This is a genomic window from Paenibacillus sp. FSL H3-0286, from assembly GCF_045040705.1.
Taxonomy (GTDB): domain Bacteria; phylum Bacillota; class Bacilli; order Paenibacillales; family Paenibacillaceae; genus Paenibacillus_AQ; species Paenibacillus_AQ odorifer.
Genome location: NZ_CP150285.1, coordinates 3,047,622 through 3,162,964, shown reverse-complemented (window position 1 = coordinate 3,162,964; position 115,343 = coordinate 3,047,622). Strand labels below are relative to the sequence as shown.

At 43.0% G+C, this 115,343-nt stretch carries 112 protein-coding genes, 1 riboswitch and 1 other annotated feature (1 of these 114 only partly in view); of the genes, 34 read left to right on the top strand and 78 right to left on the bottom strand.

The window, feature by feature from the left end; all coding sequences use genetic code 11:
- Positions 1–317 precede the first annotated feature (317 nt).
- A complete protein-coding gene (locus MHB37_RS14190) occupies positions 318–2,381 on the top strand; it encodes a methyl-accepting chemotaxis protein (RefSeq protein ID WP_405169519.1) in 2,064 nt (687 codons plus the stop codon).
- A gap of 165 nt (positions 2,382–2,546) precedes the next feature.
- Here MHB37_RS14190 and MHB37_RS14185 read toward each other — a convergent pair whose 3' ends face one another.
- Both MHB37_RS14185 and MHB37_RS14180 read right to left on the bottom strand, forming a co-directional pair.
- A complete protein-coding gene (locus MHB37_RS14185; protein WP_280752808.1) occupies positions 2,547–4,787 on the bottom strand; it encodes a M56 family metallopeptidase in 2,241 nt (746 codons plus the stop codon).
- A gap of 5 nt (positions 4,788–4,792) precedes the next feature.
- Complete coding sequence (locus MHB37_RS14180; protein ID WP_076189933.1) at positions 4,793–5,170, bottom strand: BlaI/MecI/CopY family transcriptional regulator; 378 nt, start codon at positions 5,168–5,170, stop codon at positions 4,793–4,795.
- Between the two features lie 203 nt (positions 5,171–5,373).
- On the opposite strand from MHB37_RS14180, the gene MHB37_RS14175 reads away from it, so the two are divergent.
- The 5 genes from MHB37_RS14175 to MHB37_RS14155 all read left to right on the top strand — a co-directional run bounded on the left by MHB37_RS14175 (position 5,374) and on the right by MHB37_RS14155 (position 10,444).
- Positions 5,374–6,864, top strand: coding sequence for a 4-hydroxyphenylacetate 3-hydroxylase family protein (locus MHB37_RS14175; RefSeq protein WP_405169518.1), 1,491 nt, complete (start codon positions 5,374–5,376; stop codon positions 6,862–6,864).
- 214 nt (positions 6,865–7,078) lie between these two features.
- Complete coding sequence (locus MHB37_RS14170) at positions 7,079–7,738, top strand: response regulator transcription factor (protein ID WP_076135640.1); 660 nt, start codon at positions 7,079–7,081, stop codon at positions 7,736–7,738.
- A gap of 1 nt (position 7,739) precedes the next feature.
- The gene (locus tag MHB37_RS14165; protein ID WP_405169517.1) at positions 7,740–9,113 is read left to right on the top strand and encodes an ATP-binding protein; all 1,374 of its coding nucleotides are present in this window, start codon (positions 7,740–7,742) and stop codon (positions 9,111–9,113) included.
- 60 nt (positions 9,114–9,173) lie between these two features.
- Positions 9,174–9,986 (top strand): hypothetical protein, encoded by an 813-nt coding sequence (locus MHB37_RS14160; protein WP_405169516.1) that lies wholly within the window; start codon positions 9,174–9,176, stop codon positions 9,984–9,986.
- An 80-nt stretch (positions 9,987–10,066) separates the two neighbouring features.
- Positions 10,067–10,444, top strand: a complete 378-nt coding sequence (locus tag MHB37_RS14155; RefSeq protein WP_076126051.1) for a PilZ domain-containing protein — start codon at positions 10,067–10,069, stop codon at positions 10,442–10,444.
- A gap of 133 nt (positions 10,445–10,577) precedes the next feature.
- On the opposite strand, the gene mnhG is transcribed toward MHB37_RS14155, so the two are convergent.
- The 7 genes from mnhG to MHB37_RS14120 form a co-directional block, all read right to left on the bottom strand.
- Positions 10,578–10,976 (bottom strand): monovalent cation/H(+) antiporter subunit G, encoded by a 399-nt coding sequence (gene mnhG / locus MHB37_RS14150; protein ID WP_076126049.1) that lies wholly within the window; start codon positions 10,974–10,976, stop codon positions 10,578–10,580.
- Positions 10,951–11,244, bottom strand: coding sequence for a Na(+)/H(+) antiporter subunit F1 (locus MHB37_RS14145; protein ID WP_036686407.1), 294 nt, complete (start codon positions 11,242–11,244; stop codon positions 10,951–10,953). The genes mnhG and MHB37_RS14145 overlap by 26 nt, the downstream gene beginning before the upstream one ends.
- Entirely contained in the window at positions 11,244–11,717 is a 474-nt protein-coding gene (locus tag MHB37_RS14140) for a Na+/H+ antiporter subunit E (RefSeq protein ID WP_076126047.1), read from the bottom strand. The genes MHB37_RS14145 and MHB37_RS14140 overlap by 1 nt, the downstream gene beginning before the upstream one ends.
- A 4-nt stretch (positions 11,718–11,721) precedes the next feature.
- Positions 11,722–13,200: a Na+/H+ antiporter subunit D gene (locus tag MHB37_RS14135; RefSeq protein WP_339173775.1), complete on the bottom strand. Its 1,479-nt coding sequence runs from the start codon at positions 13,198–13,200 to the stop codon at positions 11,722–11,724.
- Positions 13,197–13,532: a Na(+)/H(+) antiporter subunit C gene (locus MHB37_RS14130; RefSeq protein WP_036686402.1), complete on the bottom strand. Its 336-nt coding sequence runs from the start codon at positions 13,530–13,532 to the stop codon at positions 13,197–13,199. Before MHB37_RS14130 ends, MHB37_RS14135 begins: the two co-directional genes overlap by 4 nt.
- On the bottom strand, positions 13,532–16,396 hold the full coding sequence (locus MHB37_RS14125) for a Na+/H+ antiporter subunit A (protein WP_405169604.1): 2,865 nt from the start codon (positions 16,394–16,396) through the stop codon (positions 13,532–13,534). The genes MHB37_RS14130 and MHB37_RS14125 overlap by 1 nt, the downstream gene beginning before the upstream one ends.
- Positions 16,397–16,523: 127 nt before the next feature.
- Positions 16,524–17,162 (bottom strand): universal stress protein, encoded by a 639-nt coding sequence (locus MHB37_RS14120; RefSeq protein ID WP_232061321.1) that lies wholly within the window; start codon positions 17,160–17,162, stop codon positions 16,524–16,526.
- A 345-nt stretch (positions 17,163–17,507) separates the two neighbouring features.
- Between MHB37_RS14120 and MHB37_RS14115 the strand changes: the two genes are divergently transcribed.
- Positions 17,508–17,840 carry a helix-turn-helix transcriptional regulator gene (locus MHB37_RS14115; RefSeq protein ID WP_076183577.1) on the top strand — a complete coding sequence of 111 codons (333 nt, stop codon included), beginning with the start codon at positions 17,508–17,510 and terminating at the stop codon, positions 17,838–17,840.
- Positions 17,841–17,892: 52 nt separating this feature from the next.
- Entirely contained in the window at positions 17,893–18,429 is a 537-nt protein-coding gene (locus tag MHB37_RS14110) for an SRPBCC domain-containing protein (RefSeq protein ID WP_405169515.1), read from the top strand.
- A 63-nt stretch (positions 18,430–18,492) separates the two neighbouring features.
- On the opposite strand, the gene MHB37_RS14105 is transcribed toward MHB37_RS14110, so the two are convergent.
- The 7 genes from MHB37_RS14105 to MHB37_RS14075 all read right to left on the bottom strand — a co-directional run bounded on the left by MHB37_RS14105 (position 18,493) and on the right by MHB37_RS14075 (position 24,192).
- Positions 18,493–19,245, bottom strand: a complete 753-nt coding sequence (locus MHB37_RS14105; RefSeq protein ID WP_405169514.1) for an alpha/beta hydrolase — start codon at positions 19,243–19,245, stop codon at positions 18,493–18,495.
- Positions 19,246–19,256: 11 nt separating this feature from the next.
- On the bottom strand, positions 19,257–20,057 hold the full coding sequence (locus MHB37_RS14100) for an alpha/beta hydrolase (protein ID WP_076183570.1): 801 nt from the start codon (positions 20,055–20,057) through the stop codon (positions 19,257–19,259).
- Positions 20,058–20,076: 19 nt separating this feature from the next.
- Positions 20,077–21,081 (bottom strand): iron ABC transporter permease, encoded by a 1,005-nt coding sequence (locus tag MHB37_RS14095; protein WP_076144064.1) that lies wholly within the window; start codon positions 21,079–21,081, stop codon positions 20,077–20,079.
- Between the two features lie 25 nt (positions 21,082–21,106).
- The gene (locus MHB37_RS14090; RefSeq protein WP_370510681.1) at positions 21,107–22,114 is read right to left on the bottom strand and encodes a FecCD family ABC transporter permease; all 1,008 of its coding nucleotides are present in this window, start codon (positions 22,112–22,114) and stop codon (positions 21,107–21,109) included.
- Positions 22,115–22,136: 22 nt separating this feature from the next.
- Positions 22,137–23,153, bottom strand: a complete 1,017-nt coding sequence (locus MHB37_RS14085) for an ABC transporter substrate-binding protein (protein ID WP_076126035.1) — start codon at positions 23,151–23,153, stop codon at positions 22,137–22,139.
- A 220-nt stretch (positions 23,154–23,373) separates the two neighbouring features.
- Positions 23,374–23,778 carry a hypothetical protein gene (locus tag MHB37_RS14080; RefSeq protein WP_139329839.1) on the bottom strand — a complete coding sequence of 135 codons (405 nt, stop codon included), beginning with the start codon at positions 23,776–23,778 and terminating at the stop codon, positions 23,374–23,376.
- 75 nt (positions 23,779–23,853) lie between these two features.
- Positions 23,854–24,192: a winged helix-turn-helix transcriptional regulator gene (locus MHB37_RS14075; protein WP_312147821.1), complete on the bottom strand. Its 339-nt coding sequence runs from the start codon at positions 24,190–24,192 to the stop codon at positions 23,854–23,856.
- A 165-nt stretch (positions 24,193–24,357) separates the two neighbouring features.
- On the opposite strand from MHB37_RS14075, the gene MHB37_RS14070 reads away from it, so the two are divergent.
- Entirely contained in the window at positions 24,358–25,086 is a 729-nt protein-coding gene (locus tag MHB37_RS14070) for an SDR family oxidoreductase (protein ID WP_076279085.1), read from the top strand.
- Positions 25,087–25,258: 172 nt separating this feature from the next.
- On the opposite strand, the gene MHB37_RS14065 is transcribed toward MHB37_RS14070, so the two are convergent.
- From MHB37_RS14065 to MHB37_RS14030, 8 genes are all read right to left on the bottom strand, one after another.
- Complete coding sequence (locus tag MHB37_RS14065; RefSeq protein WP_405169513.1) at positions 25,259–26,650, bottom strand: alpha/beta hydrolase; 1,392 nt, start codon at positions 26,648–26,650, stop codon at positions 25,259–25,261.
- Between the two features lie 512 nt (positions 26,651–27,162).
- Positions 27,163–27,885: a sensor domain-containing protein gene (locus tag MHB37_RS14060; RefSeq protein WP_076217792.1), complete on the bottom strand. Its 723-nt coding sequence runs from the start codon at positions 27,883–27,885 to the stop codon at positions 27,163–27,165.
- A gap of 154 nt (positions 27,886–28,039) precedes the next feature.
- Positions 28,040–29,179 carry a toxic anion resistance protein gene (locus MHB37_RS14055; protein WP_248548134.1) on the bottom strand — a complete coding sequence of 380 codons (1,140 nt, stop codon included), beginning with the start codon at positions 29,177–29,179 and terminating at the stop codon, positions 28,040–28,042.
- 24 nt (positions 29,180–29,203) lie between these two features.
- Positions 29,204–30,892 (bottom strand): VWA domain-containing protein, encoded by a 1,689-nt coding sequence (locus MHB37_RS14050; RefSeq protein ID WP_076279088.1) that lies wholly within the window; start codon positions 30,890–30,892, stop codon positions 29,204–29,206.
- Between the two features lie 16 nt (positions 30,893–30,908).
- Positions 30,909–31,094, bottom strand: a complete 186-nt coding sequence (locus MHB37_RS14045; protein ID WP_405169512.1) for a hypothetical protein — start codon at positions 31,092–31,094, stop codon at positions 30,909–30,911.
- The gene (locus tag MHB37_RS14040) at positions 31,076–31,648 is read right to left on the bottom strand and encodes a hypothetical protein (protein ID WP_405169511.1); all 573 of its coding nucleotides are present in this window, start codon (positions 31,646–31,648) and stop codon (positions 31,076–31,078) included. The genes MHB37_RS14045 and MHB37_RS14040 overlap by 19 nt, the downstream gene beginning before the upstream one ends.
- Positions 31,649–31,800: 152 nt before the next feature.
- Positions 31,801–33,042, bottom strand: a complete 1,242-nt coding sequence (locus MHB37_RS14035) for a molybdopterin-dependent oxidoreductase (RefSeq protein ID WP_405169510.1) — start codon at positions 33,040–33,042, stop codon at positions 31,801–31,803.
- Between the two features lie 49 nt (positions 33,043–33,091).
- On the bottom strand, positions 33,092–33,970 hold the full coding sequence (locus MHB37_RS14030; protein WP_036686616.1) for a LysR family transcriptional regulator: 879 nt from the start codon (positions 33,968–33,970) through the stop codon (positions 33,092–33,094).
- A gap of 115 nt (positions 33,971–34,085) precedes the next feature.
- On the opposite strand from MHB37_RS14030, the gene MHB37_RS14025 reads away from it, so the two are divergent.
- A complete protein-coding gene (locus MHB37_RS14025) occupies positions 34,086–35,375 on the top strand; it encodes an adenylosuccinate synthase (RefSeq protein WP_076275816.1) in 1,290 nt (429 codons plus the stop codon).
- A 142-nt stretch (positions 35,376–35,517) separates the two neighbouring features.
- On the opposite strand, the gene MHB37_RS14020 is transcribed toward MHB37_RS14025, so the two are convergent.
- Both MHB37_RS14020 and MHB37_RS14015 read right to left on the bottom strand, forming a co-directional pair.
- A complete protein-coding gene (locus MHB37_RS14020) occupies positions 35,518–35,706 on the bottom strand; it encodes a hypothetical protein (protein ID WP_036686376.1) in 189 nt (62 codons plus the stop codon).
- Positions 35,707–35,825: 119 nt separating this feature from the next.
- A complete protein-coding gene (locus MHB37_RS14015) occupies positions 35,826–37,067 on the bottom strand; it encodes a stalk domain-containing protein (RefSeq protein WP_248548131.1) in 1,242 nt (413 codons plus the stop codon).
- Positions 37,068–37,254: 187 nt separating this feature from the next.
- Here MHB37_RS14015 and MHB37_RS14010 point away from each other — a divergent pair, with 187 nt between their 5' ends.
- Positions 37,255–37,551, top strand: a complete 297-nt coding sequence (locus MHB37_RS14010; protein WP_370511253.1) for a GNAT family N-acetyltransferase — start codon at positions 37,255–37,257, stop codon at positions 37,549–37,551.
- The gene (thyX, locus tag MHB37_RS14005; protein WP_076126014.1) at positions 37,548–38,264 is read left to right on the top strand and encodes an FAD-dependent thymidylate synthase; all 717 of its coding nucleotides are present in this window, start codon (positions 37,548–37,550) and stop codon (positions 38,262–38,264) included. Before MHB37_RS14010 ends, thyX begins: the two co-directional genes overlap by 4 nt.
- A 53-nt stretch (positions 38,265–38,317) precedes the next feature.
- Here the strand turns inward: thyX and MHB37_RS14000 are convergent, their stop codons facing one another.
- The 8 genes from MHB37_RS14000 to MHB37_RS13965 all read right to left on the bottom strand — a co-directional run bounded on the left by MHB37_RS14000 (position 38,318) and on the right by MHB37_RS13965 (position 47,659).
- Positions 38,318–39,724 (bottom strand): GNAT family N-acetyltransferase, encoded by a 1,407-nt coding sequence (locus MHB37_RS14000; protein WP_405169509.1) that lies wholly within the window; start codon positions 39,722–39,724, stop codon positions 38,318–38,320.
- A gap of 171 nt (positions 39,725–39,895) precedes the next feature.
- Entirely contained in the window at positions 39,896–40,594 is a 699-nt protein-coding gene (locus MHB37_RS13995) for a hypothetical protein (RefSeq protein WP_405169508.1), read from the bottom strand.
- Positions 40,595–41,718: 1,124 nt separating this feature from the next.
- Entirely contained in the window at positions 41,719–42,702 is a 984-nt protein-coding gene (locus tag MHB37_RS13990; protein ID WP_405169507.1) for an ROK family protein, read from the bottom strand.
- 16 nt (positions 42,703–42,718) lie between these two features.
- Positions 42,719–43,405 carry an N-acetylmannosamine-6-phosphate 2-epimerase gene (locus tag MHB37_RS13985; protein ID WP_339282016.1) on the bottom strand — a complete coding sequence of 229 codons (687 nt, stop codon included), beginning with the start codon at positions 43,403–43,405 and terminating at the stop codon, positions 42,719–42,721.
- Between the two features lie 2 nt (positions 43,406–43,407).
- Positions 43,408–44,331, bottom strand: a complete 924-nt coding sequence (locus tag MHB37_RS13980; protein WP_405169506.1) for a dihydrodipicolinate synthase family protein — start codon at positions 44,329–44,331, stop codon at positions 43,408–43,410.
- A gap of 58 nt (positions 44,332–44,389) precedes the next feature.
- Positions 44,390–45,277 (bottom strand): carbohydrate ABC transporter permease, encoded by an 888-nt coding sequence (locus MHB37_RS13975; RefSeq protein WP_051491452.1) that lies wholly within the window; start codon positions 45,275–45,277, stop codon positions 44,390–44,392.
- Positions 45,278–45,289: 12 nt separating this feature from the next.
- On the bottom strand, positions 45,290–46,138 hold the full coding sequence (locus tag MHB37_RS13970) for a carbohydrate ABC transporter permease (RefSeq protein WP_052097471.1): 849 nt from the start codon (positions 46,136–46,138) through the stop codon (positions 45,290–45,292).
- Between the two features lie 129 nt (positions 46,139–46,267).
- On the bottom strand, positions 46,268–47,659 hold the full coding sequence (locus MHB37_RS13965) for an ABC transporter substrate-binding protein (protein WP_076183515.1): 1,392 nt from the start codon (positions 47,657–47,659) through the stop codon (positions 46,268–46,270).
- A gap of 262 nt (positions 47,660–47,921) precedes the next feature.
- Between MHB37_RS13965 and MHB37_RS13960 the strand changes: the two genes are divergently transcribed.
- Both MHB37_RS13960 and MHB37_RS13955 read left to right on the top strand, forming a co-directional pair.
- A complete protein-coding gene (locus MHB37_RS13960; protein WP_405169505.1) occupies positions 47,922–49,550 on the top strand; it encodes a response regulator in 1,629 nt (542 codons plus the stop codon).
- 5 nt (positions 49,551–49,555) lie between these two features.
- Positions 49,556–51,361, top strand: a complete 1,806-nt coding sequence (locus MHB37_RS13955) for a sensor histidine kinase (protein WP_076275825.1) — start codon at positions 49,556–49,558, stop codon at positions 51,359–51,361.
- A gap of 2 nt (positions 51,362–51,363) precedes the next feature.
- Here the strand turns inward: MHB37_RS13955 and MHB37_RS13950 are convergent, their stop codons facing one another.
- Positions 51,364–52,935 (bottom strand): ABC-F family ATP-binding cassette domain-containing protein, encoded by a 1,572-nt coding sequence (locus MHB37_RS13950; protein WP_405169504.1) that lies wholly within the window; start codon positions 52,933–52,935, stop codon positions 51,364–51,366.
- A 167-nt stretch (positions 52,936–53,102) separates the two neighbouring features.
- On the opposite strand from MHB37_RS13950, the gene MHB37_RS13945 reads away from it, so the two are divergent.
- Positions 53,103–55,394, top strand: coding sequence for a hypothetical protein (locus MHB37_RS13945; protein WP_405169503.1), 2,292 nt, complete (start codon positions 53,103–53,105; stop codon positions 55,392–55,394).
- 1,230 nt (positions 55,395–56,624) lie between these two features.
- Here the strand turns inward: MHB37_RS13945 and MHB37_RS13940 are convergent.
- Together MHB37_RS13940 and MHB37_RS13935 are read right to left on the bottom strand one after the other, a co-directional pair.
- Positions 56,625–57,746 carry a DUF4179 domain-containing protein gene (locus MHB37_RS13940; protein WP_405169502.1) on the bottom strand — a complete coding sequence of 374 codons (1,122 nt, stop codon included), beginning with the start codon at positions 57,744–57,746 and terminating at the stop codon, positions 56,625–56,627.
- The gene (locus tag MHB37_RS13935; protein WP_036686352.1) at positions 57,739–58,275 is read right to left on the bottom strand and encodes a sigma-70 family RNA polymerase sigma factor; all 537 of its coding nucleotides are present in this window, start codon (positions 58,273–58,275) and stop codon (positions 57,739–57,741) included. The genes MHB37_RS13940 and MHB37_RS13935 overlap by 8 nt, the downstream gene beginning before the upstream one ends.
- 224 nt (positions 58,276–58,499) lie before the next feature.
- Here MHB37_RS13935 and MHB37_RS13930 point away from each other — a divergent pair, with 224 nt between their 5' ends.
- A complete protein-coding gene (locus MHB37_RS13930) occupies positions 58,500–58,883 on the top strand; it encodes a helix-turn-helix domain-containing protein (RefSeq protein ID WP_076125996.1) in 384 nt (127 codons plus the stop codon).
- 150 nt (positions 58,884–59,033) lie between these two features.
- Here MHB37_RS13930 and MHB37_RS13925 read toward each other — a convergent pair whose 3' ends face one another.
- Positions 59,034–59,459, bottom strand: a complete 426-nt coding sequence (locus MHB37_RS13925) for a hypothetical protein (protein ID WP_036686349.1) — start codon at positions 59,457–59,459, stop codon at positions 59,034–59,036.
- A 197-nt stretch (positions 59,460–59,656) separates the two neighbouring features.
- Positions 59,657–59,939: a binding site (T-box leader), on the top strand.
- 102 nt (positions 59,940–60,041) lie between these two features.
- Between MHB37_RS13925 and trpS the strand changes: the two genes are divergently transcribed.
- Positions 60,042–61,037 (top strand): tryptophan--tRNA ligase, encoded by a 996-nt coding sequence (gene trpS, locus MHB37_RS13920; RefSeq protein WP_341144208.1) that lies wholly within the window; start codon positions 60,042–60,044, stop codon positions 61,035–61,037.
- A 69-nt stretch (positions 61,038–61,106) separates the two neighbouring features.
- On the opposite strand, the gene MHB37_RS13915 is transcribed toward trpS, so the two are convergent.
- From MHB37_RS13915 to MHB37_RS13905, 3 genes are all read right to left on the bottom strand, one after another.
- Positions 61,107–62,339 (bottom strand): aminopeptidase, encoded by a 1,233-nt coding sequence (locus tag MHB37_RS13915; protein WP_076125993.1) that lies wholly within the window; start codon positions 62,337–62,339, stop codon positions 61,107–61,109.
- A gap of 104 nt (positions 62,340–62,443) precedes the next feature.
- Positions 62,444–62,902: a hypothetical protein gene (locus tag MHB37_RS13910; protein WP_340395521.1), complete on the bottom strand. Its 459-nt coding sequence runs from the start codon at positions 62,900–62,902 to the stop codon at positions 62,444–62,446.
- Positions 62,903–63,005: 103 nt separating this feature from the next.
- Positions 63,006–63,353, bottom strand: coding sequence for a hypothetical protein (locus MHB37_RS13905; RefSeq protein WP_076125990.1), 348 nt, complete (start codon positions 63,351–63,353; stop codon positions 63,006–63,008).
- Positions 63,354–63,505: 152 nt separating this feature from the next.
- Here MHB37_RS13905 and MHB37_RS13900 point away from each other — a divergent pair, with 152 nt between their 5' ends.
- Positions 63,506–64,642: a VanZ family protein gene (locus MHB37_RS13900; RefSeq protein ID WP_076125988.1), complete on the top strand. Its 1,137-nt coding sequence runs from the start codon at positions 63,506–63,508 to the stop codon at positions 64,640–64,642.
- An 87-nt stretch (positions 64,643–64,729) separates the two neighbouring features.
- Positions 64,730–66,169, top strand: a complete 1,440-nt coding sequence (locus tag MHB37_RS13895; RefSeq protein WP_405169501.1) for a serine hydrolase domain-containing protein — start codon at positions 64,730–64,732, stop codon at positions 66,167–66,169.
- Between the two features lie 67 nt (positions 66,170–66,236).
- On the opposite strand, the gene MHB37_RS13890 is transcribed toward MHB37_RS13895, so the two are convergent.
- The gene (locus MHB37_RS13890; protein ID WP_076279814.1) at positions 66,237–67,001 is read right to left on the bottom strand and encodes an exodeoxyribonuclease III; all 765 of its coding nucleotides are present in this window, start codon (positions 66,999–67,001) and stop codon (positions 66,237–66,239) included.
- Between the two features lie 191 nt (positions 67,002–67,192).
- Here MHB37_RS13890 and MHB37_RS13885 point away from each other — a divergent pair, with 191 nt between their 5' ends.
- Together MHB37_RS13885 and MHB37_RS13880 are read left to right on the top strand one after the other, a co-directional pair.
- The gene (locus MHB37_RS13885) at positions 67,193–68,338 is read left to right on the top strand and encodes an MFS transporter (RefSeq protein WP_076183499.1); all 1,146 of its coding nucleotides are present in this window, start codon (positions 67,193–67,195) and stop codon (positions 68,336–68,338) included.
- A 162-nt stretch (positions 68,339–68,500) separates the two neighbouring features.
- Entirely contained in the window at positions 68,501–68,788 is a 288-nt protein-coding gene (locus tag MHB37_RS13880; protein WP_076125983.1) for a hypothetical protein, read from the top strand.
- Between the two features lie 60 nt (positions 68,789–68,848).
- Here the strand turns inward: MHB37_RS13880 and MHB37_RS13875 are convergent, their stop codons facing one another.
- Positions 68,849–69,709, bottom strand: coding sequence for a helix-turn-helix transcriptional regulator (locus MHB37_RS13875; RefSeq protein ID WP_341164966.1), 861 nt, complete (start codon positions 69,707–69,709; stop codon positions 68,849–68,851).
- A 127-nt stretch (positions 69,710–69,836) separates the two neighbouring features.
- Between MHB37_RS13875 and fabF the strand changes: the two genes are divergently transcribed.
- Positions 69,837–71,075: a beta-ketoacyl-ACP synthase II gene (gene fabF, locus MHB37_RS13870; protein WP_340975812.1), complete on the top strand. Its 1,239-nt coding sequence runs from the start codon at positions 69,837–69,839 to the stop codon at positions 71,073–71,075.
- Positions 71,076–71,159: 84 nt separating this feature from the next.
- Here the strand turns inward: fabF and MHB37_RS13865 are convergent, their stop codons facing one another.
- From MHB37_RS13865 to MHB37_RS13850, 4 genes are all read right to left on the bottom strand, one after another.
- Entirely contained in the window at positions 71,160–72,632 is a 1,473-nt protein-coding gene (locus MHB37_RS13865; RefSeq protein ID WP_370511613.1) for a family 43 glycosylhydrolase, read from the bottom strand.
- Positions 72,633–72,815: 183 nt separating this feature from the next.
- Positions 72,816–73,883, bottom strand: coding sequence for an ABC transporter ATP-binding protein (locus tag MHB37_RS13860; RefSeq protein WP_076135552.1), 1,068 nt, complete (start codon positions 73,881–73,883; stop codon positions 72,816–72,818).
- 139 nt (positions 73,884–74,022) lie between these two features.
- Positions 74,023–74,562 carry an HXXEE domain-containing protein gene (locus MHB37_RS13855; protein ID WP_405169500.1) on the bottom strand — a complete coding sequence of 180 codons (540 nt, stop codon included), beginning with the start codon at positions 74,560–74,562 and terminating at the stop codon, positions 74,023–74,025.
- A gap of 67 nt (positions 74,563–74,629) precedes the next feature.
- On the bottom strand, positions 74,630–75,592 hold the full coding sequence (locus MHB37_RS13850) for a phosphotransferase family protein (RefSeq protein ID WP_076183894.1): 963 nt from the start codon (positions 75,590–75,592) through the stop codon (positions 74,630–74,632).
- Between the two features lie 180 nt (positions 75,593–75,772).
- On the opposite strand from MHB37_RS13850, the gene fabV reads away from it, so the two are divergent.
- Positions 75,773–76,963, top strand: coding sequence for an enoyl-ACP reductase FabV (gene fabV, locus MHB37_RS13845; protein WP_076310414.1), 1,191 nt, complete (start codon positions 75,773–75,775; stop codon positions 76,961–76,963).
- An 18-nt stretch (positions 76,964–76,981) separates the two neighbouring features.
- Here fabV and MHB37_RS13840 read toward each other — a convergent pair whose 3' ends face one another.
- The 6 genes from MHB37_RS13840 to MHB37_RS13815 form a co-directional block, all read right to left on the bottom strand.
- Positions 76,982–77,239 carry a DUF2164 domain-containing protein gene (locus tag MHB37_RS13840; RefSeq protein WP_076310413.1) on the bottom strand — a complete coding sequence of 86 codons (258 nt, stop codon included), beginning with the start codon at positions 77,237–77,239 and terminating at the stop codon, positions 76,982–76,984.
- A 72-nt stretch (positions 77,240–77,311) separates the two neighbouring features.
- Entirely contained in the window at positions 77,312–78,283 is a 972-nt protein-coding gene (locus tag MHB37_RS13835) for a phosphotransferase family protein (protein WP_076190156.1), read from the bottom strand.
- A 5-nt stretch (positions 78,284–78,288) separates the two neighbouring features.
- Positions 78,289–79,257: a sugar phosphate isomerase/epimerase gene (locus MHB37_RS13830; RefSeq protein ID WP_076101695.1), complete on the bottom strand. Its 969-nt coding sequence runs from the start codon at positions 79,255–79,257 to the stop codon at positions 78,289–78,291.
- A gap of 34 nt (positions 79,258–79,291) precedes the next feature.
- A complete protein-coding gene (locus MHB37_RS13825) occupies positions 79,292–80,362 on the bottom strand; it encodes a Gfo/Idh/MocA family protein (RefSeq protein ID WP_076125969.1) in 1,071 nt (356 codons plus the stop codon).
- A 22-nt stretch (positions 80,363–80,384) separates the two neighbouring features.
- Entirely contained in the window at positions 80,385–81,482 is a 1,098-nt protein-coding gene (locus MHB37_RS13820; protein ID WP_036686323.1) for a Gfo/Idh/MocA family protein, read from the bottom strand.
- A complete protein-coding gene (locus MHB37_RS13815) occupies positions 81,475–82,242 on the bottom strand; it encodes a sugar phosphate isomerase/epimerase (RefSeq protein ID WP_076189906.1) in 768 nt (255 codons plus the stop codon). Before MHB37_RS13815 ends, MHB37_RS13820 begins: the two co-directional genes overlap by 8 nt.
- A gap of 277 nt (positions 82,243–82,519) precedes the next feature.
- On the opposite strand from MHB37_RS13815, the gene MHB37_RS13810 reads away from it, so the two are divergent.
- Positions 82,520–83,338, top strand: a complete 819-nt coding sequence (locus MHB37_RS13810; RefSeq protein ID WP_076125965.1) for an AraC family transcriptional regulator — start codon at positions 82,520–82,522, stop codon at positions 83,336–83,338.
- Positions 83,339–83,443: 105 nt separating this feature from the next.
- Here the strand turns inward: MHB37_RS13810 and MHB37_RS13805 are convergent, their stop codons facing one another.
- Both MHB37_RS13805 and MHB37_RS13800 read right to left on the bottom strand, forming a co-directional pair.
- Complete coding sequence (locus MHB37_RS13805) at positions 83,444–84,175, bottom strand: bifunctional 2-polyprenyl-6-hydroxyphenol methylase/3-demethylubiquinol 3-O-methyltransferase UbiG (RefSeq protein ID WP_076189905.1); 732 nt, start codon at positions 84,173–84,175, stop codon at positions 83,444–83,446.
- A gap of 61 nt (positions 84,176–84,236) precedes the next feature.
- Complete coding sequence (locus MHB37_RS13800) at positions 84,237–84,443, bottom strand: hypothetical protein (protein WP_143762700.1); 207 nt, start codon at positions 84,441–84,443, stop codon at positions 84,237–84,239.
- A 162-nt stretch (positions 84,444–84,605) separates the two neighbouring features.
- On the opposite strand from MHB37_RS13800, the gene MHB37_RS13795 reads away from it, so the two are divergent.
- Positions 84,606–85,286, top strand: coding sequence for a TIGR00266 family protein (locus tag MHB37_RS13795; protein WP_036686316.1), 681 nt, complete (start codon positions 84,606–84,608; stop codon positions 85,284–85,286).
- Positions 85,287–85,359: 73 nt separating this feature from the next.
- On the opposite strand, the gene MHB37_RS13790 is transcribed toward MHB37_RS13795, so the two are convergent.
- Positions 85,360–85,839 (bottom strand): Fur family transcriptional regulator, encoded by a 480-nt coding sequence (locus MHB37_RS13790; RefSeq protein ID WP_036686314.1) that lies wholly within the window; start codon positions 85,837–85,839, stop codon positions 85,360–85,362.
- A gap of 318 nt (positions 85,840–86,157) precedes the next feature.
- On the opposite strand from MHB37_RS13790, the gene MHB37_RS13785 reads away from it, so the two are divergent.
- The gene (locus tag MHB37_RS13785) at positions 86,158–86,814 is read left to right on the top strand and encodes an S-layer homology domain-containing protein (protein WP_076125959.1); all 657 of its coding nucleotides are present in this window, start codon (positions 86,158–86,160) and stop codon (positions 86,812–86,814) included.
- Between the two features lie 95 nt (positions 86,815–86,909).
- On the opposite strand, the gene MHB37_RS13780 is transcribed toward MHB37_RS13785, so the two are convergent.
- The 3 genes from MHB37_RS13780 to MHB37_RS13770 are packed head-to-tail and all read right to left on the bottom strand — an operon-like array spanning position 86,910 to position 89,234.
- Positions 86,910–87,662, bottom strand: a complete 753-nt coding sequence (locus tag MHB37_RS13780; protein WP_076189904.1) for an amino acid ABC transporter ATP-binding protein — start codon at positions 87,660–87,662, stop codon at positions 86,910–86,912.
- Between the two features lie 13 nt (positions 87,663–87,675).
- Positions 87,676–88,344: an amino acid ABC transporter permease gene (locus tag MHB37_RS13775; protein ID WP_036686309.1), complete on the bottom strand. Its 669-nt coding sequence runs from the start codon at positions 88,342–88,344 to the stop codon at positions 87,676–87,678.
- Positions 88,345–88,397: 53 nt separating this feature from the next.
- Positions 88,398–89,234, bottom strand: coding sequence for an amino acid ABC transporter substrate-binding protein (locus MHB37_RS13770; protein ID WP_076183478.1), 837 nt, complete (start codon positions 89,232–89,234; stop codon positions 88,398–88,400).
- Between the two features lie 222 nt (positions 89,235–89,456).
- Positions 89,457–89,560, top strand: a riboswitch (TPP riboswitch).
- A gap of 198 nt (positions 89,561–89,758) precedes the next feature.
- Between MHB37_RS13770 and MHB37_RS13765 the strand changes: the two genes are divergently transcribed.
- The 6 genes from MHB37_RS13765 to thiE are packed head-to-tail and all read left to right on the top strand — an operon-like array spanning position 89,759 to position 94,581.
- Positions 89,759–90,454 (top strand): ABC transporter ATP-binding protein, encoded by a 696-nt coding sequence (locus MHB37_RS13765; protein WP_248548111.1) that lies wholly within the window; start codon positions 89,759–89,761, stop codon positions 90,452–90,454.
- Positions 90,435–91,211: an ABC transporter permease gene (locus MHB37_RS13760; RefSeq protein ID WP_081383239.1), complete on the top strand. Its 777-nt coding sequence runs from the start codon at positions 90,435–90,437 to the stop codon at positions 91,209–91,211. The genes MHB37_RS13765 and MHB37_RS13760 overlap by 20 nt, the downstream gene beginning before the upstream one ends.
- Positions 91,208–92,245 carry an ABC transporter substrate-binding protein gene (locus MHB37_RS13755; protein WP_248548110.1) on the top strand — a complete coding sequence of 346 codons (1,038 nt, stop codon included), beginning with the start codon at positions 91,208–91,210 and terminating at the stop codon, positions 92,243–92,245. Before MHB37_RS13760 ends, MHB37_RS13755 begins: the two co-directional genes overlap by 4 nt.
- Positions 92,246–92,286: 41 nt before the next feature.
- Positions 92,287–93,081, top strand: coding sequence for a hydroxyethylthiazole kinase (gene thiM, locus MHB37_RS13750; protein ID WP_076125949.1), 795 nt, complete (start codon positions 92,287–92,289; stop codon positions 93,079–93,081).
- A gap of 23 nt (positions 93,082–93,104) precedes the next feature.
- Complete coding sequence (gene thiD, locus MHB37_RS13745; protein WP_248548109.1) at positions 93,105–93,935, top strand: bifunctional hydroxymethylpyrimidine kinase/phosphomethylpyrimidine kinase; 831 nt, start codon at positions 93,105–93,107, stop codon at positions 93,933–93,935.
- Positions 93,925–94,581: a thiamine phosphate synthase gene (gene thiE, locus MHB37_RS13740; protein WP_081390612.1), complete on the top strand. Its 657-nt coding sequence runs from the start codon at positions 93,925–93,927 to the stop codon at positions 94,579–94,581. The genes thiD and thiE overlap by 11 nt, the downstream gene beginning before the upstream one ends.
- Here thiE and MHB37_RS13735 read toward each other — a convergent pair.
- The 14 genes from MHB37_RS13735 to MHB37_RS13670 form a co-directional block, all read right to left on the bottom strand.
- Positions 94,562–95,254 carry a pseudouridine synthase gene (locus MHB37_RS13735; protein ID WP_076125945.1) on the bottom strand — a complete coding sequence of 231 codons (693 nt, stop codon included), beginning with the start codon at positions 95,252–95,254 and terminating at the stop codon, positions 94,562–94,564. The two genes, thiE and MHB37_RS13735, sit on opposite strands and share 20 nt — an antisense overlap.
- A 109-nt stretch (positions 95,255–95,363) precedes the next feature.
- Positions 95,364–95,546: a DUF3934 family protein gene (locus MHB37_RS13730; RefSeq protein ID WP_076125944.1), complete on the bottom strand. Its 183-nt coding sequence runs from the start codon at positions 95,544–95,546 to the stop codon at positions 95,364–95,366.
- 116 nt (positions 95,547–95,662) lie between these two features.
- On the bottom strand, positions 95,663–96,061 hold the full coding sequence (locus tag MHB37_RS13725; protein WP_076125942.1) for a hypothetical protein: 399 nt from the start codon (positions 96,059–96,061) through the stop codon (positions 95,663–95,665).
- 121 nt (positions 96,062–96,182) lie between these two features.
- Entirely contained in the window at positions 96,183–97,268 is a 1,086-nt protein-coding gene (gene asd, locus MHB37_RS13720) for an aspartate-semialdehyde dehydrogenase (RefSeq protein WP_038570412.1), read from the bottom strand.
- A gap of 466 nt (positions 97,269–97,734) precedes the next feature.
- Entirely contained in the window at positions 97,735–98,337 is a 603-nt protein-coding gene (locus MHB37_RS13715) for a response regulator transcription factor (RefSeq protein WP_036686291.1), read from the bottom strand.
- Entirely contained in the window at positions 98,337–99,473 is a 1,137-nt protein-coding gene (locus tag MHB37_RS13710; RefSeq protein WP_076125940.1) for a sensor histidine kinase, read from the bottom strand. Before MHB37_RS13710 ends, MHB37_RS13715 begins: the two co-directional genes overlap by 1 nt.
- Positions 99,474–99,631: 158 nt before the next feature.
- Positions 99,632–100,696: a fatty acid desaturase gene (locus tag MHB37_RS13705; protein ID WP_076189903.1), complete on the bottom strand. Its 1,065-nt coding sequence runs from the start codon at positions 100,694–100,696 to the stop codon at positions 99,632–99,634.
- A gap of 143 nt (positions 100,697–100,839) precedes the next feature.
- Positions 100,840–102,036, bottom strand: a complete 1,197-nt coding sequence (locus MHB37_RS13700; RefSeq protein WP_405169499.1) for a hypothetical protein — start codon at positions 102,034–102,036, stop codon at positions 100,840–100,842.
- A gap of 14 nt (positions 102,037–102,050) precedes the next feature.
- A complete protein-coding gene (locus MHB37_RS13695) occupies positions 102,051–103,649 on the bottom strand; it encodes a response regulator (RefSeq protein ID WP_341171755.1) in 1,599 nt (532 codons plus the stop codon).
- A gap of 17 nt (positions 103,650–103,666) precedes the next feature.
- Positions 103,667–104,986, bottom strand: coding sequence for an ABC transporter substrate-binding protein (locus MHB37_RS13690; protein WP_076308159.1), 1,320 nt, complete (start codon positions 104,984–104,986; stop codon positions 103,667–103,669).
- A gap of 62 nt (positions 104,987–105,048) precedes the next feature.
- A complete protein-coding gene (locus tag MHB37_RS13685; RefSeq protein ID WP_076304181.1) occupies positions 105,049–106,773 on the bottom strand; it encodes a sensor histidine kinase in 1,725 nt (574 codons plus the stop codon).
- An 83-nt stretch (positions 106,774–106,856) separates the two neighbouring features.
- Positions 106,857–107,720, bottom strand: a complete 864-nt coding sequence (locus MHB37_RS13680) for a carbohydrate ABC transporter permease (protein ID WP_038570403.1) — start codon at positions 107,718–107,720, stop codon at positions 106,857–106,859.
- The gene (locus tag MHB37_RS13675) at positions 107,717–108,670 is read right to left on the bottom strand and encodes a carbohydrate ABC transporter permease (protein WP_405169498.1); all 954 of its coding nucleotides are present in this window, start codon (positions 108,668–108,670) and stop codon (positions 107,717–107,719) included. The genes MHB37_RS13680 and MHB37_RS13675 overlap by 4 nt, the downstream gene beginning before the upstream one ends.
- A gap of 103 nt (positions 108,671–108,773) precedes the next feature.
- Entirely contained in the window at positions 108,774–110,132 is a 1,359-nt protein-coding gene (locus MHB37_RS13670; protein WP_076218205.1) for an ABC transporter substrate-binding protein, read from the bottom strand.
- 270 nt (positions 110,133–110,402) lie between these two features.
- Between MHB37_RS13670 and MHB37_RS13665 the strand changes: the two genes are divergently transcribed.
- The gene (locus tag MHB37_RS13665; RefSeq protein ID WP_076125931.1) at positions 110,403–110,615 is read left to right on the top strand and encodes a hypothetical protein; all 213 of its coding nucleotides are present in this window, start codon (positions 110,403–110,405) and stop codon (positions 110,613–110,615) included.
- A gap of 78 nt (positions 110,616–110,693) precedes the next feature.
- On the opposite strand, the gene MHB37_RS13660 is transcribed toward MHB37_RS13665, so the two are convergent.
- The 4 genes from MHB37_RS13660 to MHB37_RS13645 all read right to left on the bottom strand — a co-directional run bounded on the left by MHB37_RS13660 (position 110,694) and on the right by MHB37_RS13645 (position 114,274).
- Positions 110,694–110,855: a hypothetical protein gene (locus MHB37_RS13660; RefSeq protein ID WP_172628809.1), complete on the bottom strand. Its 162-nt coding sequence runs from the start codon at positions 110,853–110,855 to the stop codon at positions 110,694–110,696.
- Between the two features lie 144 nt (positions 110,856–110,999).
- On the bottom strand, positions 111,000–111,893 hold the full coding sequence (locus MHB37_RS13655; protein WP_341171756.1) for a polysaccharide deacetylase family protein: 894 nt from the start codon (positions 111,891–111,893) through the stop codon (positions 111,000–111,002).
- Positions 111,894–112,031: 138 nt separating this feature from the next.
- Positions 112,032–112,625 carry a TIGR00730 family Rossman fold protein gene (locus MHB37_RS13650; RefSeq protein ID WP_076125930.1) on the bottom strand — a complete coding sequence of 198 codons (594 nt, stop codon included), beginning with the start codon at positions 112,623–112,625 and terminating at the stop codon, positions 112,032–112,034.
- Positions 112,626–112,714: 89 nt separating this feature from the next.
- The gene (locus tag MHB37_RS13645; RefSeq protein WP_405169497.1) at positions 112,715–114,274 is read right to left on the bottom strand and encodes a hypothetical protein; all 1,560 of its coding nucleotides are present in this window, start codon (positions 114,272–114,274) and stop codon (positions 112,715–112,717) included.
- 194 nt (positions 114,275–114,468) lie between these two features.
- On the opposite strand from MHB37_RS13645, the gene MHB37_RS13640 reads away from it, so the two are divergent.
- Positions 114,469–115,140, top strand: coding sequence for a lipopolysaccharide assembly protein LapB (locus tag MHB37_RS13640; protein WP_076183453.1), 672 nt, complete (start codon positions 114,469–114,471; stop codon positions 115,138–115,140).
- An 85-nt stretch (positions 115,141–115,225) separates the two neighbouring features.
- On the opposite strand, the gene MHB37_RS13635 is transcribed toward MHB37_RS13640, so the two are convergent.
- Positions 115,226–115,343, bottom strand: partial view of an MMPL family transporter gene (locus tag MHB37_RS13635; protein WP_405169496.1) — the end only. The gene runs 3,044 nt beyond the window's last position; the window shows 118 of its 3,162 coding nt (coding positions 3,045–3,162); the start codon falls outside the window, past its right edge; its stop codon occupies positions 115,226–115,228.

Here is a 115,343-nt window from a genome sequence, read left to right as displayed (position 1 = left end):
TGATAATCATTATCAACCGCAAGAGCTGGAAGCAATCTACAAACAAGAAGTCTGATAAAGGCAGTTAAGCATCACCTAAAAAAACAACAGTTCGCCTTTAATCAGTAGATGCAATGTGCCAAGCTACAGGCTAATTGTTAAGATCTCCCTCTCCCCCCACCATCTTGAAATCCCGCACCAGTCAAGGATTTATTCTGTGCATCATCCATTTTAATTTAATTTTTTCATTCTCAAAATTACTATTTCGAAAATCTCACTATCTTCCGATATGTTCTTATGAGCTATTTGCTCAGAGACAACTTGGGGGAGATGGTAGCATGTTACAACAACTAAAAAAAAGGCGGTTTGGTTCATCAAGCATAGCAAATACTTTGTCCATTGTACTTTTAGTTATTATTGTTGTCGTCTTCTCAATCTTGGGAACCTTTATGTTTTCCAGCACTCGCAGCATACTTGTGAAACAACAAGAATCTATGCTTCAGACCAAAACACAGGCACTTGTCAGTCAATTTGATGCACTATTTAAGGAAAAGGGTTCACTGGTCAAGCAAATGTCAACGAATAACTTATTCAAACAATACATCGAAACCACCGAAGCTCCTGAAATGGCCAAGACTTCTCCGCATGCCGCTGAAGTAGCAAAGACACTAGCTGACATAGTAAAGGTGGAACCCACTTTTGCAGATGCATGGATTGCGAGTACTGCCGGCAAAGGTTTTTATATCCTCAACAATGGTACGACATCAGATGCTGCTTTTAACATTAAAGAACGGCCGTATTATAAGCCAGCAGTCGAAGCAGACGGCCTGTACTACTCCGATCCTTATATTGACATCACTACAGGTGATATGCTGATGGGTATTTTCTATCCGATAAAAAATGACAACAATACATTAATCGGTTTTGTCGCGGTTGATATAGCGTCTAAAAATATCCCTGAGATAATGGAAAGCTATAAGCTAGGCAGCACAGGTTATTCCATTCTCGCCTCCAAAACAGGTGATATTCTGTATCACCCAGACCAGTCTAAGGTCACAAAGGAAAAGATTAATGAGCTGCCAGGTGATCTTGGGGGAATCGGCAAGAAAATGATCGCTGGTGAATCCGGCGTACATCTGATTAATGACAACGGAGAACGCCGTTACATCGGCTATGCTACAAGTAAAGATACCGGCTGGTCCGTAGGTTTAACTATTTCAGAGCGGGAAGTGCTTTCCGAATTAAAAAAGTTCACCTGGATTACGATTGGCGGGTTTGTTGCAGCGGCGATTCTGCTCGTTCTATTTTCGTATATCACACTCCGTTATCTGCTCAGATCCATACCGAAGCTGCTTACCAAAATCAAACGGGTGGAAAATGGGGATTTGACGGTTCAATTTGATGCCTATTCCAACAACGAAATTGGACAAATCTCCAACGGAATATTCAACATGGTCCAGAAAATTCAAGGGATGCTCCAAATAGTGGGTACCTCCGCTCAGGTATTAAACCAGTCCTCAAAGGATCTGCAATCTATTTCTTCCCGCACAGCTATAACGATGAACGATACAGCCACAGCCATTAATGAGATTGCGAATGCAACCAACTATCAGTCGATCGAAACGGATACGATTTTGCAAAAAACCGGATCATTATCTGGTCAAATTGACGAAATCGCTAATGATGCCATAGCCATAGAGACGATGGTGCAGGCTTCTGCCGACCAGAGCGAACTGGGGTTGGGTGTATTAGATCAGTTATCAAAATGGGCAGAAGAAAATCATAACTCCACTCATTCGATATCGTCTGCCATCCATGATATTGATCAAAGCCGTCATGAAATTTCGAGCATCGTGGACACGGTACATCAAATCGCTACGCAAACCAATCTGCTGGCACTAAATGCTTCCATAGAAGCAGCACGTGCGGGAGAACAGGGACGCGGATTTGCCGTTGTTGCCGGAGAGGTTCGCAAGTTGGCGGAGCAGACTGCACAGGCTACACAGGAGATTGGCAGAAAGGTTCATGAAATCGAAGAGAAAACTAGAGCATCTGTGGAATACACAGCCCAAGGACTTGAAATTGCCGAAGAAAATGCAAAATCCGTGCAGGCTACGAAACAGGTATTCTTTAGCATCAACAGCGATTTGGAGGCTTTAAGATTACGTATGATTCAAATCAGCAGCAACACCTCCAAAGTCCATAAACACAAAGATGAAATCCTACAGGCACTCGAAATCATTTCTTCAACTACAGAAGAGAATTCCGCTTCAACGGAAGAAGTTAGCGCAAGTACGCAAGAACAATTGGACAGCATTGAACAGGTTGCCGAACTGTCCATGCAGCTCAATCAGTTGTCCAAAAAGCTTCAGGACGAATTAAACCAGTTCCAGGTCGAATAGTCCTTTAGTCATCCGTAATTTACACAGTCGTAAGACTGTCCTCCCTTCTAGAAAAATTAAGCAGCCAGTGCATGCCGATAATCTATCGGCACGTACTGGCTGCTTTTAGTTTCAATTCGCTAGTAATGGTCTCTTCAATAATACGGTACAGACCTTGAAACTTAACTATTGATACGGGTCAGGAATTTCCTCCCACTGACCAGTAAAGACGTCTACTTTAATCGTGAATTCCCTGCTTCCTTGCCTAACATCACTGAACAAATAACCATCCCCGATAAAGCCTGAAATCCAGTCCGTATCTGTTGGCTTGAAACCCTCTGTATCAAAGATAGGTTGGAGTAACTTATACAGTTCCTTCTGGTATTCTGTACCGTTAGAGATGTTCCACAGATCTATCGCTTCTCGGTTTACAAGACTTCTCAGTGGACTGCCAGAAGTTACGTCATGAACCGTTCCGGTAAGCGGATTTATTTTATAGCTATTGCCTTCCCCTACGCCATTCAGTGGATCTATATCCACCCTATACTGATCTCCGTCTTTGCTAAAGGTCCAACCACTTGCCGGAAGCTGTTTTTCCATCATGGACTTGATATCCTGTTCACTGAGTGGTGGAGATATAAACGATCCATAGTACATCTGTGCGCTCTCAATGGTCAGATTCTTCCCGTAAACGGCAATAACTTCGAGCGGAAACTCAGACATAGACGCCGCACCGGACATATGGGCTACAATTTGGTCATCTATCAGTTCGTATGAAACTATAGAGCCAAATCCGACCTTCTCTCCCCAAGCTCCCTCCGTGTAATCATACACTTTGGTCAAATGCTTTCCGTCCAGTTCAGCAGATACATAAGTGTGGTTATTTCGATGTGTAATGGATGATTTCAGCTTCTGATTCAACGTTTCGATCGGATCTTCGACCACAAGCTCTTCCAAGCTAGCAGGCTGGAGCACATGAATCTCACTCATAGAAAGTCCAGTACCCGTGCCGGTCGTAATGCGTATGAAAATTTCTTTAGTTCCATCTCCGTTCACATCTGCTTCTTCAATCAATGGAGGCCGAGTTTTATCTTCTCCTGCATTCCACAAGAACGTACGGCTTACTTCACCACGCACATCTACCGTGACTTTATGCAAAAGTGTATTCTCCCCAGTGGGATTAGCAGATACCGTGATTCCGTTTTTTTCCGCCAATAAAGTGCCTTTAACACTGGAAGCCGTTGTATTTTTATCCTGCACTTCTGCCTGAAAAGTAGCAGGAGCGCTCATTGCCGGAGCTGATGCAGAATTTAGCTTTGCTCCTGTAAGGGTACAGCCACTTAAGATCATAATTACAGCTAGGCCCAGCAGTGAGCTTTTTGCCGTAAATTTTTTGTGCCTGGTGATCATAATAATCCTTCTTTCCATTTCCTTTTTGCTGCTCGAAATGCCAGCTGTACCTGCCAACCGGATCGGATCGGGTAAGGTTTCTAACAATTCGAGAAGTGTCAAGGCATAACTTCTGTGGCAAGCTGGTTCAAGATGCTTCAAGGCCAGAGCATCACAGGCAACCTCTTGATCCTCTTTCATTTGGCGTACGGCATACCACAACAGAGGATTAAACCAATGCATGGCCAGCAGCAGACCTGTCAGCAGATTTAGCAAAATGTCATGGCGCTTCACATGTGCCAGCTCATGAAGGAATATATGACGGAGTCCGTTCGTCTCCAGAGTGTGTAAAGTAGAGGTGGGCAGCAGCAACTTGGGCCGCATAACGCCAAGTAGTGTCGGTACGGCAATCTGCTTCGTCCCGATCAGCTTGACTGGGCGACGCACCTGCATCTCCTGCTTACAGGATTCGAACAACCGTTGGATTTGTGAGGAATGGATCTCCGTTTCCTGTCGAACCCGTGCGGTAAATCGCAGTTGCGCTCGAACCGACAAGCCCAGCACCACCGCCGCTCCACCAAACCACACCAAAACCAGTACATGTATCAGCTCCCATCCTGAATCGGTCGCCCCGGAAGAACTGTCTATTTGCGGATTGACTTGTGCCACATCATCCGATGTCGATTCTCCCGGCAAAGGTCCAGTTTCTTCAATTCCAGTAACTGACGCCGGTTCCTCTTCCCCTCCGGTCAACTCTGGTACATAAGTAAAGCCAACTTCCGATTGCGCTGACGGAATAAAGGAACTCTGCGCCGCTTCTTTCTCCAGCGGCAACAGATTAAAAATACTAAATGTGCTTTCAGGTGCCCAAGGTATAGCCAGCCTCACGATCAATGGTATCCACAGAAGATACGTCCAAGTAGGTTTCAGACGATCCTTGAACAGGAAGCGGGTCAATAAGATCAGCAGAGCCAGCACGCTCGCCATGGCAGACAGCGACAATACCTTGACGAACAGATTGTATGCAGCTTCCAGCAAGAGGCTCAGTCCTTTCGTTCATCCAAAATTCTCTTCAGTTCTTCAATATCTTCCCGGGACAACTTTTCATCCTGCAAAAAATTGACCAACATCGGGCGCAGAGTTCCACCGTAGATCCGCTTCAGAAAGGATCTTGTCTCCGATTGGACACATTCCTCTTCCCGCACCAGCGGATAATAGGAATACACCCTACCTGTCTGGTTATAACCAATAGCCCGTTTCTCTGTCAGACGCTTAATCAACGTCCGTACCGTCTTTGGGTTCCAGTCCCTGTTGCCTTCTAGTGCTTCAACAATCTCACCTGCAGTGCGTGGGGCACTTGCCCACAGCACCTTCATCACTTCCCACTCGGCATCCGAGATCTTTGGAGTTTCCGTAGACATCATTCTATCCGCCTTTCTTTTCTCCGTATGACTACACTTGTAATCCAATATCCAAAATATACAAGTCAGCATCGTTTATGTCAACCCTAAACTCCCAGCTCACCACGGTTTATGGACAATGTACACGGAGATTCATGATTACGTACATTAATAGCAATAATACGGCTTTATTAGTCAAAGATGACTTCAAAGAGGTGGAACCTATGCCTATAAAAACAGGTAATCAATACATCGAACGAATCGACCGGCAAAAGATCAATATCTGGTACAAAGGAACACGTGTTGAAGGTCCTTTATCCAAACACCCTGCCTTTCAAGGTCTCATACAAACACAAGCCGAAATGTATAACATGCAGTGTGATGAACGTTATTTGGCGCAGATGACCTATCCTTCACCTGATACTGGAGATCCGGTTGGTTTATCTTTTCTTCCACCCAAAAATGCTGAAGATTTAGAACGCCGGAGAAAAATGATTGAACTCTGGTCCAACAGACACCACGGATTTTTAGGACGTTCCCCCGATTATATGAATACGGCCATCATGTCTCTGTTCACAGCTGCTGATATCCTTGAGGATCATAATCCGAAATATGCTGAGAACCTCAGAAAATACTATGCCTACTGTCGAGATCATGATATTACCTTATCCCATGCTTTCATCCAGCCTCAAGCCAGCAAAATATCCGGCCAGATTGATGCTACAGAGGATTCTATCGCTGCTAAAGTCGTAGAAATCAATGATGAGGGGATGATTGTTACCGGTGCTTTTATGATGGCAACACAGGGAGCTACCTGCGATGAAATGCTTGTATTCCCGACTCCCTCACCCTCACTTGTGGATGATGATAATCCCTTTGCGTTTGCCTTTGCGGTGCCTAATGATCTGCCGGGAATGACTTTTTTTTGCCGTGAAAGCTACGCTGCCTCATCTACTTACGACCATCCGTTAAGTTCAAGATATGAAGAAATGGATACCCTTGTTATCTTTGACCGTGTACTTATCCCTCATGTTCGTATATTTTATTATGGCGATGAGAGGTACTGTTCCCGATTATTCGGCGAGAGTAACTTTCATACGCATATGGCCCACCAAATTGTCACCCGCTATATTGCAAAAACCGAGTTTTTTCTTGGTATGCTAGAGTCTTTGGCTGAAGAACAAAACGCTGTCCTTGAGTCCTACACGATTTTGCCTATTTCCAGAATATTAGCATATTTAGAAACTTTCAAAGCCTTAAGACTTGCAGCGGAAATAGGGGCTTCGCTCGACAAATTTGGATATCTCGTTCCAGATAAAGGGCCACTGTTGGCTTCAACCATTCACTTTTCAGAGTTTTATCCAGAGATGGTTGAAATGGTTCAAAACCTCAGTTCAAGCGGTCTCATCATGATCCCCTCTGAAGCCGACTTTACATCAAGCGCTGGTTCGTATCTTTATGAGTATTTGAAGGGAAATGTCTCGGATGCGTGGTATCGAAATGCCTTATTCCGGCTGGCTTGGGAACTAGGAGCGGGTGCATTCGGAGGTCGTCAAACCCAGTTCGAGCGGTTATTTTTCGGCAACTCCCAAACAGTGGCCTGGCGTATGTACAACAGCTATGATAATCACGAGTATTTTCGTCAAATCGTTCACGAATTTATTGCCCCTGATGCCCACTTGTCTAAGTCAACAACAGATGGAATTTCCAATTAATCAAGAGTTGCGAAGGTTTATAATGATGTTTTTCAGGATTGATTAAGAGACTGCTTCAGCTCTCTTTTTCAGTCCTTTTTGAGCTGTATCAACAAACCAAATTAGGAAGAACTAGATGCTTTTTCATACCTGCACTGGACAATTCTGTAATAAGTTGTTTATAGTTTATTAGCATTAGGAAGTGATTTGCTAGCTTAGGAGGGAACAATGAACTATGGGCCATATCATAGTCGTAGAAGATGAACGTGCAATCAGTGACTTAATTACTATGAATCTAAAATTAGTCGGACATACCTATAGCAAGGCTTATCGCGGGCTGGAGGTTATTGAACTGCTGGAACGTGAAAAGGCCGATTTAATTCTGCTCGATATAATGCTGCCCGAACTGGATGGTTTTGAGATCATGCAGCGGATTGCTCACTTACAAATTCCGGTGATTCTGATCACCGCAAAAGATTCACTGGCTGATCGCATCAAAGGCTTTGAGCTGGGCGCCGATGATTATATCATTAAACCTTTTGAAATCCTTGAATTGTTGGCAAGAATCAATGTGGTGTTACGCAGGAGCGAAAAAGGCATTTCCAATTTTCTCTGTGAAAACGTTGAGGTACGTTATCTTGAGAGGCTTGTGATGGTGGATCAGATACCCGTAGATTTAACCGCTAGGGAATTTGAGCTGCTTGAGGTCCTTATCCGTAACAGAAATATTGCTTTATCCAGGGAAAAGTTGCTGGAATTAGCCTGGGGCTATGATTTTGAAGGAGATACCCGTACTGTAGATGTTCACATCAGGCAGCTGCGCAAAAAACTAGGCTGGGAAGAACGAATTAAAACCGTATTTAAGCTTGGTTACCGCTTGGAAGTTCAGGTCTAGTATGAGATTCTGGCATAAAATTCTGCTGTCAGTCCTCGCCTTCTTCATCGTCGCCCTAGATGTAAGTGTAATCATGATTATGAAAAAAAGCTGGCAGCTGAACATGGACAGCGAAATGCAGCGTGCTTCAAGCGAACAGCTATTAATTGCAAACAACATTTATGAAAATCTTGAATCGATTCAGACCCGTGGGGCCACACTTACCTCTACTTTAATCTCAAGTGTGGCTCAATCCTATGGTGAATTTTATCATAAGCAGGGAATCGGACTACAGCTCTGGGAGAATGACCAGCTGGTTTATCCGAATGCCGGAGTCCCATCAGTCACAACACCGGAGTCACATTCTATTCAACTCTCTACTGAGCTCCCTGCTCCCTATCAAGCTTTGACGATCGTTTACCAACGTGATATCAGTGACCTGTATGCTAAGCAGCATGAGCTGAACCGTTTTTTTGTAATGATTAACTGGATTATCGGTCCAATTCTGCTCCTATTACTCTACTTGCTGATCCGGCAGTTGACCAAACCACTTAAACAGCTTTCAAAGACTACAAAAACGATCGCTGAAGGCAAATATACCGAGCGCGTGCAGTTGCGCAGTAAAGATGAATTTGGTGAGTTAGCCCTGAACTTTAACCGAATGGCAAACGCAGTGGAACAGCACGTGATCGAACTGTCTAATATGGCCGATGAAAAGCAGAGAATGGTCGATAACCTCGCCCACGAACTACGCACACCTTTAACCAGTATGCAGGGATTTGCTGAATTTCTGACTTCCGCGAATATAGGCCAGGAAGAACAGCAGATGGCTGGTCAATATATCCTTAGTGAAACCTTACGCCTGAAGAATTTAGCCTTCAAACTGCTGGATTTGTCCGTCCTACGGCATCATCCTCTGACTCTGAAACAAGTAGACATATCAGATTTGTTCAAATCGGTTAAACAGATTGAGCAGCTTAAATTGGACGAAGCAGGCATCAAACTAGAAATGGATTATTCCATCCCTGCGGTTTGGGGTGATCATGATCTGCTAACTTCCTTCTTGGTTAACCTTGTCGAAAACTCCATTCATGCATCTCCGCAAGGGAGCACCATCCGCTTGCTTGCCTATGCATTGCAAAATGAAGCCATATTGGAAGTATGCGATTCGGGATTTGGGATGACACCGGAACAGAGCGCGCGTGTTTTTGAACCCTTTTATCGAGGTGAAAAATCGCGCACACGCGAATACGGGGGTGCGGGTCTTGGTTTATCTTTATGCAAGCAAATCGCAGATGCGCATCAAACTAGAATTTCACTCAATTCTACTTTAGGTCAAGGAACAAGTATCCGCATCTTTTTACAACTCCATAACATCTGTTCACCTACTCTATAACATCTATAGTTTAAGGTTAGGAAGATTCAGCATCATCCGAAGCAAATGGAGGTTATTCAAGTGAATAACAAAAAATTCCCCACTACTTTAGCTGTACTCCTGTTCTCGGGGAGTCTGCTAATCGTCAGTGCAGTCATTCAAAACACCACCCATTTAGCTTTAACCAGCACCAAAACCCCAGGGATGAAGTTGGAAGCACCAACGCCGGTGTCCTCCACAGTGAATGACGATCTACAACCGCAGATAAGTCCTAAAGAAATACAACCCATTAACAATTTCATAGACATGGCGGGTCATGAGACTTCTGAATCCAAACGGACCACTGTCACACCGCCTGCTGCAGGGGATCTGAGTCAAACTGATGCCGTTATTCTGGCTGCTTCAAGCGTTCGCAAATTATTCGATGTGGACATTGCCAAGCTGCAGATGCGGGTTATTCTGAGTGATACCCGAACCTCGCTGCCGTGGACATGGGCTGTACATTTCAGTCCATATAACGCCAAGACGCTAGAAGGGCAAGGTAAGGAATTCTGGGAATATGATGTACTAATTGATCCCATAAACGGTATGGTAGTGAATACGACCGCGATTAATATTGCTCTGAAAAGAACACCAATTAGCGCTTCTGCTGGCAGCACTATCTATAAAGATGCCCGTTGGATCAATGCGGCCATAACTATCCTAACAGATAAACAAAAAGAAAGCCGGAAAATTGCTACAGCAACACTGATCAACACTGACACCAATGATAAACGCGGCATGGTCGCTGTTCAGATGATGCTGGAAGATGGCAGCAGCTACACGGCAGAAATGCGTTATCCTGATCAAAGTCTGCGCTGCCTTACCTACGAGACTGCTCAAGTAGTGAAATAAATCAAAAATTGAATCAGCTCTTCACTAATCCTACTTTTATGTCGATAATTTATATTACATGGAAAAGTATGGAGGAGCATATGAACACTAATCGCAGAACCGAACCTTTTCGATATACCCTTAAAGAACCTGTAACATTTGATCTTCATATTCTTACTATTAACGGAATCCAGGTTCCTTCCAAGCCTGTAAGGGCTGTATTGTTCGACATCAGTCGATCGGGTTGCCACTTATCGTTACCCCTCAATATCAACCCAGAAAATAACCTAGTACGCATTGGCATGGAAATGAATCTTACGGATGAATCTATGTACATAGAAGGAATATTGAAATGGAACAAAGAACAACAAGGCAGTTTCCACTACGGCATTCAATTGGACATCCCTGAGAATGATGGTGATCGACTCCCAAGAGTACTTCGCATCCTTGCTGGAGAAGGCAAAATATTAGTTCGTTAAGATAACAAAAAAGAGTAGTTTTAATCTAAAAAAGCAACAACCCCGCGTTTTCATGCAGGGTTGTTGCTTTTTAGCTATTGCGATCCAAACTTATTGTTGTAATCCGAAATCGCAGATCACCATTTCATGGATTTTATTCTTGAGGCACATCCCGTTCAGGGGATGCTGCTACAGCTTTTTCTTTCTCCAGTACCTCTCTTAAATCATCTTGAATTCTGCGATTCCATAAGGGAACCCCTGAGCGATAAGCAGCTCTGCCCGTCAAATGCGCAGATAAAGGTGAGGTCATAAATACAAAGACAATCCCCAGTAGCAGCTTAGCACTTATATGATCTAGAAAAAATGCAAAATATAGAAAGGCCCCGCTCAGAACACATAAAACACCAAGGGTGGCACTTTTGGCAGCAGCATGTGATCTCAGATAAACATCAGGCAGCCGAATCAGACCATAAGCACTTACAGCACTAAGCAATGCCCCCATCAGTATTAATAAGGCAAACAGCAATTCACCGACTGTCTTGATCATTTCCATGTTCAAGCACCACTCCCCTTTCGATGTATCTGGCAAATGCCGTCGTGCCGATAAAGGAAAGAATGCCTATTAACAAAATAATTTCGATAAAAGCCTGCGTTCGGAGTAAAACAGAAAGAACGGCTACCATGGCTAACAGATTAATTCCAATCGTATCCAGTGCCGCTACCCGGTCGGGCAAAGAAGGTCCCTTCAACAACCGCCAGGCACATACACCAATCGCCAGCGCCATAATCGTAAGCGAGAGCATAAGAATAAAATGGATCATTAACGGGTCACCTCCAATATCGCACGCTCAAAGGTGTCACGGATATTCGCTCTGAACTGTGCGGGATCCTCAACATCCATGGCATGAATATACAAAGTCCGGTTATCATCCGATACTTCAAGTACGACAGATCCGGGAGTAAGGCAGAGCAATGTGATCAACGTAGCCACTTCCCAATCCGATTTCAGCTCTGTAGTATATTTCAAGATTGCTGGACGTATATTAAGCTCCGGTCTCAGAACAGCTTTTACCACTACATAACTTGAAACGACCAGCTCCCGCAGCAGCAACAGGATTAGCTTAATAATTGCCCACACTTTTCCTAGATATAATCTGGGCCAAAAACGTCGCATTCCGAGCAGAATGAGGATACCGATCAAGAAACCAATGACGAAACGTGGCCCAGTCCAGTCATTGTGCAGGAACATCCACAGGAATGCTATCATGAAATTCAATAATAGTTGAAAAGCCATAGTATCACTCCTTCATGACAGCGTTAATGTATAGTGCTGGATCAGCCAGTACAGCTCCGGCTTGGCTGACAAGTCCGTTTACCGTCTCCGCACCCACACCCATCAGAATTACAATCGCGAACAGAACAGCTGCCGGTGCCATCATAGCTTTATAATGAAGCGGTTTGACTTGTTCTTCCCTTTTCTCGCCACCCCAGAACACTTGCTGGAATACCTTGATCAAGGAATATAACACTACGAAGCTGGATGCAAGTGCAATCAGCGCCAGAGCCACGTGATTCTCGCCAAATCCACTCCGCACCATCATCACTTTTCCAGCGAAACCACTAAGGGGTGGAACACCAACCAATGCCAAAGTCAGTACAAAAAACATCCAGCCGGTCCACGGATAACGTCGGATTAAACCACCCATTTCTTTTAAGCGGTCAGTGCCTGAAGCTGAGATAATCATCCCACCCAGAAAGAATAATAATGCTTTGGCAACCATGTCATGCATTAAATAAAACACTACACCATTTAACGAATCCTGAGTCGCGACAGAGATCCCAAAAGCAATAAATCCTACACTGATGATGATATTATAATTAAATATTCGGCCCAAATCGTTGTATGCCAATGCCCCGATTGCCCCAAGTATCATCGTCGCCCCCGCCATCCAGGCAATCAATGTATGGGTGAGTCCCGGTTCTTGAATAAAAATCAAAGTAAAGGTACGAGTAATTGCATACAATCCGACCTTGGTTAGCAAAGCCCCAAACAGGGCTCTAACAGCCAATGGTGGTGCACTATAAGAATCGGGAAGCCAGAAAAAGAGCAGTAAACCTGCCTTAATCGAAAATACAATTAGCAGCAGGACCGCAATGACGTTCATTACACCGCCTTGTCCCGCCTCTGCTACACGCAAAGATAGATGCGCCATATTCAGTGTTCCTGTCGCGGCATATAAATAAGCAATCGTCGCCACAAACAAGGATGAGGAAATCACATTAATTAATACATACTTTAATGTCTCTCGCAGTTGACCCTTGGACCCACCAAGTACGATCAAAGCGTAAGAGGCAACTAACAGCACCTCAAAGCAGACAAACAAGTTAAACAAGTCCCCGGTGAGGAAAGAGCCAAATACCCCGGTTAATAAAAAATGGAGAAACGGATAGTAATAAAACCTTTCCCTGTCTTCCCCAATGCTAGCGAAGGAAAAAAACAGACAAGCCGCGCCAACAATGGCCGCAGTCAACACGAGCAATGCCGAAAACATATCGGCAACAAACACAATGCCATAAGGTGGACGCCATCCCCCCATATATAAGGTCTGGATACCGTTTGTATTTACCTGATACACAATGAATCCTGCAACAAAGATATTTACAAACACACTGACGGCACTTATGATTCGTTGCAGACGTACTCGTTCTTTCAAAAAAATGAGTATAACTGCCGTAATGGCCGGAATCAGCAGAGGCAGCACTAACAAGTTGTTCATCGTCTCTCCTCCTTGGTTCCTTCCACATCATCGGTACCCGTCGAGCGGTAAGTCCGGTATGCCAAAACAATAAAAAATGCTGTTACTCCAAAGCTAATTACAATAGAGGTCAAAATGAGCGCCTGCGGCAAAGGATCGACATAAGCTTCCGCTTCCTCACCCAGCAATGGTGCAGCACCTGTCTTGAGGCCAGACATTGTCAGTAACAACAAATGAACGCCGTGCGTTATTAAAGTGGTTCCCAGAAGGATGCGCAGCAAGCTTTTGGAAAGAACTAGATAAACACCTACGGAAAACAGTACACCGATCGCCAGGGCAATAATAAGCTCCATTAGCTATCCCTCCCGATCGTAAATATGATATTCATAGTGACACCAATAACAGCTAAGAAAACACCGAGATCAAAGAACATTGCTGTGGTCAGTTCTGTTTTGCCCATAAGTGGCAGTTGGAAATAGCCAAACGCTTGGCTCAGAAAAGGTACATCGAATAAAAACGAACCTATTCCTGTAAGAAAAGCTACAGATACCCCAACCGCGATTAACTTACGATAGTCGATAGGCAATACCTTCTCAACCATATCAATCCCAAAAGTAATGGCGAGCAGTACCAATGCGGCTGATGCCATCAATGCTCCAATAAATCCGCCTCCCGGATTATTATGTCCGGCGAAAAACAGATAAAGCGAAAATATTAGTATCATAACGAAGGCTACTTTAGCTACCGCTTGTAGTAACACATCATCACTTACAGAAGAACGTGGTTTATTATCCTTCACAGCCCGCTTCAGTGGGGCAATAGTTCCATCCGTATTCAGCTGCAGTTTGATCATGGAATAAATAGCAAGTGAGGCAAGGCCAAGCACTGTAATTTCAAACATGGTATCAAAGCCGCGGAAATCAACGAGCAGAACATTAACAATATTTTTACCGCCACCCAAGGTATAGCTATTCTCCACATAATATTTCGAGATGGATTCGAACGGACTACTGCCTAAAGCAGCAAGTGCAACCAATGTCATAGTTATTCCCATCCCGATGGAAATAATTAGCTTAGGCAAGCGGGACCGAAGTTTGAGCGGCTCTTTCTCCAGCTTAGGCAAATGCCGAAAACATAGCAGGAACAATGTAACGGATACTACTTCGACAATCATCTGGGTAAGCGCCAGATCAGGTGCCCGGAACAGAACAAAGAGTAAAGTAACCATATAACCAACCATTCCTGTTAACAAAATGGCTGTGATTCTGGAACGAACAAAGGGGATAGCCAAAGCGCCCACAAGCATAACCATAACAACAATAACTTCAAACAAAGAAAACGGAGCATATTCAGTTGTCCCAAGCGTTATTCCATCGGTATACCACACGGCTCCACCAATGGCTACGATCAGGAAAGCGAAGATATACATCAAGTAATGGCGCATGGAACCTGTCATATAGGTGCCAGTCAACGCCCTAGACGATTTCTCGACCAGCCGGATTACTCCGTCATAGACTTGATTTAAAGTGTAGCCACTGCCCCATTCTTTATCGACCAGACTCCAGCGGCCATAGATTCGGTATACAATAATACCAAGAATCACAACACCAAGTGTCATCCATATTTCTGGTGTAAAGCCGTGCCAGAAATGAATATTGACAACAAAGGGTTCTCCGGTCTGCAAGATTGGGTGAATAGCATTCATTGCAGGGATAATAAGTGTTTTGGATAATATATTCGGGAAAAAACCGATAAATATAGACAGCACTGCTAGCAGGCACGGGGCAAGCAGAAGTCCAAATGGGGCTTCATGCGGTTTTTTGTCCAGCTTCTCAGGCTGATATTTTCCGAAAAAGGTGTGGAAAACCAAAATCATACTGTATGCAAAAGTAAACACGCTGGCAATCCAGGCCAAAACCGGGAAGAGCGTAAACAACGAGGGAATAGACAATATATCCAGGTTTCGGATATTCAGAACAGCCGTAAAAAACATCTCTTTACTTAAAAACCCGGAAAATGGCGGCAAACCAGCCATCGAGAAACTGCCGATCATCGCTACCGTAAAGGTAACCGGCATAATGGAAATCAATCCGCCCAGCTTTCGAAGGTCGCGGGTACCCGTCTCATGGTCAACTATACCGACCATCATAAACAAAGAGCCTTTAAAGATGGCATGGTTAATAAGGTGAAAGATAGCCGCTGTTGTTGCAGCAGTGTAAAAGACTGAATCTTCCCCTACATAAAATGCCGCTGCCGATCCCATTCCCAGCAATCCCATAATCAGTCCAAGTTGACTAATCGTTGAATAGGCTAATAGAGCCTTCAGGTCCGTCTGCTTCATCGCCTGGATGGAGCCATAAATCAAGGTGATCAAACCGACGCCTGACACAACCCAGAACCACTCATATTGCCCCGCAAAAACAGGGCTGAAACGGGCGACAAGATACAATCCAGCTTTAACCATCGTTGCCGAGTGCAGATAGGCGCTGACGGGTGTCGGTGCCTCCATGGCATCCGGCAGCCAGATATGAAACGGGAACTGAGCTGATTTGGTGAAGGCGCCTAAGAGAATTAGTAGCATCGCCGGAATAAATAAAGCATGCCCGCTAATATCGCCAACCTCACTCCAAATTTCCCGGATACTAAAGGTGCCTGTCATTACATAAAGCATTAAAAAGCCGGCAAACATCGCTAAACCACCAAATACGGTAATCAACATAGATTTGAGAGCACCATACCGCGATTTTTGCCGCCGATGCCAAAAGGCAATTAACAGAAATGACGAAACACTTGTTAATTCCCAAAAGCCGTATAACACCATCAAGTTATCCGAGAGCACAACGCCAAGCATTGCCCCCATAAACAACATTAGATAAATATAAAAAGGGGTTAACGCTTCTTTTCGCCGGTCCAGATAATAAATTGAATAGATAATTACAAGACTACCCATCCCAGTGATTAACAAAGCAAACAACAAACTTAATCCATCCAGATGGAAAACCAAATCAATTCCTAGTGAAGGAATCCATGAAATGGTTTCATATCCCAAATCCCCACCTTTAATAACGGGAATCCGGGTTAAGAAATAAACAAACAAAACGAGTGAACCAGGGAAAACAAGCCATCCTCTATGAAGGTTGGGTGCTCTCTTGGACAAAAGTGCGATTACTAAGGCCATTAGAAACGGAACAAGTATGATTACATGCAGCAAAGGCAGTCCTCCTTTTCCACTTGAGCTTATCAAGTTGTGAACTTTAGTACTTACTTTTTTACCAAAAGCCAAAGATCATATGATTGGTAGGGCCTTTTATACAAGGCCCCAATGTTGATAAGGGCAAGCCCGATTATAAAGAATCGGTCAATGTGCCATCACAAATATGCAGATATCTAGCCTTTCCATCTTCTTGCTCAATTCTGAATAAACCGTTCTCAAATTCTGTGTGTAGTTCGTGAAAGAACTTTCCCTTAAGCGAATACTCTCCCTGAGGTTCATCACTGAGCTGGTACTCAGCCCCGTTTTTGACCAGGTAAGCGATAACACCTTCCTCATGGGTTTCTTCCAGCCCTGCACGCATCCGCTGCACAGCCACGACATGCAGATCCATCATTTTCATTTTACCAATGAGTTCATTGATGAAATTACGTTTGGTAAGCTCCTGCCACCGAGTTTGAGCAGATTGTCCAATGACGATCTGTGTGACCTCATTCTCTTCAGCAACTTCTACAATAATATCTGTTGTTTTTCGGCCTTCACGTTTCCGAATGATAAACTCTGCGCCAGCTTCATCGGCAAGACGTTTCCAGACCGTCATATACATTTCTTTGCTCTGATTATATTCATCAATATCCGAACTATCGACATTTAATACAAACAATGGCGCCCCTATAATTTCAGATAGTTGAACACCACGCCGGATTAAACGCTCCCCATGCGGACCATAATGAACACAAACCATAATCTTTTCATTGTGTATGACCTTCACCCTCCTGTAACATGGCCAAGAAATACAAAAGGAGCCCACTGGCGTTAGGCCCCTTGCGTAATTCTAAAACCCGATAAGTTATACTTAATTATATCTATTCCTATGTTTTTTGTAAAGTTTGTTGGTTATCATGGAACATATTTCTTTTTAATGCTTGTATCATGCCCTTCTCTTGCAGTTGTCATACAATGGTTATTATATATTCCTTTACAGGAATATTCCCTCCATGGTATATTATCATCACAAACAGGAAATACCAAAAAGGAGGCGCTATAGAGCCGCTCAACCACAGTATGTCATAATAGAGATACGAATGAATTTAATGAATCGAAGTGATCCTTGTTTATGAATACTAACGTTATGAGTGCCTTAGCTGAGCCCCACCGCATGCAGATCGTTGAACTATTACGCGAGAATCCTCTAACCGTTGGGGAGATTGCAGAAAGTCTTCAGCTACGGCAGCCTCAAGCGTCCAAGCATTTGCGCGTCCTTAGTGAAGCGGGCTTAATTGAAGTTCAAGCTGTAGCTAACAAGCGCATTTGCAAGCTCCGTCCTGATCCATTTAAGGAAATAGACGATTGGTTAGACTCCTACCGCCATATATGGGAAGAACGATACGATCGACTGGATGATTATTTACAAAAGCTACAGAGCAATGAAAACAATAAAAAATCATAGCCTCAGGCCGAAATTGGCAGGAAGCAAACAAATTTTGAGGAGGATCTATCCCATGACAAATTCTAACCCGTCCAACCAGATGGTATCCAAAGTTGTTGATGGCAACACATTAGTATTAGAGCGCGAATTCCAAGCTCCACGTGAGCTAGTATTCAAGGCTTTTTCTGAGGCAGAGCATTTGAAGCACTGGTGGGGTCCAAAAGGTTGGACGCTTCCCGTATGTAATGTCGATTTCCGTCCAGGGGGTACTTGGCATTATTGCATGAAGTGCGTGGATAAGAATCAAGGGGATTTCTACGGAATGGAGTCTTGGGGCAAGGCGTTGTATAAGGAAATTACAGTCCCAGAACAAGTCATTTATACAGATGGATTCTCAGATGCAGAGGGTAATATTTCAAAAGATTTGCCTGAAACGCTTGTCCAGCTAGATTTTATCGACCTGGAGGGTCAAACGAAGCTGGTGAATACCGGTAAATACACTTCTCCGGAAGCCTTGCAACAAGTGATTGATATGGGGATGTTAGAGGGGATTTCCCAAACCTTCGATAATTTGGACGCCCATCTTGAGAATTTACAGAAGAATAACTAGAGCAGCTATCACACGATAAATAGGACGACGCAAGGATACTCTCTCCTGCTCGTCCTATTATGTTTATTTTGCTGGAAATAAGAACCTGATACTATTCGGAAAATATTGCAGGAAAAACGTGTCATTATGCGTGCCCAGCGGATCCGTCTCAAACTTCACTCGCTGATCCGCTCCATCAATCTTCTCTTTTAAAATATCATAAGCACGTTTGCTGTTAGGCACCATGTCCTTCTGGGCATTTGTCTTGTGGATCCCTTCCTGCTCACCAACATACATATAAATTCTGCATTCCCTATCTAGTCTTGATGTCTCCATGAAATGAATGAAATCTTTAAACCATACAGACGCAGATATCAATATAAAATTCCCAACAGTAGCTTCAGTCTTGTACATCGCGTACAGACTTATTAATCCACCTAGTGAAACACCACCCAAAGCCAATTTCTCCGGCTCGTTGGAGATGCGATAGGAGCTTTTGATATAGGGTACAAGATCCTGATAGACATAATTCAAATAATCATCGCCCTTGCCCCCAAAGGACCAATCCTTAAAAAGAGCAGGCATTTCCCAAGGTGTATATTCATCATTCCGCAACTGAGAATCAATCCCTATAAAAATAACCGGTTCTGTTACTCCCTCTTCCATATCTTTCTCTATAGCTGTAATCGCCTCTTTGAACAAAAAATCTCCATCCTGTAAGAAAACCGCTGGGAATAACCGCTCCGGGAATAAATGGTATTCTTTCGGTAAATACACGGTAATCTGACGATCCATATGTTCAAAAAGCACAAGCTCGCCTGCCCTCATTTGCGTCATATCCCCACTCCTTAACAGTTCAGCACTCGAAACGCTCTACTCATAATCGTTGGTACTACAGAAGCGTGATTTTCATTGGGTGCAACATAGTGCTCAACCTCTAAATTAGACAAAGAATACTCGTTCAATTTTGAAAATAAATCTGCTGCGTCATCGACCATAAAGGATTCTTCACTTCCTACGGTAATCAATAATTTTTGTTTATCGGCCGTCAGCTCTTGACCCTTGTGATAGAACTGCTCCGCATACGTCAGGATTTCATGATCATTCCACCAAATGGATGGACTAGAGGCCAAATAATACTGGAATAGCTTCGCACGAGTGAATAACGTCCAGAGGACAAATAAACCGCTGAGAGAGTGACCAAACAAGGCTTGTTTATGCTGATCCACATTATATTTCTTATTGATTGCTGGCATTAACTCTAATTCTAAAAAAGCCAAAAACTTCTCAGCCCCACCATGTGGACCTATGTCAGCATTTTTCAATCGATCCGGATATACATACTGCTTCGCCGGAGGTGTGAAATCATAAAATCTTCTTTTGGAGACCTCTTCATCTGAACCATAATGTCCAATGCCAATCACAATTGCTGGTGCAATAAAAGTTTTCGGGGCATTTCTTGACTGCAATTTCACAACATCCCGACCCAATTGAAAATATGAATTACCATCGAGCATGTAATACACGGGGAAGCCCTTTTCTGGTGCTGCTTCTCTGGGAAGAGAAACCTTTATATCGTACGTGTAACCCATATACTGAGATTCAAGTTTCCATGATTCTGTGTGTTCGAGCTCTACTTGTGTTGTCATTTTTTCTGTACACTCTCCCCTACACTCTTGACTTTGCTAATAAATATAAGAAATAAGGAATTCCAATAATCGAAACGACTATACCTACGGGTAACTCTGCCGGCTGAAATATTGTTTTGGCAAAATAATCAGAGATCACCAGCAAAAACATCCCGACCACTGCACTGGACAACATAATATAGCGGTGATTAATCCCTACTAATCTTCTGGCGATATGAGGAGCCATCAAGCCTATAAAACTTATAGAACCGGATACAGATACACAAACACTTACGATCCCCACACTGCATAACAGAAAGATCAGCTTTTCTTTTTCTACAGAGATCCCTAAGCTCTTTGTACTGGAATCCTCCAATTGAAAATAATTGAGTAAATAGCTTTTTCGATACATTATAAATCCTAAAATAAGCACCCAAGGTGCGATCATAATGATATAAGTCCAGTTCGCGCTGTAAATACTTCCGACACTCCAAACCGCAGCCATCTCATAATCACTTGCATTCATTTTCAGAGAGATATACAACGACAACGCACCAAAACCACTGCTAATCGCGATCCCTGTCAAAATCAAGCGTTGCATATCGAGTGCACCATTCCGCCATGAAAAAATAAAGATAATGACAACTGCGGCAAGCCCACCTACAAAACCAAACAGCGGCATGGCTAGTATCGAGAACCAGCTTTCTTTGAAAAAAGTAACTCCCGACATCTGAAAGAAAAACATAAACGCAACGATGGCAGCTCCTGCGCCTGCATTAATCCCAAGGATACCTGGATCAGCCAGCCCGTTACGGGTAATCCCTTGAATGACAGTTCCCGCCATCCCCAGACCTATTCCTACTAATGAGGCAATAATGATCCGTGGTAACCGAAACTGAAAAATAACCAGGTCAAATTTAGCATTAGGATCTATTCGCAGCAGTGTTTTTATCACATCCATTACAGACATATCAAACACGCCATTCGTAAGATGAAAATATCCGGCCACAAGGGTTAACAGGATAAAAACTAATAGTGTAAGCATATAGCGGCTAAACTGTACTTTACTTCTATCCACGCTGCTCTCCCCCTTTAACCCGAATTAAATAAAGGAAGAAAGGGATGCCAATAAAGGCTGTTACAACACCAATTGGCGTCTCAAACGGAAAGTTAATATAACGGCTTAAGACATCGCAAAACGCTAAAAAAACAGCTCCAATCACCGCTGAGCAAGGAATGATAAAGCGATAGTCTATACCTACGATAAAACGTGTAATATGAGGAATGATTAGACCCACAAAGGCTATCTTGCCGACTAAAGCTACTGCTGTCCCGGTCAGACATATAACAGATATAATACTGACAATTTTCACCCATTTTGTTCGTTGACCCAAGCTAATCGCGGTTTCATCCCCCAGGGAAGCAACCATTACTGACTTAGAAATACTAACCGCCAAGAGCAGTCCAACGATTATAAAAGGAACTGATAATATTAGCATATCTGGATTAACGGTATGTATTTTCGAGCTATACCAGACGCTAACATTTTGTGAAACTTGAAAAAACATCGCTACTGCTGAGGCGATACTACTTAAAAAAGTACCAATTACAGTTCCAATAATGGCTAACCTGACTGGAGATAAGCCGTTTTTGACCAATGAACCAAATCCGAAAACCAAACCCGCTCCGATGGCTGAACCCACCATGGATAAAATAATCATCTGAACATTCGATAATCCCGGATAAAACACCATAGCCAACGTAATAACAAATGCCGATCCGTCATTTACTCCCATAATCGATGGTGATGCAAGATAGTTACGTGTAACCCCCTGCATTAACGCCCCTGAAACAGCCAGAGCCGCTCCAACTAATAAAGCGGCGATTACACGCGGAAATCTAGATGTCATAATAATGTTGTGGTCCACATTATTAGCATCGAAGTGTGTAATCGCCTGCCATATTGTCAATATTCCAATATCTTTAACACCATATAAGACGGATACAACCATTGCTAATACGATGAATAATGGAGAAGTTGATAGGATCAATATAACTTTCCAATTTTTTGTATTCATCTTATTCATCGCACCTTCGGTTTTACTTCAACAGGTTTTCAATTGCCGCATCCAGGAATCTTACTTTAGACCAAGCCGTTCCACCTTGTGCCAACGGATCAATTGCATTTACAAACACATGATTATTTTTGACAGCAGTTACGCTTTTGAAGATCGGATTCTTGAGCAAATCATCAAGTGCTGTTGCATTATCAGTATTCTCACTAGTCTCAAACTGCAAGAAAATATAGTCCGGATTAATATCCGCCAAAGCTTCTAATGAAAGCTCTGCTTGTGCTTCTGTAGAGGAGATCACCTCAGGAATGGCAGCACCCAGATCTTCATAAATAACCGGATTCAAATAAACGCCAGCAGGATACACACACATACTGCCCTGACGAATACGAATGACTAGAATGGATTGATCTTTCAGCTTTTCTCCAATTTCAGCCTTTGCACCCGCAGCTTTAGATTCATAATCACTAATAATTTTTTCTGCATCTGTGGTCTTACCGGATAATTGGCCTAATAAGAGCAAGTTATCTTTCCAGTTTGTTGAAATATGTGAATAAGGAATCATCGTTTGAATTTTATTAAGTGCGCCGGCCACATCTTCCCCAAACTTGGAAGACCCTAAGATAACATCTGGATCCAGTTGCAGAATCGCTTCATTACTTGGAGCAAATTTATCCCCCACTAAGGATGCGCCTGCTAGGTCAGTTGACAGATAACCTGGAATAGCATCAGCTATTGCAAGTACACCTACAGGTTTCACTCCCAGTATGGCAGCATCTTCCATAGATTCGAGACTTGCCGCTACAATATTATTAATCTTTGCAGGCACGACATAATCCTTGCCCAAGTATGTAACGGTTTGTTCAGTGGCAACAGCCTCCTGAGCCGCATTTCCTTTGTTATTTGCAGTTCCTTCTGCTGCTACTGCAGCATTATTTGTGCTTTTTTCTGAAGCTGTCTTATCCTTTTCATTGTTACCGCAAGCTGCCAAACTCAAAGCTAAAACTGCTGATACCCCAGCTAATAAATATTTTTTCTGATTCATAATCAATCTCCCCATCTATATTTTATTTATCATTCTTCAAACTAAAGTAATGATAATGAGAATCGTTATCATATTAAATCATATGAGAATAATTATCAATACTTTTCTTTGATTATATGAAATCTTGTAATTTAACAGTTGCGTTGAATGATTAGTGAACATGCAGAAGAACCCGCACCAACTGCGGGTTCTTCTGCACTATAAATATGAGTCCATTTTTTTAATCAGCGTTATAAAACTCAGATAAGTCACGGAACAACAATCCGCACGCCTCTAGTCTATTAAGTTCCTCATCCACATCAGTGATCAAATTGCTTTCTCTCTCATGGGCTGTATTGATTAGCCACGGTTGTCCCTGTTTTAGAAAACAAAGATCATCAGGCAGCCTGGTCTGTACCCACGAGTACAAGCTGGTGGAATAGGATAAAAGAATATTGACCGCTTCAGGTGAACAATCAAAAAAATAAACATCTGCATAATGCCCCATAAGCCGAGTCCCCGGCCAATAGTCATCTTTTATGACCTTTTTGAGAAAAGGTTGCAGCTGTTCAAGCAGTTCATATCCTTCTGGCTCCAACTCCATCTGATCACGCTTTACTAGAATAAATTCATCACATACTTCCATAGCTACCTGTACCAACGTCTTGTAGGTCTGACCCGTTGGTTCCTGCAAAATAGTATGAATAATAATGTACCCCCTCTACTTACTTGTATTATTCAAATATTCTTTATGCATCCTACCCCAGCCACACATGCTATCCAAAACTGTAATTAGCGATTTGCCATGTTCTGAAATACTATATTCCACCCTGAGTGGAAGCTCATGATAACTCACCCGGTCGATAAGCTGATCCTCTTCAAGCTCCCGTAATTGTTTAGCTAACGTACCTTGGGAGACATCTGGGATAATCCGTCTAAGTTCACCAAATCGTTTTGTGCCATCTATCAATAAAATAAATAAAATGAGCGGCTTCCACTTTCCACCGATCTTTTCAAGTGTTGTAAGAACCCCGGTTATTCTCGGCTCCAGCAAATCCATGCGATCCCCTCTTTCGATAGTTATATAACTGTATGTTCGAACCAGCTAGTACGAAAAATCGTACCTAGTACGAAAAAAGTGCGTACTGTGCAGGTTATATTTTATAGCTAATAATAAAAAACAGAACTTAATAAGTCCAATTAACTATGAACGGAGAAGATAAATATGTCCACTATTTCATTAAAAAACCAGCGCATCGTCATTATTGGAGGAAGCTCCGGAATAGGGCTTGCAACTGCCAAACAAGCGGTAGAACAAGGTGCAGCTGTCATAATCGCTGGGCGATCACAAGATAAATTAGAGAAAGCTCAACAGCTTCTGGGATTCGATTCTGTTGAAATTCATTCACTAGATAATCAAAATGAACAGGACTTGAAGGATTTCTTTGAAAAAATCGGCGTTTTTGACCATTTGTTCACTCCGGGAGCCTCCTATGTTAGAGGACCGATTACTTCTAGCTTGGAGATTGCACACAGTTGCTTTAATGCAAAGTTCTGGCCGCAATATAATGCTGTAAAGCATGCCATCCCTTTTATCAACCCAACAGGCTCCATTGTTCTTATGTCCGGCGCATTCAGCCAGCGTCCACTTGCAGACGGTGCCTCCTATGCAGCTTGTAACGGCGCGATTGAAAGTCTGGGAAAAGCATTAGCAGTAGAATTGGCTCCGATTCGGGTAAATGTCATCTCCCCTGGAACCATTCATACCAACTTTAATTGGGAAGGCGCAGAACAGGAAACTAGAGACAAGGCTTACGACGAATATACGAATATCAATATCCTTGGCAGGGTGGGTCATGCCGACGAAGCAGCACATACAACGATTTATTTGATGACCAATAGCTATACAACAGGAAGTACTTTATTTCCGGATGGGGGATATATTTTGCGATAAAAAACAGCTGAGTCAATAAGTTGGAAACGCTACTTATTGACTCAGCTGCTTTTAGTTGAAAGAATCAGGGAGGAATTCCCTGATTATCAGCCAGGGAATCATTTCCCCTTAGTTACGATCATAGTAAATTCAAAAAAGGAGCATAATCTCAGTTGAATTTTAATTTCTATGACTACTTCGTATTAAAGATTATACTTATGGAATCCTCCTGAATCTCCTTAATTGTATATATACCGATTTTTTCAGCAGCGCTCACTAACGCTGAGATATACTCAGGAGTTGAATTTAATTTCCGAGCAGAAAGCTTCAGGTTAATGGAGAACTCATCCCCATGCTCGTCAACATCAAGAGATTTCACATAAACTTTAAATACCTTTACATAATGCTCATAGTTAACCAAATGCTCTTCAGTAACACCTTGAAATGAAACATTTACTTTCAAGGATTCCGGCTTCAGGAAGCTCACCTTACCTGCCTTGTCTACCTGCCCTACTTCAGGATTCAACACTTGATATTCAACTCCGTCAAGGATTGTAAAATCCATCCCATTATCCATAGTGACTAGTAAATTAAGACGTATATCGATAGCTTCTGGTCCGATTAATGTCAGATAGTCACTTACTTCATGCTTGATCGTTTGTCCAGCCTCTTTCCCGGCGAACATAATCAATGGACTATGTACACGTCTATTCCATGACTTCTCTTCATGTGTACCCAAAGGGTCCATCTGAAAGAATAGATCCTTCCCTAATACAAATCCCTTTGACTTTAGTACAGTTACAAGCGGATCAATTGGCATTCCTTCGGTTACGCCCATGTCGATCCAAATCTTCAATGCAGGCTTCCCGGACTCTTTCGCCAACTCATCCAATAGACGCCCATAGCTTACCCAAGTGGCAGGGGATAAAGCCCCTATCGCTGAGAAGGTCTCCGGGTGCTGATACCCCATCCATAAAGCCTGAATAGCACCGAATGACGATCCCATTATCATCCGGTGATCCCGATCGGGAATGGTCCGGTAAGCACCATCAACATAGGGAATAACTGTATTGATAAAATATTGGGTAAATTCGGCTGCACTCGCTCCATCCGAAGGAATAGACTCATCCGGAAATGGAACATACTCCATTCCCCGTTCTGATCCATCACTTGAAGCGACTCCTATCACGATAACCTTCTCCATGGTTCCATCAGCAACGAGCTGATCAATAATCTCCTCAACTCTCCATTCTTTGCCTAAAGAGCTGGTATTTGTATTGTAAATATTCTGCCCATCGTGCATATACACAACAGGATAACGCTCACTGTCAGCTTCATACCCTGCAGGTAAATAAACAAATATTCTCCGCTCACCTATATTTTCTATGTGCACAGTACCTTTTGCCGCCCCCACATTGGTTGGGTTCTCCGATGCATTAGTAGTATTGCTTATCGTTGGATTGGGGGTTGGTGATGTAGCAACTTTTTCATTTACATTTTCGTAACTGGAACATCCCGAAAGCGCTAACAAAACTAATACTGCAAACCCCAAAAAGCTCCATCTAAATAATCCATTTGAATGCATAGAACCCCTCCTGATTTTTGTTCAAACGTTTTCACAACTCTTATTATACAGGATTTATATGGGATTATGAACATTTTTTCACAAGTTGGGGCAATGTGTAAAAGCACTCAAGTTTAATTGTATTTCATACAACTATAATCAAACAGAACGCTCGATCACTGATATAAGTGTATTTCATGCAGCTATTTTCTGAAATTACTCCCTTATAAGTAGATTCTCTAGTTTTTAGTTGTATAAAGTGCAGTTAAAGTCAGGATTATTCTTTTGGCACTCGAAATAACTGCACAAAGTACAGCTATTTCGCAGATTCCTTCAACATCCCACACCAACATCCGACACCAAAAAAATCAAAGAAGCAATCAGTCAGCTTCCACTAGCTCATCATTTGCAAAAGCAAACCTCCCCGCAGACCAAAAACACCAGACAATGATTCTTCACGAACTGAAGGATCATTGTCTGGTGTTTTATTCAGATTCAGTAAGGGTTGTTTGGAGACAACCTCTTCTTTCCAATTAGTACTGTTGTCTTTCCTCGTAGGATACGAACAGCATTCTACGTTGCACATCCATAAGCATACGAATCACCCAACTTGCTAACAAGGCAACAACAAATCCAGCTACTACATAGGAGATATATTGTTGGGATAATGTCCAGTCGATCTGGAACAAAGCAAACACACTATTCTCTAAAATGTTCAAATCCATGGTTTGCAAGAAAATCTGGTGCAGCACAGGTAGTGTAATCAGGCCCAGTGCAGCCGCTACTACAGTTACTGTTATTGAAAAGAAAATAATGCTGGATACGAATCGACCCATAATCAGCATGACGTTACGGGCAAACTTCGCTCCATGAAAACCTAACTTCATTCGTTGCAGGAAGCCCGCTCCCTCTAGCTGCATATCCGATCTGGCCTCTTCACTAGGTCTAGGAATATCTAACAATGATCTGACCAGCTCTTGCTCAAATTGTACGATGTAATCCAATCCCTTAGCTACTGCAAAAAACAAAGGAATTCCGATGAATATTGGGGTTAACGCAATGGATAACGTCAGCCCTGTCACCATAAACACGAAATATACAATCGTAAGCGGCAAAGAGATTAAGAAGTATAAAATACTCCGATATGTCTTTGGACTTGCTCCACGTTTGCGCGTTTTGGATTGGGGTTGTGATTCTGCTGGAATATGCATGGAATCAAGAGCTCCCATCGGCATAGTGTATAACTTATCATTCATTTCTATTGTCCTTCCTCTCACGTTTTTCAATTAATCTCATTATACGTGGGAAAAAGAAGGCTCAAAACAGTCTTGGGGCTGGAGTCATACCAGACTAAAGGCTAGGATTTGTTGCTCAAGGCGCATAATTAACCGGATTTATGATTTTGCTAGGCTACAGCCCCAACTTATTTCCCTTTTCCAGCCGCACAATCTGCTGTTCGCCATTATCTGCCAGCTCTCTGAACTGATTAATGGTTTCACGCATTTTGGGGAGAGCTTCCTGCTTATAAGTACTGATGGAATCGAGAGCGGATAGCACATCTGTAAATGCTTGCTTTAATGTATCTACTGAAATACTTGATTCTAACGACTGTTTATGGATTTCCGCCCCTTGGTTTTTCAACATTTTTGAGGTACCGCTGATCAGGCTATCGGTGGTTTGATTTAAAAGTTCGATCTTTTTCAAAACAATTCGTTGATTATACAGCGCACTAGCTACCGTAACCGATATTTTCAAGGCAGACACGGTAACATTTCTAGCTCTGTCCACCCCTCTGATCAGCTCTTTATTATTTCGAATAACCACTTCTATGGCCATAATTCCTTGTTGATTCACTACAAGCATCTGTTGCAAATCCATGACACGCTGCCGCAACGGAAAAAGCACTTCTTCTGTAATGAACCGAACTTTCTCCTCATCCTCATCACGCAGCTTAGCCGCTTCCAGTTGCGTCTCTATTTCCTGATCCATCAGCATGCCGAGCTGAATTTCTTTTTGTAGCTTTTTTGTAAGTTCCCGAAGTGACTGTTGCTCGAATTCCAGCGTAGTATTGTCGTTCTTCAGAACGGTCTTACCCTTGTCTAAAGAAATTATAATATCTGAAATGACAGCATCCGCCTTTTGATATTTAGCAAAATAACTACGTAATGGATTAAAGAACTTACCTAAAAAACCTGTCTTAGCAAAATCTACTGCACTGGGATCCAAATCCTTCAGTTGGAGATTAAGCTCCGTCAAACCTTTCGCTACTTGGCCGCCTTCATCCCCTGTCTTTGATAAATTTCCCACTGAAACCTGCAACAGGGAGTTTTTGTCCGAAGAGGATCTCATCGTTTCCATACCGAAGCTATCAATGGATTGCAACACCGCTTTCCGCTTATCCAGTGACTCTAAATTCAGATCCAGAATGGCGGAGACATTGTTTACTGCCAGTGCTTTCAGTTGTGATACTTCCTCAGGCTCAGGTTTGACCTGCTCTTCAATTACTGATTTCAGCTTTTCCTGACTTACGACTTCCATAGTAAACGACATAGAACCCCTCCTATAAAAAATAGCTTACATTTGAACATTGAGCAGGTTGCCAATTTTATAGACTACATCATCTGTATCTGCATTGATGTTGGCCGCTTCATTTATACTCGAAATACTCTCAAGCGCCTTGATATTCGCATTGTAGCCAATCGTGTAAATCGGGATTTTGTAGGTCTCAATAAGACCTCTGATATCATTCAAGGAATGCCCTTCATTGGTCTCTCCATCACTTAATACAAAGATCAACGGCTTCAAATCCGGATTTAGCTGTAATTCCGTTTGAAGCATATGGATGGCTACCGCGATCCCGTCAAAAGTAGCCGTCCCCCCATTTGCTTGAAGACTATCAATCGCACCAACAAACATGGACTGCTGGTTCGTGTCATATTTTCCAATCGGAAGATTGATTGTAACGTTATCAGAGTAAGAGACAAAACCAATGCTGTTATCCTTGCCCAAGTACTTCTGGCCTGTTAATAAAGATTGCTTTAAGCGGTTCAAAGGTTCCCCGTTCATACTTCCTGAGACATCTGCCACAAATACTGCGGCGATAGGTTTATTGCCATTTTTCTTCTCTTTCCACAGCTTCTGAGCTGAGGATATGAGACTGCCATCCACTGTACTAAGCTCTGATTGGTAATCATTAAGACCATTGAAACCTTTTTTCTCACCCAGCTCCTGGTATTTATCCTGTTCAACAAACTCAGCAAACTTCTTAATAATATCGAGTTTTTCCTGAGGAAGATCACCTAAAGCATAAAGCGGGCTGTCATGTCTTACACCAAAAGGAGTGAATACATACCCCCCTTTCAAATCTGTTGCATTCAAAAAGATCTGGTATTCTAAGACAAAAGCATCAAGCTTACCGGTTTTTGCAGCCTCTCGCATCTGTAAAGTGGTTGAGGCAATAAAGGGAACATTTGCTTGGAATTTCTCAAAGCCCTGCACCGCTTGCTCACCAAGTAAGTCTGAACCGCCAAACGTCCCAAGCGCTGTTACCAGAAAGTTTAAACCCGTAGAACTGGCAAAAGGGTCGGTATAGCCCATTGATAATTCATTATTTGCTATGGCATCTGTAACCGTCTTGACGTTTAAAGAACCGTATTTCTCTATTAGTTCATCATATTTCGCCTTACTGGTAACAATACCAGCTACATTACCTACAAGACGTTTAGTGATTAGCTGAGTGTTCATCCCGTTTGCTTTTACCATTTCGCCCCACAGCTCATTTGAAGGGGTAAAGGCATCTGGCACATACTTCCCAGATCTTATGTAATCTGTCGCTGTACCTGAAGCAATATTACGGATTTTCACAGAAACATGACTCCCGTTCACCTCAATATTAGAGTTGTTAAAATCTGTAGCAACTTCATTTAGCCAACCATCATTACCCGTTCCTGATTTCTCTGTAGAAGAAAATATCTCTACAAAGCTATCTGTTGTATTGTCTACGGATACAGGAAACTTTGAGATATCTGGTAGTGAATCCCCAATCGCGACAGGATCCAGATCAATCTGGCCTTTGATTTGCTCAGCAGTGGTCACGTTTATGTTCTTATATAGCTTCTCAAGCTGCTTCCCCGCATCTTCGGAAGAAATCTGGGTTTTGGTTTTTCCTATATTAGAAGTCAAGGTGATTCCAAAATACACGAGAGCAAAAACTACCACCGTAATGGTCCCTAAAACTGCTACTGTTTTTCCTTTATTAGCCATACACATCTCCCCTTCATTACTTATAGAATTTCGTCTGCTTGATCAGCTCATCGATTTCCTTCATACAAGGCATCTCTTCAACATCTGTATAATCTGTACTGTCAAGTAGCGATATTTCCAGCAGCAGCTTATCCAGCTTCAGCAGAATCTCTTCATTTGCCCCAAGATACCCTGTTACGTAGGCTAAATATTCATTGTACAAAGCTGTCTTTTTTTGCACCAGTTTATCTGAGAACTGCGAGGGTCTATGCTGGCTGAGAAAAGGGTGAACTCTGAGGCATCAAATACAGTGAGTTTATTCAGAATCCCTCGAATGTTCAGGTAAAAAAGCTTTGCTACTTCATAACTGACTGCATTAAATTTTTTGAAGCTAAGTTCAGTGGATTCGAATCTCTGACCTAAAACATCTAACAAGGTACTTCTCTTCTTTTCCATCCGGGATATCTGATCTAGAGCAAGCGCAATGTCTTTTTTCAGCACTTTGACATTTTTGTATTGAGTAAGCGCGGCTATATAATCCTCATAAGATTTCAGTGTTTTCACAGCAGGGATAGATGAAGGTTTAAACAATAAAATATAACTTCCGTAAAGAACAACAAGTAGACTAACAAACAACAATGTCACACCTAAAGCTATTTCAAATACACTGGTTCCTCCGATTTCCACCCCTAATAAACCTGGTGACAACACGATAATGTTCAGTAGTACCACACCGAGAATAAGTCCCAACAGCTTTATGGCTCTAACCCCGTTCATCACAACCACCTCCTGCATCCCAGTCACTTCTATTGTATGGAGCAATTTCTGTTATTACGTCTCTTCATTTGCTATATACTAAAAAAATAAGGAATTAATCAACAAAAAAACCTTAACAGGCAATAAGCCCATTAAGGTTAACGATCCCTATTTTATACCCACGCATCATTTGAATACCCGCGTTGCTCCCAATATCCCGTATGATCGCCTTCGATCAGCTCAATCCGGTTCAGCCACTTCACAGACTTGTATGCGAACATCTTCGGAACGATTAACCGTACAGGACCGCCGAGATCGCTAGGAATCGGCTTTCCATCATGCATTACCGCGACCAGCACATCATCCATGTCGGCTTGTTCCAATGTGAGCGTATCCGTGTATACACCATCACCCGAATAGAATTTCACAGTCTTAGCTGTGGGCTTCACACCGGCCTGACTCAAAAGATCTTTTAGCTTGATTCCTTCCCAGGTATTCTTATAGACTGACCAGCCCGTCACACAGTGAAAATCACTCACCTGAACGGTCCGGTTCAGCTTTACGAACTGTTCCCAGTTCCACTTGAAATTCTGCTCCACAAGCCCATCTATCGTAAAAGACCAATTGTTGTTCGTAAACTCTGGAATCGGAGTGACTGTGTAAACACGGAATTGTCCTTGCGCCCCTCCTCCGAGAGGGGGTGAGGATGCCGCCAGTGGCTGGGGTGCAGGCAACAACTGATTACGATCACTTTCGATCAGCTTATCAATTGTTTCGCTGCCTCCGATATTTCCAATTGAACTGCCGAGCCATTTTATAAACGATGGACCTATAGTGACCGCAAGCCCAACACCAATCGATCCGCGTATGAAAGCTCTACGTGTATAAACCGGCTGCGGGGTTTCCCGATGATTCGAAGGGCTGCCTGTCTCAATGCCACTTTTCACTATCCGCCGGCTCGGTTCTTTAAGCCATTTTACCCGAGTCAAAGAATGATAAATAATATAAGGAAGGCCTATCCAGGTCAATAAGTCATGGACGATCAGAGCAACGTTCGATACATGTGGACCCACCACGCGGAATTGCCAGAGTAGTACTCCTGAAACGAACCAGCCGAGCAGCAATGAAAGTACAACGATTACATTAAAACGTTGCCAAGGCCGCTCCTTCAGTTGTTTCCAATGTTTCCCTGCCAGCAGCAAATAATAAATAACCGGAATGATCGAAGCGACACCGACCACGATATGAAGCCCTTTGATCCATACTCTGCCTTCCCCTAAGAAGCCACGCCAGAAGCCACCTACAAGTACAAGGCCTGTGAGTGTGAGCAACACAACCAGCCAGCCATTCCAGGTATGAAGCGCCCGAAGCTTTTTCCCGTATCCCTTGCGCAGCCGAGCCAGTAAAAGATTCATTACCTTTCCTCCTCTTCACTAGGTATGCTCTAATAGCTCTTTCCTGATTCTACTCTAATAATGTTAGAAAAGACTTTGAAGCAGCTGTAAGAGGAACTCCACGCAGGGTAGCAATTCCTATGTTACGTTCTGGCAAAGGTGGGTCCAGAGGAATCTCGACAAGCTCACCTTTTTTTAATTCTTCGGTTACGTAATCACGAATAACAAAAGCAAGGCCAAAACCACGTTTCGCAAACTGAACAAGCAAATCCACACTTCCCAGTTCAAATTCAGGTGTAATTGTCAGATGATTAGAAGCTAAAAACTGATCCATATACTTTCTGGTGCTGCCACCCGCTTCTAAGCATAACAACGGATACTGCTGAATGTCAGCAAGCGGCATGGTCTTGTCCGCTAAATGACGAAAACCTTTGCCCCCTACCAGGCAATCTTGAAGCTGAGTACTTTTGCGAAAATCAATCTGTTTATCAGATGTCGGCAAGCTGACGATACCAAAATCAATTTTCCCTTCTTTTAAAAGCGTAAGTGTTTCTGGTGTCGTTCGATTCGTAATATGAATGCGGATATTGGGAAATTGTTCATGAAATTGCTCCAAAAAAGGTAACAGATAATATTTGCATAAGGTGTCACTTGCTCCGATATGAATCTCGCCGCTGTTCAGATTGTTCATATCTGCGATCGCTCTTTCGCCCATGTCTACATGATGAAAGGCTTGCTCAATAAAGCTTAGCAGTACTTTTCCTTCTGTTGTTAGATCGACCCCGCGAGAAGTGCGAAAAAATAACGGGCCGCCCATTTTTTCTTCCAATTGTTTAATCGTGTGACTTACTGCCGGTTGTGTAATATTGAGTCGTTCTGCCGCAGCAGTTAAACTCCCAGTATTCGCTACCCAATAAAAAGAGCGATACCACTCCAAATTAATGTCCATCCCCACGTCATTACTCCACCTTATAATAGATATAACTTATATCAATTTTTCTAATGATTTAACTAGCATTATACTTAGTCCTGTAGCCAAAAACAAGCTTGGGAGGCGAAAACGCGTGACCGTAATTGCAATTGTAGGAGCAAACTGGGGCGACGAAGGAAAAGGAAAAATGACGGATGTGCTAGCTGCACAATCTTCCTTTGTCGTTCGTTTTCAAGGTGGTAGTAATGCTGGGCATACCATCATAAACCAATATGGAAAATTTTCATTGCATATGCTGCCATCTGGGGTATTTTATCCTTCCGTTACAAACATTATTGGACCCGGAACAGCACTTGATACAGAAGTATTAATAAAAGAATTGAAAGCTTTAACGGATAGAGGTGTGCCAAAGCCTAGATTATTCGTATCCGAACGGGCGCAAATCGTGCTTCCAATCCATCGTTTGTTTGATGAACTAGAAGAGGAACGTCTGGGATCTCAAGGATTCGGTTCAACTAAACGGGGAATCGCACCATTTTACGCAGATAAATATGCAAAGCTAGGCATACAGGTAGCGGATTTATTTGATACCGCCCGACTTGAGAAACGTCTTGAACAATTACTCGCTTCCAAAAATATCTTACTTGAGCATTTATATAAGAAAGCGCCGATCCAAATCTCGGAATTAATGATTCAGCTGCAAGAAGAAGCTGCACAGCTAGCGCCTTATGTAGCCAATACAACAGACTTGCTGCAAGAGGCTTATGCCAAGGGAGAGACTATCTTACTTGAAGGTCAGCTTGGGGCTCTGCGTGATCCTGATCACGGTATTTATCCTTACTCCACCTCCTCTTCAACACTTGCCGGGTTTGCACCTGTCGGTGCCGGTCTTCCTGCAGCAGCTATCACGAATGTCATCGCTGTAACCAAGGCCTATTCCAGTTGTGTCGGCGCTGGACCTTTTGTTACGGAATTAGAAGGGCCCGTTGCGGATGAACTTCGTACAAGAGGTGGCGATGCCGGGGAATTCGGGGCTACGACTGGCCGTCCTAGACGTATGGGCTGGTTTGATGCTGTAGCTACTCGTTACGGTTGCCAAATGCAGGGTGCCACTGAAGTCGTGTTGACTAATCTTGACGTGCTTGGTTATTTGGATGAGATTCCAGTTTGTGTGGCTTATGAGCTTGAAAATGGAGAGATCACCGACAAGTTCCCGGCTACGAATAAACTGAACTCTGCAAAACCGATATTCACGCATTTATCTGGCTGGAACTGCGATATCTCTCAGATCACCGACTTCGAAGATCTGCCAGAACAAGCTAAGCTTTACATTGATTTTATTGAAACCTCTATTGGCACGCGTATTACTACGATTTCCGTGGGTCCTAGACGCGAACAGGTCATTAATCGGATAACGAAATAATCATATACGTACTAAATCTCTGTAGAATTTAAAAGAAGCGCCTCTCTTATTAGAGAAGCGCTTCTTTGTTTTATTCATGAGAAGGGCTGCCTCATACGTAGAAAAATCCACTTTTGAGACAGCCTCTTTTTGTGTACTCTTTTTAAATCAACACGGCATCCACTTTCGTCTGCGGAGCCTTGTCACAGCGTTTACAGACCTTAACGACTGCTCCATCCGTTTTTTTCTTGGGATAAAGCAGCTTAATACGGGTGTTCTGACAGATTGGGCAAGTGCCCCTGCCCCTTGATGGTAAATTCCAAAGTGCATGTCCACGTTTTGACTTTGCCATGAATAAACCCCTCATTTCGGCCAACAATAGTCAACACTTTAATTCTGAAAGTGCTTCTCCAAAATGATATGTCGCAAAGACAGGCTCTATGACTAAAGTAACGCAGAAGTTAGGAAGAATTAATTCGTATAAATCATGGAGACAACACCGTTCGTAAAGGTAACATAGTTATAATTACCATACTGCCAGGTCTCCACTTGAATGCCACTACCTGATAGTGTGGATTTACTTATTGGCTTACCCCAACTAAACTCCACTTGCTGCTTGGTCATCCCAGTAGCAACTATGCTCTTTTTAATCTTACTCCAAATCGCATCCGACCACTTATAGGTCTTAAATGGATCCGTTGTTAAGAAATATTCTTTATTTCCTAATGTACGGATCAACTCATCCCCCGACATTGTATAAGAGTTAAGAATTTGCCCCGTCGATAAAACCTTAAATGAAATGGCGAATTCACCTTCATAATCAGGTAGAATATCTACAATAGTGACTTTTTGGAACTTATAATCGGAGTCGAATTGATTGAGCCAATATGTTTTTCCAATGAACTTAACGAGGTTTCCTTGTTCTTCCTTCTTAAAAATCTGCGCAGTTTGTTTCGTATAGGCGAACAACTCTGCTTTGCCGAAGTAGATCTCCATCGTCTGATAATTTCCATCCCAAATTAACTCTGCTGACAGTGCAGTCTTTAAAAGCGTGGCAGGAAAAACTGTAGATCCGTCGATCTTTTGCACCTTACCACTCATTTTGACCTTCGCACCATTCACCATTGCAATATCGCTTCCGAGTTGAAGCTGTATTGGCAAATCACCTAGACGAATGCTAAAGGTTTTAGTTGCTGTATTAACTTGGACTGTTGCTCCCAACGTTTGAAAAACCGATTGAACCGGCAAATACATTGTTCCATTAACAAATGCACCTTGATCAATATCATGGTCCGCACTGATCGAAACTTTTATTGTTTTGGAATCTGATCCTGAAATGACCGTTACGTTCGTTTCTCCTACCGCTAAGGCTTTCATTGTGCCATCGGCTTGCTTTTGCAGCAAATAAGGCTTTTCAATTACGACATTTGCTTGAGCTAACGGAACGCGTTCGGAAATGCCATCGGCATCTTTAGCATAGATTTGTACCGGAACATTGTCCCCAACAGTGATTTCGGTAGCATCCATCTGAAAAATCAAATCTTCAACCTGCGGATTGCCTTCATTGTATGATGACGAAACTGAACTGGCACTCCGTAAAATACTACCTTGATCGTAATCGACGTTACGCGTATCTGCCGCCTTCACTGTATGTATTGGACCCAACATAGATACTGCTAACGCTGCAGTGATGCTCCATTTAATAGCTTTCATTTTCCTTACATCCCCCTCTAAATATATAAACCTTAATTACTGTATCACAATTCCACAATTTTACTAGAGAAAAATTTACAGAAATATTTTTTTGTATTTCTAGTGAATTTACTCCGTGATAATTACAGAGTCTTCCATTATAATCATGGATTAGGAGGTATTAACTCATGGAAATAATAGCCGACAGATTGATATTAAGAGATTATACAAGCAATGGGAGATTGGCTGGGTCTTACTGCCGGAATACTGGAAAATGGGCTATGCGACAGAAGCCGTCAAAACACTGATAGGCTACGCCTTTAGCTCTCTTAATGCCCATAGAGTCGTTGCCTATGCCAATGCAGAGAATCTTCAATCTGAAAAAGTTATGATTAGAGCAGGAATGATTAGGGATGGAATCCTCAGAGAGACTAGATTTTGCAATCAACAATGGTGTGACGAACTCATTTACTCTGCTTTGGAAAAGGAGGCTACATTAAATTGACAACAATCAAAGTTTTAAATGAAGGTTATGTAAGATTAGTAGATCATATGGGCTCAGATTTAACGGTTGCTAACGCTGCGCGTGTTTCTTATGCTAAACAATCTTTTGAGCTTAGTGATCGGGATGTCAAACTAATAAAATTCCTTGCCCGTGAAGGACATACCTCTCCTTTCCGCCATGCCATCACTCAATTTGAGGTTTATGCCCCATTAATGGTTGCGAGACAGTGGTGGAAATACGTAGTCGGTTCTGCTCATTACGAAGGTACTGGAGATAGCTTGGAAGCCTGGAACGAATCCAGCCGCAGATACATAACCGAAGAACCCGTTTTTTATCAACCTGCTGCGGGAGAATGGAGATCCAAACCAGAGAATTCCAAACAAGGCAGTGGTGACATCATTGCATGGGAGCTTGGTGAAAAATACACCCGCGAGCTTCAAGAATACACCGAGTTAGGATTATCTAAGTATGAAGCAGCTTTAGCAGATGGCATATGTGCTGAACAAGCAAGACTGTTTCTACCTGCTTATGGATTATTCGTTCGTTGGTACTGGACAGCTTCAGTTCAATCTGTAGCCCATTTTTTAAATCAAAGACTGGAGCATGACGCTCAGAAAGAAATTCAGGAGTATGCAAAAGCAATTTTATCGCTAATTGAGCCACTATTCCCTGTCTCTTTTGATCAGCTGCTGACAACCGGCTCTGTAGATTAATTTATTTCCTTATATAAAAAAGAGCCGCCAAACCCTTGGCGGCTTTTCCCTTTTTACACTACCAACCCTCGTATAACTTCAAACTCGTCCCTACTGACTTCAACGAACCCGAGTGATGTATATAAATTCGTAGCACGTTCGTTCTCGATCCGATGGCCAATAACGATTTTGTCGCAATGGTGTTCTGCTTTAATATAACGAATTAAGGTATCCATACCCGTTCTGCCTAAACCCCTGTTCTGGTATTTCTGGTCAATCATAAAAGCCATAATCCAATAACTTCCGTCCTCAGGATCTACGCTATACACAGAGAAACCTACCAATTCTTCATCTGCGTATAAAGCGAGCGGGGTCATACCACAATAAGCTGCTTCTGCTAACCAATAGACCACTGGTACAGGAAAAATAGCCTTTTGCTCATCCGATACTTCTAATTGAGTACAAGCGTACCAGTTTTTTTCAGTGATATCCTTCAGCACTATATGTGCTTGAAAGCCGGTTCGTAATCGGTCACAAACTCTTTCTAATTTCAGTTTAAGCTGTTTCGCCCAATCCGGGAAAATAGAATCATCCGTATTCTCCATACACCGAAGTAATCTAGCAAAACTGTATAAGTCTGCAAATCTTTGAAATTCAGGTATCAACTTCATATACTCATCATCCAGCTGCTTAACCGATCTATATCCATTAATAAAATGGTCAATGTTTCTTCTACTCTCATTATCATCCGATTCCGTCAGGTCTCTTAACGCCGATGTAATATCCATCGCAAACCAGTGATACATAGAGTCATCAAAATCGATGGCACTGTAGCGGGATTCTTCTTGCATATAAAAGATATTATCCATCTCAAAATCATAATGTACGAGCCCAGTATGCCCTACTCCAAAAGGAAGCTCTGATAGCCAAGCTTCAATCCGCTCATATTCCTTAAGCGCCTTATGCTCCTCAGGATGCCTGCTCAATACGGAATAAATAAAATTCAATGAATCGACCCAGCTTTTGCGATAAGGTGTGCTCGGTGCATAGGTTTCCGAAAAATTATGCAGACGTGCAAGCGATTGGCCCCATTGATAAAAATGAGGTTCCTTCATCTCATCAAGTGAAACATATTCACCCTGGGCCTGTTCAAAAACTACCCCGTGGTATCGCCCGTGATCCGTTAACAACGTTTCAATCCAATTGCCAGACTTAGAACGCACTGGAGAGACAGTCTCATAACCTTGTTCTAATAAATACATCATAAAATCCAGCTCTGCCTGGATATTGTCTGCAGAATTATCCTCTTCATGAGTAAACCTTAAATAAAAGCGTTTACCATTCCACTGAAAGCTATAAATAAAATTGCTGCTGGCCCTTACCATCTTTAAGGTTCCAGGCTCATGATTCCAATACTTAATCATCTCTTTAGCAGGAAGATCGTTCTCCGTTCCCCGCACCATGTTCATTAAAGTCATCATTGTCCGATAGTGCCTCCTGCTTCATGACGGATTTGATTTTGGGTCCCCCCATTAACATTATCGGTAAATTATTCTATTAAATCAAGGGAATTTAATAGGCAGAGCTTTTGCTCTTCCACCATATCTATAGCATTTTATAAAAAAACACTTTTCTAATTAGGACTATATAATTCACTGTGCCGGAGCAAATCTCCGACCAAGCGACTCATCGTCCTCTACCCAGTCATATTTCAGAATAAGCGGAGCAGGTACAATAGTCTCCAGTTGCTCTACACTCTCCCGCACATCATCATCAAAGTATCCTATAGCAAGTACAAGGGAAGAGATCAAGTTAGACAAAGATCTGGCGCTTTCACCAATCGTTTCCCAGTTGAATTTCTCCCCCAGTACTGTTGTCCAACCTTGGGACTGCCCGATGGAGATTTGCAAATGAAGTTCCCATTTAGGCTCCATCTTAGCCGTCCAATAGGAGGACAGGACGTAAATCACGTCATCATTTGCCAAAATCACCGAATGAATGGAACCTTTGATTGCGGTCTCTGCTAAATGCATTCCTTTTTGGAAAAAAATATCAACAACGGAGTAGCTTTCAATCGAGTTATCCATTAAGCGACTTTGAATAACGTTGCCGCATCGGCCGAGAATTGGCTGAGTTATTGCAAAACCTTTAGTTTCCGCTCTCCATAGCTGTTCACCGTCTCGCGTTAAACAAATGAATTCCCCGCCGGTCAAATTTACGTATAAATTACCGTCTGCGCCCAGGGAAGGGCTGGTGTCAACGTAGCTTTCCTCCGGTTGGTATATCCATTTCACTTCGCCATCCGGAGCAATGGCCTGCCATACGGCACACCATCCACTGCGGTCTTCCAATTTATCCGGCCGTTTTCGTCAACCGAAATGAGCTGATTATCTCGAATGCTATTGGTCGCAACCAAAATGGAGGCTGGGGTGATCAGCGGGGGGAGACATAAGGGATGCCTTAGTCTCCAATAGCAGCTCCACGGTGTCAGATTCAAAGCAAACCCGAAACAGTTTGCCGTATTGATGATTAAGCTCAAAATCACCCTGCCCCACAGCTAAAATGGCTCTCCCTTGTTCATCCACTGTAAACGAGCTTAATCCATATGAAAAATCCGGCCGCCCCGAGTCAACAACTCGCTTCAAAACTGAAAGCGATGTTGGAGCTCTGAATCGGGATTGTCTGGTCCAATTCGCCTCAATGGGATGAATGGCTAATGGACGATAGCTGCCTTGTTAAAAACCGCCTATTCCTTCGTTGTTATTATAATCGACCATATTTTTCCCATCCTTTGTTATATAAGTTAAGGGATACAAACTGGAAAATTTGTATCCCTTAAGCCTAATTAAAATCTTAGCTAGGCTGGTTTGGTCAAACAAGTTATCCGAGCCGGACCAGTTAAGGTCGAATTTCCCCGAGTCTTTGGACACATTGAATTCGTCGTAGCGATATCGTGTGATATGCTCACATTAATGAATCATCATCATAAATTCAACGTAAAAAGCGAAAAACTGCTTCCCATAACATGGGTTTGATGTGTTGATGGTTGAACGAAGGGTTCATTCGGCAGTGGGTACTGGGGCGGGCTATAACTAATAAAAGAAACCACATGGAGTATTATTCACATGTGGTTCTAACTTAATTATTTAAAAAATTAATCAATCCCAAAACACTAATCAATCTTCAATGGCTCAATTACACCGGATCTCAGGGGAATCTGAGAAATAGAATAAATGTATTCTATACAGTTATTTCGTAGGCGAATGCAATCATTTTGACTTTAGTTGCATTTTCTACAACTAAAAACACGAGAAGCCACCACTAAGGCTGTAAATCAAGAATATAGCTGTACAAAATACACTTATACCCATCGGCTGGAGGGATTCGAGAAATATAGTTGTACAATGTACAATTAAACTCGCTTCTACGTATTGCTCCCCGTGATTTTCTATACAGATAGATGGTGAATAGCCCCTTATAGCTCTGCTCTCTTTACTTTATCGGGACTATACTCCCACATCTGCAGCCCCGCACCGATCATTCCACATAAATTACCATAATAGGCTGCTTCAATACGAACATTTCCCAGCATCGATGGCATTACTCTGCCCTTTACTTCCCTTCTAATGCCTTCAAACAAAAGTTCGCCTGCTTCAGCAACTCCACCGCCAATGACGATGACTTTAGGGTTAAAAATATGGATTAATGAAGCAATCGCGGATCCGAGCGCAGCAATCGTGTCTTCCATTAACGCTGTAGCCAGAGAGTCACCTGCCCGCCATCTCGCTATCACTTCCCGTGAGTCTACGTTCTCTGGGGACTGGTTATGTAATAAAAGCTTGTCGCGCATGCGACGTGCGATACTTGTGCCTGAAGCATACTGCTCCAAGCAGCCTGTTCCACCACAAATGCATGCAGGCCCTTTGAAATCTACAGACATATGGCCTAACTCTCCAGCCCCACCCCAAGAACCGTGGACAAGATGGCCGTCTACGACTATCGCTCCACCCACGCCCGTACCAAGGGCAAGACAGATAAAGTCTTTTACCTCTTTGCCTGAGCCTAAATATTTCTCTGTTAATGCTAATACATTCACGTCATTATCAACGATTACCGGAAGATGAAACTGTGTCTGAAGCAAATCCTTCAAAGCTGTGCCAGCATAGCCAGGGATAAGCTCCGAAGCGGAACGGACACGTCCCGCCTCCCAATCCATTTGCCCTGCTGATCCTACGCCAATTCCTTGGAGTTGAATTCCCGCTTGTTGTGCTGTTATTTCATCCATTAATGTCCGAATAGCTAGTATAATGCGATCCATTGTTTTCGTCTGTCCAGCCAATGTGCTTAGGCTTACAGTATGTAAAACGTCCCCTTGTGAAGAGACGAGTCCGGCATTAATTTTCGTGCCGCCAATATCTACTCCGATCGCATATTCTATATGAGGATCATACCCTTCCATCGCGGACTCACCTCCGTCAGTCATTGAAATCGCTCACGGCCTTAACATATCTCGAAGTGATCAATTGTGGCCTAGTAATTGCACTTCCTACAACAACATAGGATGCCCCCGCATTCTTAGCTTTTGCTGCGTCTTCCGGTGTCCATATCCGTCCTTCCGCAACAACAGGAATGTTCACTAATTTGCTTAATTGTTGAATTAAGACAAGGTCCGGTCCTTCCTGCTGTGTACTGTATGGGGTGTAGCCTGAAAGCGTGGTACCGATGAAATCCACACCTAATTTCTCAGCGGCAAGTCCTTCCTCAAATGTCGAAATATCCGCCATAACCAGCACACCTCTCAGATGTGCATATTCTATTAATGGCTTTACTGACTCTAAGCGTTCTTCCCGATTCGTTACATCAAGCGCAACAATCTCTGCTTTTGCAGAAACAATCGCCTTCACTTCATCTAAGGTTGGTGTTATAAATATGGCTGATCCGGGAATATCCCGTTTAATAAGTCCAATGACCGGTACATTTACTTCTTTTTTGATAGCTACAATATCTGGAACACCATTTGTCCGGATTCCTATAGCTCCTGATTGAACCGCTGCTCTTGCCATTTTAGCCATTGTATCCCCACCATGAAGCGGCTCATGCTCAAGTGCCTGACAGGAAACAATCAGACCTTTCACCGGAAAGATATCACTTATTCGAGTCATTATTAACCCTCTCCCTTCGCTTCAAGAATATAATCTAATATTCTATTGTTCAGAGCTTCCACCCGCTCCTGATCGGAATCCTTAATCGGTAAAAGCGGCATTCTTGGCTGACCTGTTTCAAATCCGCGCACACTAAGGATAGCTTTACACGCACCATATAATGAAGGAAAGGAAAGCAATTCAACAATGAGATCATTGATGATAAACTGCCATTTCTGCGCCTCAGCCATCTCTCCTTGCACATAACATTGTTCCACTTTTAGGAATAACTCGGGCATCACCCCATAAGTTCCACCAATCCCGCCATCTGCCCCAATACTGCGGCCCGCCAAATACTGCTCATCTGGTCCATTTAAGACTAGAAAATCCTTCCCGCCTGCGGCTTTAAATTGCTGAAGCTCAAACGTGCTCTCCGCCGAAATTTTCACCCCGATTACTTTATCCTGAGCTGCCATCTTAATCAGCAAGCTTTTCGATAATTGAAAGCCTGTAGTTTGCGGGATGTGATAGATAATAAATGGAAGCGCCGTACTATCAATAATCGCCTGCCAATGACTTTCAACACTTTCCGGTGACAGACGATAATAGATCGCTGGAACAGCCGATACGGCATGTGCGCCAACTTTCTCAGCATGGATAGCTAGTTCAACACTGTCTCTTGTAGATGGGGCACCCACGTGAGCAATGATTGTAAGCTCTTTTCCAACCTCTGCTATAACTGCCTCGAGCATTTGTTTGCGTTCTTCTACAGATTGCAGCATACCTTCGCCAGAGCTTCCGCCAACATAAAGACCTTTTACTCCCGTAGAAGCATACTGACGAGCTAATTTCCGGGCTGCTTCTTTATCGATTTCCCCCTCAGCATCATAACTGGAGTACATAGCAATAATAATGCCTTTAAAGGATTCAAGATCATATGATTTCATAAATTACAGCCTCCATCGTTTAATTCATTACTATTAATTTTCGTTGTTATAGGAATAATTAGCCTTTTACAGCCCCCATAGTAATCCCTTGGGTAAAGGCTTTTTGGAACATTAGAAAAATTGCAATCATAGGAATAGAGGCTAACGCAGCACCCGCCATAAGCAGTCCATAGTTTGTTGTGAATTCACCCCGAAGAGTCGCTACCCCAAGTGGTAATGTCATCATTGAAGTCGATCTGGTCATGATCAGCTGACTGAAATAATCATTCCAAGAAGTGATGAAGGTAAAGATTGCCAGTGCCCCTATTGCAGGCTTTAACAAAGGTAAAATGATGGTTCCGAACAAACGAATCTCAGAGCTGCCATCTATTTTGGCTGCTTCAATTAATTCTCCTGGAATGGTCTGCGCGAACTGCTTCATTAGAAAGACTCCAAATGGCCAGCCAATCGCCGGTAAAATAAGCCCTTTATACGTGTTGACCCACCCAAAATCTGCAAGCATCGTAAACAGCGGGACAAGAATAACTTGCTTAGGCAATGCCATAGCGGCAACAAACATCGTAAAGATAATCCCTCGGCCAGGAAAAGACTTTTTGGCAAGCACATAACCAGCACAGGAAGAAACGATACAAATCGCTGCCATTTCGCAAAAAGCAATGATGAAACTGTTAAACATCCAGCGCTCAACGGGATTCTTAAATAACTCGGTCCAGTTTTGCAGAGTCGGCTTAGCCGGAAACCATTCCGGGGGGATCGTTGTTGCTACAGTCTGAAGCTTAAATGCCCCTGAAACCACCCAATAAAAAGGGAAGATAAAAAACAACGTTGCTAGAATCAACAGGATGGTCGCTAATATTTTTGGAATCGTCAATTCTTTTTTCCATTTGCTTACTTTCTTAGATTGGCCAATAGGTGCTCTCAGTTCTAACGGATTCGTAGAATTCATGATGTCCCCTCCTTAATACTCAACATCACTGCCAAAGTATTTGAATTGAATGATAGAAATGATCCCGATCACAATCGCAAGGATGACACCCATCGCCGAGGCATATCCAAAATGACCGAGCATAAAGGCTTGTTCATAAACGCCATACATAACAGTCGATGTGCTATACACAGGTCCACCCGAGGTGAGCAACTGAATTAGCGCAAAACATTGAAAGGTGTTGATCGTGGTAATCACGATAATATATAAGTTCGTTGGCATTAGCATTGGCCATAATATTTTCCGGAAAATCTGCCAAGGCGTCGCTCGATCAATCTCAGCTGCTTCTATGTAAGAAGTAGGAATGTTCCCAATAGATGCCACATATAAAATGATCGGCTGCCCAACAGAGGTCGTTATCAGAACCACGATAATTGCAAGCAGTGCAGTCCTCGTATCTCCTAACCAGGATATAGGCTCCATTCCCAAAAAGCTGGTTAAATAATTTAGAATCCCATAGTTCGGATGATAAATCCAGCCCCAAACGACTGTGATGCTTACAACCGAGGATACAGCCGGCAAATAGAACACTCCACGGAAAAACGATCTGGCAAACTCTTTTTTCTTATAAATATTCATAGAGATAAATAACGAGAAAATAATAACGATGGGTACGGTGATGAGTACAAGCAATAATGTATTTCCCATCGACTTCCTGAAGTTATCATCTTTTATTAAGGAGATATAATTATCGAGGCCAATAAAGCTAAAATCTCTCAACGAATAATCGAAGAAACTAATATAGACCCCTTTCACCATCGGATAAGCTACAAAAAGCAGGAAAAACCCAAATGCCGGCACTAAAAAGAGATAACTCATCATCCAGTCGCGAATCACATAACCTTTTATTTTGCGAACCGTTGTCCCCACAGTCCTTCCCCATTTCTTCGATGATTTAAAAAGAAAAGAGTGCTTCCCGCACTCTATTCTTTTGGACACCATTCACTTTTTTTATTTCATTGCAGCCTTTGCTTTCGTAATCGCTTCGTTTGCTTTTGCAGCAAAGCTGTCCAAAGCTTCTTTTCCGGTTGCTCCTCCAGTTAAAGCACGTTGTAATTCAGGGAACCAGAAAGTACGAATATCAGCATATCCATCGGCAATGGTAGGTGCATCTGTTGTGAATTTACGAGCATACTCAGCGTATTTGTACTCTGCATCATCATAGAGGCCTGTAATCGAATTACGAACAGACAGACCACCTGTTTGAATCAAGTTTTTCTTCCCCCATACAGGATCATTAGCAATAAAATCAATCAGCTTCTTAGAAGCTGCAATCTTAGCTTCATCACCATTATTGAATACCGCCATACCGCCGAGGTAAGGTTCAAGCTTAGGTTCCGATCCATCTAAAGTTGGGAATGGAAGCAGAACATCTTCGAATTCAACCATTTTTTTAGATACGTTCTGAGCTTTAAGTACTGCAGAATAGTTGAGTGTAAAGGCTAATTTCCCTTGTAAAAATAAGTCGTTCACGTCAGCAGCCGCAAGGGAAGCCGCACCAGAAACGCTAAGTTTATCTTTTGTAGCTTGAACGATCCAGTCCAACGCTTTCGCAGCATTATCAGTATTGATAGCGACTGCGGAATTATCTTCATTTAGAAATCTGGATACACCTAAGTTAGCAAGATATGCACGAGTTCCTTGATCTCCAGCCTGGCTCTTCGCGAAGAATCCGGTAGGAATAACATCAGGTGCTTTTTCTTTAACAGCTTCCAGCGCTTTCTTATATTCTTCAAACGTCCAAGTTCGGTCTTCCTTATCCAGAGGAAGCAAATCTAGCGCGCCAATCTTCTCAAAAACGGTCTTGTTTACCGCCATCATAAAAGGAGCTGTATTGATCGGGTACATAAAGATCTCTTCGCCAACACTAGACTGTTTCCAAAAGGCTTCCGAAATATCATTTTTCACTTCATCGGTCACCATATCATTAAGAGGTGCTAATAAGTCCTTTTTACCCCAGTCAATAATCCGTCCAGGAGCATCATAAATTACATCAGGTGCGGTATTCGAAGCAATTGCCACATTCAGTTTTTCAGGGCCGCCTTCAAAGGTGATCATCTCAAGGTTGACTTTAATTTCCGGATTCTTCTCATTAAAAGCTGCAATGATTTCCTTCTCATATTTGCCAACTTCACCATCTAAAGCTTGAAAGCTCGGAAAATTCCACCATGTTATTTCTACTGGTTTAGCAGCAGTCTCAGTAGCCGCGGGCTCACTCTTATCAGTATTATTACTTGGTTCATTGGCGGAATTCGCTGTATTCGTATTTCCGCATGCAACTAACTGTGTACCTAAAAGTGCGACACCAACAATGCTCATTAGCCCTTTTTTCATTGCTCTCATGTGCTACCCCCTATTATTTTTGTGGAATAGAATGCTTTCTCATTCCTTGCGCTAATCATAAATCAATTATAAATTCAGGAGAATCCCACTCCTTTTACATTTAGGGTCGTATTCTGACCTATACCTTCTTTCAGCCCCTCTTCAATGTTATAATACATTACATATTTCACCTATAATTATTTTAATTTTTAGCTTATAACTTACATTTGATGATATCGTTGTTGAAAAATCCACTATAAATCTAGTCTTCCGGAGGGATTTCATGTACAAGCTTATGATTGTAGAGGATGAACCGTTAATACGGACGGGATTAAAACATTACTTTTCGTGGCAGGAGCTTGGTGTTCAGAGTATTGTTGAAGCGGAGAATGGAAAAGAAGGCGTCGCTACCGCACTACGTGAGCAGCCAGATTTAGTGATCACTGATATTCGCATGCCCGAAATGGATGGTCTTCAGATGATAGAAGAGCTTCGCCAATTCCTTCCTGATACTTTGTTTATTATTTTGACAGGATTTAATGATTTCGAATACGCTCAACGAGCCATCAAACTTGGGAGTGTGCATGCTTTTTTACTCAAACCTCTGGAATATGAAGAAAGCCTAACCGTGATTCAAGAATGCATGAACAAGCTGCAACTTAAACAACAAGAACAAAGGAAACGTTCTACTCTGGAAGGCTCACAACTTATAAAGCTACTACTCGAAGAAGAACAACCTGCAATTAACACTAATTTAATCGCTGAATTATGTAGTTTCAAAAGTAAACATTATCTGTATCTCCCTTTTGTTTTGGCAGGTTTCCCTATCAGAGAAACACCTTCACCATCCACAAGGTGGATGCGAGAACAGGCGACTAAGTTCATACATCTTGCAACGGAGGCCTATCTCCCGGCAAGTCTGCCACGATCTATTTTTACATATGCTGCTAAATCCAAACTATACGGGCTAATAGTCATGGGATCACAGACTGCAACGAGCATTGTCCCTTTTGAGACCCAAGTACTTACTGAACTCGATCAGTATTTGAACAAGCTTACGTTAGAACATCATCTTGCCCTTTATCTTGCCATAGGTACAGTGACGAACGAACTGTCTCAAATCACTTCATTACTTCACGAGTCTGAAAAGCTGTTATATCAACGCTTCTATCAGAATGAACGGAATATATTCCATATCTCTTCTATAAAGGCAGGCGCCACAACTACTAAACCAACACTTATTCAACTAGATGACAACGATAAGAAACGAATAATCTCCTGCATCGAAAATGCCAATAAACAAGAAATTCTACAATTAATGCAACGATTAGCACAAGATATTTTGCATAAAGCAGATGGCCCTTCACCTGATCTATGGCTTGCGTATGTACAAGAAATCATAAGTGTCATTATCCGCTTCGCTAATAAAAACCACATTCATAGGGATGGTGTGTACAGTGATAAACTATTAAACCTTACTTTTGTTGAGGATTTTCACTCCCTTGAGGTCATGTTCGAGTGGCTAGGGAATTGGATGGTTCATCTGGGGAACATATATACCGAAGGTCTGACGGATAACCATCAGCAGGATGTGATTATCTTTGAACATATTAAATCCTTCATTAGAGCTAATATTGATCAAGATATTACTCTACAAATGGTAGCGGATCGCTTTTTCTATAACCCTTCTTATTTAAGCCGTCTGTTCAAAAGAAAACTCGATAAGAACTATATGCGATTTGTAACCGAAATCCGTATGGAATACGCGCAGGAATGCTTAAAAAAACCGGAAATTCTAGTGACCGATGTCTGCACAATGTGTGGTTACAAGAGCTATAAGCATTTCGTTAAAACGTTCCGGCTCTTCACCAACATGACCCCATCAGACTATAGAAAACAATCGGGGTGGTAAGCAAAATGATGCAAATAAACCAGCCAAAAAAACGCTATCGGATGCGGCATGTCAATCGGCAGATTTTTGTGCTGATGATCCTGACCATTACTATTCCTTTGCTGATTATATCCGCGATTATCTATATTTTTTCAAATCAAGCCGTCAAAAATGAATATCAAAGCAGCTCTAATCTCATCCTTAATAATCTTTCTTTCAACATCGACCAGTATCTGCAAAGTATTGAAAAAGGGACCCTTAACGCCCAGGTAGATAGTCAATTACAAACCGCTCTCGAGCATTGGACTATCAACAAAGATAATATCGGGAATGATCTAAGTATTCAGTATGGAAACACGATTGAACAGTTCATCAGCGGGATTGAAATGACGATTAAAAATGTCGACAGTGTGCAGATTTTCGCGGGGTCACGTGTATTCTACTCCGCCAATTTCAATCGTGCGGATTATGATGTGAAGGACTACACCCAAGAGGATTGGTATTTACAGACGCAGCAAAAAAAGGGGGGCGTAATCCTGTTTGGAAGTCATCTCCCCTTCTATCGCACCAATTCCAAACAATCCGTCATCTCCATTGCCAGAGTCATTAATAAAAAAGGAAGCAAGCAGCCCTTAGGTGTCATGTTAATCGATATCCGGCTGGATTCATTACGGGAAATCTTAAAGCTGTCCGAGAATAGCAAGCGGAAATTTATTATTTTAGACGATAAGGGGGGCAACGTTTACAGCTCAGATTCATTGGAGACGAGTCCTTTAGAGCCAGTCCCTATCGACAAACAGGCGCTTAACACTTTTATGAACAATGACGCCGGGAGCTTATATGGTACTTTTGATGACAAGGATTCGTACATAAATTTTGTTACTTCTCCTTACTCCAACTGGAAGGTCATTCAATATATTGATGAAAAAGAGATGACTAAGCAGGCTTCTTTTCTTGGCAAAATCATTTTAACCTTGGCGCTCTTATCGCTTGTCACTGCACTCTTATTTATGTATATCCTCTCTGAACGCGTAACCAAACCTATTATTCTGTTAAGCCGGAAGGTGAAGCTGGTGGGGATGGGGAATTTCGATGTGGATTTGTACAGTAATCGTCAAGATGAATTTGGGGTTCTATATAATGGAATTCGTAAGATGGTTAAGGATTTGCAAAACTATATTGAGCGATCTTCGATGGCCAAGGCTCAACAAAAAGTAGCCCAGTATGGTGCGCTCAAAAGCCAAATCAATCCGCATTTTCTGGCAAATGTCCTTGAATCTATTCAAATGAAAGCCATCATCAATGGACAAAGAGAGATTGGCGAGATGGTGGGGATCGTGGGCAGATTGTTTCGGATTCATATCCAGACTGGGAAAATCACCGTTACCCTGCGCGAAGAACTTGAGCATGTCCGGCTATATGTGAAGATTCAGCAGTTGCGTTTTGGGGATAAATTACAGTACATGGAGCAGCTAGATCCGCAATGCGAGATCGTTAAGGTCATGCACTTCTCCTTGCAGCCCATCGTAGAGAATGCTATTGTACATGGCCTAGAAAGCCGCAGTGAACCAGGTCTGCTTGAGGTATCCTCGGTGATATCGGGGGAGGATATGCTGATTATCGTTAAAGATAACGGCATTGGCATCGAGGAAGAGAAACTTAAACAGCTGCGTTTCCGTCTCTCTCAACCCTCAGATACCTTAGATGAAGAACATATTGGCATTAAAAATGTTCATGATCGTATTCAATTTCATTTTGGTGAAAAATATGGAATTGAAATTTCCAGTCACGTAGGTGAAGGAACGACAGTGATCATCCGACTTCCCGCGTAATCCTAAACATTTTGCTCAGTAATGCCTAATTCAGGATCAAAGGTGAGCATTTTCGTCGCTATTTTATCAATAAAAAACCGATCATGACTAACTGTTACTACAGCGCCAGGAAAATGAATCAACGCCTGCTCCATCACCTGAATACTGGTTAAATCCAAATGGTTAGTGGGCTCATCTAAAATAATGACAGCAGCTCCGGAGAGAAGGCATTTCGCTAAAGCCACTCTGGCCTGCTGTCCACCTGAAAGGCTGCCAATCGTTTTACTCAGATCCATTTCCGAGAATTGCAGCATCGCTAGAAATTTATTCACCTTTTTCCGCGGTGCGTCCAGTCCCAGTCCATAAACATTTACGGCATGGCTGACGGTATCTTTATGATCCAGCTCATCCCACATCTGATTAAAGTACGCATAACCGACCCCGCGTTCCCAAGTCACTTCCCCCGATTCCGGTGCTTCTTGTCCAGTCAGTACCTTGATGAGTGTCGACTTTCCGCTGCCGTTCGGACCCACGATAGCTATCCGGTCTTCCTTTTGAATATCGAAGCTAATGTTCTGGAAAATGGAGCGGCCATCATAACTTTGTCCAATCCGCTTCACTTCCCCCAGCTTGTCAGGAAAACGTAAATTACTATAAATATCAGTGATTAATACGTTAACTGGATGAGGTTCCACTCGTTTTTTCATATCCGTTAGCTTACGGGATAGACGGTCCTTAGAAGACTTCTTACTACCACGGTTTTCAATGGCCTCGGACTCCATAAGGAGAAGTTCTTCTTCCCACTCAAATTGCCGATCGAGCACTTTTTTACGCATCTTCTTTTTACGAACGTAATCGGTATAATTGCCTTCATATTCCTGAAAATGATAGTTCTCGATTTCTATCGTCCGCGTGACCACTCTGTCAATAAATTGCCGATCATGAGAAACCAGAAGCATCGCCCCATTGAAACGGTGCAGCCACTGCTCCAACCATACGATCCCTTCCATATCCAAAAAATTAGTAGGCTCATCGAGCAATACAACATCGGGCGCTTCAATTAAGACTTTAGCCAGTGCCGCGCGGTTCCTCCAGCCTCCGGATAACTCCTCTACAGGTTGATGCCGCGATCTCTCATCGAATCCTAATTTAGTCAGCACCGTATTGATTTCCACAGATACATTCCAGCCATCCAAATGCTCCATTTGTTCAAAAAGCTCAGCTTGGCGCTCTAAAAGTGCATTCATCTGGACATCATCCGACACCTGCCCAAGCTGTTCTCCTATTTGGTTAAGCTCCTGTACAATGCGTGCTACCTCTTCGAAGCAAAGTTCTAACTCTTGTTGTACAGACAAAGACCCGGAAAGCTCCGAAAATTGAGAGAAGTAGCTGATCTTCACATTGGGATCTAACTCTACTTTTCCTGCCGTTGGCTCCTCTTTTCCCATGATTAGCTTAAAAACAGTAGATTTACCTGCTCCATTTCGTCCGATTAAGCCAATACGTTCGCCCTTGCTCACACGAAAATAAATATCTCGAAAGATCAATGTATTCTCATATTTCTTAGTTACGTTCTCCATTCGGATTACGCTCAAGTCTATCACTCCTAGTTCGTATAGATCAGAATTCATCGTTGAATACCCAAAAAGCTATTATAGCACTAATTATAAAAAGGACTTTATAATCATATTATTACTTATATTTATTTCCGATATATGTATTTATATTAATATAAATTTATAAATACATAAGGAGGATTACAATGAGTTTGCTAAAATCATTCAAGAAAAATGCGAGTGTTATTATGTGCATTACCCTGCTCTTTTCTCTTTTTATTGTGTATCCGGCAAGTGCTTCTACCTTCTTCCAAGACCGCTTTGAAGAGGGCGATAATCTATGGACATCCACTAGTGGGAATTGGACTATTGTTGAGGACGAAGGCAACAGCGTATATTACCAGTCTGCCACAAAAGAAGGACGTACTTCTGCAGGTGATCCAGCCTGGAGCGATTACACTGTGGAAGCGGATGTAAAAGTTGTTGATTTTAATGGCTCAAACAGAACTTATGTTGCGGGCAGATACATAGATGGAAATAATTTTTATGCAGCTTCTTTGTATAATAATAATGATGGCATGCTGGAAATCAGAAAGAAGGTTTCTGGATCTACTACAACTTTGACCAGCAAACCTTACGCTCTGCAAACAGGAGTTTGGTATAACGTAAAACTCGAAATGAGCGGAAATACCATCAACATGTATGTAAATGATACGCTGGAGCTCTCAGCTTCCGATTCCAAATTAAAAAAAGGTGCAGCAGGGCTCGTTACCTTTAAGACAATTACGATGTTCGACAATGTGACCGTTTCTGACACCATTGGCACTACACCGACACCAACACCTACTGCTACGCCATTACCGACTGTTACACCGATACCGACTTCTTCACCGATACCGACGGCTTCACCGACTCCGACTGTTACACCGATACCGACTTCTTCACCAACGCCTACTGCTTCACCAACACCAACTGCTACGCCGATACCGACTGCTTCACCAACACCAACTGCTACGCCGATACCGACTGCTTCACCAACACCAACTGCTATGCCGACACCGACTTCTTCACCAACGCCTACTGCTACGCCATTACCGACTGCTTCACCAACGTCTACTGCTATACCGACACCGACTGCTTCACCAACGTCGACACCGGTTCAGGTTAGTGAATATGATTTGGCTGGGTTTGCCACAGGAACAACAGGTGGTGGAAATATCCAAGAAACCAGTCCACTCTATAAAAAGGTATATACCGCAGAAGATCTTGCCACTGCACTGAGAAAAGGATCCAAAATAAAGGTTATTGAAATTATGAACGACTTGGATCTGGGATGGAATGAAATTTCTGATGCAGCAAAGATCTCCCCATTTAGCGCTCATAACAATGCTTTAACACATCCCGTATTAATAGAGACTGGTGTCAGCAAAGTGTCTATAGACAACTTCGACGGTTTGACCATTTTCTCTGCTAAGGGTGCAACCATTAAACATGCCGCTTTTACCTTTAAAAGAAGCTCTAACGTCATCATCCGCAACCTTGAATTTGATGAGCTGTGGGAATGGGATGAAGCAACCAAAGGAAATTACGATAAAAACGACTGGGACTACATCACCATTGAGAACAGCAACAACATATGGATCGACCACTGCACCTTCAATAAATCTTATGACGGAGTTGTCGATGTTAAAAAAGGCAGCAACGGCGTCACCATTTCATGGTCATCCTTCTTAGGGGATGATAGAAACGCAAACAGCTGGGTTACTCAGCAAATTAATGCTATGGAAGCCAACAAGGCCGCCTATCCCATGTACGCTTATTTAAGAAGCAGCTCAGTTGGCCTAAGTAAAGACGACATTATTGCGATTGCCGCTAGTCAAAAAAAGGGCCACTTAATAGGCGCAACAGAGTTTGCAGCTGATAATGCGCTTCTTTCTGTAACGCTCCATCACAACTACTATAAAGATATACAAGACCGCATGCCCCGCCTTCGTAGTGGTAATGCGCATGCCTATAACATTGTAATGGACAACGAAGATACTAGATTGGCTAAAAAACGTCTAACTTCCGCTATGGAAAAAGCGATCTCAAGCAAGGGGTATCATTTCGGGGTTACAAGTAACGGAGCCATCTCTACAGAAGGAGGAGCTGTATTACTTGAAAGGTCTGTAATCATTGATGTAGTGTATCCTCTTCGCAACAATCAAGCGGATGCAAGTAATAGCAAATATACGGGTGCAATCGCAGCTTTAGATACGATCTATTCACTAGATGGAGCAACGTTCAGAGGAGACAGTACATCTAAGAACAGCCCTCTCTCCCCTGTACCCGCTGCCGTTAAAGCATTTGCATGGAACGGATTCACAACACTACCTTATAGCTACACTTCAGATGACCCAGCTAGTCTAAAATCTAGACTTACCGCTGTTGACGGCTCAGGGGCAGGCAAATTGTCCTGGTCAAACGAGGAATGGTTGAAAACAAATTACAGCAACTAACTCGACTAACTAATTACTGAACACATACTCCCATAACTACAACGAGAAAAGTTACTGACTTAGTAGTTGCCACACTAGCGTCACCTTTGCACCAAATTAGTGCCATATTAGTGCTACTAGCGCCATATTAACGCCATATTAGCACCACTTTTGTACCGCCGAAATTGCTCAGACGCTCAGACAGTAATTTTACAGTTTAGAGTGTACTATTTACGAGGTCAGACGACGATTTTAGTTTACAGTGCAGTATTTACGAGGTCAGACGACGATTTTACAGTTTATAGTGCAGTATTTACGAGGTCAGATGGTTCGGACTCAGCAGCCCTTATTTCGAAGAATCCGGGCATTTCGCAGTGCTATCGGACTCAGATGCAGCTATTCATCCAATATGCTCAATTTTGGTGTGGATTTAGACCAATAAGAGCTATGCAGTCCGAAAACTCAGCAAAATGGTCAAAAAAGCCAAAATAGTTGCAATACAGTCCGTTAGGAGTGTTACGCGCGTGAGGAACATGAGGAGCATGAGAAACCTGAGGAGCGTTATTAACTTAGTTGCCACATTAGCAACTCTTTTGTACCGCACTAATGCCACTTTTGTTCTGCCGAAATAGCTAAGACGCTCAGACGGTGATTTACAGTTTAAAGTGCAGTATTTACGAGGTCAGATGGCGAGTTTACAGTGCAGTATTTACGAGGCAGATGGTTCGGACACAGGAGCCCTTATTTCGAAGAATCCGGGCATTTCGCAGTGCTATCGGACTCAGATGCAGCTATTCAACCCAATATGCTCAATTTTGGTGTGGATTTAGACCAATAAGAGCTATGCAGTCCGAAAACTAAGCAAATTGGTCCAAAAAGCGAAAATAGCTGCAATATGGTCCGTTAGGAGTGTTACGCGCGTGAGGAACATGAGAAACCTGAGAAACGTGAGGAGCCTGTGAAACGTGAGAAGCGTGAGAAACATGAGGTGCCTGAGGAACATGAGAAACGTGAGGAACATGAGAAGCCTGAGGAACATTAAGCGCCTATGGACCCCGTGAGGAGCATTATGCACATACAGTCCCGATAGGAGCATCAGGAGTTTGTTCTCATTTAACAAGTGGCGTGTTTGGTGTTAAAAGGTAACTCGCAAAGTTAGTATAATGTCCCAACAATAACAAAAAGGCCGCAACCAGCGGCCTTTTTCTATATTACAACTCCCAACGCATATTCACTAATATCGCTTACCGCTCATTTTTCCAGAATATCAATATACTCTTCTTTCTCTCGATCTGCCCCCGCATTAAGTTTCAGTCGCAGTGACTTCGGGTGATCCAACACATTACTGCTGAAGTAACTTATAAATCCATCATCAGATCCACTACCAGAATTCGGATTAATTTTAATGTCGCGCTTCCCAACCTGCGCTGTTAACTCATAGGGGAGCTTTTGAAACAGTTCATTTCGGACGATCCAATCCGTTTGCAATTCCTCATTTATCGTAAATTTGAGCGCTATGCTTAACGGAGAAAGCTCGACTTCGGCTAGTTTTACTTCCTGTCCGTCAATTATGAAGGGGTGGTCTACAACTAATGTCTCCGTCTTCTGCTCCCAAAACTTAGGATCAATAGAGAAGTTCACTTTTAAACGATCCGAATACCGCATGTCGGATAAAACCGTTCCTGTTTTCGGTTTACTTAACATTCCCGGGTCTACAGAGGCAATCTGAAAATCCGCCACTACGTCTGTTGGCCTTGGTCTATTTCGGTCCAGTGAAAATACAGTTTTGCCGAGCCAAGTATATATGGTTCCCTCTGCGTGTGCTCCCATTCCGCCTCTATTCCCATTCTCCTCCATTACATCTCGTCCAGTTTCAGCATCTGTCAGCTTCACACTATTTACACTGTACACTTCCTGACCATCACTTGTTGTCCCTGTATACAGCAGCATGATTTTATTTTCATCAGCAAGCACAGCATTTAGAGTAATTTTATATCCATTTGATTCAGCACTCTTATTAACGATTTGTACATAATCATTCCGGATTGCAGACTCTAGTGTAAGAGCATCAATATCAGCTGCAGCCAATGTTTTAAAAGGCTCCAATACGCCCCAATCGAACGTATCAACACTCGAAGTCCCTTGCTGTGGCAACAGCTGGGTTGGATTGAAGAACAGCAAGCCCGCTATCATCACTGCAGCCGCCAGCACAGACATCGCGCTTTTTGTGAATATTAACCTTCTGCCACGTTTCTTGCCTAATTCCAAACCTGCTTGGATCGCATAGATCTGAGCGGCTGCATTCTCTATTTTTTGTTCTTGTGGGATACGTTCGGCATCGCTTAACATGGCAAGCTCCTCTTGACTACTCATTGTTCCATTCACCCCGATTCTTTATGATGGTTCGCAACTGCTTCAGCCCCTTATGCTGCCAAGTCTTAACCGTCCCCTCGGGTTTATTCATAATGTTAGCGATCTCAGTCAAGGTCATATCGTTGTAGTATTTTAGCAGCAGCACATGGCGATACTTGGGCTTAACCTGCTCGAGTGCCCACAGCATTTCCATCCGATGATGGCCAATGTGTGTGACCTGTTCTCCTATTCTTTCATCTACCAGCGGCATGGAACGTTTTCTCCGTCTTTGTTCATCTATACAGACATAAATTAGAATTCGAATAATCCATGATTTGAATGCTTTGGGGTCCTTTAAAGTTTTTCTTTTAATCCAAGCCCGGCAAGTCATTTCCTGCATCGCTTCTAGCGCATCGTTTCGGTTACGCAAGTAACTATAAGCAATACTGTACAATTGTTCTCTATGTACCAATATCGAATCGTAAAAATCCGTCTCGCTCCGAGTATCAAGAATCGTTACTTTTTTCATTTCTGCATTAGTCATCGTCATGTCCTTCCTTAGCCTCCTCTCTTCAACCTTTCATAGATTAAGACGGGGGAGGTATAGAAACGGTTTTTATTTCGTTTTGCTTTTTTTGCCCAAAGCTCTCTAAATTATAGCATTCTATAAAAATTGAACGAAAAATGTTATGATAGGTTAAATTGGACATAATCAATAGTACGCACTCAAAAGTGCCATAGGTGCTAAAAAGTACCCATACCTTGGAGGTTATCATGACAACAACATCTACAACAACTGTCAAGAAAAAATACAATATTTCTGTTGAAGCCACACTAGAGGTCATCGGAGGGAAATGGAAATGCGTAATTCTATGTCATTTAACTCATGGCAAAAAACGCACCTCCGAGTTAAAACAGTTGATGCCCGGCATTACTCAAAAAATGTTAACCCAGCAGCTACGCGAGCTTGAGGCAGATGGAATCATCAACCGAATTGTTTATAATCAGGTTCCACCAAAAGTAGAATACGAGCTTAGTGAATATGGGGATAGTTTAAGCGATATTTTGACTGCATTATGTAATTGGGGAGAACAACATATCATCAAACAATACGGTGATAAATACGCTGTTTTAGAGGATAACATCTTAAATAAATAAACCGCTATATCAAGGTAATGGTTGGAGATTTATGCTGTGAGAGTTGTACTTCAATTATATGCCCACGAAAAAAGGACAGCTGAATCAGATCGATTCAACTGTCCAAAGCTTTGATTCACCCGTCCCTTAAATGGCGCACAGGAACATAACTTAAATTACGCCCTCTCCTCCAATAGCAGTTGCTGTGAATGATATGGGTCCAAATAGATTAATAGGCAAGTTGCTATCATTCTGAATTACCAATTCATAGTTGTGGACTCCAATATAAGCACCATCGACCCACTGAGCACTTAATTGAATATCAGTAATTGTAGTAAAACGATAAAAGGATCTATAAATATCGACTCCAGCTCGTCGGATGATAACAAGAAATTGGCTATTAGCAAGTGCAGTAAGACTAAAACTTCCATTTAACTCGACTCTACTGGAGAAAGAAGCCGGATTAGCCGGACTAATATTTACTTGCGCTGTAGCTAAACCCGCTCCAGCTCCAGGAATCCCTGCAACCGTTATAGCAGTAGTAAACGGATCTAACGGGATTTTTGCCTGTGACCCATAACTTATTATTGTCGCCATTTATCATCACTCCATTTCAAGGTTATAGAGTAGTATATTGTGAATCCGCAATGATAGATTGGACTAAATTCCTGATGATTATATACATTTAAGGTATACTTTGCTAGATCATATAAACCTAGATACCTCGTCAATCACCATACGATTTCCACTCATTGACAACACCCCTGTTCAGAATTACAATAATTCACATATCATGAACAACGATGACAAAGGGTAAGTAGACAGACGAACATGGTCTTCAGAGAGCCGGTGGTAGGTGCGAACCGGTGACCAGCGTATGCTCGAATGGCCTTTATAGTTGTTTTTCCGAACTATCTTAATGGATGCAGTAGGGAAAACCGGGGTTCCCGCCGTTATCAAGGGACCTGTATCGAGAATAAATTCAACCTCTCCATACAGGTAAGAGAAGATCGAAAGCCAAGAATCGTAAGGTGACACGATCATTTAAGGTGGTACCACGACAACTTCGTCCTTATTGGATGAGGTTTTTTTGTCATTTAAAGGAGGTGATGGCCATGGATGATGGCTGGTGGTGGCGACTCGAGTGTAACCAAATGCTAAATAACAGGAGGAATTTATATGATGAACGAACGTGTCTTAACTGGAGATCGAGTGACTGGAAAGCTTCACCTTGGCCATTACGCCGGCAGCTTGCAGACCCGAGTAGCCCTTCAGGAGCAATATGAAACTTTTGTGTTTTTAGCGGATATTCAAGCCCTAACGACCCATTTTGATCGTCCACAGCTGCTGGGTCAACATCTGCATGAGATCACACTGGACTATTTATCTGCGGGTATAAATCCGGAGAAAACAACTATATTTATTCAATCGATGATCCCTGAAATCGCAGAGCTGACCATCTTGTTCTCTATGTTTGTTACTGTGAATTCTTTACGGCATAATCCCACGATTAAAGCCGAATCGAAAAATTCGAGCTTAGATGAATTGTATTACGGTTTTCTTGGTTATCCAGTTAGTCAGACTGCTGACATAACATTTTGTAAAGCAACGATAATTCCTGTAGGGGAAGACCAACTCCCTCATCTGGAATTAACCCGTAAAATCGTCCGCAGATTCAACGAGCTGTACAGCCCGATACTGGTGGAACCCAAAGCGCTGATCAGTGAGACTCCGAGGCTTGTGGGTACGGATGGCAACGCTAAAATGAGTAAAAGCCTTGGCAATGCCATCGAGCTGGACTCCACTAAGGAAGAGATTATCTTTAAGATACGAAAAGCCACAACCGATCCAGCGCGTGTGCATAAAAATGATCCTGGACATCCAGATATCTGTCCTATTTTTGCTTATCATGGTGCTTTTCGCTCAGCGGGGGTAACTGAAATTCGTGAAGGCTGTGAGCGGGGTACCATGGGTTGTTCTGCTTGCAAACAGTTGATTTCGACAGCTCTAGATCAGCTTATAGAACCGATGCGAGAGCTTCGTTCCTATTATGCTACTAAGCCCAAGCTTGTGCAGGAAATCTTAATCTCTGGAACACAGCATGCCCGCAGCATTGCTCAAGAAACAATGGCCGAAGTACGTGAGGCTATGAGTCTTAACTATTTTTCAATCTAAAAATGACCAGTATAGGCACTCAAAAAAAGCCGGAATCTCATTGGAAGAGATCCGGCTTTTTTCTTCTCCTTACAACACCCAATTTCCCTTACGGAATACGGGTTCAATCGTGCCGTCCGCCAGCTCTCCGTCAATATCCAGCTCTGCTGAACCGATCATAAAATCGACATGAGTTAAGCTGACATTAGCTCCTCTAGCGACAAGCTCTTCGTTCGTAAGCTTTGTGCCGCCTTCAATATTTACAGGATAAGCACTTCCTAGCGCGAAATGGCAGGAGGCATTCTCATCAATCCCTGTATTGTAAAAAATGCGGTTCAAGCGAGAGATTGGAGAATCATGCTGCACTAAGGCTACTTCTCCTAGATAAGATGCACCTTCATCCGTTGCCAGCAGTGAGGTTAAATGTTCGCGTCCGGATTCAGCTTCATAAGCTACGACTTTCCCTTTTTCAAAAGTGAATGAAAGTCCTTCAACTAACCGTCCATTCAAATTAAGAGGGAGCGTGCTTCTAACTGTGCCATTAACGCCAGTACGATGGGGCATAGAATAAATCTCTTCCGTTGGCATATTAGCTACAAAATATACGCCTTTATCATTCTCACCGCCACCCCCGCGCCATAAATGGCCTTCCGGAAGCTCTACATGCAGATCCGTTCCCGGAGCACGGTAATGCAAGCTTTTATAACGTTTAGCGTTCATTCTGTCCTGACTTTCTTTCAACTGACCAATATGCTCTCTCCAAGCAGCTACCGGATCATTGCTGCCCACACGATTCATCTGGAATACAGCTTCCCACATCGCCTCTACCCGCTCTTCTTCAGGAAGATCGGCAAAAACCTTGTTCGCCCAAGCACGTGTTGGCGCTTTGACCAGAGACCAGCTGATTTTGCTGTTCCGAGTATATTTGGAGTAGTTCTTGCGAGCAACAGCCGCTGCTTTGACTGCTCTAGATACCTTAGAAGAATCAATGCCATTAAACAGTTCAGGATCAGGTACTTTAATATGTAAGATGGCACCATTCTCTTCCGCGAATTTCTCCATCATCTCAGCCTGCCACTGTGGATAGTAATCGAAAGAATCCTCTGGGGCTTTTTCATAACGGATCCGTGTAGTTGCTTCATCGTCCCAGTCAACAACTACATATTTAGCTCCCGCTTCATAGGCTTTCGCTACAATCAAGCGAGTAAGTTCTGCGGTTTCTATCGGTGCATGTACCATAAGGACTTGTCCAGGCTGTACATTTACTCCTACTTTTACAACTAGGTTCGCATATTTCTCCAGCATTACTTCAAAATCTTTCATGAATTCTCTTCCTCCATCTCTAGGGTTGCTATAAGCACTCGGTCAGCTTCACTTCTTATTTTAACGCAAAACGAGGATAGTTGCGATTCGATTTAGATTCTCAGCTACTTCACTTCAGGTATTTCGCCTGTATAGACACCTAGATCATTCTTATGAATCTCTACAATGGACGTTCCGATCTGCTTGTTATTGTGGTAAGCCATCACTGTGATCTTGGTATCCTGAGGTTCATCTATTTGCTTATTCTCCCCATCCATTGGACTCCAATAAATTTGATCTCCAGATTTGATTTTCAGCTCAAGACCTTTGTTATGCACCTTGTAGTCAGGGGGAGTCCATAACAATAAATTGCCGGATGTAGCCTGTATCTTAATAACATCCGCCCCTTCAGCAGTTATAAGCATAGGTAATCCTGGAGCACTACTATCAGTCACCCTGTATTCCGCTGTTGGGAACATAACATCCGGTTTCACCTCAAGTGATTGATTATTATGCCGCAAAATAAAGAAGAAAAAAAGTAAAATCGTTAAGCCCATGACGCCTCCGATGATTATTTTTTTCACTATTCAACCTCCCTTCCACCCTAATACTGTAACATATTTCCTTAATTTGGACAGTTATGAGCCAAATTAAGCGGCTCCCACGAGGAACCGCTCACTTCAATCCCTATTTTTTATCCACCTGTAACAGTGTCACTGTCTTCAAAGCATAAGTATGCATGATTTTATCCTCTGAAATTACATTCAACTTGGTCAAGCTTGCCACCTTTGCCGGATCTGATTTGGAGAGCAAACGCCACACTTCGGGGTCTGATAAGGTCTCATATAACTTTGCATCATCATATTCTTTGCGGTTTTGCACGACCAGCTTCACTTTATAGCTGCCAATTTCAGTCTCGTTAGTTTCCTGCTGACTACAATAATTTAAAATATCCTGACGAAGCTCGGCCAATTCTTTTTCAATATCCTTTTGCTTTTGCTTGAGCCGATAATACTGCTGAACCTTTTTCTCCATCCACTTCACGCTCCTTCATAGACATATGTATGCCGGAAACGTTCGATAAATTAGTTGAGTTCCCTATCATAAAAACTTATAATGAGCCGGGGATAGCTTATTTCCAAGTAGAGTCAAATTTCTTATAAAAACAATTCCACGGCAGGTGACTTATGTTTCATTCGTACTTTTTTCCAATTTCGTATGCGTTCATGATGTTTCCAATAGCAGCGCTGGTCTTCACACTACCTTTTCTTATCGTGCAATACCGCAGACATGGCTATATACATAAGCTTAGAGCTTTAATCCTATATCTGCTGCTGCTCTATCTGATGAACGCTTATTTTCTTGTCTTGCTTCCTTTTCCATCCTCCCGGCACAATGCAGCACCTTCTGGGAGTATCGTCCAATTCATTCCCCTTCAGTTTATTCAGGATATTGTGGATGGATCGTCAATCATCCCTGATCAAATCTCGACCTACTGGTCATTACTGCGTGAGCCTGCATTTTTACAGGTCATTTTTAACGTTGCATTGACCGTACCGTTTGGAATGTTTTTGGGCTATTATTTTCGTACACGCTGGGTCGTGTGCATTCTACTATCCTTTGCCTTTTCCTTGTCCTTTGAGATCACGCAGATTACAGGAATTTATGGTTTCTTCGATCATCCTTACCGTCTTTTTGATGTCGATGATCTCATTACCAACACAATCGGAGGGATTTTTGGATTTCGAATTTCCATTTGGATCTCCGGGCTATTGCCACGTATAGAACAACTGGATACAAACATTGACCGCTCTGCCAAAAGAGTCTCCTATACCCGCAGAGGAATAGCTTTTCTAATCGATAGTATGGTGTGGAGCATCGGGTTTGGGGTACTCTTCGGATTCGATATAAAAGCTGCCTTCTGGATTGTAACTGGTATTTACTTCATGCTTGTTCCGGCTCTCACGGGCGGACGGACCTTAGGGAAATGGATGGTGCGTATTCGGGTGAAGAGCAGCGGGAATCATGCTTTTTTCTGGGCTCTGATGATCAGATATGGCCTGCTATATTGGGTGCTGCTTGGGATTCACGCTCTTTTGCTTGATTCCGCCCTTCTAGGGCATCTTTCCTCCGTATGGAATATGCTTATTCATCTGTTTGTTCTATTGATAGACTTGGCTTTCTTTATTCATTTAGTCATTAGTATATTCAAAAAAGAAACTCAGCTAATATATGAGAAACTAAGTCGAACTTCTCATGTTATTTCTTGGCCAGAGAAACGGCTCCAATCTGATGTATCCAGCAACAGCCCTGTAGAAAGCTAAACTAGTTATTATTTAAATGGTATTTTTACATTGGAAATTATTATAGAATTAGGAGGTGAGCATTCTCAAAATTTAGGAGATGAGCGTATGGAAACTACAAGCAGCTTGCAGTTATCTAGAAGTCTTCCAGAAAAACAGGGGATTTCATCAACCGCAATATCCCGCTTTATTAGTGCAGTAGAGGAACAAAATTTAGGCCTGCACAGCTTTATGCTACTACGACATGGTTATGTGGTCTCTGAAGGCTGGTGGGCTCCTTACAGGTCCGTTCTTCCGCATATGTTATTTTCCCTTAGCAAAAGCTTCACCTCAACCGCAATCGGGTTAGCTGTTACTGAGAAACTTGTCACCCTCGATGATTCTGTCCTCTCCTTTTTCCCTGAAGAGGCTCCTTCGATTATCACGGAGAATCTATCTAATATGACAATCAGACATCTATTGATGATGGGTACCGGGCATGTCGTGGATACTATGGACACCCTTCGCAAAAGTGCCGACGGGAATTGGGTGAAAGCTTTCTTCTCCGTCCCCGTCGAGAAACAACCGGGTACACATTTCCTATATAATACCGGTGCTACTTACATGCTGGCCGCGATCCTTCAACGGGTTACTGGCCAAACACTGCTAGAATATTTAGAACCGCGCCTCTTCGTTCCTCTGGGCATTCACGGTGCAACGTGGGAGTCTTGTCCACGTGGAATTAACACAGGGGGATTTGGCTTAAACATTACAACCGAGGATATCGCTAAATTCGGCCAGCTATACTTACAAAAAGGAATCTGGAATAATCAACGGGTTCTGCCTGAAAAGTGGATTAATGAGGCTACTTCCAAACATATTTCCAATGGCGAAGGTGATCATGACTGGGCAATGGGATATGGGTATCAGTTCTGGCAATGCCAGCACGGTGGCTACCGGGCAGATGGCGCCTTCGGTCAACTCTGTGTTGTGCTTCCGGAGCAAGATGCCGTAATTATTACTACTGCTGCATCAGACAGTATACAAGGAATGTTGAATGCTGTGTGGGAACATCTGCTTCCCGCGATGAAGCCAGCTCCCTTGCCATTAGAGCCGGCTGCTTCTGCCCACTTGGTTGAAAAATTAAAGAATTTATCTATCCAACCGCCACAACTGCAGCCCTCTTCATCACAAGAAGAACGAATAAACGGCTTAACCTATAAGCTCGATGACAACCAATTTGCCTTGGACACCTTCTCTATCTCTTTCAATAACAACGAAGCTGCAGTTACTTTACAATTTAAGACTGGAGAGGATTCTGTGATCTGTCTTGGTCGAGGGAAATGGCTCGAAAGCTTCGCACAGGTCATTGATGCTTCCTTGAACCGAATCATGTCCAGCTTTACTTGGGTTGCTGATGATCAGCTACAGCTTACTTTATTGTTTATTGAAATGCCTTTCTGCATAACTCTTGAAATAATCTTACTAGAGAATCAGCTAATTCTTAAACAAAAGTTTAATGTGAATATGGGACCGACTGAATTCCCTGAGATCATTGGCAGACTATAATTCTTAATGAATACAAAAGACCGCTTCGTCCTTTAAAGAGACTTAGCGGCCTTTTAAATATTCGATTCTAATCTGTGAAATCAGCAAGCTTGAGGATGACCGGACAATGATCGCTCCCCATAATGTGGCAATCGATTTGGGCATCCAGCAGATTAGGTGCAAGTCTAGAAGAAGCTAGGAAATAATCAATCCGCCAGCCTACATTCCGTTCTCTCACCTTGGGCATATAAGACCACCATGAATAAACACCTTCAAGCTCTGGATGAAAATATCTAAAGGTATCTATGAAGCCGGACTCCAGCAGCGTACTCATTTTCCCTCTTTCTTCATCGGTAAAGCCAGAGTTTCCGCGGTTAGCTTTAGCATTTTTGATATCAATATCCTGATGGGCTACGTTCATATCGCCGCATACAACGACTGGTTTTAGCTTGTCCAGTTCCAGAAGGTAATTGCGGAAACGGTCCTCCCATTCCATTCTGTAATCCAATCTAGCCAGATCTCGTTTGGCATTTGGTGTATACACATTCACTAGATAAAAATGTTCGAACTCCAGCGTAATAATCCGGCCTTCCGCTTCTTCATCCTCTTCCATTCCGTATCTCACAGAGATCGGCTTGATTTTGGTGAATATAGCTGTGCCTGAATACCCTTTTTTCACTGCATAATTCCAATATTGATAGTATTCTTCACCCTGTTCCAGAACAATCTGCCCTTCTTGCAGCTTCGTCTCCTGAACACAGAAAATATCTGCTTCTACTTCCTTAAAATAATCATCAAACCCTTTTTTAACACAGGCCCGAAGACCATTCACATTCCATGATACCAACTTTATCATTAACGTTTCTCCTTGCATTTTGCTTTAATAGTAACCAGTTTATCATATTACGGCCAGAAATTTATAGAGGGTTAGGGTCATCTTGAGCAGTTCCGCGAATAGATTTATATCCTAATCATTTATTATCCATGATACAATAGCAAAATTGACTCTATACAAATTTTCTAACACGTGAGGTAAAAAAACTTATGAATGCACCAAATCTTTTACGAGGGTTTAACTTTTTGTATTTTGCTCTGCTAGCCATGTTTATTCCCTTTCTGCCAGTCTATCTAAGTGAACAAGGTCTAAGCCCATCGCAAATCGGCTTCATTATTGGAACTGGTGGTTTTGTTACCATCGTTGCCCAGCCTTTATGGGGGATGATCAGTGATAAAACAAAAACCATCCGCAAAGTGCTGTTAGCTCTGCTGTTATGCTCAGCGGTAACCGGATACTTTTTGTTCGATTCCAGCAGTTACGTTGTTCTCATTCTTTTTGCTATGCTGCTGTATTTCTTCTTGATGCCCATTGATCCGCTGACAGAAAGCTTGAATTTCCGAGTCTCTGAGGCGGCTGGAATTAGCTATGGTTCTATCCGTACATATGGTGCGCTAGGTTATGGTGTAATGGCTCTGATTACTGGCTATGTGCTTGGTTTTTTCGGCTCTCATGGAATAGCTCTTCTGTTTGTTGCCATTTGCCTTATAAGCTTTATAGTAAGCTGGAACATGCCAGATGCCCCCGTCACAGGTAAGCCGGTCACGCTGGATAGCCTCAAGCACTTTTTTGGCAACAAAAAGACATTGATGTTTCTGGTGCTCATATTTATTAGCTCTGTACCCGCACGAATGAACGATACATTTATTGGAGTTTATATTCGTGAGCTTGGTGGCAGTCCTCAATTGGTAGGCCAATCATTTTTCCTCGCGGCAATAAGTGAAATCATTGTCTTTGCATTAAGCTTCTGGTGGTTGCGAAAAGGAAAAGAACTGATCATCATATCGATTTCCGGAGCCTTCTATTTCCTTCGTTTCTTGATTTCAGCTTGGATCATTGATCCACACTTGTTAGCGTATTTGCAGATTCTGCAAATTCTTACCTTCCCTGTGTTCTACTCGGCTGCTATTCAATACCTGTACAGCATTGTACCCGAGGAATGGCGTGCTACAGGGCAAACCGTCCTTGCACTATTGTTCTTCGGTGTATCAGGTATCCTGGCTTCTTATGCTGGTGGGGCATTATATGATGCCTTTGGGGGTAAAGCTCTTTACTTAACGATCTCCGCAATGTCGTTTGTCGGCATGCTATTCGGATTGATACTGTATCTGATTTATCGTAAAAAAACGGAATAAGCGTACGAAAATAAACCGGGGATGTCCCAGCCGCTTTCTAAGTGGCTATTGGACATCCCCGGTTTTTTCTATTAAAAAGTGCTAATTCACCATGGCATTCGCTCTAGCATTAATAGATTTTCAACATAGAATATCCTATCAAACGAAAAGGAGGTCGTTACTATGGCCATCGTATTACCGCTTCAATATTTCAATTTAGCCCCTGTCATTGGTAAATCTTATTATGAAAACCTTGCAGGTGGAATTAACGCTGCTGTTACTGTGAACAACAACTCCAACTTCCCAGTAGATTTAGTAATCACTCGTGTGAATGCTCCAGTTATCACATACACGATTCCAGCATTCAATAGCCTTACGCTTGCAGTTCATGCCCTTTTGGTAGCTGCACTCTTAAGTACTCCTGCTGGCACCACATTCGGAACTATTGAAATTTCAACATCAGATTTCTAATAGTGTAGCATTAAGCATCTCTAGCTGGAAGTTCAGCTAGGGATGCTTCTCTATGTGAATCTAGCTTAATCCTTCTATTGTATGCTGCTCCATAAGCTGCTTCAGCTTGGTTTCAGTATTCGAATCTCCCGCAGGAGTATAGATGCTGCAGCGTAAATCTGCACTGCCATGAACCTGCAAAGAGGTTAGATGAAATAACATTTTTCCCGCCTTGGCATGTCTGAATTCTAGTAACACATCCGGGGCCGAGCTAACCCGACTTTGCTCCCACATCTCATTAAAAGCCGGATGCAATTCTTTCAATTCCTCTATAAATTCATCATACCAATGATCCTCTACATACTGTCCGTAATACGCTCTGAAGATAGAAAGATAACCGCTGACGAATTGTTCCCAATTCACTGCTAAGCGCCTAAACTCCTTACGAACAAATAACAATCGGATCATATTCCGCTCTTCGATAGGCAGCTTTGAGAAATCAAGAAAAACATGGGCGGCAGCTTCATTCCAACCGACGATTCCGCAACGTCTATCAGAAATAATCGTAGGACAATATTTAAGTTCCTGTAAAATTTTCTGCAGCGAAGGACTAATTACGGAAGATTCATCTTGCGGATAGGGTGTGGTTCTGGTTCCAGTTTCTAAAGCCAGTGCAAAAAGATACTTCCGCTCATCTTTAGTCAGCCTAAGTGCAGTGGCAATACAGTCCAAAACAGAGGACGAGACTTTTATATCTCTGCCTTGTTCAAGCCACGTATACCAGGTACTGCTTACCCCTGCAAGCTGTGCAACCTCTTCCCTGCGGAGTCCTGGCGTTCTTCTGCGTGTGCCTTCTGGCAAGCCTACAGAGCTTGGTGAAATTGCCGCACGACGTGCTTTCAAAAAATCGGATAATGCTTGTAATCTTGTTTGATTAGCCATAAGCTACCTCCACTTTGGGATTTCTGTTCCTTTAGTATAGTACAAATTATACTAGGATAAACGATAACTTGTAATAGGATAAATAAAGTGGAAAAATACTAGTATACACTAGCTGAGGAGGTTCATTATGGAACGCGTAGTGATTACAGGCATGGGCTTAATCTCACCACTTGGAAATACAATCGAACAATTTTGGGATCGGCTAATTTCTGGTGAATCGGGTATATCCCCGATCACTTCATTTGATACAACAGGTTTTAAGACGAGAATTGCCGGCGAAGTACGTGATTTCGATGCAGAGGGCAGATTTGGGCGTAAAGAGGCACGGCGAATGGACAGATTCAGTCAGTTTGCCCTCGCAGCTACTGAAGAGGCTTGGAAACATTCTGGCCTCCAGCTTGATAAGATTGACAAGGAGAGACTTGGCGTTTATGTAGGATCTGGTGTTGGAGGAATTCAGACCTTGATGGATCAAGGTACGGTCCTGAAAGAGCGTGGACCTGATCGAGTCAGCCCTACCTTAATTCCCATGATGATCTCCAATATGGCTGCGGCGATGATCAGCATTAAATTTGGAGCTCTCGGCCCGACCATGTCTCCAGTAACAGCTTGTTCTATTGGAAATACTGCAATTGGCGAGGCCTTCCGTTTAATTCGTTATGGCGGTGCGGACATCGTTATAGCCGGGGGTTCTGAGGCTGCTATTACTGGAATCTCGCTGGCCAGCTTCGGGAATGCCACCTCTTTATCTACACGAAATGAAGAGCCTACTAAAGCGAGCCGCCCTTTCGATGGAGGACGGGATGGCTTTGTAATCGGTGAAGGTGGCGGCATAGTCATTCTTGAGTCACTCTCCCATGCTCAGCGTAGAAACGCCAAGATTCACGGTGAAGTGATCGGGTATGGTGCTAGCTCTGATGCTTATCATATGGTTGCCACTCATCCAGAGGGGATTGGTGCCTATCAAGCTATGAAGTTAGCGCTAAATGAAGCTAATCTCCAGCCCCACAACGTAGATGTAATCAGTGCGCATGCGACAAGTACAGTAGTAGGAGACCATTCTGAAACCCTAGCGATTAAAAAATTATTTGGCGAGCATGCCTACCACATCCCCGTAACCGCTAATAAGTCCATGACTGGACATGCTTTAGGGGCCGCTGGCGGCTTAGAAGCCATCGCTTTAGTTAAGAGTATCCAAGAAGGGATCATTCCTCCTACCATCAATCAGGACACGCCTGATTCCATCTGTGATTTAGATTACGTACCTAACAATGCACGAAAAGCTAATCTCGAAATAGGCATCTCTAATTCATTTGGCTTCGGCGGCCATAATGCTGTTATTGTGATCCGAAAGTTCGTAGACTAATCCTACATTATAAAAGGGGTTTCAACTTAGCCATTACACATGACTAGTTGAAACCCCTTCTGCTGTTAATCCTTTTAAACTATCTTATTCCGAAGGTGATACATGACTTCCCCAGATAGAGATCCCTTCATTAGAAACCGCGGTGAACGTCATAACATTACTGGCTGTAGCTTCATTCCACTCTTTCAGGAACACACCCTTATAAGTAGAACCACCTATCGTTAACTCTGCAGTATGATCGTCGATAAGCTTCCACTTGCCCTTTACTGCGCCTTTGATTTTACCACTCTTCGTCAATTGAATTAGCTCCGATTGCACGATATCTGCCGTAATTTCTTTATTATGATTCACATATTTGTATTCGCCTGCGATTTGCTCTTTCGTATATTTATCAATGGTCTCGCCACCATAACGGTGTGGTGCGACCACCGGCCAGCCATCAGCGTTCATGAACATCTGGTGTACTCTAACCTCATGCTTTTCACCACGATTCGGGAACCGTGTATGGAAGATCAAATAATACTTGCCAGTCTCTTCATCGTAAAATGCGGAGTTATGTCCTGGTGATACATATCCTTCCCCACTTACTGGGAGCTCATCGTCATTATTCAGGAATTCGAAATTCCCCATGAGTTTAACTCCGTAAGGAGCATAAGCAGGATCATCAAACAATACGCCAGCTGTGCCCTGTGAATCGATCATATCCTGGCCCTCAGAATCTTCAAAAGGTCCATCAGGTGTCTTCGAGCGAGCTACACGGATGTTATATCCGCCATCAGCAGCCAGCCCCCCGTAGGATAGGAACAGGTAGTAGTAATCCGTCTCAGGACTGTACAGCATATAGGGAGCTTCTATCCGCGCATGATTTGCGCCTAGAAGCTTTTTGCCATAACCTTGATCTGGCAGTGGGAATCCTGTGCTTGTATCCAGTTCCATAATAAAAATACCACCGGAATAAGAACCATACACCATCCACAATCTGCCTTCTTTATCAAAGAACACATCCGGATCTACAACATTCGGCTTTTGTGTGGCATCATAAGTTTCTCCGTCATCGCCTACGCCCACCATACCGGACTTTAAGAAGATCCCTTTGTTCTTATAAGGACCTTCAATCTGGTCTGACACGGCTATACCAAGTGCTGATAATGGGGAATCACCTTTACACGCGTTGTAATACATATAATATTTGCCATCCGCCAATTGAATGACATCCGGTGCCCATAAAGTGTCCGTCTTTCCCCAGGTTAAGGCCTCTTTTAATTCCTCTTTGACATTCGGGATGAGTACGTTTCCATCAACAACTCCTGAGGACAATTGAGTCCAGGACATCAGGTCGTCGGATTTAGCAGAAGCCAAATGCGAGCCAAACACATAGTACTTATTATCAGCCAAAATAATGGAAGGATCATGTACAGAAACATTCTTGAAGACAGGCTGAACAGGCTCAGGTCCGCTGTTTATGTTGCCAGAATTAGCCGTGTCGTTGTTGCACGCGGTTACAGCTAATAATGAAACACTAAGTAAAGTAGTAATAATTATCTTCTTCATCGTTATACCCCCTATGTATGCCTTTTCATTTTGAGATGAAAACGATAAATAGTCAACCCTTTTATTTAATTAAGTTCGTATTAATTCATATTTATTTAAATAATAGTGAACATTGTAGAAAATAAAAAAAACGCTAAGCCAACTAAATGGCCTAGCGTTTCCTCTTATTATTTAGTTAAAACAAGTTGCTTACTTAGCGCCTTCTTGCACTAAAACTGGCTCTGGATAAGCGTTCTTAAGTATACGTTGTCTATTCTTAACGACTGTCGGCGGTTCCACCTTAGGTGCCATCGGATGCATTAACCAAGACTTCACCATATGGGTATCCGAAACCTTATACATTGGAGGCTCTTTCTCCATATCGATTTGCATCGCATAAGTGCTGCGAAGTGCGAAGGCATCACCCTTAGGCGGTTTGATCAAATCTGGAGGGGTACCAGGAATCGCGGTAAGCAAAGAACCTTTGCTCTCTAAACTTGGCATGGATGCAAGCAATCCCCAAGTGTAAGGATGTCTTGGATCGTAAAAGATCTCTTCTGCAGTTCCCATTTCAACAATTTGTCCGGCATACATTACCGCTACACGATCCGCCATTCTTGCTACAACACCAAGATCATGGGTGATAAAAATAATCGCCGTATCAATCTTCTTCTGCAATTCCTTCATCAGGTCAAGAATCTGTGCCTGAATGGTAACGTCGAGCGCTGTAGTTGGCTCATCCGCAATCAGAAGCTTAGGGTTTGCTGCAAGTGCCATTGCGATAACGACACGTTGACGCATACCGCCACTGAACTCATGCGGATATTGATTGAAGCGGCGCTCTGGTGAAGGAATACCTACTAGCGTAAGCAGTTCAACCCCACGTTTATTGGCAGCTTCTTTGGAGATTTTCTCATGTTTGTGCAGTACTTCAGTAATTTGTCTGCCGACCTTCATCATCGGGTTCAAGGAAGTCATCGGATCCTGAAAAATCATGCCGATCTCTTTACCACGAATCTTCTGCATTTGCTTCTCAGTCTTACCGATCAAATCTTGTCCATCAAATAAAATTTGTCCACGTTTATATTCTCCTGGCGGCGTTGGAACTAGCTTCATTACCGCTTGTGAAGTTACACTTTTACCGGAACCGGATTCCCCAACTATCGCTAGAGTTTCACCTTTATCTACATGGAAGCTAACACCACGGATCGCTTGTACTTCTCCACCGTGTGTTTTGAATGATATCGCTAGATCTTTTACCTCTAAAAGGCGCTCCATCTTGTCACCCTCTCATTTCCTCGTCAATTATGATAATGATTCTCACCAAGTTGTAAGCAATAAGTATTATTTTATCTAGTTCTAAGGGTTCTAGTCAAGATTTTTCTGAAAAAGATATGGCCAGCAGCAGCCTTATGTACTAGTTCTGTTTAATGCGAGTTCTATTCTTCACTAACAACCACAATATTGGCGGAAGCAGCAAAAGAACTAACAGCAGAGACCATCCGATATCTCCAAGAGATACCAAGTTGTCATTCAATAGTCGATAATACGCATAAAGAGAATAGGGAAGAACTACTAGTACTGCTGTAACTACCCCTGGTGTATATATCTTTAAATATATCGTCTGTCCTAGATGAGTAAATACATGTAAGAAAAATACCGCAAGCACTGCCAAGTACAATAAGTAATTAGAAAAGAATACTGCAATACAAGTTACCGTCACTATAAAAATATACACGAATAATACGTCCATTGCAAAATTACGTGTAGTCATTTGTAACATCGAATGATACGTCTTGCGCATAAACGAAGGAATTGCAGCCTCTAACCTGGTTCTATACTTTGCCCCCCATGCTTCAATCGTTAATATTTCTTCAAAATCATGAAACATAAATAGGATCGGCAACAGCCACAGCAAACTTACGATATCTATATGTACACTTAGCCACTCAAACATGAGAATCCTCTCCCTTCTCCTGCTCAGCCTCCTTACCTTCTTATGTTGTAATCTTGCTGAAAATGTCCTAACCCATGAAACGTTCCCAACCTTCCAGCAGATTATCCTGTGCCCACTGGAAATGGCCTTGGCTATCGTATTTACGCGAATAACACTCAATGAAATAAATTAAATCGATATATAAGTCGTAGAGCTTTTTGCGTGCACATTCATTAGGGCTATCAAAGCTGTCCCCATAACCTCTACAGAAATGCTCAGAATTCTCAATATAGCGAAAATAATATTCCATAAGGTGATCGCCCCATAACGCCCGTTCCCAATCGATTAAGGCAACAATGCTCCCCTCTCGCACAAACACATTCCCATCCCATAGATCCCAGTGAACTAAACGTGGCTCAGTGACCACATCCATCACATGTATACGGCTGTTGATCTCCGCCTCAATCTTTTCTAAAGGAATGGGCATCTTTGCCTCTAAGCGCCGAGCATCATCAAGGAGGTTGCCAATCAAATTTTGAAAGGTTTCCCGCCAAGAAGTCCCCTTTATCTTCGAGGATACATTAAATAATCCGAAATGATCCCCTTGAATCTCATTGATAATCCGGCTATAACGACCTAATTCTTCCTCAATACAACTTCTTTGCTGCGGACTAAGCTCTTCCTTAATTTCATTATAGGGCTGGCCGATTATTTTCTCCATGAAAAAAAAGTCACTCGATATTAAATTTCTGCTGTTATCATAAGCGTATACCTCAGGTACAGGTACCGTTCCTTTAGACTTCATTAGCTGCATTGCCGCAACCTCTGTAGCCATGATATCGTGCTCGTAACTTAGCGTGTCTGTCTCATCGGATGGCGATATTTTAAGGATCGTAGCTCTGCCATCTGACAATAGGAGGTCATAAGCTGCGTTGAAATAACCTCCCGTCAATTCCGTACTTTGAATGATTTTCACATGGCTTCCAAAAGCAGCACCCACCAGGATGTCCTGCTGCTCAACCGTTAATTTTGTTTTAGTCTGACTTTCCAAGACTTCACCACCATACAGAGTTAAGTAAAAATGCAAAAATCCAACCTCATAAAAGCCCGGGATTCATTGTATTTGATATAAGAAAGATAAACAATCCTTCTCCATTGGAATGAAAATTGTTAAAATTAGAAATAACACGTATCATTAGCTGCTTTTCATGAAAGAGAGGAAACTATTATTATGATCATAAAACCTAGAACACGTGGCTTTATATGTACAACCGCACATCCGCAAGGCTGCGCTCGTCAAGTCGAGCGGCAAATTGAGTATATTAAGGCACAACCCGCGATCCAAGGACCCCGGAAGGTGCTTGTCATTGGCGCATCCACAGGCTACGGCCTCGCCTCACGGGTTACAGCCGCCTTTGGGGCTGGAGCCAGCACAGTAGGCGTATATCGGCCGAGCAGCAGCAATGGAGCCCGTACAGCCTCTGCTGGGTGGTACAATTCCGCCGCCTTCGAACAACTTGCGGAGTCTGCAGGCCTGCAATCCTACAGCGTTACCGGAGATGCTTACTCCAAAGAGACCAAAGAAAGAACGATTCAGCTGATCCGCAGCGAATTAGGACAAGTCGATTTGGTCATCTACAGTGTTGCTTCTGGGCGCCGTACAGACCCGGAGACAGGTGAAGTATATAACTCTGTTCTCAAACCTATTGGCGACACCTTTACCAACAAAACTGTAAATTTTCATACGGGTGAAGTCACTCAAATCTCCATCGAACCCGCGACCGATAAGGAAGTTCATGATACCATACGGGTGATGGGCGGTGATGATTGGCAGTTATGGATAGAAGCACTCCAGCAAGCCGGAGTATTAGCTGATCACGCAACCACTATTGCTTATTCGTATATCGGATCAGAGCTTACTCAAGCCGTATATCGCCAGGGAACGATTGGACTTGCTAAAGACCATCTCGAAGCTACGGCAAGAACACTTAACGAAGCGTTAGCTGTTACTCACGGTAGAGCTTATGTAGCGGTCACAAAAGGTCTTGTCACACAATCCAGCTCGGCGATTCCTGTCGTGCCCCTCTATATTTCCGCCCTTTACAAAGTCATGAAAGAGCACGGTCTTCATGAAGGTTGTATTGAGCAAACCTATCGGTTGTTTGCTGAACATCTCTACGCAGCGAAAGGAACTCCTGTGGATGAAGAAGGGCGTATCCGTATAGATGATTGGGAATTGTCTCCGGCAGTCCAGCAAGAAGTTATAGAAATCTGGGACCAGCTTACTTCAGACAATATCTACGACCTAACGGATCTGCATAGCTATAAACAGGAATTCTTCCAGCTATTTGGATTCGAGACTGAAGGTGTAGATTACGAAGCTGATACTGATCCAGACGTAACTGTTATAAATCTGCACTAAAATTTATCGTGTTTTAGATTATCTTCTGCCTGAGGATAAGGGTTGTTCGAGAGCATACATTTCCTCTTCCAGAGAAATCATCTTTTGCTCAATCATTTTTCGTGCATCTGTCAACGCTTGATTGTAAATATAAGGCGAAAGTTCTTTGAGCATAAAATCGAGAAGGTTCTCGCTGGCTAATTGCCCAATTTCACTGGACAGCTCTGTGTCAAAATATTCTTGAATACTAGCTGTAATCTGAAGCTTATGTTCTCTCGGTATTTTTAACGGCTGCATGGTAATCCTCCAATCTAATTAGATACAGGAAAATGACGTGCTTTCGCACGTCATTTTTCACACCTATAACCTTCATTCACTGCTGCCTTTAAAACGGTTCCAACCCTCAGTCAAGTTATCATGCGTCCAACGGACATAACCTTCGTCTGCATATTTGCGTGAATAACATTCGATAGCAAGAATAAGATCAAGATAAAGATCATAAAGCTTCTTCCGCTGAATCTCGTTCGGACTGTCGTAGGTTGTTCCGTACCCCTTATAGAAACCGGCAGAATTCTCAAAATGCCTAAAATAATACTCCATCAGCACATCGCCCCACAGGGCTCTCTCCCAGTCAATCAGCGATACGATGACTCCATCCTTCACAAATACATTCCCATTCCATAAATCCCAATGCACCAGTCGTGGCTCGGTTACGGCATCTAATGCAGGGAGATACTTGGAAACCTCCTGCATAATCTCTTCACAAGACGCAGGTAGCTGTGCATTCAGCCTCTTGGCATCAGCAAGTACACTTTCCATCAGGCATGAAAAGGTCTCTCTCCACGAGGCTCTTGGCTCCTCTGAATCCGTTCCAAAAATGCCAAAACGTTCTCCGCGTATCTCATTGATTATGCGATTGTAACGCCCCAGCTCAGTTTCGATAGCGTCTCTCTCCGGAAGTGAAAGACTCTCCTTCACATCACTGTAGGGCTGGCCTTCCACCTTCTCCATAAAGAAATACGGAATAGGAATGAGCAGCAGACTTTCATCATAATGGTAGACGGCAGGCACGGGCACAACACCCTTATCTGCAACCATACGGAGAGCTTCCACTTCAGTTCGCATAATGTTCTTCTCGTAACTTAACGTATCTGTCTCCACAGCAGGGGCAACCTTTAGAATGACAGATTTCCCAGTGCTGAGTTCCAAATCATAGGCTGTATTAAAAAAGCCTCCCGTAAGTTCTGAACTAAGGTTAACCGCAGTTTCTGAACCGAAAACCGCTTTCACCAAAATATCCAGCTGTTCATCATTTAATTTAACTTTCGTGAAGCTCTCCATTTCGTTTAAACCCACCACATTTCTGTCAGTGGCTCCTCAATCAATACTTGTTGAAGGTTACTTACAGCTTTGGAGAAACCTTCTTCAATAGACATCAGCCCATCTTCATGCTCAATACTAACCACATAGTCATACCCAACCAAACGAAGTGCACTAATAATGTCAGCCCAAGTCTTAAGATCATGTCCAAAACCGACAGAACGGAACTGCCAAGCACGGTCAAGCATCTTGGTATACGACTGCATATCAGTTAATCCGTGCATATTGACATTCACAGGATCAATAACAGTATCCTTCGCATGGAAGTGATGGATTGCACCTTGGCGTCCCAAAATATGAATCGCTTGCACAGGATCAATTCCTTGCCACCACATGTGACTCGGATCAAGGTTCGCACCGATCACTTCACCTGCTGCTTCTCTCAGCCGCAGCAGAGTACCTGGTGTGTGTACTGAGAATCCTCCATGCAGCTCAAGACCTACCTTTACATCATGCTGAGCGGCAAAGGCACCCCATTCTTTCCAATAAGGAATAACCTTGTTCTCCCATTGCCAGTCCAGAATTTCTTGATAATCATTGGGCCATGGAGCTACAGGCCAGTTCGGATATTTAGCACCCTCATGATCTCCAGGACATCCAGAGAAGGTATTCACAACCGGAACCCCTAGCTTCTGCGCCAATTTGACCGAGTTTACGAAATCCTCATGATCCTTTTGAGCAAGTTCTTTTTGCGGGTGCAATGGGTTACCGTGGCAGCTCAAAGCACTGATTGTAAGTCCGCGAGATTCCACAGCATGTTTGAATTCTTGTAAGGCTGTTTCATTCTCCAGCAGCATTTTAGGGTCGCAGTGGCTGTTGCCAGGATTGCCTCCCGTACCGATTTCTACCGCCTTTAGCCCTTTGGATACTACATAATCAAGAGCATCCTCCAGCTTACGACCTCCAAACAAGACCATAAATACTCCAAGTTTCATTGTAGGCCACCTCCTCTTGGAAATAGTTTACTTATTATTTATCGTAGATATCAAAATTCTTCACCACTTGATTACTCTCAGCAGCTTCAAAAATAACTTCAATCAAATTCTGTACCCGCATAACCTCAGCGTTCTTAACGATAGGTTCTGCAGTACCCTCAATAACAGCAGCGAAATTATCATAAAAGCTAGAGCTTAACTCCGACGGCTGAGGTAATTCCTCAGTGATCGTTGCCCCCTCCGATGGAGGTGCCATAGTTTTAGTTAGTCCTACACCTGCACGAATCGGCTTCGGTTCGATTTTTTCACCTGCGTTATTTCTGGTCACCAATCTTCCAGTTAAAGACCAGTCTTCAATAATTCCAGTGCCTTCGATACCCTTCACATACCATCTTGGCAAAGTAATAAAGTTAGTCGTCCCAACCTCTACGATCGCTTTAATTCCATTCTCAAATTGCAGAATAGCTTCAAAACCATCATCGACATCGTTTCCTAAAATAAAGCTTAGACTACTGCTCACACTGGTAATTTTGCTATCAATCATGAATAATAGCTGGTCCAATAAGTGAACGCCCCAATCCAGCAGCATCCCTCCGCCTTGTGCCTTAACATGACGCCAGTCTCCAGGAATTCCGTTCGCTCCGTGCACGCGGGATTCGATCTGGAATAGGGATCCAATCGTCTCCTCGTCGTACATTTTTTTGATGGTTAAAAAATCTTCATCCCAACGTCTGTTCTGATGCACCATAAACACACGTCCAGCTTGATCAGCCGCCGCCAGTATTTCTTGAAATTCAACCTTAGATAGAGCAACTGGCTTCTCACAAATGACATGTTTGCCAGCTTGTAATGCACGAATCGCAATTTCTTTGTGCACATCGTTCGGTGTGGCAATTAGAATAATTTCGACCGAAGAATCTGCCAATACTTCCTCATAACTTTGGTACGCCTTGTAGCCAGCGTCGTTGGAATTGGTACGACGTGCTTCAAGCACATCGTACGTTCCAACTACGATTAAGGTAGAGGTCTCTTTTATCAATCCTGCGTGATAACTTCCCATTCCTCCAAAACCAACAATGACTACAGAATGTCTGTTTGAACTCATGAACTTCACACCTGCTTCTCGTTTAGTTATCTGATGTTCCGTCAAAATACACAGCACGACCTGTACGGGAAGATTCGTAAATAGCCTCCAAAATTTGGGTAACGACAAGGGCTTGTTCAGGTTTAACTACTGGTTCTTTATCTTCCCGAACTGCTTCAAGCCACAAGCGAGCTTCACGATCGGATTCACTCTCTTGTCCTCCGTTAAAGAAAGCTACTCCCCCTGCGGACAAGTCAATTTTAGTCTCGTATAGACGGCCACCACGGTCACCATTTAAGCGTAACCCGTCCTTCATATCTGCGCCACCCTCTGTACCTGCTAGGAGCGTCTTCGCTTCTCCAAATTCAGATACATTAAGAGCCCAGCTTGATTCCAGTACAATTGTAGCACCATTTTCCATGGTAATAAATCCAAATGCTGAATCTTCTACTTTAAATTGTTCAGGGTCCCATGGACCAAAGGCATTTCCGCCGTTTTTACGGTTACCGAGCTTATGGAAAGTCGAGCCCATAACACTACGCGGTTTATAATTGTCCATCATCCATAATGTTAGATCAAGCGCATGCGTACCGATATCGATCAGCGGACCGCCGCCTTGCTTTTCTTCATCCAGGAATACGCCCCATGTAGGAACCGCACGACGACGAACGGCAATTGCTTTTGCATAATAGATCTCACCAAGCTCACCGTTTTCACAAACGTCTTTAAGATATTCACTATCCGCACGATAACGGTTCTGATAAGCTACAGACAATTTCATGCCAGTGCGTTTGGCAGCCTCTAACATTTCCTGTGCTTGAGCTGTAGTCTTCGCCATTGGCTTCTCACACATTACATGATTGCCAGCTTCCAATGCTGCGATTGTGATCACGGAGTGACTGTCATTCGGTGTACATACATGCACGATATCGAATCCTCCGGCTTTCAAAAGCTCTTGATAATCTGTATATACAGCCGCGCCTTCAGCACCATAGGTTTTTGCTGCTTCCTGTGCACGTTCTTCGACGATATCACAGAAGGCTACCATTTCAGCATCTGCTTGACGTGACAAACTTGGCATATGTTTTCCATTAGCAATTCCACCGCAACCGACAATAGCAATTCTCAACTTTTTAGACATGAACATTTCCCCCTTGATTAGCGTATGCTTTTACCCATTTCAAACTATCTTCTACACTTCCTAATGGTGAACGGCTGCAATAATCCTGCTCCACTACCGCCCACTCTACCTTTGCCTGTACAGCCGCATCAAGAATTGCTGTAAGGTTTACTTCTCCTTCGCCTAGAACAACCGTTTCCGGTGAACCATCCTCATGTTTCTTCAAATCTTTAAGATGGATGATTGGCAACCGGCTAGCGTATTTGTTGATATATTCTACGGCATCATAACCTGCGTGATGTACCCAGCATGTATCCATTTCAACTTGCAGCAAATCAGCTGGCACCTCTTCAAACAAACCGTCAAACGCTGTACGGTCACCATATCGATCAGTTAACTCAAAGTCATGATTATGGTACAAAAGAACCGCTCCACGCGCCTTACACTTTTCTCCAATAATCTTCAGATTCGCAGCAACTTCTTCATAGTTACGTTGTTCTTCTGACAGATACGGCACAATTAGATGATGATTTCCAATCTCCAGGTTGTACGCGATCTCTGCCTCTGTATCATTCAACAACGCGTCATAGGGACGGTGTGCGCCCAGCGCTACTAGTCCAAGTTCATCAAGCAATTGTTTGACTTCTGCTGCGCTACGGCCGAAGTAATGGAAAAACTCCACACCTTTATAACCAAGGGCTGCTACTTTACGCAGTGTCCCTTCAAAATCCTGTTCCAGTTCTTCTCTGAGCGTATACAATTGCAGGCCTATCTTCAGCATTTTCGAATCACTCCAATTGGATTTAAAGTTAGCTTTCTGTAGTGACAATCACTTGAACAATAATGCTGTAACAGAATTGACTAATCTGATTCACATCAGTTTCCTTAAACTGTCATTCTTGTAAGCACAGCTAATACCGACTGTTTCTAGCGTTGATGGTCGATTTCTTTCTTTATTGCTTAGCTACATAGTAATATGAAAGCGTATATATTAAAATGAATAATATGATTAAAACATGAACAATCTGCTTATCATTTCAATACACCCAGGAGGACCTATGACACATTCTGCTACCTGTCACGTATTATCAGCCGGATTTTCTTTTCATCGCAAGCCTTTTCATATGTCTCAAAGTCAAGGGAACCAGAACTTTCTTATACGTCTGCAAACAGAAGGAAGGAGCCGTGCATTGATCGATGGTGTAATGTCACCTGTGGAAAGCGGGGATATTATGTTATTCGCTCCAAATGATCCTTACTATTTGATCATAGATAAAGAAGAGTACCCTGTGGGCAAGCCACGAATTGAAAGCGGAGATTATCATATCTTTTGCGGAGGAACATGGATTGATGAATGGTGGCAACGTTCACAAAGACCCACTCGCCTAAGTGTGCCGCTTAGTGAGAGTTTTCTTGGCTTGTTTCGCCAATTGATTCTGGAGCACCGTCGACTTTCCGACTTCTCTCCAGAAATATCTGCCTGCTATCTGCAAATTCTATGTATGGAAATCGACCGGCTAATTACAGATCAGCCAGCAATTACTCCAAAAGGTTATCTGGCATACCGAATGAAGCAATATGTTGAGGAGCACGCAACCCTACCCTTTCTATTGGAGGATGTAGCAGGTTTTGTGGGTATATCCGTCTCGCGGGCCGTTCATTTATTTAAGGAAGCCTTTGGGACCAGTATTATTAAATATGTAAACGATGTCCGACTGGAAATGGCCAGAGAACGGATAACCTTCAGTCCCATGCCGCTGGAGCAAGTAGCAGAAACTTGTGGTTTTGCGAACTATACCTATTTTCACCGGGTCTTCCGAAGTCGTTTCGGGATGTCACCAAGAGAATATCGTGTGCACAGCAGAGAACAGGTGTAAATAAAGAAACCCCGTTTCATTGCAAAAGGGTTGTCCCTTAGTAGAAAAAGCTACTTCTAGGACAACCCCCGCTTCTATATTCGAACATAACTCGTGAGCATGAGATTATTCTTTCACAGCCGAAATGATCAAGAACATCGGTCTACGCTCCTCATCCTTCATCCATGGATCATTACTCATTTCTTCTGAAGGCTTTGGTTCTTTAACCGCTTTAATAGTAAAGCCAGCTTCAATCAGGTCATTAAAGTAGGTGGAAATCGTGCGATGGTATTTAATCACATTTTCTGTTAAGAATTTAGTTTCACGAAGTCCTTCTGATTGATAATGATCTACGGGCCAATGCAGGCGGTTTCCTTGCTCATCGGCATACCAGTCTTGCTCTTCACGTGAAGTAAAGATTGGATGCTCCACTGAAAAAATAAAACTCCCGCCAGGCTTAAGAAACGAATGCACCTTTCGGCAGATGGCTGCAAAAGATTCAATATAGTGGAAAGCCAATGAACTGAGAACCACATCAAATTGCTCGCTCGCAAAATCAATGTCCTCAATCGGCAGCTGGATATAAGTTATAGCAGGATCGTTCGTTTTTTCACGCGCCTGTTGCAGCATCTTTTCAGAGATATCCACACCTATAACTGAACTCGCCTGCTGCTCACGGGCATATAGGCAATGCCAGCCGAAGCCGCAGCCCAAATCAAGCACACTTTTATTATGTAAGTCTGGAAGAAGCGCCTTTAATACATGCCATTCTCCTGCTGCTGCAAGCCCTCCAATAGAACGGGGCATTTGCTGGTAGGCTGAGAAGAAATTCGAATCGTCATATTTATTTTGTTTCATCAGGGATACATCTCCTATATATTATTTCTTCAATTACTATACGCTGAGCGATGTTCTCTTATCAAATAGCCAATAAAAAAGGAGCCTCATCTTGGAAGATCTGCCCCTTATATCTATTCTTATTCAATTGTTCCTGCTTGCTTGGTGTTAACCGTACATGCTGTGAAATGGCTCCATAATCACTATTCGATCTACGACTCTGTGCTGCGCACCAGGCTCCGGAGCGCTCTGCCTTACGCAAGGCTTTTTGTGTCTTGGTTCGTGCCATGTGACACCACTCTCCTATTCATGGGTGAATGATTATTGATCTTACATCTATAAGACAACTTCATTTTAACATATTCCAGACTATGAGCGAAGCAAGAATTCCGTTACACTTAGAGCAAAGCTAGTATTCTATCTTATCTAAATAGATGCGGAGGTTTAAAGGATGAATTACCAGGTTTTGTATGAAGGTGCTTTTGCTATGTTAAAGGTCCAACTAAATCCCGGTGAAAGCGTAAAGGCTGAAATGGGCGCAATGGTCGCGATGTCGCCTAACGTAGAATTAAAAGGAACCGTGGATGGTGGTTTAATGCGCGGTCTCGGGAGAATGCTGAGCGGTGAGAAATTCTTCTTTCAAGAACTTAGAGCGACCCGTGGTCAAAGTGAGGTATTGCTGTCACCTGGCTCACTCGGCGATATTCAGGCGATAGAATTAGACGGATCGTATAAACTGTTAGTTCAAAAAGACGGATTTCTCGCCGGAACTGAAGGCATTCAAGTAAATACCAAAATGCAGAATTTAACCAGAGGGCTCTTCTCCGGTGAAGGCTTCTTCATTGTAGAAATCAGTGGCAGAGGAACGGTGTTCCTGTCTTCCTTCGGTGCTATCCATGCGATTAATCTAGGACCTGGTGAAGAAATGATTATCGATAACGGACACCTCGTAGCATGGCCAGACTATATGGACTACAAGGTGGAAAAGGCAGCCTCTGGCTGGCTTAACAGCATAACCAGTGGTGAAGCACTTGTCTGCCGCTTCCGTGGAGAAGGTGTAATTCTCGTTCAGAGCCGTAACCCTGGCAGTTTCGGAACGTGGATCAAATCCTTTGTGCCTACTCGAAGCTAGACTTCTTAAAACTCACGAGTCAAAAAAGACACAGGCTTGGAGAAAGCCTGTGTCTTTAGGTTAGAAAGCAATCTTACGAGACTGCTTTATCTGCTTCTGCTTTTGCTTTTTTGCAGCCAGTACGTTTACATGTTCCATAAGTACCCTTGAAATCAAGGCGGTGATCCGTGACGTTAAAGCCATATTCACGTTCCACTCTTCTCTCCAGCTCCACAAGCCAGTCGTCCTTAATTTCCTCCAACCGACCGCATACGCTGCATATCAAATGATGATGCATATGCGAATGATCGTTCCCGCGCAAATCGTAACGGGCAACTCCGTCTCCGAAGTTCATCTTCTCTACAATGTGTAGCTCACATAAAAGCTCAAGTGTACGGTATACCGTTGCCAGGCCCAGATGTGGATAGCTGTTCTTAACAAGCATATATACTTCTTCTACGCTTAAATGATCCTTCTCATTGTCGAGCAGAACGTTCACTATAGCTTCACGCTGAGGCGTTAGTTTATATTTTTGCGCCGCAAACAATTGACTGATATTTGATATTTGATCCATTTGGTCTCCTACCTTCCCGGAACGATTTAACATCCGTACCCTCTGAGACGCTCCTATTTATGCAGTTAAGACAAACCATAAATAGTAATCGTTACGATATAATCATAACAAAATTAACCACGAATGAAAAGAGCCTGACATCATTATATCATTTCATGCCACTTATCCAAAGTACTACACCCCAATCTGGCCTATATTTCTATTAAAATCTACTTTTTCGTGAAATAATACAGATTAGACCGCAACCTTTCCATAATTTACAACGTTAAAGGAGTGACAAAGGCTAAGGAGCCTATCCATACAACGAGGTGAAAAGACATGAACATGAAAAAAAGCACACTAGCAGCGATCACAACCGTAGCCATTTTCTCCTTTTCTTTGGGTGGTCAGATGTTTGCAGCTGGGAACACCTTTAAGGATATTGATAACATAAACGGCAAAGAAAAAATCATTTCTTTAAAAAATCAAGGGTTAATTAAAGGTGTCAGCGAATCTCAATTTCTCCCTGGCTCTAAGGTAACTACAGCCCAAGGGATTCAGTTTATCTCCGGCGGTCTCCAGCTCAGCCTCGCAGCCATTGACTTTAACAAAGCTCCTGTTGCCAGCGGCTTGTTCACAAAAGTAAAAGACAAAGCCTGGTACGCTGAAGCCTTTATCAATGCTTATTACAATCAAGTTAAGCTTCCAAAAGACATTGATCCTAGCCTAATTATGACCAAAGAGCAATTCACTAACTATCTAGTGCAAGCGATCGAAGGCGTTGGTAATCTGCCGATGATCAATATCGTTCCAGTAGATATCGCCGATGAAGCGTCACTGACCCCTGCATATCAAGGCAGTATTCAGCGCTCCCTGAAATACAAGATCAATACTCTAGACGCTAACGGAAAGTTTAATCCAAAAAGCGAACTCACCCGTGCCGAAGCAGCGATTATGCTCTACAACGCTTTGGAGTTCCTGAAAACTGGAGGATAAGCCAAATTTCAGTTACTCTTCTCATTTGAATAATCTATACAAGAAAAAGCAGCTCCGGATGATTCCCGAGCTGCTTTTTCTTGTATATTGTCTTTCTACTCTTCTTCACCATTCAGTCTATTCAGAAATTGCAGAGCCCGGGGATTCTTCGGATGCTCCAGCACTTCTTGCGGAGTTCCTTGCTCTAAGATATGACCGCCATCCATCAAAATGATCCGGTCCGCTACATCGGCGGCAAATTTCATCTCGTGGGTCACAATCACCATAGTCATACCTTCTGCTGCTAATTGTTTGATGACCTTAAGCACTTCCCCTACCAGCTCGGGGTCGAGCGCCGAAGTGGGCTCATCAAACAACAGCACTTCTGGATCTACTGCCATAGCCCGGGCGATGGCCACTCTCTGCTGCTGTCCTCCTGACAGCTGATGTGGATAGTTATCAGCTTTATCAGCCAAACCCACCTTAGCCAGCAGTTGAAGGCCCCGCTTACGCGCTTCTTCCTTGGTTCGTTTCAAGACAGTTACCTGTCCCTCCATCACATTGCCTAGCGCAGTCATATGCGGAAATAAATTATACGATTGAAAGACCATCCCTGTTTTCTGCCGAAGAGCTAATACGGAATTCTGAGGAATTTTCTTATGATCTGTAAAATTGATGGTGATATCCCCGAGTGACAGGCTGCCTTGATCCGGGATTTCCAACAGATTAAAACAGCGCAGCAGTGTAGTTTTTCCGGAGCCGGATGGCCCAATAATGACAAGTACCTTTCCATGCTCCATTTTCAGATCAATACCCTTTAACACTTGGAGTGCGCCGAAGGATTTATGCAAATTAATGATTTCAATCACAAGTATCTCTCCTTTAGGTCGCAGAGTAACGATCGAGTCGTTTCTCCAAGTAATTTTGCAGCGCCGACAGCACAGAACAGAACACTAAATAAAACAATCCTGCTTCGGAGTATACCAGCAGAGGCTCATAAGTGGTAGAGGCTACCTGCTGAGCAGTTCTAAACATCTCCGTATAGGTGATGATCGCTGCAAGCGATGTATCTTTGACCAAGCTAATAAAAGAATTGGATAACGGCGGTACAGAAACGCGTGCAGCTTGTGGCAGAATTACGCGGCGCAGAGCCTGCCCACGAGTCATCCCGACTGAGAAGGCAGCTTCCCACTGGCCTTTATGTATCGACAGGATAGCAGCGCGTACGATTTCCGATGAGTAAGCCCCTACGCTAAGGGTAAATCCAATGGTGGCGGCAATGAAAGGGTCGAGTACAATACCAACAGCCGGCAAACCATAAAATATAATAAATAGCTGCACTAACAACGGGGTTCCCCGAATGACCCATACATAAAAACGGGCGATTAGCTTCGGAATTACCCACGGTGAAAGACGTGCCAACGCGGTTAGGATCGCCAAAATCAATCCAAGCACAAAGGAAAGTAGCGCCAACGGAATGGTAAAAGCCACCCCGGCTTTAAGCAGGGGTAGCAGTGTATCTAAGAAAATTTGTATTTTGCGGTCATCCATTATTCAGACATCCTTTTTAGCTTCTAGGCTTAATTAGCCTTGCTAGCCTTGTATTATTTTGAAACGTCAGCTCCAAAGTATTTCTCGGAAATTTTCAAGTACGTTCCATCACTTTTCATCTCTTTAATCGCATCACTGACCGCATTCACCAGCTCATCATTGCCTTTCAGGAATACCGCGGCACTTTGTGAGCCTTCAGGAATCTCATCAACCACTTTAATTTTTGCATCTGGTTTTTGTTTTTTCAGATCCAGATAAGACAAGCCATCATTCACAGTTGCATCAATACGTCCCGAAGTCAGCAGGTCCATCGCTTGATTGAAACCGTCCGTAGCTACGATTTCAGCACCGTTCTCACGAGCGATGTCGGATAAGTTACTGGTCAGGGATTGTCCGGCTTTTTTACCCTTTAGATCAGCAAAGGTCTTAATATCCTCATTGTTTTCGCTCACGATCAATACTGCCTTGGATACAATATAGGGTTCAGAGAAATCATATTTCACTTTGCGATCTTCGTTAATGGAAACTTCATTAAAAATGACATCAAACCGTTTCGCATCCATCCCAGCAAAAATACCATCCCACTGAGTTTCAAAAAATTCAGCTTCAACACCTAAACGTTTGGCTACTTCTTCGGCAATTTCCACGTCAAAACCCGTCAATTTCCCCGCAGTGTCATGATAAGTAAAAGGTGCATAAGTCCCTTCTGTACCTATCCGCAATTTGCCGCTGGCCTTCACAGCCTCCAAACTGTTTTGCGCTGAAGATGCTGCTCCACCATTCGTTCCAGCTGTTGGTTCAGCAGCCGTATTGGTATTCGAATTATTGCCGCAAGCCGCTACAAGGACCACGGTTAACGCCAATATAATAGTTAAACTCCATTTTTTCATTATTAAATCCCCTCTCTCTATCCGGTTTTTTTCCGGTAAATTGAATAGTACACTGCCATCACATGATCGTCAATACTTTTTTCCGATTATGTACATCGGAATTGTAATATTAACTAGATTTCTACTTATATCTTACCCAATCTTGGATTAATCCTTCACTTCTTTCTCTCTTTACTTCTCAGAAAGATATGGTATATTTATAAACAAATTAATATGGACCTGTTATTTCACTAGGGGAGTCGGCCGACTGAGACGGAGCTTCAAGCTCCGGACCCTTGGAACCTGATCTGGATCATACCAGCGGAGGGAAGTGGAGCAGAATTTTCATCAAGCATGTTAAGTGTTATTATGCAGAATGAACTTTTTGACCCATTCATTTCCTCTGGAAATGGATGGGTCTTTATTTGTTTAGGCGCTCCACAAAAATATTAGGAGGTTAGATCATCACGACCATTTTATCTATTCAAGGCCTAACCTACTCTTTTCCGGAAACTGAACAACCCCCTGTATTCGCAAAACTATCCATGGATATCAGGCAAGGGGAATTCGTCTCCGTAGTAGGTGCTAGCGGATGCGGGAAAAGCACATTTTTCAAAACGGTTGCCGGTTTACTCGAACCTACTCATGGAAAAATAAAACTCCCTACGCTCCCCTCAACCGCTAGTCGTTTAGGTCAGATCGCTTATATGCCTCAGCAGGATTTATTGCTGCCTTGGAGAACAGTGCTCGACAACTGCCTTTTGCCCTGGGAGATCATGCCCAGATTTAGTAAACAGGAAACAATCATTCAGATTCGGGAAATGTTGGCCCGCTTCGGCTTAACAGATGTAGAGAAGGCTTATCCCCATGAACTTTCGGGAGGAATGAAACAGCGAGTCGCATTTCTGCGCACCTTAGTGGCTGGAGGCGGAAGTGGCCTTATGCTGCTGGATGAGCCCTTTGGCGCTCTCGATGCCATGACCAAACGTGAGATACACCGTTGGCTGTTGGAGTTATGGGGTGAACTGAATCAGACGATTATGCTCATCACTCATGATCTGGAAGAAGCACTATTGCTCAGTGATCGAATTTATTTATTATCTGGCGGTGCGCACAGCGAATTACAGGAGATCATTGTCGATCTACCAAAACCAAGACATTATAAGATGAACTATGAACCCCGGTTTATAGCACTACGGGCAGAGTTGGAGCGAAGATTGCATGCAACCTATACCTTTTAAAAAACATCTAGACAACTATGGTCCCTTCCTTCTTCTGGTACTGCTCATTCTTGTAATCTGGGAGTCAGCTGTTCGCCTTCACTTGATTCCAGCCTTTATTCTCCCTGCACCTTCATCTATTGGCATCGCATTGATCGAGCACAGGCAATTATTATTTGGACAGCATTTATTAGCGACGTTGCAGGAGATACTGGTAGGTTTTGTCCTTTCTGTGATTTTTGGTGTATTGCTGGGTATTGGAATGTTCCTGTTTCGCCCCGTAGAAAAGGCCATCTATCCCTTCCTTATCATTAGCCAGACGGTCCCATTAATTGCGCTATCGCCCATTTTTATTATGTGGTTCGGATATTCGCTGTGGAGCAAAGTGGCTGTGGTGTTTTTGACGGCTTTTTTTCCAGTTGTAGTGAGTACATATGATGGACTTCGTACAAGTGGCCAGACTTACAAGGACTTATTATTAACATTTGGTGCAAACCGCTGGCAGCTGCTTGTCAAAACCCAAATTCCACTGGCGTTGCCTGCTTTTTTCTCTGGCTTAAAGCTGTCCATTGTATACTGCGTCATCGGAGCTACTATCGGGGAATGGCTCGGCGGCAGTAAAGGACTCGGTTACTTCAGCCGCAGAATGGCCGGAAATATGCAGAGCGATGAAATGTTCGCGGCTGTATTTCTGCTGTCCGCGCTTGGTGTTGTGCTTTTTCTGGCGATAGCTTTACTCGAACAATTATTTTTAAAGAAAAGAGGATCTAACCAATGAATCATTTAAAATCCCCACAACGAGGACTTATTTCTGTATTTCTAGTATGCACACTTTTGCTCTTAAGCAGCTGCGGGAAGGCAGACAAGCTAAATAACAACTCCCAAACCGGTTCCTCCAATACCGATAATAAGCAGTCACACAAGCTGACGATTATGCTTGATTGGTATCCCAATGCCGTTCATTCCTTTCTATACGCTGCGCAACAGCAAGGATTTTTCCAAGAGGAAGGTTTGGATGTCGAGATCAAAATGCCTGCGGACAGCAATGACGCCCTAAAGCTTGTAGCAGCAAATCAAATTGATCTAGCGCTCAGTTATCAGCCTCAGGTGCTTATGGCACGCGGAGAGAAAATCCCTGTACGTTCGATTGCAGCAATCGTGCGGCATCCACTGAATCATCTGATGGTTCCTCAGGCAGGCAGTATTCATAGTCCCAAAGAGCTCGTGGGAAAACAAATCGGCTACTCCTCCATTCCGCTCTATGAAGCGATGATTCGGACAATGATCCAGAGTGATGGAGGCGATCCTTCATCCGCCAAGCTGATTGATGTAGGTTTTGACCTTATCCCTGCGATCTCTACAGGACAAGTGGACGCAATAATGGGCGGATTCATCAACCATGAACAACTGATCCTTGAAAAAGAGGGACATCCGGTCACCTCGCTTAATCCAACGGATTACGGAGTACCTGACTATTATGAGCTTGTGCTGGTGGCCAGCGAACAAGGATTGCAAAATTCTGAAGCCTACTTTAAAAAATTTCTAAATGCCATAACAAAAGGACAGGAATTTGTGGAGCAGAATCCTGAACAAGCCCTGGATTTACTGATTGCACATGAAGATGCAACTTCACCGCTCGACAAGGAGATTGAGAAAAAAAGTCTTGAAATTCTACTGCCGCTGATGAATGCAGGCGATCAAACTTTTGGTTATCAAGACCCGACATCTTGGGAAAAGGTTCAGCAGTGGTTATCCACCAACGATCTTCTACCAGAAGATATTAAAGCACAAGAAGCTTTTATCAATCTGTAACGTTTAGTTGGTTATTCATACAAGCTTGAGGAGGAATTATGATGAGTTACTTAGCCAAAGTACGGGAATCCAACCCCTTGATCCACAACATCACTAATATTGTAGTAGCCAATTTCTCAGCCAACGGTCTGTTGGCGCTGGGTGCCTCTCCCTTTATGGCGGATGCCCACGAAGAAGTGATCGACATCGCCGCTATGTCGTCTGCTGTAGTTCTAAATATAGGCACACTCAATGACTACGCCATTCAATCTATGTTGCTCGCTGGTAAATCCGCTAATAAACACGGGGTTCCCCTAGTGCTTGACCCGGTAGGTGCAGGCGCAACTTCTTATCGGACCGCTGTCACTCAAAAACTAGTGAATGAGATGCAAATCACCGCACTGCGGGGGAATGTGGCTGAAGTCGCTAATGTGATTGGGGAGAGTTGGTCCATTAAAGGAGTGGATGCTGGCGAAGGTGAAGGCGATGTAGTCCTTTTGGCTGAAGCTGCTGCGAGGAAGTTAAGCTGTGTGGTCATCATAACTGGAAAAGACGATGTGATCACGAATGGAAAAAACACTTATATTGCCAGCAACGGTCACCCTATTCTCACGAAGGTTACAGGAACTGGCTGCTTGCTCAGTGCTGTTGTGGGTGCATTTCTCGCGGTAAGTGGTGGTGCCTCGTTGGAGGCCGCAGTGGAAGCCCTCTCCTTCTATGGAGTAGCCGCTGAAATCGCCGCTGAACTAACAACTGGTCGAGGACCGGGAAGCTTTCAGGTTGAGTTTCTAAATCAACTGACATGGGTCACGCCAGAAGTCTTCTTAGAAAGATCTAGCATCAAACAGCTCAGTTAATGACCCTCAAAGGAGTGAATTCGATGATTATATCCAAAGCTCTAACCATTGCCGGCTCCGATAGCGGCGGTGGTGCTGGCATTCAGGCCGATCTAAAAACCTTTCAAGAGCTTTCTGTCTATGGGATGTCCGTCCTCACAGCTGTGACAGCGCAGAATACGCTGGGTGTCCAAGGGGTTTATCCAGTGACTCTGGAAGCTATAAATCAGCAGCTTGATTCTATAGGACTTGACCTGCAACCAGATGCCGTAAAGACCGGGATGTTATTTAACAGCGACATCATCCGCATTGTGGCAGATAAAATTAAGTATTACGGCTGGTCTAATCTTGTAATTGATCCTGTGATGGTCGCTAAAGGAGGGTCCACACTGCTGCTGCAGGAGGCGGTTCAATCCTTAATCAGCCATCTGCTGCCCTTAGCATTGGTGACGACACCCAATATTCCCGAAGCCGAAATGATCACAAAGATGACGATCTCCACCATAGAAGAACGCAAAAAAGCAGCCAAAATCATTCATGGCATGGGCTCCAAATATGTAGTGCTAAAAGGGGGACATGATACCTCAACCACAGCCGTAACCGATCTTCTATATGATGGTCACGAATATACCTTATTGGAGAGTAGCCGGATTCAGACCAGACATACGCATGGTACAGGCTGCACCTATTCAGCAGCAGTTACCGCCGAGCTAGCCAAAGGCAAATCCGTAGCTGAGTCCATTCAAACTGCCAAAGCATTTATACAAGCGGCGATTGAGGACGAGCTGGGCATAGGGGCTGGGCATGGACCAACCAATCATTTTGCTTATCAAAACAGACTGCGGGGGATAAACAGTGCAACGAATGAACAGTGAACATCTGCGAGATCTATTAAAAGTCTATTTCATAATGGGCAGCGTAAATTGCCGTAAAGCTCCCGTTAAGGTGCTGCAGGAAGCGGTAGCTGGGGGCATAACCATGTTTCAATTCCGTGAAAAGGGTACCGGATCCTTAAGCGATAAGGCACGACTTAATCTTGGCAGACGACTTCAAAAGATCTGTCATGCCAATGGCGTGCCCTTTATCGTGAATGACGACATTGATTTAGCGATCGCGCTTGATGCGGACGGAATTCATGTAGGACAGGAGGATACACCTGCATTGGCGATCCGCCAGCTACTTGGAGAGAATAAAATCATTGGTGTATCCGCTCACTCCTTCGCTGAAGCTCAGCAGGCGATTGCCGATGGAGCCGACTATCTGGGCGTGGGTCCCATCTATCCTACGTCATCCAAGGAGGATGCCAAAGCTGTTCAAGGCACTGCGATGATTGAAGAACTAAGAAATAAAGGCATTACCATCCCATTGGTTGGCATTGGGGGAATCACGCTGCAAAATTTTGCACCAGTATTAACAGCTGGTGCGGATGGGATTTCTGTTATCTCAGCGATTGCCGGAGCTGAAGATATTACCACAACTGCCAGAGGCTTTGTTGACAAAGTCAGTTTAAGCGGGACATAAGCTCATACAGCTCTTCACTGCTTAAATGCCGCCATTGTCCCAGCTCCAAGCCGTCTAATGTAATATTCATAATTCTTATGCGCTCCAGCTTTAGTACTCTATATCCTAACTCCTTGCACATTCTGCGTATTTGCAGATTGAGACCTTGAGTTAGGATAATTCTAAACTGACATTCTGTAATCCGATAGACCTCACAAGGTTTCGTTGTGACTCCAAGAATGTTCACGCCGCTAGACATCGCTTGTAAGAATTCTGACGTAACCGGTTTGTCTACATGAACTACATATTCTTTTTCATGCCCATTCTCGGAACGCATCATTTTATTTACGATCTCTCCATCGTTGGTTAACAAAATGAGGCCTTCCGAGTTTTTATCTAATCTGCCGATCGCAAAGATCCGTGAAGGATACCCTACAAAATCAATAATGTTCCCAGCCACATGTGGGGCTGCTGTACAGGTAATGCCTATCGGCTTATTCAAAGCGAGATACACTGGCTCCCCTTTACTGCTTGTTATCGGCTCCCCATCGATCCATACGATATCCTCTGGCTCTATAAGAATGTTCGCCTCACAGACAATGCCGTTCACAGCGATTCGACCTGCTGCAATTAATCGCTTGGTTTCCCTTCTGGAACAAAAGCCTGTTTCGCTTATATATTTATCGATTCTCACTGCTGATCCTACTTTCTCTCTATATACTTACATCTGGTCATAAAAAAACACCTGATTTTAACGATCAAAATCAGATGTTAACCTTCAGGAATAACCCAGTTTAAGGGAGCTATTTGGTGCTTCCGCTTTTTTTCACGTTACTGCCCTTGCTTCCACTTGCACCTTTAGCACCTGGACCCATCGTTGGATCACTTTTAGCAGGTTTAACTGGTTTTGCTGTTTTGTTCCAGCGTGTCCAGCCTTTACTCCCCGTACCTCTGCCTGTGCCGCCACCTTTACTTTTTGCACCCATTATATCACTCCGTCAGTCATTCAGAATTCGTATAGTTTATACACTTTACCTATCTTACCACACTCTCAACCTTTCTGTTTAAGTAATAACAAATGCTTCATCTTATTAGCCACTGTTTAGAATTTAGCATCTTTATTCATTTCATGAATATCAAAGGTATCCTGATGTATTTCGATGGCGATGACGGTGTCCTTTTTTTCAAAAAATTGCACATGTCCTAACCGCTTGTCCTCCAGCTCTATCCATCCAGCATCGTTTAATTTATTAAAATAGCCGTCAGGCCGATAAAGACCTTGTACTCCCCCTATATTATCCAACTCGTACTTTGCTCCAATTTTTATATTAGGGTTATTTGAATTTGTTATCACTACGATTTCTTTGGCATTCTTCGGAATAGGAATTTCGGCATTTATAGAGGACACTCCATACTCTTGTTCCTCTTGAGCTGACGATGTACAACCGCTTGTAAACAGGATTAATGGTAACCATATAAAAGCTAATAAATATTTATTCAATGGCATCCTCTCCTTCCATAACTTATTTTACCAAATTCAAAATTAAAATAAAAACACCCCACCAAAGACTAAGCTTTGTTGAGGTGTCTATTCACATCAGCTTTGCAGCTCATGCATGGACTTATTTCGGTTGAATATAACCTTCTGCTTTCAGAAGCTCAGCGATCAGCACAGCACCGCCAGCTGCTCCGCGCAAGGTGTTATGGGAGAGACCTACGAATTTGTAATCATAGAGGGCATCTTCCCGGAGTCTGCCCGTCGATACGCCCATTCCGTTCTCGATATCACGATCCAGCTTGGTCTGTGGACGATTGTCCTCTTCAAAATAGGTAATGAACTGTTTAGGTGCGCTAGGCAGTTCAAGCTCCTGAGGACGTCCTTTAAAACTCTTCCAGAGATTCAGAATCTCTTCTTTGGACGGTTTTTTCTCAAAAGAAACAAATACAGCAGCCATATGTCCATCCGCTACAGGCACACGGATACACTGCGAAGTAATCGTTGGCGCTTCACTCTTTACGATACCCTCTTCTTCAACGCTTCCCCAGATCCGCAATGGCTCTTGCTCGCTTTTCTCTTCTTCGCCACCGATATAAGGAATCACGTTGTCCAGCATTTCTGGCCAATCTGCAAAAGTCTTTCCTGCACCAGAAATCGCTTGATAGGTGGTGACCACCACTTTAGAAGGATTAAAGTCTTTGAGCGCATGAAGTGCAGGCACATAACTTTGAATGGAGCAGTTAGGTTTAACCGCAATGAAACCTGTCTCTGTTCCCAGACGTTTTCTTTGCTGTGCAATAACCTCAAGATGCTCCGGATTAATCTCAGGAATGACCATAGGCACGTCAGGCGTCCAGCGATGCGCTGAGTTATTGGAGATTACTGGCGTTCCGGTGCGCGCATAAGCTTCTTCGAGCGCTTTAATCTCATCTTTTTTCATGTCTACAGCACAAAAGATCAAATCTACATCCGCAGCTACTTCTTCTACCTTAGAAGCATCTTGGACCATAATATTCTTTACGTTCTCAGGCATTGGAGTAGATAACTTCCATCTGCCCTTGGCCGATTCTTCATACGTTTTTCCAGCAGATCTAGCACTGGCAGCAATCGCAGTTACTTCAAACCAAGGATGATTCTCTAGAAGGGCAATAAAACGTTGTCCTACCATACCTGTGCCGCCAACTATGCCGGCTCTTAGCTTTCTTGACATCAGAAAATACACTTCCTTTTGATTAACTGTCCTATTGTGGATAATAGGCCGATAATTAATGATATACGGCGCGGGAACATTTGGCGAGTGTTAACATCAAAATAACATTAAAAATTTTATTTTTAGCGGATTATATTGAATTTCACTAATGCTAATAAAAGAAATAGCTGCACTCAGTACAATTATAAGTCTATTTTCTGCTTAGACAACTCTTTAACTGCATTCTCTACAACTATTTCCCCGAAAAATAATGGAAATGCCCTCTAAGTGAACTTTTAGATGTAAGAAATGCAACTAAATCGCATCTGCAGAGCATTTTATAGCATATAGTTGTAGGAAATACATCTATTTGCGATTGGTGAGTATAAATTAGGAATCAGCGCTCTGCGATCAGCAATCGGCAATCGGCAATTAGCGATTTACGTTTACAAGCTGCTTCAACCAACTAATCGTTTCTTACCCCCGCTTACTTAAACCAACCTTTTTCCTTAAATCGAGTGATTGCCTCGATGCGGTTACCTACATCCAGCTTATCTAGTATAACTGAGATGTAATTCCGGACTGTTCCCGTGGTAATGTACAACTGGCTGGCGATCTCTTTTGTATTTTTACCGTCGGCAATGAGTCCAAGTACTTCCTTCTCCCGCTGAGTCAGAGGATTTACTTCACCGCTGTAGGCTTCATCCATTAGCTCCGGTGCATACATGCGTCGGCCTGCCATCACATTACGTATCGAAAGTGCCAGTTCTTCGCTAGGACTGTCTTTCAGCAAATAAGCATGAACTCCCGCCTTGAGCGCACGTTCGAAATATCCCGCACGGGCAAAGGTGGTTAATATCATCGTTTTGCAGCCGCTATTCTTCAGCGCTTCCGCAGCGTCGAGACCACTCATCGCTGGCATCTCAATATCCATAATACAGATATCCGGCTTATGCTGCTGAACCATCGCTACAGCTTCTTCCCCGTTGCTTGCCCGGCCCACGACCTTCATATCCTCTTCTAAATCCAACAAAGATGCCAGCGCTCCAAGGAGCATTCGCTGATCCTCAGCGATTACAATCTTAATCATTATACGGTTACCTCCTGTTCCGGATGCTTAAATGCATTTGGGACCTTAATCACTATCGTAGTACCCTCATCTCGCACGATATCCATACAGCCATTTACAAATTCAAGACGTTCCCGCATACCTTGCAGCCCATGTCCTTTAAAATAAAGATCATTGCCCGGGATGCCGGTTCCATCATCTTTCACTTTAATGATGAGATCTGTGCGTGTGGGTTCAATGATAATTGCGCAAGATTGTGCATTACTATGCTTCACAACATTTGTGACAGCTTCCTTAATACACATGCTGAGCACATTCTCCGTAATCAATGAAGTGTTAGACAGTTTAGGATTGCCTTGCAAAACATAGTCGATCTCCGCAGCCGCAAGAAGCTGCTGAATATGAACGAGTTCGTCCTCAAGCCGAATGCCGCGCATTCGCGTAATCATCTCCCGGACCTCTTTCAGCGCACTTCTTGCCGTCTGGCGTACATCATTGATCTCGGCTTTTGCTTGCGTCGGATTACTGTCGATAAGCTTTCCTGCCAAATCACTTTTCAGACCAATTAACGAAAGCTTCTGACCTAATGTATCGTGAAGATCACGTGAAATCCGCTGGCGTTCCTCGAGCTTAACCAATTCTGAAATACGCTTATTAGCATCCTCCAATTGGTCTTGCAGCTTCCCTTGATTATTCCGGTTATAGGTACTGATTGGCAGCAGGATCACTGCAATCATACTGACAAGCACAAAGGGAAGCTGGCTGATAAATACGGGATTACGCGACAGCAGCTCATAATTGATCGTAATAATCGTAGTCAGCAAATGAATGGAGTACAGGGTGAAGAACCCTACTCGGTTCTGGATATTCCCAATAAAAAAGGCTAAAAAAAGCGCAAAATACATATATCCGAACAACAACGTCATCGTTATAGAGACCAGTATCTGCACGCTCGTCCAAAAATAAACTAACCAACCCTTGGAGACAAAAGAAAGCACATAACAAACAAAAAACACAGCGATCATCAAGATTCCCGAAACTACCTGGTAGGGAGAAGAGGACCGAAAGATGAAATAAAACGGTAGAATATAAAATACGACCCATACATAAGGGCTAAGACCTGTACTTTTATGAAAAATATGATGCCACTTCTGCATGTTCGCTCTCCTTTTTGCCATATGCCACTCACCTTATTCTAGCATAAATCCGGTAAAATCCGGTGAACCACAACGATAAAGAGAAAAAAGATTAGAGCGCGAATGAGTTCTCCGGCTCTAACCTTCCATTTTGCTGCTATTTGATTACAATGTAGCTATTATTCTCCCTGGAGTCTGGGCTTATGAACTTGCAGGACCTCGCCTGCAGTTTTCGGTTTATTTAATATGGACTTCATCTCTTTGAAGCTAATGAATCGTTTATTTTCCTCATCCCAAAGACGGAAATTAAGGGCCTTCAAGCTGGTACCAATCGTAATCGTTGTTGCTTTTTGTAGCGGTGGCGTCGCGTTATGCGCTTTTTCCAAATTATAGTTTGGCACCTTTGGACTTAAATGATGCACATGGTGGAAGCCGATATTGCCCGTAATCCATTGCAGCACCTTCGGCAGCTTATAATATGAGCTACCTTCAACCGCGGCCATCACATAACTCCATTCAGATTCATTCTCGAAATAAGAGTCTTCAAACTGATGTTGGACGTAGAACAACCATATGCCGAGAAACCCTGATACAAATGCTACAGGCAGCTGCACCATAAGAAATGCCTGCCAGCCAATAGCCCATATTAGCAAGGCATAAAGCGCTGCGATTGAAATATTCGTCAAATAGGTATTCATCCGCTCTTTGCGTCTAGCACCTTTAACATTGAAACGATACTGAATCATAAAAACAGCAATCGGTCCAAGACCAAACATCACGATGGGATTGCGGTAAATCCGGTAATATAGACGTTTCCAGAAGGAAGCCGCTGCGTATTCCTCGACCGTCATAATCCAAATATCGCCGATCCCTCTTTTATCGAGATTACTGGAGCTGGCGTGGTGAATGGAATGACTATGTTTCCACTGCCGATAAGGAACCAGTGTCAGTACACCTGTGATCGTTCCGATAATATCATTCGCTTTACGATTCTTAAAAAACGATCCATGTGTGCAATCATGAAAAATAATAAAGGTTCGAATTACAAATCCTGCTGCAGGAATAGCTAACAGAAGGGTGAGCCAATAGGAAACGGATAAAGAGAAATAAGCTCCGCCCCATAACAGCACAAGTGGTCCTAAAGTATTGATGAGCTGTCTTATACTTGCGTTGCGGTCATTTTTCTCGTAAGGGGCTACACTCTTTTTAAGGCTGGAGAGCTGTGATGTCTGTTTTGTAGTCATCTATATCGTTTCCTCCTTGATGTGTCCGGCTAAGGATCTTTTCATCTACTCTAAGTATAGAAGATAAAGTGTCATCCTATAAGTCATAAACATCAAGTAGAGAGTATGACAAATGTCATACTCTCCTTCTCATTTAAATTACGTTAGCATTGCAGCCAACATCCATCTTCCTTCACTTCGTATTGACCTTTGATCTCACCAATTCCATTAAGGATTAACGAATCTTTATTAAAAGTTGGAGGTTCATCTAGTACGAGGTGCAGTTTATTAATATTTCGAAGGTCAGCTGTATAGTAGCTAATCACTGGCTTTTCCAGAAAATACTCCGCATCATTGATTTGGATTCGTAAATTATTCTTATGAATGCATTTCTCATCTCCACCAATAATACCCATAGGATTAAAACCCGTAGATTTTATATCTCCTTCAATATACAGGTGGTACCCTTCAAGGCTGATAAAATCAATGAATTCCTTCTCCCTGATTGTTTTGACCGATTGCATAATATCTTCCGTTTCTTTGCTGATGGATATCTCCTCGAAGGGAATGATGACTTGATCCACAAATTGCTTAAAAAACGCATATAAACTTAACTCCGACTTCATAAACTCTTCTTTCCAATCGGTCCGAAGCTCATCCAGCAGCAAACATATAAACAGACCAGAACCGTAGCAGCTTCTTCTGATATTAGCCGAAGATTCAAGTTCATCTATTAAATACGAACTGAATTTGTGCAATACTTCCTCATTAGGTAGGGTGGATTTTTCGGCATAGGCATTTAATTCAACATACCATGCGGGTCCTTCCAGCGTTTCAATAAGATATTCATTTAGCACGTACTCCCCGAGCAGTTGTTCTCTTTGTTGACGGATGGCAATAAATCTGTACATTGCGTGATTACGCTCTTCAATAGTAGCTGCCATTACACTAAGATATAAATGATGTCTTTCTTGAATCCGCAATTCCATATTTTCGAGGGATAAAGGGTAGGTAATCATCAATAATTCATCTGCATAACGTTCATCTCCCATCAGGAATTGATAACCGTGAAATAATTCGTGTACACAAATGGCGTACAAGTCTTCGAATTCTTCATGTAATTCCAGATTAACGATGGCTGTAGGGTGATCCTCATATAAAATGATGGTATCTCCTGAGAATTCATTACTCCAAGGAAGCAAATGTGGATGATATCCTACCGTTTTGAATTTGGGATGATTGTACAGATACACGTTATCCTTATTATAAAATGCAAAAGAAACAGCCTCGAACCCCTTCCAATATTTCTGCAGCTTGAGGTTCGTTAAACACTTAACAATCATCTCCAAATGAAATTCCATCCCTTACCTCCTCTTTAATGGATCTGCTTAGTATTCTCTTCTCGGTATTCTGTTGGTGTTTGACCACTAGCCTTTTTAAAAACCTGTGTAAAATAACGCGGGTCCTGATAACCGACAAGAGGAGCTATCTGATACACTTTTACGTTGCTGCTCTGCAAAATATACTTCGCCCGCTCCATCCGGCAGTGTGTAACATACTCCAAAAAGGTATAGCCTGTTATTTGCTTATATAAAGTGCAGAAATGACTGATGCTGAGATCAGCCAGCTCCGCTACTTCCTCAATACTTAAATCTTTATGGTAATTACTCTCAATATAACGTTTCGCTTTCTCGATGGCGCTACGCGTATCCTCGCGGTTCACAGGCTTGTTCCCTTGCTCCAATCGCACACCAAACTCTTCTTTCAGAGCAGAGATCACTTCATTTAAAGTGCCGAGATTGTGCATCTTGCTAAGTAATCCATGCAAGGACCAATCTGAATTTATATTCAAATACTCATAATTTCTGTATAACACAACGATCAATTCAACAAGAAGACGTTCAGCCATATCCTTAGGAACAGCTTGTGACTCAATAAATAAAGCAAGCTCATCAAATAAAGACCACATCCGGTCTCTATTTAAGGTACGTATACTTTCAATCAGCGCGGTTTCCAGCTCTTTTGGGTATTTCACCTCTTTACTGCTTGGGAACGATATCTCTTCATCAATAAAGACCCCGGCAAGCCCCGAATAGAACCGTTGATATAAGGCCTTCGCGGCCAGAGGGTAAACCGTACTTAATTGATCAATGCCTTGTGTGGTGCGGCTGATGCCTACGGAACAAGACTGCTTGGAGTATCTCTTGATTCCCGCTATCAAATGTTCACCAAGTTCTCTCCTGCTGGCGCTTAAAGATCCAGGGAACAGTAGTATCCACTCTCCATTATGAAACGGGAAAACCGTCAGCACGCCATGCTCCAGTGACCATTCTTCCACAATATTGCGGATTGCAAACAGCCATAGCCGTTTTTCTTCTACACTCCATTGACTGCTCAGTGTGGTGTAGTCATCTAACTGGACAACAGCCATGAAATATCCGCTCTCCAGTTCACTGTTCTCCAGCCATTTCAGATGCTCAAGCGGCCTTGCATTTCCCAAAGTGATTTCTGCAAACAGACGTTCACGTGCAAGCAATGACAGCATCTGTACAGAATGAATCAGCTGATCATTTTGCTTCTGTTCATCCAGCTTGGTTCTGGCGCGGTTTAGCATTTCAACCAGTTCATCATGATCGATCGGCTTCAATAAATAATCAAAAGCGCCTTGACGTAATGCTTCTCTTGCATATTCGAACTCTCCGTAACCGCTTATAAAAATAAACACCAGCTTCGGGTTTTTAGACAATACTTCCTTCATCAACGTAATCCCGTCAATTACGGGCATGCGAATATCACTAATTACGATATGTGGTGAAGTGTCTTCTATCAAGCGGAGAGCTAATTCTCCATTTCGGGCCTCTCCCACAATCTCCATCTGAAGATCATTCCATGGAATGGCTGCTTTTAAGCTACGAAGAATAATCGGCTCATCATCCACGATTATTACTTTATATTTCTCTTGTAACTCATCCATTCCCTGCACCTCCAGGATCATTGTACACTTGAGCTTTGGATCAAATTCCAATATTGAATGGAGGATGCCTGCACTTGCTTTAACGCTTGCTCAGCAGACATTTCTCCGTTAATCATCTGTTCTATAACACTCAGGAACGTTTTTTTCACTTCTGGTGACAATACATTATCATAAGGGACAAAGCTCTTGCGGTTAACTTCCATCATATTCATAACTTGCGCGAATACGGGTCCTGTCTTCTCAGGATCAAAGGCGATGCGCATGGACGGAATTCTCAACCCTTCATATACAATCCGAGTCTGAACCTCCTGGGTGTAAAAAGCTTTCATGAGATCGAGTGCAGCCTCCCGCTTCGCTCCGCTTAGTTCGGAGGAAAGACCGATGCCAAATGTATAACCGCCGGCAATCGAAGGTTGTTCCCCCTTCTTCAATGTGGGAAACGGAATAACACCTACCTCATTTTGAAAATCCGTAGGAGCTGCTGTTCCAGCAAATAAATTGATATCCCAGTTTCCGTTCAGATACATCGCAGCCTTGCCGCTCGTAAATAGTCCCACCGCATTTTCTGTGGATAACGCATTCGATTTCGTACTGAAGGCACCTTCTTTGATCCATTGCTCCAAGTGCTGAAAAGCCTTTAAATACGCCTCATTCTGAAAGCTGGCTTGATCTTCACCAGTGATCAGCTTCTCGATCAAGTCGGCGCCGGCATAACGATCCATTAAATAATGTGCAAAAATTCCTGCGGGCCAACGATCCTCGTTGCCAAGTGCAAATGGAATATATCCTGCCGACTTCAGCTTTAGTATGGCAGCATCAAGCTCTTGCAGCGTTTCTGGCGGCTTCAAACCGAGCTTTTCGAATATGGTTTTATTAAAATATAAAGGTTCAGCATTCCCTTCAATGGGCAAGCCATAAATATGGTTGTCAAAGGTCCAGAGATCCAGATCCTTGAATTGATTGGTTAGCGCATTCTCCCGGACGAAATCCGTCAGATCAATCAGACGCTTAGAGCGCACATAGGGCTCAATTTCCGCTCCACCGAACAAAACAAACATATCTGGCGGGGTGCCAGTAACCATCTCGTTCTTCAGCTTTTGATCACGGTGCAACGTCTGATCCACACCTTCAAAGTTAACTTTCACATTTGGATGCTCTAACTGGTATTTGTCCACGATATCTTCATAAATAGTCAACAGTGGCCGATCATGCTCTTTAATCCAGAAATGACGGAAAGTTAATGTGATTTTCTCTGGTGAATCATCTTCAATGGGTTCTTGCTTTCCTAAAGTTATAAATAAAACCGCACCCGAAATCAGCACTAGATATAACCACATCCAGCCCCATTTCAATAACCATTTTTTGATAACATTCTCCCCCTTTCTTTCCGTACGGTCGATTACGGCAGTATTTTTGGTATTCGGATTCGGATGGTTGAACCAAAGCCGGGGGATGAACACACTAGTATGCCGTATGGACTGCCGAACCGAATATTCAAGCGTTCATGCACATTTTTAAGCCCCACGCCGCTATCACTGTATTTCTTCTGAGCACTTCCCTCGTTATCCCAAAGACTCATCATCTTGGCAAGGTCAAAGCCGGGGCCGTTATCTTTTACGATAATGATCATATCCATGCCCATTTCATAGGCCGTAATCTCAATGACCCCTGGGTCCTCCATCTGCTCAATCGCATGATACAGCGCATTCTCAACAATCGGCTGAACGATCAGCTTTTGTGTCATGAACGTCCTAAGACCATCCGAAAGATCTATGATATACGAGAATTTATCTTCAAAACGAAACTTCTGGATATCCAAATAATGACGGACATGCTCGAACTCCATATGCAGCGGAATCAGCTCCTGATTCTGACTGATACTGATTCGCAGCAGCTTGCCGAGTGAGATGACCATTTTGCTAATATCTTTATTGCCTTGCAGCACTGCCATCGAATTAATCGATTCGAGTGAATTATAAATAAAATGAGGGTTAATCTGCGCCATTAGCGCTTGCATTTCTGCTTCCTTCTTACGTCCCTGCTCAGTCTCCACCTGCACAAGCAGTTCATTGATCTGCGTGCTCATCCGATTAAAGCCATCAATCAGCAAATCACTTTCATCATCAGCACGATAGGGTGTAGTGATCGGCGTAAATATCCCTTGCTTCACCCGCTTCATCCCGTTAACCGCACTATTAATACTATGAACGAGCCTCCGTACGAAATAGCGGTCGAACAAAATGGCGGATAACAGCGAAACTGTACTTAAAATAATCGCAATATTCCGGATGGATACAGATTCTGACGAGATGAGATTCATAGGTGTAATGGCTACTAAATACCAGGCTGCATTATGAGAAGGTAGGAAGGTTATGAGTGATTTTTCCCCCTGATAGTTGTCGATGTAATAGTCATGTTCCTTAGCATAATCATTTTGTAAAAAGGGGAAATCTGTGCGTTGTCCAATATGTTCACCGGATTTATTAAAAACGATATTTCCTAGCTTGTTGACCAGCAAAATATCCCCCTTCTTAAGGGTTGCTGCTTCCCAGAAAATCTGATCCAATAAATCAGGTTTTACATTAACAACCAGATATCCGATATCTTCGAGAGAATATGAATCTTTGATTACTCTTGCTTGTACAAGTACCGGATTGCCGGAGATCTCCGAGCCATTTTCTCCCGGTCCTGACCACACGGGCCGCCCTTCGGCGCCTTCCATCGCGTCAAACCAGCTTTGTCTCTTCAAGTCCTCAAAAGACATCGATGCATTGTATTGATAAATTAAACGATCTTTACTATAAAAACTAAATGAAGTAATCATTGGATGATCAATGAGATAACTGCTAAGCTCCTGCTTTCGATCATAAGTGATTACAAAGTTCTTCTGCTTCAGTGATTGCTGAACAACCGGCTGCGTAATTTTTGAATTCGTGATCGAGGTGATTTCACTAAGCGCGAATTTAAGCTTTCGATCCGTTTCAAGCAGTGAAATCCAGTAGAAGTTGCTTGATTTTTTCTCCATTGCATTAGAAAAATTAACGTAAGTGACGATCCCCATCAGAATAACCGGAATAAAGACGAGAAGAATAATAGCGAACAAGATTTTACGGCGGAGTTTCATGATATTCCCCTTCCCCCTGCTGTCTCTGTCCTCTAGTATTCTTCACAAAACCGCCTATTCCCTGTAAAGATCAAAAAGTAAGATCAGCTCTTAATAGCTCCTGAAGTAAGTCCAGCAATCACCCAGCGGCTAAATAACAGGAATACAATCAGCAGTGGCAAGGTTGCCGTAAATGTTGCTGACATGATCATTCCGTAGTCTAGACCATCGCGATTGGAGAACAGCTGCTGGAGCGCAATCTGAATTGTGAAATGCTCTTGATTCTTCAGTACCACTAAAGGCCAGAAGAAGTCATTCCAAACGGTCATAAAATTCAGTATACCTAGTGTAGCCATAGCTGGAGTAATGACCGGGATAGCGATGTTCCAGAAGATCCGGAAATGTCCGCCGCCATCGATCCGACCTGCTTCAATCAATTCCGTATGTACAGCTGTAGTGATATACTGCCGCATCCAGAAGATCCCGAAGGCATTAACCATCGCCGGAACAATAAGTGCCTTGAAAGAGTCTATCCAGTGGAGCTTGGCCATAATTACGTAAGTAGGTAATACACCAAGCTGCTGTGGCACAAATAATGTAGCAATTACAAAGTAGAACAGAAAATTTTTAAACGGAAATTCATATTTGGCAAAGGCATAACCTGCCAGTGTACAGAAAAACACGACTGATATTGTAACCATAGATGAGACAAATAATGAGTTGCCCAAGGCTTGAAAGAAGTCTGTTTTGTCCAGTACCCGCTGGAAATTCTCAAAAAACTGGTCTCCAACCGTAAGCAAAGGTGGCACATGGAATACTGCGCCTCTGTCATTAGTGCCAACTACAAACATCCAGTAAAAAGGAAAGATGGACACGAGCGCACCAACAATCAGCAGCAGATAAAATCCTAACTTGCCTATGATCCCTAGATCATCCGGATCTTTTTTAAATACACGCAGCGTACTCACGCTTTACCCCCTCCCGTTTCTCCACCCATGCGATTTGAGACCAGCATATTGAGGACAGAGAAAATAATCGTGACCAGGAACAGCAAGACTGCCGTAGCTGCTGCCGTACCAAAAAATCCGTTGCGGAATGCTTCGCTATACAAATAAGTAACCATAGTGATTCCTTCCTGACGTGTAGATCCAGTTCCCGCTTGGCCCAAAAATACATAAGGCTCAGTGAACAGCTGCAAGGCACCTATAGTTGAAAGCAAGGTAACAAATACAATGAATGGCTTCAATAGCGGTAACGTTATAAAGGTTAGCTGTTGTCTTCTGTTCGCACCGTCAATACGTGCCGCTTCATATAGATCCGTAGGGATACTTTGCAAGCCTGATAGAAAAATAATGGCATTATATCCCGTCCAGCGCCACATTACCATTGTAGAAATGGCGATTTTAACGCCCCACCAGCCAGAGTTGAAGGCCATACTATCCAGTCCCAAGCCGTTTAGTATCCAGTTGATCATTCCGTTGTTGCCAAACAGTGTACTGAACACGAGCGTAACCGCAACGATAGACGTAATATTAGGCATAAAAAATAAAACCCGGAACGTCTTCTTAAAGCGAGTCATCGCCGAATTCAACAAAACAGCAATCAATAGAGCTAGTAATATCTGTGGAACAGTACCCATAAGCCCCATAATTAACGTGTTGCTAAAAGAAATCCAAAAGGTCGGATCACTTGTGACCAGATCATAGTTTTTCCACCCTACAAATTTCATAGGATTCAGGGCATCCCATTTAAAGAACGAGAGATAGATCGTGAAAAAGATCGGATATAGTCCAAATATCGAGAACAGAATAAAAAAGGGCGAAATAAACGTGTAAGCAGTGATGCGGCTCCTTCTTTGTTCAGTTAAAAAGCGGCGCTTGCTCTCGGCATGCGGACTTGAAATAACAGGTTGTGCCATGTCACACCTCCAGGTAATCTAACGTGTAAATCCGAATTCACAGAGAATGTTTCACTCTATGAATCCGGACCTTCTAGAAATTGAATTTCATAAGCTTGAAATCTTAGCTGCGTTCAGCCAATGTTTTCGCTTGTTTTACTGCTTCGTTCCATTCTTTGGTCGGATCTGCTTTTTTCTCCAACACATTTTTCAATGCGTTTTTGAAGAAAGTATCGGTTTGGTCATGAAGCGGTCCGTAGTATACAGGTTTTACCCGGTTTGCTGCTTTACCGAATTCTACAGCGGTTTGTTGTCCACCGAAGAAATCATCTTTGAAGTCTACGAATGCAGGATCTTCATACAGGGCAGGAATAGAAGGCATAAGGCCTTTGGTTTTGAAAGATTCCAGTTGGTTTTCCTTGTTATCCATCCATGCGATAAAGTCATAAGCTTCTTTCGAGTGTTTGCCTTCTTTTGGCAGCGTCAGGAACGAGCCACCCCAGTTACCAGCACCTTCAGGGAGCTGAGCAATTTTCCATTTGCCAGAGGAGTCTGGAGCATTACTCTTAACATTTCCCGCCATCCAAGCCGGTCCCATAACTACTGCAAATGAACCGTCGTTCATGCCTTGACCCCATTCAGGAGACCAGAGCATAACATTGCTGATCCAGCCTTCTTGAATACCTTTAACCGTGAAATCATAAGCTTTTTTGACTTGCGGATTGGTATCTCCGATAAAGCTGCCATCAGCTTTGCTGAAATAGATTTCATCAGCAGATTGATCACGCAAAGCATTAAAGGTAAGATCCGTAAGGTCTACAAATGGTTTGCCTGTTTTCTCTTTGAAAGCTTTGGCAACAGCTGCGAACTTATCCCAAGTATCAATAGCAGCGCCGAATCCTTCTGAATCACTTGGCAGTCCAGCTTCTTCAGCCAAATCTGTGCGGTAATATACAACCGTTGGACCGATATCTGTTGGAAGACCTAGCTGGAAGCTGCCATCTACGGAAGAAGCTTGTTTCCATTTCCAATCCAGATAGTTGGCTTGAATATCTTTGGCACCCAGATCATTCAGGTTATAGAACTTGTCCTGAGCGTTGATGAAACGTTCCATGAAACCGATTTCAAGTTGGAAAATATCAGGCGCACCCGATCCAGCCGACAAAGCAGTGGTCAAATTATTATGGTGAGCGGTTTGGTCACCGGTATTTTGCACTTTGATCGTAATGTTTGGATGTTCCTTAGTGTACTCCTTCGCTAAATCCTCGTAGTTCACGTTGCCCAGTGTCCAGAAAGAAAGTTCGATTTTCTCAGCCGGTTCTGTTCCCTCATCCTTAGTAGGTTCACTTGTGCTTGCTGCGTTGTTACCTGCATTTTTGTTTGATGTGTTGTTGTTCTCGGCGTTGTTGCCTCCGCATGCTGCCAGTGAACCTACGAGCATGATAGCGACTAACGATAGCGCCAAGTGTTTTACTTTATTCATTCCCCTGTACCCCTTTCAAAGGTTTCTCTTACAAGAATTAGTGTACAGGGTTTAAATTCTTTTTTTGAGGAGGTAAACTTCCGATTTATGGTGGAAATAATTACGAAACCATTCATATCTATGTTATGTCTAAGGAGGGAGTATAAAATTTCGTCCAAATATGTTCCTCACAGAATACGTGTACTTCATCTTAAATTGGATTTCTTGTGCTTCCGCAGGTATACTATTTTTATTTCTTACTTCATTACATGATCAAAGGAGTTATTACCCATGCCCATTAACCGCCCGCTGCTAAGCGACAGCGATTTCCAAGAAGCCGTTGACCGCAAATTACCTGTTCGTGTATTTCAGGACGATCATTTAGTAAATTCAGGAGCAACCGTTGTCCGCTTCACTGATTTCGATGTTGTTATTCAATCTAGAGTTAGTGATCTGACTTACTACTCACGCAAGAGCTGCGAATTTTTTGAGGTCAGACCCTAAAGAAAGCCGGAATGCAATGATCTCTAGGATCATCGCGTTCCGGCTTTCTTTAACAGACATAGGGTATAGCTTTCATCTTTAATTTTTGTTGTAGGTGCTGTACGCTTTCATTTTCTCATTCAGAACTTCCTGGAAACTCATTCTCTTCTTGTCTGCTTTTCCTTGCTTGGGATTGACCACGGGCTGAGGTCTAAAAAACTGATGATTGTAAGCCATAAGATTATGTACGATCACATTCATTGGATTTCAACCTCCTTCCGTGATGTTCCTGAAATTTGCATTTCTGCTTGGTTACTTACGGCTTATTTACCCAGCTTCTCCAAAGTTTAAACAGTTTTATCAGATTCATATTAAAAAATGAAAAAGTGCAGCTTTTAGAATATGCTAAATACATCTTTGTAAATCACGTATGTCTTTCCACGAAATAAGTTTAATCTCCTTATTGATAATCAATTCCTTAATTTCAATATCATTTAGAAGACGATATTCCAATTCTCTTTCTGTATAACATTTCGTTATTGCTATTAATTGATCTGTTATTTTAGATGGATGTATAGTTAACTGTGTTATTCCAGGTTTTAAATTCTTTAACAATTCAGTTAATCTCATTTTCATTTTGCTATATTCCGCAGCAGGGTAAAAACAGTAAGGAAGAGAAATTATATCATCGATTAATAAAATCCCCCTTTCTTTTGCTGAAGAAATTCTTTTTTGAAACAATCTCAACTGATCATTATTAAAAAAGGGTTGTTCTAATATCCTAATAGGTAAATTAAAGGGCAGGCGGTACTTTTCACACAAATCAAATATTATTTCTATAAAATCTCGTCCAGTGTATAACCCCATGATACTCCCCCCATGACTATCCAGATGAGTTGGATCAATGTCTTGTATGATTGCACTTTGGATTTGCGATTCTAACTCTAATCTAATCTCGTCATCAGCAGCGTTTCTTTCCAGAAGAGTGGCATCTTGATGAAAATACCCTTCCCCCGTAATTAAGCTACTCAAGATTTTTTCTTTGAATACTGGTTGATACGGATATTTCTCGCCACTCGTTAGCGTTAGATGAATTCCAATATTCTTTATTCCTTTCCAATTAATTATCTTTATAGCGTCATTTGAGTCTGGGCAAGGCATCATAATAGATGTGGATGTTATAGCTTTTCCTTCAAATAAGTTAACAATAGCTTCATTAGTTCCTTTAGTTATTCCGAAATCGTCGGCATTAATTATTAACAGACGGTCGTCAGCCGCAAAGCCTAATTTTCGAATCATAAGCCTTCCCCCTATTACTAAATGATTTTACAAAAAGAAAAAAAATAAGAACGTAGACACCGTGAAGTGTTTGCGTCCTTATTTTGAATAGCGTGCTAAACCAATTATTCGCACCTTAGAGCAGTGGAAACCTTGAATCTAGCGCTGAGACGGGAACCTTGCTTTCCCCTTCTCATCATTATTATGATCCACTCGCCCTCTCATCAGTTCAAGCAGATATTCGGGTTCTGAGTTCATATGCAGCATTTGAAGTGCAGTTTTTGGTGCAAAACCTTCAGCCACACTATGGGAGATCAAGGCTTGCAGTGGATTAAAATAACCTCGAACATTCAGCAGCCCTATAGGCTTCTGATGAATACCAATCTGCATCCAGCACAGAATTTCAAATAGCTCATCGAAGGTTCCAAGACCTCCCGGCAAAGCAATAAAAGCATCCGCCATACCGCTCATTACCGCCTTACGTTCATGCATACTAGAGACCTCAATCAGATTCGTCAATCCGGAGTGTCTGATTTCATCTTGAAAAAGATCCACTGGCATAATTCCTACAGCTTCGCCACCATTAGCGAGTACCCCGTCCGCAACCTGTCCCATAAGGCCATTCCGCGAACCTCCATAGACCAACCTACAGCCTTGTGCCGCTATATGATAACCTAATTCCCTAGCCATTTCCGTATATTCAGAGTTAAGACCTGGATTCGATCCGGCAAACACACATATTGTAAAAGCCATTCCTATCACTCCAGACTGGTTATTATGGTGAAATTGAGATTAGTTCACTTATTGTACCTCAGAATATTAATATATGTGTTAAATGTAAGTCATCTTTTTGTTTGTAATGTTAATTGGTACAGCGTACTATTCCACTCCGCAGATAGACCTGTAGCTTTGGCCAAAGCCGCTGCTGGCACTAGAGAAGTATAGCTTACTTTAATGGATTCTGCTGATGGTAATGAAATTTTCTTCCCAGCTTTCGTCAACGTCAGTTCCCCCTCCAAAGACAGGGTATATCCCAGACTTTCTGCTACATCCCTAATCGGTACTTTTACACTTCCATCCATAAAAATAGCAGACTGTGCGGAATCCATTTTTTGACCATCTACAATTACAGTAACAGGCTTTAAAATAGGAGATATAGTAAAAGGACGTGAATCAACCGCGCTAATTCCGAGTTGACCAAACCTATTTGTTCCCCAAGCCACAGCTGTTCCATCCTTCAGGACTGCATACTTACTATTCTCACCCATGGCAAAAGAAACAGGATCACTCAATCCTTTTATTAACTTAGGCTGCGTAAAAACTAAACGGTTGTCGGTTGATGGTTGGGTACTCCAAGTCCACACGGTGCCATCTTTTTTAACAGCTGCAAAGTTGTCTAAATCCAGCGTAAGTTTTGAGATCGTTTTTACGGCTGTAATCTTTTGCAGACCTTGTAGTGAGGTACCAGCTTTCCATACCCAGTATTCTCCTTTTTTATTGCCAACAAGATTGAACCCGTTTTTCGTCTGGACAGATACAATATCCGTAAGACCTGGCATCTTGCTCATCGTGACTTCGTTATAATTATTGCTGTCAATTGTTCCCCAGACGCTCCCGCTCTCGGTTAAAGCCAGTATACTGCGATCGCTCATAGAGACGGACTTTACATGGTATAAATCCTTAACTGGGGTCGGTTTCTTCATCACATTCGTGTTCTCTGTTTGCGGGATAGCACTCCAAATCCACAGGGTACCGTTAGTTCGAATGGCGGCATGATAAATACTGCTTCCGATCCACTTCACTTCGCTCAAACCCTGTACCTTAGTGGCAGCGGGCAGCTCTGTATAGCCCACATCTGAAGCTTCTGGAGGATTCCACTGGAGTAGACTTCCATCGTTTCTCAAAGCTAATGCACTATGCAATCCTGACGATATACTAACCACATCACTCATTCCTGAGATCCTTTGAGGAAGCAGAACCTTGTGTTGTTTAGCACTTGCCCCATTGCCAGCTTCTGCTACACTCTTATCCCGATAATCTCCCCAAGCCTTAACCGTGCCGTCTTCGTTCAGCGCTACATAGTACGCTTCGCCGATCGCCAGCTGTTTCGTATGTTCAAGCCCAGCTATTTTATGGGGAGTAATCGTCCACCCCTCAGGCCCGGCGGTACCATTAGCAAATTGACCAAAAACATTACTCCCCCAGGACCAAACATTTCCGTCAGTTCCCACCGCAAAAGAGCTTCCACCCCAAAAACCAGGCGAAGCAACAATCTCCTTAATCCCACCCAACTTCCCAGGTGATGGAGCTGCACTTATAACTTGAGGGACAGACAATGCAGTCAGCAGACTTGAACAAACCAACAAACTAAACAGCCTTAGCTTCCTTGAAAATAAGTGCATCTTGATTTTCCCTTCTTATGATATTATTGTAATTATTATTTCTATTACACTAAGACGCTATAAAGCTGACAAAAGTTGTAGTTTATCTTAAATCCCGGGATTCAGATTGGTTTGAATTATGATATAATTACGCTGCCTTAGATCTGCTCTTATTCAACCGCAATACCGGAACCAAATGATCATGGAGGGAAATCATGCTTAAATTTATAGGTATTATGATGCTTTTCAGATTAGTGGGCAACCCTTTTCTGGCTTTATTCATCCTGCTTGTTATCTTATATTTCTTAGATCGGCGATACGTGGGAATTTTCCCTAGTATTACAAAGCCCTTCAAACGGGTGCGGCAAATCTCCAAGCTGCGCACAACAGTATCTTTGAATCCAAATGATGTTTCTGCTAAATTTGATTTAGCCCGGAATCTGTCAGAACGTAAAAAATACAAGGAAGCCAAGGATATCCTGCTACAGATCGAAGACCGTTACGAACAATCTGCCGAATATTGGGTGGAGCTGGGTCATGTGAATCTTAAGCTGGGCGCTTTGGAAGAAGGCGAAGATCAGATGCTTCGAGGTCTAGAAATCAACCGAAAAGCCCAATATGGTCAGCCATATCTTCGGTTAGCGGAAACCTTCCGCCATACAGATCACGATAAAGCGTTGCATTACGTTACTCAATTTCAAGAGATTCAGTCTTCCTCTAGTGAAGCCTATTATTTAGCCGGCTCCATGTACAAAGCATTGGGCAGAACTGAGGATGCTAAACGTGCTTTCGACGAATCCACCGCCATCTACCGTTCGCTACCCAAATATAAAAAACGGCAAGAACGCGGCTGGGCGTTACGTAGCTTTTTTGCCAAAATGAAATAAACTTTGTACTTATATTTTCACAAAAAAACCTCTAGCCGCCTATTTATTTAGGCAAACACTAGAGGTTTTTTGCTGTGTAGAGTGATTACATGTTTACATCTTGTTTAGTGGGTTCTCCACTTTGTTTGACCGCAAATGGCCACCAGTTCCCACGGCCGAAGATCCGTACCATAACAGGAACAAAAAACGGCAAGAAGATTAGT

Coding starts and splice junctions, on each gene's coding strand:
- MHB37_RS14190 (WP_405169519.1), top strand. CDS start 318: ATGTTACAACAACTAAAAAAAAGGCGGTTTGGTTCATCAAGCATAGCA.
- MHB37_RS14180 (WP_076189933.1), bottom strand. CDS start 5,170: ATGTCTACGGAAACTCCAAAGATCTCGGATGCCGAGTGGGAAGTGATG.
- MHB37_RS14175 (WP_405169518.1), top strand. CDS start 5,374: ATGCCTATAAAAACAGGTAATCAATACATCGAACGAATCGACCGGCAA.
- MHB37_RS14170 (WP_076135640.1), top strand. CDS start 7,079: ATGGGCCATATCATAGTCGTAGAAGATGAACGTGCAATCAGTGACTTA.
- MHB37_RS14165 (WP_405169517.1), top strand. CDS start 7,740: ATGAGATTCTGGCATAAAATTCTGCTGTCAGTCCTCGCCTTCTTCATC.
- MHB37_RS14155 (WP_076126051.1), top strand. CDS start 10,067: ATGAACACTAATCGCAGAACCGAACCTTTTCGATATACCCTTAAAGAA.
- mnhG (WP_076126049.1), bottom strand. CDS start 10,976: ATGGAAATGATCAAGACAGTCGGTGAATTGCTGTTTGCCTTATTAATA.
- MHB37_RS14145 (WP_036686407.1), bottom strand. CDS start 11,244: ATGATCCATTTTATTCTTATGCTCTCGCTTACGATTATGGCGCTGGCG.
- MHB37_RS14140 (WP_076126047.1), bottom strand. CDS start 11,717: ATGGCTTTTCAACTATTATTGAATTTCATGATAGCATTCCTGTGGATG.
- MHB37_RS14135 (WP_339173775.1), bottom strand. CDS start 13,200: ATGAACAACTTGTTAGTGCTGCCTCTGCTGATTCCGGCCATTACGGCA.
- MHB37_RS14130 (WP_036686402.1), bottom strand. CDS start 13,532: ATGGAGCTTATTATTGCCCTGGCGATCGGTGTACTGTTTTCCGTAGGT.
- MHB37_RS14115 (WP_076183577.1), top strand. CDS start 17,508: ATGAATACTAACGTTATGAGTGCCTTAGCTGAGCCCCACCGCATGCAG.
- MHB37_RS14110 (WP_405169515.1), top strand. CDS start 17,893: ATGACAAATTCTAACCCGTCCAACCAGATGGTATCCAAAGTTGTTGAT.
- MHB37_RS14105 (WP_405169514.1), bottom strand. CDS start 19,245: ATGACGCAAATGAGGGCAGGCGAGCTTGTGCTTTTTGAACATATGGAT.
- MHB37_RS14100 (WP_076183570.1), bottom strand. CDS start 20,057: ATGACAACACAAGTAGAGCTCGAACACACAGAATCATGGAAACTTGAA.
- MHB37_RS14095 (WP_076144064.1), bottom strand. CDS start 21,081: ATGCTTACACTATTAGTTTTTATCCTGTTAACCCTTGTGGCCGGATAT.
- MHB37_RS14090 (WP_370510681.1), bottom strand. CDS start 22,114: ATGAATACAAAAAATTGGAAAGTTATATTGATCCTATCAACTTCTCCA.
- MHB37_RS14085 (WP_076126035.1), bottom strand. CDS start 23,153: ATGAATCAGAAAAAATATTTATTAGCTGGGGTATCAGCAGTTTTAGCT.
- MHB37_RS14080 (WP_139329839.1), bottom strand. CDS start 23,778: ATGGAAGTATGTGATGAATTTATTCTAGTAAAGCGTGATCAGATGGAG.
- MHB37_RS14075 (WP_312147821.1), bottom strand. CDS start 24,192: ATGGATTTGCTGGAGCCGAGAATAACCGGGGTTCTTACAACACTTGAA.
- MHB37_RS14070 (WP_076279085.1), top strand. CDS start 24,358: ATGTCCACTATTTCATTAAAAAACCAGCGCATCGTCATTATTGGAGGA.
- MHB37_RS14065 (WP_405169513.1), bottom strand. CDS start 26,650: ATGCATTCAAATGGATTATTTAGATGGAGCTTTTTGGGGTTTGCAGTA.
- MHB37_RS14060 (WP_076217792.1), bottom strand. CDS start 27,885: ATGAATGATAAGTTATACACTATGCCGATGGGAGCTCTTGATTCCATG.
- MHB37_RS14055 (WP_248548134.1), bottom strand. CDS start 29,179: ATGTCGTTTACTATGGAAGTCGTAAGTCAGGAAAAGCTGAAATCAGTA.
- MHB37_RS14050 (WP_076279088.1), bottom strand. CDS start 30,892: ATGGCTAATAAAGGAAAAACAGTAGCAGTTTTAGGGACCATTACGGTG.
- MHB37_RS14040 (WP_405169511.1), bottom strand. CDS start 31,648: ATGAACGGGGTTAGAGCCATAAAGCTGTTGGGACTTATTCTCGGTGTG.
- MHB37_RS14035 (WP_405169510.1), bottom strand. CDS start 33,042: ATGAATCTTTTACTGGCTCGGCTGCGCAAGGGATACGGGAAAAAGCTT.
- MHB37_RS14030 (WP_036686616.1), bottom strand. CDS start 33,970: ATGGACATTAATTTGGAGTGGTATCGCTCTTTTTATTGGGTAGCGAAT.
- MHB37_RS14020 (WP_036686376.1), bottom strand. CDS start 35,706: ATGGCAAAGTCAAAACGTGGACATGCACTTTGGAATTTACCATCAAGG.
- MHB37_RS14015 (WP_248548131.1), bottom strand. CDS start 37,067: ATGAAAGCTATTAAATGGAGCATCACTGCAGCGTTAGCAGTATCTATG.
- MHB37_RS14000 (WP_405169509.1), bottom strand. CDS start 39,724: ATGATGACTTTAATGAACATGGTGCGGGGAACGGAGAACGATCTTCCT.
- MHB37_RS13990 (WP_405169507.1), bottom strand. CDS start 42,702: ATGGAAGGGTATGATCCTCATATAGAATATGCGATCGGAGTAGATATT.
- MHB37_RS13985 (WP_339282016.1), bottom strand. CDS start 43,405: ATGACTCGAATAAGTGATATCTTTCCGGTGAAAGGTCTGATTGTTTCC.
- MHB37_RS13980 (WP_405169506.1), bottom strand. CDS start 44,331: ATGAAATCATATGATCTTGAATCCTTTAAAGGCATTATTATTGCTATG.
- MHB37_RS13975 (WP_051491452.1), bottom strand. CDS start 45,277: ATGAATTCTACGAATCCGTTAGAACTGAGAGCACCTATTGGCCAATCT.
- MHB37_RS13970 (WP_052097471.1), bottom strand. CDS start 46,138: ATGATGAGTTATCTCTTTTTAGTGCCGGCATTTGGGTTTTTCCTGCTT.
- MHB37_RS13965 (WP_076183515.1), bottom strand. CDS start 47,659: ATGAGAGCAATGAAAAAAGGGCTAATGAGCATTGTTGGTGTCGCACTT.
- MHB37_RS13960 (WP_405169505.1), top strand. CDS start 47,922: ATGTACAAGCTTATGATTGTAGAGGATGAACCGTTAATACGGACGGGA.
- MHB37_RS13955 (WP_076275825.1), top strand. CDS start 49,556: ATGATGCAAATAAACCAGCCAAAAAAACGCTATCGGATGCGGCATGTC.
- MHB37_RS13945 (WP_405169503.1), top strand. CDS start 53,103: ATGAGTTTGCTAAAATCATTCAAGAAAAATGCGAGTGTTATTATGTGC.
- MHB37_RS13940 (WP_405169502.1), bottom strand. CDS start 57,746: ATGAGTAGTCAAGAGGAGCTTGCCATGTTAAGCGATGCCGAACGTATC.
- MHB37_RS13935 (WP_036686352.1), bottom strand. CDS start 58,275: ATGACGATGACTAATGCAGAAATGAAAAAAGTAACGATTCTTGATACT.
- MHB37_RS13930 (WP_076125996.1), top strand. CDS start 58,500: ATGACAACAACATCTACAACAACTGTCAAGAAAAAATACAATATTTCT.
- MHB37_RS13925 (WP_036686349.1), bottom strand. CDS start 59,459: ATGGCGACAATAATAAGTTATGGGTCACAGGCAAAAATCCCGTTAGAT.
- trpS (WP_341144208.1), top strand. CDS start 60,042: ATGATGAACGAACGTGTCTTAACTGGAGATCGAGTGACTGGAAAGCTT.
- MHB37_RS13915 (WP_076125993.1), bottom strand. CDS start 62,339: ATGAAAGATTTTGAAGTAATGCTGGAGAAATATGCGAACCTAGTTGTA.
- MHB37_RS13905 (WP_076125990.1), bottom strand. CDS start 63,353: ATGGAGAAAAAGGTTCAGCAGTATTATCGGCTCAAGCAAAAGCAAAAG.
- MHB37_RS13900 (WP_076125988.1), top strand. CDS start 63,506: ATGTTTCATTCGTACTTTTTTCCAATTTCGTATGCGTTCATGATGTTT.
- MHB37_RS13895 (WP_405169501.1), top strand. CDS start 64,730: ATGGAAACTACAAGCAGCTTGCAGTTATCTAGAAGTCTTCCAGAAAAA.
- MHB37_RS13885 (WP_076183499.1), top strand. CDS start 67,193: ATGAATGCACCAAATCTTTTACGAGGGTTTAACTTTTTGTATTTTGCT.
- MHB37_RS13880 (WP_076125983.1), top strand. CDS start 68,501: ATGGCCATCGTATTACCGCTTCAATATTTCAATTTAGCCCCTGTCATT.
- MHB37_RS13875 (WP_341164966.1), bottom strand. CDS start 69,709: ATGGCTAATCAAACAAGATTACAAGCATTATCCGATTTTTTGAAAGCA.
- fabF (WP_340975812.1), top strand. CDS start 69,837: ATGGAACGCGTAGTGATTACAGGCATGGGCTTAATCTCACCACTTGGA.
- MHB37_RS13860 (WP_076135552.1), bottom strand. CDS start 73,883: ATGGAGCGCCTTTTAGAGGTAAAAGATCTAGCGATATCATTCAAAACA.
- MHB37_RS13855 (WP_405169500.1), bottom strand. CDS start 74,562: ATGTTTGAGTGGCTAAGTGTACATATAGATATCGTAAGTTTGCTGTGG.
- fabV (WP_076310414.1), top strand. CDS start 75,773: ATGATCATAAAACCTAGAACACGTGGCTTTATATGTACAACCGCACAT.
- MHB37_RS13840 (WP_076310413.1), bottom strand. CDS start 77,239: ATGCAGCCGTTAAAAATACCGAGAGAACATAAGCTTCAGATTACAGCT.
- MHB37_RS13835 (WP_076190156.1), bottom strand. CDS start 78,283: ATGGAGAGCTTCACGAAAGTTAAATTAAATGATGAACAGCTGGATATT.
- MHB37_RS13830 (WP_076101695.1), bottom strand. CDS start 79,257: ATGAAACTTGGAGTATTTATGGTCTTGTTTGGAGGTCGTAAGCTGGAG.
- MHB37_RS13825 (WP_076125969.1), bottom strand. CDS start 80,362: ATGAGTTCAAACAGACATTCTGTAGTCATTGTTGGTTTTGGAGGAATG.
- MHB37_RS13820 (WP_036686323.1), bottom strand. CDS start 81,482: ATGTCTAAAAAGTTGAGAATTGCTATTGTCGGTTGCGGTGGAATTGCT.
- MHB37_RS13815 (WP_076189906.1), bottom strand. CDS start 82,242: ATGCTGAAGATAGGCCTGCAATTGTATACGCTCAGAGAAGAACTGGAA.
- MHB37_RS13810 (WP_076125965.1), top strand. CDS start 82,520: ATGACACATTCTGCTACCTGTCACGTATTATCAGCCGGATTTTCTTTT.
- MHB37_RS13805 (WP_076189905.1), bottom strand. CDS start 84,175: ATGAAACAAAATAAATATGACGATTCGAATTTCTTCTCAGCCTACCAG.
- MHB37_RS13800 (WP_143762700.1), bottom strand. CDS start 84,443: ATGGCACGAACCAAGACACAAAAAGCCTTGCGTAAGGCAGAGCGCTCC.
- MHB37_RS13795 (WP_036686316.1), top strand. CDS start 84,606: ATGAATTACCAGGTTTTGTATGAAGGTGCTTTTGCTATGTTAAAGGTC.
- MHB37_RS13790 (WP_036686314.1), bottom strand. CDS start 85,839: ATGGATCAAATATCAAATATCAGTCAATTGTTTGCGGCGCAAAAATAT.
- MHB37_RS13785 (WP_076125959.1), top strand. CDS start 86,158: ATGAACATGAAAAAAAGCACACTAGCAGCGATCACAACCGTAGCCATT.
- MHB37_RS13775 (WP_036686309.1), bottom strand. CDS start 88,344: ATGGATGACCGCAAAATACAAATTTTCTTAGATACACTGCTACCCCTG.
- MHB37_RS13770 (WP_076183478.1), bottom strand. CDS start 89,234: ATGAAAAAATGGAGTTTAACTATTATATTGGCGTTAACCGTGGTCCTT.
- MHB37_RS13765 (WP_248548111.1), top strand. CDS start 89,759: ATGGATATCAGGCAAGGGGAATTCGTCTCCGTAGTAGGTGCTAGCGGA.
- MHB37_RS13760 (WP_081383239.1), top strand. CDS start 90,435: ATGCAACCTATACCTTTTAAAAAACATCTAGACAACTATGGTCCCTTC.
- MHB37_RS13755 (WP_248548110.1), top strand. CDS start 91,208: ATGAATCATTTAAAATCCCCACAACGAGGACTTATTTCTGTATTTCTA.
- thiM (WP_076125949.1), top strand. CDS start 92,287: ATGAGTTACTTAGCCAAAGTACGGGAATCCAACCCCTTGATCCACAAC.
- thiD (WP_248548109.1), top strand. CDS start 93,105: ATGATTATATCCAAAGCTCTAACCATTGCCGGCTCCGATAGCGGCGGT.
- thiE (WP_081390612.1), top strand. CDS start 93,925: ATGAACAGTGAACATCTGCGAGATCTATTAAAAGTCTATTTCATAATG.
- MHB37_RS13730 (WP_076125944.1), bottom strand. CDS start 95,546: ATGGGTGCAAAAAGTAAAGGTGGCGGCACAGGCAGAGGTACGGGGAGT.
- asd (WP_038570412.1), bottom strand. CDS start 97,268: ATGTCAAGAAAGCTAAGAGCCGGCATAGTTGGCGGCACAGGTATGGTA.
- MHB37_RS13715 (WP_036686291.1), bottom strand. CDS start 98,337: ATGATTAAGATTGTAATCGCTGAGGATCAGCGAATGCTCCTTGGAGCG.
- MHB37_RS13710 (WP_076125940.1), bottom strand. CDS start 99,473: ATGCAGAAGTGGCATCATATTTTTCATAAAAGTACAGGTCTTAGCCCT.
- MHB37_RS13705 (WP_076189903.1), bottom strand. CDS start 100,696: ATGACTACAAAACAGACATCACAGCTCTCCAGCCTTAAAAAGAGTGTA.
- MHB37_RS13700 (WP_405169499.1), bottom strand. CDS start 102,036: ATGGAATTTCATTTGGAGATGATTGTTAAGTGTTTAACGAACCTCAAG.
- MHB37_RS13695 (WP_341171755.1), bottom strand. CDS start 103,649: ATGGATGAGTTACAAGAGAAATATAAAGTAATAATCGTGGATGATGAG.
- MHB37_RS13690 (WP_076308159.1), bottom strand. CDS start 104,986: ATGTGGTTATATCTAGTGCTGATTTCGGGTGCGGTTTTATTTATAACT.
- MHB37_RS13685 (WP_076304181.1), bottom strand. CDS start 106,773: ATGAAACTCCGCCGTAAAATCTTGTTCGCTATTATTCTTCTCGTCTTT.
- MHB37_RS13675 (WP_405169498.1), bottom strand. CDS start 108,670: ATGGCACAACCTGTTATTTCAAGTCCGCATGCCGAGAGCAAGCGCCGC.
- MHB37_RS13670 (WP_076218205.1), bottom strand. CDS start 110,132: ATGAATAAAGTAAAACACTTGGCGCTATCGTTAGTCGCTATCATGCTC.
- MHB37_RS13665 (WP_076125931.1), top strand. CDS start 110,403: ATGCCCATTAACCGCCCGCTGCTAAGCGACAGCGATTTCCAAGAAGCC.
- MHB37_RS13660 (WP_172628809.1), bottom strand. CDS start 110,855: ATGAATGTGATCGTACATAATCTTATGGCTTACAATCATCAGTTTTTT.
- MHB37_RS13655 (WP_341171756.1), bottom strand. CDS start 111,893: ATGATTCGAAAATTAGGCTTTGCGGCTGACGACCGTCTGTTAATAATT.
- MHB37_RS13650 (WP_076125930.1), bottom strand. CDS start 112,625: ATGGCTTTTACAATATGTGTGTTTGCCGGATCGAATCCAGGTCTTAAC.
- MHB37_RS13645 (WP_405169497.1), bottom strand. CDS start 114,274: ATGCACTTATTTTCAAGGAAGCTAAGGCTGTTTAGTTTGTTGGTTTGT.
- MHB37_RS13640 (WP_076183453.1), top strand. CDS start 114,469: ATGCTTAAATTTATAGGTATTATGATGCTTTTCAGATTAGTGGGCAAC.